101 protein-coding genes and 5 pseudogenes (1 of these 106 running past the window's edge) are annotated in these 115,343 nt (G+C 56.6%); 57 read left to right on the forward strand and 49 right to left on the reverse strand.

Annotation, left to right across the window (positions count from 1 at the left end; all coding sequences use genetic code 11):
• Window positions 1-1,472, reverse strand: a pseudogene (locus tag JZ655_RS09945) (DMSO/selenate family reductase complex A subunit) (it extends 928 nt beyond the left edge of the window).
• Window positions 1,473-1,853: 381 nt separating this feature from the next.
• Between JZ655_RS09945 and hglS the strand changes: the two are divergent.
• Both hglS and JZ655_RS09955 read left to right on the forward strand, forming a co-directional pair.
• Window positions 1,854-3,197 carry a 2-oxoadipate dioxygenase/decarboxylase HglS gene (gene hglS / locus JZ655_RS09950; RefSeq protein WP_207293706.1) on the forward strand — a complete coding sequence of 448 codons (1,344 nt, stop codon included), beginning with the start codon at window positions 1,854-1,856 and terminating at the stop codon, window positions 3,195-3,197.
• A gap of 42 nt (window positions 3,198-3,239) precedes the next feature.
• The gene (locus JZ655_RS09955) at window positions 3,240-4,748 is read left to right on the forward strand and encodes a carboxylesterase/lipase family protein (RefSeq protein WP_207293707.1); all 1,509 of its coding nucleotides are present in this window, start codon (window positions 3,240-3,242) and stop codon (window positions 4,746-4,748) included.
• On the opposite strand, the gene JZ655_RS09960 is transcribed toward JZ655_RS09955, so the two are convergent.
• Window positions 4,735-5,577, reverse strand: a complete 843-nt coding sequence (locus JZ655_RS09960) for a LysR family transcriptional regulator (RefSeq protein ID WP_207293708.1) — start codon at window positions 5,575-5,577, stop codon at window positions 4,735-4,737. The genes JZ655_RS09955 and JZ655_RS09960 overlap by 14 nt on opposite strands.
• A 111-nt stretch (window positions 5,578-5,688) precedes the next feature.
• Here JZ655_RS09960 and JZ655_RS09965 point away from each other — a divergent pair, with 111 nt between their 5' ends.
• The 4 genes from JZ655_RS09965 to rimL all read left to right on the forward strand — a co-directional run bounded on the left by JZ655_RS09965 (window position 5,689) and on the right by rimL (window position 10,209).
• Window positions 5,689-6,858: a pyridoxal phosphate-dependent aminotransferase gene (locus tag JZ655_RS09965; RefSeq protein ID WP_207293709.1), complete on the forward strand. Its 1,170-nt coding sequence runs from the start codon at window positions 5,689-5,691 to the stop codon at window positions 6,856-6,858.
• A gap of 11 nt (window positions 6,859-6,869) precedes the next feature.
• Window positions 6,870-7,643, forward strand: coding sequence for an ABC transporter substrate-binding protein (locus JZ655_RS09970; RefSeq protein ID WP_046885350.1), 774 nt, complete (start codon window positions 6,870-6,872; stop codon window positions 7,641-7,643).
• Window positions 7,644-7,890: 247 nt separating this feature from the next.
• Window positions 7,891-9,546, forward strand: a complete 1,656-nt coding sequence (locus JZ655_RS09975; RefSeq protein WP_207293710.1) for a glucan biosynthesis protein D — start codon at window positions 7,891-7,893, stop codon at window positions 9,544-9,546.
• A 123-nt stretch (window positions 9,547-9,669) separates the two neighbouring features.
• Entirely contained in the window at window positions 9,670-10,209 is a 540-nt protein-coding gene (gene rimL, locus JZ655_RS09980) for a 50S ribosomal protein L7/L12-serine acetyltransferase (protein WP_154298827.1), read from the forward strand.
• Here the strand turns inward: rimL and ydcK are convergent.
• Window positions 10,204-11,184, reverse strand: a complete 981-nt coding sequence (ydcK, locus tag JZ655_RS09985; protein ID WP_207293711.1) for a YdcK family protein — start codon at window positions 11,182-11,184, stop codon at window positions 10,204-10,206. The genes rimL and ydcK overlap by 6 nt on opposite strands.
• A 122-nt stretch (window positions 11,185-11,306) precedes the next feature.
• Here ydcK and tehA point away from each other — a divergent pair, with 122 nt between their 5' ends.
• Both tehA and tehB read left to right on the forward strand, forming a co-directional pair.
• Window positions 11,307-12,311: a dicarboxylate transporter/tellurite-resistance protein TehA gene (gene tehA / locus JZ655_RS09990; RefSeq protein ID WP_207293712.1), complete on the forward strand. Its 1,005-nt coding sequence runs from the start codon at window positions 11,307-11,309 to the stop codon at window positions 12,309-12,311.
• Window positions 12,308-12,904, forward strand: a complete 597-nt coding sequence (gene tehB, locus JZ655_RS09995; RefSeq protein WP_207293713.1) for a tellurite resistance methyltransferase TehB — start codon at window positions 12,308-12,310, stop codon at window positions 12,902-12,904. The genes tehA and tehB overlap by 4 nt, the downstream gene beginning before the upstream one ends.
• On the opposite strand, the gene pepT is transcribed toward tehB, so the two are convergent.
• Complete coding sequence (gene pepT / locus JZ655_RS10000) at window positions 12,901-14,130, reverse strand: peptidase T (RefSeq protein WP_207293714.1); 1,230 nt, start codon at window positions 14,128-14,130, stop codon at window positions 12,901-12,903. The two genes, tehB and pepT, sit on opposite strands and share 4 nt — an antisense overlap.
• 110 nt (window positions 14,131-14,240) lie before the next feature.
• On the opposite strand from pepT, the gene JZ655_RS10005 reads away from it, so the two are divergent.
• Both JZ655_RS10005 and JZ655_RS10010 read left to right on the forward strand, forming a co-directional pair.
• Entirely contained in the window at window positions 14,241-15,833 is a 1,593-nt protein-coding gene (locus JZ655_RS10005; protein ID WP_040075542.1) for an ABC transporter substrate-binding protein, read from the forward strand.
• A gap of 139 nt (window positions 15,834-15,972) precedes the next feature.
• Complete coding sequence (locus JZ655_RS10010) at window positions 15,973-16,647, forward strand: DUF3313 domain-containing protein (protein WP_207293715.1); 675 nt, start codon at window positions 15,973-15,975, stop codon at window positions 16,645-16,647.
• A 35-nt stretch (window positions 16,648-16,682) separates the two neighbouring features.
• Here JZ655_RS10010 and JZ655_RS10015 read toward each other — a convergent pair whose 3' ends face one another.
• The gene (locus JZ655_RS10015; protein WP_207293716.1) at window positions 16,683-17,579 is read right to left on the reverse strand and encodes a DMT family transporter; all 897 of its coding nucleotides are present in this window, start codon (window positions 17,577-17,579) and stop codon (window positions 16,683-16,685) included.
• Window positions 17,580-17,787: 208 nt separating this feature from the next.
• On the opposite strand from JZ655_RS10015, the gene JZ655_RS10020 reads away from it, so the two are divergent.
• Window positions 17,788-18,660, forward strand: coding sequence for a helix-turn-helix transcriptional regulator (locus JZ655_RS10020; RefSeq protein ID WP_207293717.1), 873 nt, complete (start codon window positions 17,788-17,790; stop codon window positions 18,658-18,660).
• Here JZ655_RS10020 and JZ655_RS10025 read toward each other — a convergent pair.
• Window positions 18,640-19,806, reverse strand: coding sequence for a benzoate/H(+) symporter BenE family transporter (locus tag JZ655_RS10025; protein WP_207293718.1), 1,167 nt, complete (start codon window positions 19,804-19,806; stop codon window positions 18,640-18,642). The two genes, JZ655_RS10020 and JZ655_RS10025, sit on opposite strands and share 21 nt — an antisense overlap.
• Before the next feature lie 89 nt (window positions 19,807-19,895).
• Between JZ655_RS10025 and JZ655_RS10030 the strand changes: the two genes are divergently transcribed.
• Together JZ655_RS10030 and JZ655_RS10035 are read left to right on the forward strand one after the other, a co-directional pair.
• Entirely contained in the window at window positions 19,896-20,423 is a 528-nt protein-coding gene (locus tag JZ655_RS10030; RefSeq protein WP_207293719.1) for a helix-turn-helix domain-containing protein, read from the forward strand.
• A gap of 80 nt (window positions 20,424-20,503) precedes the next feature.
• Window positions 20,504-22,468 carry a peptidase U32 family protein gene (locus JZ655_RS10035; RefSeq protein ID WP_207293720.1) on the forward strand — a complete coding sequence of 655 codons (1,965 nt, stop codon included), beginning with the start codon at window positions 20,504-20,506 and terminating at the stop codon, window positions 22,466-22,468.
• Here JZ655_RS10035 and JZ655_RS10040 read toward each other — a convergent pair whose 3' ends face one another.
• The 5 genes from JZ655_RS10040 to JZ655_RS10060 all read right to left on the reverse strand — a co-directional run bounded on the left by JZ655_RS10040 (window position 22,469) and on the right by JZ655_RS10060 (window position 26,556).
• Window positions 22,469-22,699: a DUF2554 family protein gene (locus JZ655_RS10040; protein WP_207293721.1), complete on the reverse strand. Its 231-nt coding sequence runs from the start codon at window positions 22,697-22,699 to the stop codon at window positions 22,469-22,471.
• 126 nt (window positions 22,700-22,825) lie between these two features.
• Entirely contained in the window at window positions 22,826-22,954 is a 129-nt protein-coding gene (locus JZ655_RS10045) for a DUF2474 domain-containing protein (RefSeq protein WP_207293722.1), read from the reverse strand.
• Window positions 22,954-23,964, reverse strand: a complete 1,011-nt coding sequence (cydB, locus tag JZ655_RS10050; protein ID WP_207293723.1) for a cytochrome d ubiquinol oxidase subunit II — start codon at window positions 23,962-23,964, stop codon at window positions 22,954-22,956. Before cydB ends, JZ655_RS10045 begins: the two co-directional genes overlap by 1 nt.
• Entirely contained in the window at window positions 23,964-25,370 is a 1,407-nt protein-coding gene (locus JZ655_RS10055; protein ID WP_207293724.1) for a cytochrome ubiquinol oxidase subunit I, read from the reverse strand. The genes cydB and JZ655_RS10055 overlap by 1 nt, the downstream gene beginning before the upstream one ends.
• A gap of 160 nt (window positions 25,371-25,530) precedes the next feature.
• Window positions 25,531-26,556: an LLM class flavin-dependent oxidoreductase gene (locus JZ655_RS10060; RefSeq protein ID WP_207293725.1), complete on the reverse strand. Its 1,026-nt coding sequence runs from the start codon at window positions 26,554-26,556 to the stop codon at window positions 25,531-25,533.
• A gap of 412 nt (window positions 26,557-26,968) precedes the next feature.
• Here JZ655_RS10060 and ymcF point away from each other — a divergent pair, with 412 nt between their 5' ends.
• The 9 genes from ymcF to JZ655_RS21540 all read left to right on the forward strand — a co-directional run bounded on the left by ymcF (window position 26,969) and on the right by JZ655_RS21540 (window position 35,938).
• A complete protein-coding gene (ymcF, locus tag JZ655_RS10065; protein ID WP_046885369.1) occupies window positions 26,969-27,154 on the forward strand; it encodes a cold shock small protein YmcF in 186 nt (61 codons plus the stop codon).
• Between the two features lie 113 nt (window positions 27,155-27,267).
• Window positions 27,268-28,683, forward strand: coding sequence for an aminotransferase-like domain-containing protein (locus JZ655_RS10070; protein WP_207293726.1), 1,416 nt, complete (start codon window positions 27,268-27,270; stop codon window positions 28,681-28,683).
• Window positions 28,684-28,963: 280 nt separating this feature from the next.
• Window positions 28,964-30,109 carry a putative ABC transporter substrate-binding protein YdcS gene (gene ydcS, locus JZ655_RS10075; RefSeq protein WP_040075558.1) on the forward strand — a complete coding sequence of 382 codons (1,146 nt, stop codon included), beginning with the start codon at window positions 28,964-28,966 and terminating at the stop codon, window positions 30,107-30,109.
• Between the two features lie 17 nt (window positions 30,110-30,126).
• The gene (locus JZ655_RS10080; RefSeq protein WP_207293727.1) at window positions 30,127-31,140 is read left to right on the forward strand and encodes an ABC transporter ATP-binding protein; all 1,014 of its coding nucleotides are present in this window, start codon (window positions 30,127-30,129) and stop codon (window positions 31,138-31,140) included.
• 7 nt (window positions 31,141-31,147) lie between these two features.
• Window positions 31,148-32,086, forward strand: a complete 939-nt coding sequence (locus JZ655_RS10085; RefSeq protein WP_207293830.1) for an ABC transporter permease — start codon at window positions 31,148-31,150, stop codon at window positions 32,084-32,086.
• Window positions 32,076-32,882, forward strand: a complete 807-nt coding sequence (locus JZ655_RS10090) for an ABC transporter permease (protein ID WP_207293728.1) — start codon at window positions 32,076-32,078, stop codon at window positions 32,880-32,882. Before JZ655_RS10085 ends, JZ655_RS10090 begins: the two co-directional genes overlap by 11 nt.
• Window positions 32,883-32,905: 23 nt before the next feature.
• Window positions 32,906-34,330 (forward strand): aminobutyraldehyde dehydrogenase, encoded by a 1,425-nt coding sequence (patD, locus tag JZ655_RS10095; RefSeq protein WP_207293729.1) that lies wholly within the window; start codon window positions 32,906-32,908, stop codon window positions 34,328-34,330.
• Window positions 34,331-34,495: 165 nt separating this feature from the next.
• A complete protein-coding gene (locus tag JZ655_RS21535) occupies window positions 34,496-34,843 on the forward strand; it encodes a flagellin N-terminal helical domain-containing protein (protein ID WP_342592108.1) in 348 nt (115 codons plus the stop codon).
• A gap of 363 nt (window positions 34,844-35,206) precedes the next feature.
• Complete coding sequence (locus JZ655_RS21540) at window positions 35,207-35,938, forward strand: flagellin (RefSeq protein WP_342592110.1); 732 nt, start codon at window positions 35,207-35,209, stop codon at window positions 35,936-35,938.
• Between the two features lie 37 nt (window positions 35,939-35,975).
• On the opposite strand, the gene JZ655_RS10105 is transcribed toward JZ655_RS21540, so the two are convergent.
• The 3 genes from JZ655_RS10105 to JZ655_RS10115 are packed head-to-tail and all read right to left on the reverse strand — an operon-like array spanning window position 35,976 to window position 36,870.
• Complete coding sequence (locus tag JZ655_RS10105; RefSeq protein WP_040075565.1) at window positions 35,976-36,158, reverse strand: DUF1869 domain-containing protein; 183 nt, start codon at window positions 36,156-36,158, stop codon at window positions 35,976-35,978.
• A gap of 3 nt (window positions 36,159-36,161) precedes the next feature.
• Window positions 36,162-36,515 carry a TehB family protein gene (locus tag JZ655_RS10110; RefSeq protein ID WP_207293730.1) on the reverse strand — a complete coding sequence of 118 codons (354 nt, stop codon included), beginning with the start codon at window positions 36,513-36,515 and terminating at the stop codon, window positions 36,162-36,164.
• A 28-nt stretch (window positions 36,516-36,543) separates the two neighbouring features.
• On the reverse strand, window positions 36,544-36,870 hold the full coding sequence (locus JZ655_RS10115) for a TehB-like domain-containing protein (protein ID WP_207293731.1): 327 nt from the start codon (window positions 36,868-36,870) through the stop codon (window positions 36,544-36,546).
• Between the two features lie 131 nt (window positions 36,871-37,001).
• On the opposite strand from JZ655_RS10115, the gene JZ655_RS21625 reads away from it, so the two are divergent.
• Both JZ655_RS21625 and JZ655_RS10120 read left to right on the forward strand, forming a co-directional pair.
• Window positions 37,002-37,094 carry a hypothetical protein gene (locus JZ655_RS21625; protein WP_411815355.1) on the forward strand — a complete coding sequence of 31 codons (93 nt, stop codon included), beginning with the start codon at window positions 37,002-37,004 and terminating at the stop codon, window positions 37,092-37,094.
• Window positions 37,095-37,257: 163 nt separating this feature from the next.
• A complete protein-coding gene (locus tag JZ655_RS10120; RefSeq protein WP_046885377.1) occupies window positions 37,258-37,431 on the forward strand; it encodes a GhoT/OrtT family toxin in 174 nt (57 codons plus the stop codon).
• Window positions 37,432-37,593: 162 nt separating this feature from the next.
• Here JZ655_RS10120 and JZ655_RS10125 read toward each other — a convergent pair whose 3' ends face one another.
• Genes JZ655_RS10125 through JZ655_RS10135 form a run of 3 tightly spaced genes read right to left on the reverse strand, consistent with a single transcriptional unit; the run spans window position 37,594 to window position 44,097 of the window.
• Window positions 37,594-39,750: a virulence factor SrfC family protein gene (locus tag JZ655_RS10125; protein WP_207293732.1), complete on the reverse strand. Its 2,157-nt coding sequence runs from the start codon at window positions 39,748-39,750 to the stop codon at window positions 37,594-37,596.
• Complete coding sequence (locus JZ655_RS10130) at window positions 39,747-42,728, reverse strand: virulence factor SrfB (protein ID WP_207293733.1); 2,982 nt, start codon at window positions 42,726-42,728, stop codon at window positions 39,747-39,749. The genes JZ655_RS10125 and JZ655_RS10130 overlap by 4 nt, the downstream gene beginning before the upstream one ends.
• Window positions 42,729-42,732: 4 nt before the next feature.
• Window positions 42,733-44,097 (reverse strand): SrfA family protein, encoded by a 1,365-nt coding sequence (locus JZ655_RS10135; protein ID WP_207293734.1) that lies wholly within the window; start codon window positions 44,095-44,097, stop codon window positions 42,733-42,735.
• 281 nt (window positions 44,098-44,378) lie between these two features.
• Here JZ655_RS10135 and JZ655_RS10140 point away from each other — a divergent pair, with 281 nt between their 5' ends.
• Window positions 44,379-45,977, forward strand: a complete 1,599-nt coding sequence (locus JZ655_RS10140) for an ABC transporter substrate-binding protein (RefSeq protein ID WP_207293735.1) — start codon at window positions 44,379-44,381, stop codon at window positions 45,975-45,977.
• A gap of 50 nt (window positions 45,978-46,027) precedes the next feature.
• Window positions 46,028-46,261: a YdcY family protein gene (locus JZ655_RS10145; protein WP_040075575.1), complete on the forward strand. Its 234-nt coding sequence runs from the start codon at window positions 46,028-46,030 to the stop codon at window positions 46,259-46,261.
• A 1-nt stretch (window position 46,262) separates the two neighbouring features.
• On the opposite strand, the gene JZ655_RS10150 is transcribed toward JZ655_RS10145, so the two are convergent.
• Window positions 46,263-46,712, reverse strand: coding sequence for a DMT family transporter (locus JZ655_RS10150; protein WP_040075577.1), 450 nt, complete (start codon window positions 46,710-46,712; stop codon window positions 46,263-46,265).
• Window positions 46,709-47,227: a GNAT family N-acetyltransferase gene (locus JZ655_RS10155; RefSeq protein WP_207293736.1), complete on the reverse strand. Its 519-nt coding sequence runs from the start codon at window positions 47,225-47,227 to the stop codon at window positions 46,709-46,711. Before JZ655_RS10155 ends, JZ655_RS10150 begins: the two co-directional genes overlap by 4 nt.
• Before the next feature lie 150 nt (window positions 47,228-47,377).
• Between JZ655_RS10155 and JZ655_RS10160 the strand changes: the two genes are divergently transcribed.
• The 4 genes and pseudogenes from JZ655_RS10160 to JZ655_RS10175 all read left to right on the forward strand — a co-directional run bounded on the left by JZ655_RS10160 (window position 47,378) and on the right by JZ655_RS10175 (window position 51,707).
• Window positions 47,378-47,953 carry a helix-turn-helix domain-containing protein gene (locus JZ655_RS10160; RefSeq protein WP_207293737.1) on the forward strand — a complete coding sequence of 192 codons (576 nt, stop codon included), beginning with the start codon at window positions 47,378-47,380 and terminating at the stop codon, window positions 47,951-47,953.
• Between the two features lie 65 nt (window positions 47,954-48,018).
• Complete coding sequence (locus JZ655_RS10165; protein WP_207293738.1) at window positions 48,019-49,056, forward strand: NADP-dependent oxidoreductase; 1,038 nt, start codon at window positions 48,019-48,021, stop codon at window positions 49,054-49,056.
• Window positions 49,057-49,313: 257 nt separating this feature from the next.
• On the forward strand, window positions 49,314-49,982 hold the full coding sequence (locus JZ655_RS10170; protein ID WP_046885384.1) for a GntR family transcriptional regulator: 669 nt from the start codon (window positions 49,314-49,316) through the stop codon (window positions 49,980-49,982).
• 186 nt (window positions 49,983-50,168) lie between these two features.
• Window positions 50,169-51,707 (forward strand): annotated as a pseudogene (locus tag JZ655_RS10175) (methyl-accepting chemotaxis protein).
• A 37-nt stretch (window positions 51,708-51,744) separates the two neighbouring features.
• Here JZ655_RS10175 and pqqU read toward each other — a convergent pair.
• Window positions 51,745-53,859: a TonB-dependent receptor PqqU gene (pqqU, locus tag JZ655_RS10180; RefSeq protein ID WP_207293739.1), complete on the reverse strand. Its 2,115-nt coding sequence runs from the start codon at window positions 53,857-53,859 to the stop codon at window positions 51,745-51,747.
• Window positions 53,860-54,123: 264 nt separating this feature from the next.
• On the opposite strand from pqqU, the gene yncE reads away from it, so the two are divergent.
• Complete coding sequence (gene yncE / locus JZ655_RS10185) at window positions 54,124-55,185, forward strand: 7-bladed beta-propeller protein YncE (protein ID WP_207293740.1); 1,062 nt, start codon at window positions 54,124-54,126, stop codon at window positions 55,183-55,185.
• A 74-nt stretch (window positions 55,186-55,259) separates the two neighbouring features.
• Here yncE and ansP read toward each other — a convergent pair whose 3' ends face one another.
• The gene (ansP, locus tag JZ655_RS10190) at window positions 55,260-56,756 is read right to left on the reverse strand and encodes an L-asparagine permease (RefSeq protein ID WP_046885388.1); all 1,497 of its coding nucleotides are present in this window, start codon (window positions 56,754-56,756) and stop codon (window positions 55,260-55,262) included.
• Between the two features lie 425 nt (window positions 56,757-57,181).
• Here ansP and JZ655_RS10195 point away from each other — a divergent pair, with 425 nt between their 5' ends.
• Window positions 57,182-58,165 (forward strand): aldo/keto reductase, encoded by a 984-nt coding sequence (locus JZ655_RS10195; RefSeq protein WP_207293741.1) that lies wholly within the window; start codon window positions 57,182-57,184, stop codon window positions 58,163-58,165.
• Window position 58,166: 1 nt separating this feature from the next.
• Here the strand turns inward: JZ655_RS10195 and JZ655_RS10200 are convergent, their stop codons facing one another.
• Window positions 58,167-59,057: a LysR family transcriptional regulator gene (locus JZ655_RS10200; RefSeq protein WP_207293742.1), complete on the reverse strand. Its 891-nt coding sequence runs from the start codon at window positions 59,055-59,057 to the stop codon at window positions 58,167-58,169.
• 110 nt (window positions 59,058-59,167) lie between these two features.
• On the opposite strand from JZ655_RS10200, the gene JZ655_RS10205 reads away from it, so the two are divergent.
• Complete coding sequence (locus tag JZ655_RS10205) at window positions 59,168-59,566, forward strand: (R)-mandelonitrile lyase (RefSeq protein ID WP_207293743.1); 399 nt, start codon at window positions 59,168-59,170, stop codon at window positions 59,564-59,566.
• Between the two features lie 29 nt (window positions 59,567-59,595).
• Here JZ655_RS10205 and JZ655_RS10210 read toward each other — a convergent pair.
• Window positions 59,596-60,543, reverse strand: a pseudogene (locus JZ655_RS10210) (methyl-accepting chemotaxis protein); the annotation flags it as partial.
• 131 nt (window positions 60,544-60,674) lie between these two features.
• A protein-coding gene (locus tag JZ655_RS10215) for an IS1-like element IS1A family transposase (protein ID WP_242637262.1) occupies window positions 60,675-61,372 on the reverse strand; the annotation gives its coding sequence in 2 pieces (ribosomal slippage) (window positions 60,675-61,123 and window positions 61,123-61,372; 699 coding nt in all).
• Window positions 61,373-61,744: 372 nt separating this feature from the next.
• On the opposite strand from JZ655_RS10215, the gene JZ655_RS10220 reads away from it, so the two are divergent.
• From JZ655_RS10220 to pptA, 10 genes and pseudogenes are all read left to right on the forward strand, one after another.
• Window positions 61,745-62,284 (forward strand): AAA family ATPase, encoded by a 540-nt coding sequence (locus JZ655_RS10220; protein WP_207293744.1) that lies wholly within the window; start codon window positions 61,745-61,747, stop codon window positions 62,282-62,284.
• Between the two features lie 110 nt (window positions 62,285-62,394).
• Entirely contained in the window at window positions 62,395-63,375 is a 981-nt protein-coding gene (locus JZ655_RS10225) for an LLM class flavin-dependent oxidoreductase (protein ID WP_207293745.1), read from the forward strand.
• Entirely contained in the window at window positions 63,372-64,493 is a 1,122-nt protein-coding gene (locus JZ655_RS10230; protein WP_207293746.1) for an amidohydrolase, read from the forward strand. The genes JZ655_RS10225 and JZ655_RS10230 overlap by 4 nt, the downstream gene beginning before the upstream one ends.
• A 16-nt stretch (window positions 64,494-64,509) precedes the next feature.
• Window positions 64,510-66,773: pseudogene (locus JZ655_RS21370) on the forward strand (NtaA/DmoA family FMN-dependent monooxygenase).
• Window positions 66,774-66,782: 9 nt separating this feature from the next.
• Entirely contained in the window at window positions 66,783-67,292 is a 510-nt protein-coding gene (locus JZ655_RS10245; protein WP_207293749.1) for a GNAT family N-acetyltransferase, read from the forward strand.
• A 10-nt stretch (window positions 67,293-67,302) separates the two neighbouring features.
• Window positions 67,303-68,229, forward strand: coding sequence for an amino acid ABC transporter permease (locus tag JZ655_RS10250; protein ID WP_207293750.1), 927 nt, complete (start codon window positions 67,303-67,305; stop codon window positions 68,227-68,229).
• On the forward strand, window positions 68,213-68,986 hold the full coding sequence (locus JZ655_RS10255; RefSeq protein WP_040075606.1) for an amino acid ABC transporter ATP-binding protein: 774 nt from the start codon (window positions 68,213-68,215) through the stop codon (window positions 68,984-68,986). The genes JZ655_RS10250 and JZ655_RS10255 overlap by 17 nt, the downstream gene beginning before the upstream one ends.
• 9 nt (window positions 68,987-68,995) lie before the next feature.
• Window positions 68,996-69,883 (forward strand): transporter substrate-binding domain-containing protein, encoded by an 888-nt coding sequence (locus JZ655_RS10260; RefSeq protein WP_207293751.1) that lies wholly within the window; start codon window positions 68,996-68,998, stop codon window positions 69,881-69,883.
• 40 nt (window positions 69,884-69,923) lie between these two features.
• On the forward strand, window positions 69,924-70,541 hold the full coding sequence (locus JZ655_RS10265) for a glutathione S-transferase family protein (RefSeq protein WP_207293752.1): 618 nt from the start codon (window positions 69,924-69,926) through the stop codon (window positions 70,539-70,541).
• Window positions 70,542-70,577: 36 nt separating this feature from the next.
• Window positions 70,578-70,808 (forward strand): tautomerase PptA, encoded by a 231-nt coding sequence (gene pptA, locus JZ655_RS10270; RefSeq protein WP_040075610.1) that lies wholly within the window; start codon window positions 70,578-70,580, stop codon window positions 70,806-70,808.
• Window positions 70,809-70,953: 145 nt separating this feature from the next.
• On the opposite strand, the gene JZ655_RS10275 is transcribed toward pptA, so the two are convergent.
• Complete coding sequence (locus JZ655_RS10275) at window positions 70,954-71,877, reverse strand: LysR family transcriptional regulator (RefSeq protein ID WP_207293753.1); 924 nt, start codon at window positions 71,875-71,877, stop codon at window positions 70,954-70,956.
• A 119-nt stretch (window positions 71,878-71,996) separates the two neighbouring features.
• Between JZ655_RS10275 and JZ655_RS10280 the strand changes: the two genes are divergently transcribed.
• Entirely contained in the window at window positions 71,997-72,872 is an 876-nt protein-coding gene (locus tag JZ655_RS10280) for an MBL fold metallo-hydrolase (RefSeq protein ID WP_207293754.1), read from the forward strand.
• 19 nt (window positions 72,873-72,891) lie between these two features.
• Here the strand turns inward: JZ655_RS10280 and JZ655_RS10285 are convergent, their stop codons facing one another.
• Window positions 72,892-73,212 (reverse strand): ArsR/SmtB family transcription factor, encoded by a 321-nt coding sequence (locus tag JZ655_RS10285; RefSeq protein WP_040075613.1) that lies wholly within the window; start codon window positions 73,210-73,212, stop codon window positions 72,892-72,894.
• A 159-nt stretch (window positions 73,213-73,371) separates the two neighbouring features.
• Here JZ655_RS10285 and fusA point away from each other — a divergent pair, with 159 nt between their 5' ends.
• The gene (gene fusA, locus JZ655_RS10290; RefSeq protein WP_207293755.1) at window positions 73,372-75,474 is read left to right on the forward strand and encodes an elongation factor G; all 2,103 of its coding nucleotides are present in this window, start codon (window positions 73,372-73,374) and stop codon (window positions 75,472-75,474) included.
• Between the two features lie 46 nt (window positions 75,475-75,520).
• Here fusA and JZ655_RS10295 read toward each other — a convergent pair whose 3' ends face one another.
• Entirely contained in the window at window positions 75,521-76,093 is a 573-nt protein-coding gene (locus JZ655_RS10295; protein WP_207293756.1) for a flavin reductase family protein, read from the reverse strand.
• Window positions 76,094-76,228: 135 nt separating this feature from the next.
• Here JZ655_RS10295 and JZ655_RS10300 point away from each other — a divergent pair, with 135 nt between their 5' ends.
• From JZ655_RS10300 to nhoA, 4 genes are all read left to right on the forward strand, one after another.
• Window positions 76,229-76,921 carry an ABC transporter ATP-binding protein gene (locus JZ655_RS10300; protein WP_207293757.1) on the forward strand — a complete coding sequence of 231 codons (693 nt, stop codon included), beginning with the start codon at window positions 76,229-76,231 and terminating at the stop codon, window positions 76,919-76,921.
• Window positions 76,918-77,886, forward strand: a complete 969-nt coding sequence (locus tag JZ655_RS10305) for an ABC transporter substrate-binding protein (RefSeq protein WP_040075619.1) — start codon at window positions 76,918-76,920, stop codon at window positions 77,884-77,886. The genes JZ655_RS10300 and JZ655_RS10305 overlap by 4 nt, the downstream gene beginning before the upstream one ends.
• Before the next feature lie 74 nt (window positions 77,887-77,960).
• Entirely contained in the window at window positions 77,961-79,580 is a 1,620-nt protein-coding gene (locus JZ655_RS10310; protein WP_425352488.1) for an ABC transporter permease, read from the forward strand.
• 73 nt (window positions 79,581-79,653) lie between these two features.
• The gene (nhoA, locus tag JZ655_RS10315) at window positions 79,654-80,499 is read left to right on the forward strand and encodes an N-hydroxyarylamine O-acetyltransferase (RefSeq protein WP_207293759.1); all 846 of its coding nucleotides are present in this window, start codon (window positions 79,654-79,656) and stop codon (window positions 80,497-80,499) included.
• 29 nt (window positions 80,500-80,528) lie between these two features.
• Here nhoA and narI read toward each other — a convergent pair whose 3' ends face one another.
• The 6 genes from narI to JZ655_RS10345 all read right to left on the reverse strand — a co-directional run bounded on the left by narI (window position 80,529) and on the right by JZ655_RS10345 (window position 89,420).
• Complete coding sequence (gene narI / locus JZ655_RS10320; protein WP_207293760.1) at window positions 80,529-81,209, reverse strand: respiratory nitrate reductase subunit gamma; 681 nt, start codon at window positions 81,207-81,209, stop codon at window positions 80,529-80,531.
• Window positions 81,206-81,901 carry a nitrate reductase molybdenum cofactor assembly chaperone gene (gene narW / locus JZ655_RS10325; RefSeq protein WP_207293761.1) on the reverse strand — a complete coding sequence of 232 codons (696 nt, stop codon included), beginning with the start codon at window positions 81,899-81,901 and terminating at the stop codon, window positions 81,206-81,208. The genes narI and narW overlap by 4 nt, the downstream gene beginning before the upstream one ends.
• Window positions 81,901-83,445: a nitrate reductase subunit beta gene (gene narH, locus JZ655_RS10330; protein ID WP_207293762.1), complete on the reverse strand. Its 1,545-nt coding sequence runs from the start codon at window positions 83,443-83,445 to the stop codon at window positions 81,901-81,903. Before narH ends, narW begins: the two co-directional genes overlap by 1 nt.
• The gene (locus JZ655_RS10335) at window positions 83,442-87,182 is read right to left on the reverse strand and encodes a nitrate reductase subunit alpha (RefSeq protein ID WP_207293763.1); all 3,741 of its coding nucleotides are present in this window, start codon (window positions 87,180-87,182) and stop codon (window positions 83,442-83,444) included. Before JZ655_RS10335 ends, narH begins: the two co-directional genes overlap by 4 nt.
• A 68-nt stretch (window positions 87,183-87,250) precedes the next feature.
• Window positions 87,251-88,642 carry a NarK family nitrate/nitrite MFS transporter gene (locus JZ655_RS10340; RefSeq protein WP_207293764.1) on the reverse strand — a complete coding sequence of 464 codons (1,392 nt, stop codon included), beginning with the start codon at window positions 88,640-88,642 and terminating at the stop codon, window positions 87,251-87,253.
• A gap of 202 nt (window positions 88,643-88,844) precedes the next feature.
• Window positions 88,845-89,420, reverse strand: a complete 576-nt coding sequence (locus tag JZ655_RS10345) for a TetR family transcriptional regulator (RefSeq protein ID WP_207293765.1) — start codon at window positions 89,418-89,420, stop codon at window positions 88,845-88,847.
• Window positions 89,421-89,536: 116 nt separating this feature from the next.
• Between JZ655_RS10345 and JZ655_RS10350 the strand changes: the two genes are divergently transcribed.
• Window positions 89,537-91,027 (forward strand): MFS transporter, encoded by a 1,491-nt coding sequence (locus JZ655_RS10350; protein WP_207293831.1) that lies wholly within the window; start codon window positions 89,537-89,539, stop codon window positions 91,025-91,027.
• Window positions 91,028-91,101: 74 nt separating this feature from the next.
• Here JZ655_RS10350 and JZ655_RS10355 read toward each other — a convergent pair whose 3' ends face one another.
• The 7 genes and pseudogenes from JZ655_RS10355 to JZ655_RS10385 all read right to left on the reverse strand — a co-directional run bounded on the left by JZ655_RS10355 (window position 91,102) and on the right by JZ655_RS10385 (window position 97,553).
• On the reverse strand, window positions 91,102-92,328 hold the full coding sequence (locus JZ655_RS10355; RefSeq protein WP_207293766.1) for a Zn-dependent hydrolase: 1,227 nt from the start codon (window positions 92,326-92,328) through the stop codon (window positions 91,102-91,104).
• Window positions 92,325-92,810, reverse strand: a complete 486-nt coding sequence (locus JZ655_RS10360) for an L-2-amino-thiazoline-4-carboxylic acid hydrolase (RefSeq protein WP_207293767.1) — start codon at window positions 92,808-92,810, stop codon at window positions 92,325-92,327. Before JZ655_RS10360 ends, JZ655_RS10355 begins: the two co-directional genes overlap by 4 nt.
• Window positions 92,811-92,827: 17 nt before the next feature.
• Window positions 92,828-93,985 (reverse strand): branched-chain amino acid ABC transporter substrate-binding protein, encoded by a 1,158-nt coding sequence (locus JZ655_RS10365; RefSeq protein ID WP_207293768.1) that lies wholly within the window; start codon window positions 93,983-93,985, stop codon window positions 92,828-92,830.
• Window positions 93,986-94,009: 24 nt separating this feature from the next.
• Entirely contained in the window at window positions 94,010-94,729 is a 720-nt protein-coding gene (locus JZ655_RS10370) for an ABC transporter ATP-binding protein (RefSeq protein ID WP_207293769.1), read from the reverse strand.
• On the reverse strand, window positions 94,722-95,489 hold the full coding sequence (locus tag JZ655_RS10375; protein WP_040075634.1) for an ABC transporter ATP-binding protein: 768 nt from the start codon (window positions 95,487-95,489) through the stop codon (window positions 94,722-94,724). Before JZ655_RS10375 ends, JZ655_RS10370 begins: the two co-directional genes overlap by 8 nt.
• A pseudogene (locus tag JZ655_RS10380) lies at window positions 95,486-96,594 on the reverse strand (branched-chain amino acid ABC transporter permease). The gene JZ655_RS10375 and the pseudogene JZ655_RS10380 overlap by 4 nt, the downstream one beginning before the upstream one ends.
• An 8-nt stretch (window positions 96,595-96,602) precedes the next feature.
• Window positions 96,603-97,553, reverse strand: coding sequence for a branched-chain amino acid ABC transporter permease (locus JZ655_RS10385; protein WP_207293770.1), 951 nt, complete (start codon window positions 97,551-97,553; stop codon window positions 96,603-96,605).
• A 171-nt stretch (window positions 97,554-97,724) separates the two neighbouring features.
• Between JZ655_RS10385 and JZ655_RS10390 the strand changes: the two genes are divergently transcribed.
• Window positions 97,725-98,669 carry a LysR substrate-binding domain-containing protein gene (locus JZ655_RS10390; protein WP_207293771.1) on the forward strand — a complete coding sequence of 315 codons (945 nt, stop codon included), beginning with the start codon at window positions 97,725-97,727 and terminating at the stop codon, window positions 98,667-98,669.
• Here the strand turns inward: JZ655_RS10390 and JZ655_RS10395 are convergent.
• The 3 genes from JZ655_RS10395 to yddG all read right to left on the reverse strand — a co-directional run bounded on the left by JZ655_RS10395 (window position 98,659) and on the right by yddG (window position 101,762).
• Window positions 98,659-99,099, reverse strand: a complete 441-nt coding sequence (locus JZ655_RS10395) for a GFA family protein (RefSeq protein WP_207293772.1) — start codon at window positions 99,097-99,099, stop codon at window positions 98,659-98,661. The genes JZ655_RS10390 and JZ655_RS10395 overlap by 11 nt on opposite strands.
• Before the next feature lie 68 nt (window positions 99,100-99,167).
• On the reverse strand, window positions 99,168-100,271 hold the full coding sequence (gene ompC, locus JZ655_RS10400) for a porin OmpC (protein ID WP_207293773.1): 1,104 nt from the start codon (window positions 100,269-100,271) through the stop codon (window positions 99,168-99,170).
• A gap of 612 nt (window positions 100,272-100,883) precedes the next feature.
• A complete protein-coding gene (yddG, locus tag JZ655_RS10405) occupies window positions 100,884-101,762 on the reverse strand; it encodes an aromatic amino acid DMT transporter YddG (protein ID WP_207293774.1) in 879 nt (292 codons plus the stop codon).
• Between the two features lie 220 nt (window positions 101,763-101,982).
• Here yddG and fdnG point away from each other — a divergent pair, with 220 nt between their 5' ends.
• The 3 genes from fdnG to fdnI are packed head-to-tail and all read left to right on the forward strand — an operon-like array spanning window position 101,983 to window position 106,575.
• Window positions 101,983-105,030 (forward strand): formate dehydrogenase-N subunit alpha, encoded by a 3,048-nt coding sequence (fdnG, locus tag JZ655_RS10410; RefSeq protein ID WP_207293775.1) that lies wholly within the window; start codon window positions 101,983-101,985, stop codon window positions 105,028-105,030.
• An 11-nt stretch (window positions 105,031-105,041) separates the two neighbouring features.
• Window positions 105,042-105,926: a formate dehydrogenase subunit beta gene (gene fdxH / locus JZ655_RS10415; protein ID WP_207293776.1), complete on the forward strand. Its 885-nt coding sequence runs from the start codon at window positions 105,042-105,044 to the stop codon at window positions 105,924-105,926.
• Entirely contained in the window at window positions 105,919-106,575 is a 657-nt protein-coding gene (gene fdnI, locus JZ655_RS10420; protein ID WP_040075646.1) for a formate dehydrogenase-N subunit gamma, read from the forward strand. The genes fdxH and fdnI overlap by 8 nt, the downstream gene beginning before the upstream one ends.
• A gap of 43 nt (window positions 106,576-106,618) precedes the next feature.
• Here fdnI and JZ655_RS10425 read toward each other — a convergent pair whose 3' ends face one another.
• The 3 genes from JZ655_RS10425 to ppk2 form a co-directional block, all read right to left on the reverse strand.
• The gene (locus JZ655_RS10425; RefSeq protein ID WP_040075648.1) at window positions 106,619-106,942 is read right to left on the reverse strand and encodes a CcdB family protein; all 324 of its coding nucleotides are present in this window, start codon (window positions 106,940-106,942) and stop codon (window positions 106,619-106,621) included.
• Window positions 106,942-107,130 (reverse strand): type II toxin-antitoxin system CcdA family antitoxin, encoded by a 189-nt coding sequence (locus tag JZ655_RS10430; protein ID WP_040075649.1) that lies wholly within the window; start codon window positions 107,128-107,130, stop codon window positions 106,942-106,944. The genes JZ655_RS10425 and JZ655_RS10430 overlap by 1 nt, the downstream gene beginning before the upstream one ends.
• Before the next feature lie 104 nt (window positions 107,131-107,234).
• Complete coding sequence (ppk2, locus tag JZ655_RS10435) at window positions 107,235-108,053, reverse strand: polyphosphate kinase 2 (protein ID WP_040075650.1); 819 nt, start codon at window positions 108,051-108,053, stop codon at window positions 107,235-107,237.
• Window positions 108,054-108,251: 198 nt separating this feature from the next.
• On the opposite strand from ppk2, the gene araJ reads away from it, so the two are divergent.
• A complete protein-coding gene (gene araJ, locus JZ655_RS10440; protein WP_207293777.1) occupies window positions 108,252-109,427 on the forward strand; it encodes an MFS transporter AraJ in 1,176 nt (391 codons plus the stop codon).
• 67 nt (window positions 109,428-109,494) lie between these two features.
• Here araJ and JZ655_RS10445 read toward each other — a convergent pair whose 3' ends face one another.
• Window positions 109,495-110,697, reverse strand: a complete 1,203-nt coding sequence (locus tag JZ655_RS10445; protein ID WP_207293778.1) for an NAD(P)/FAD-dependent oxidoreductase — start codon at window positions 110,695-110,697, stop codon at window positions 109,495-109,497.
• A gap of 223 nt (window positions 110,698-110,920) precedes the next feature.
• Here JZ655_RS10445 and JZ655_RS10450 point away from each other — a divergent pair, with 223 nt between their 5' ends.
• Entirely contained in the window at window positions 110,921-111,430 is a 510-nt protein-coding gene (locus JZ655_RS10450; protein ID WP_040075653.1) for an RrF2 family transcriptional regulator, read from the forward strand.
• Between the two features lie 32 nt (window positions 111,431-111,462).
• Here the strand turns inward: JZ655_RS10450 and adhP are convergent, their stop codons facing one another.
• Complete coding sequence (gene adhP, locus JZ655_RS10455) at window positions 111,463-112,473, reverse strand: alcohol dehydrogenase AdhP (RefSeq protein WP_040075655.1); 1,011 nt, start codon at window positions 112,471-112,473, stop codon at window positions 111,463-111,465.
• 273 nt (window positions 112,474-112,746) lie between these two features.
• Between adhP and JZ655_RS10460 the strand changes: the two genes are divergently transcribed.
• The gene (locus JZ655_RS10460; protein WP_046885431.1) at window positions 112,747-113,346 is read left to right on the forward strand and encodes an inorganic diphosphatase; all 600 of its coding nucleotides are present in this window, start codon (window positions 112,747-112,749) and stop codon (window positions 113,344-113,346) included.
• A 41-nt stretch (window positions 113,347-113,387) separates the two neighbouring features.
• On the opposite strand, the gene JZ655_RS10465 is transcribed toward JZ655_RS10460, so the two are convergent.
• On the reverse strand, window positions 113,388-115,091 hold the full coding sequence (locus JZ655_RS10465; RefSeq protein WP_207293779.1) for an ABC-F family ATP-binding cassette domain-containing protein: 1,704 nt from the start codon (window positions 115,089-115,091) through the stop codon (window positions 113,388-113,390).
• Window positions 115,092-115,343 lie beyond the last annotated feature (252 nt).

The following is a 115,343-nucleotide window of genomic DNA, read 5'->3' on the forward strand; positions in this document are numbered from 1 at the left end:
TCCAGCACCTTTACCGCCTGGAGCAGGTCGGGGTTCTGGTTTGCCAGATAGTTACCCGCCAGCGACACCAGCATGCGGATGTTGCTTTTCAGCTGTGTGGCACCGGTGAGGCCGTCCTGCGGCGTAACCTTGCTGGCATCGTCGGCGGCCTGCACCCAGTTCATGATAGAGATTTTCTCTTTTACCGGGTTGTCGGGCATCTCGGGACCGGTCGTAAACTTACGGTTGCCACAGCCGCCGTAGCCTGCCGCCCAGCCGCCTTTCACGCCGACGTTACCGGTCAGGGTAGCCAGCAGGGTAGAACCGCGGGCGGTACGCTCGCCGCAGATATGGCGTTGAGGACCCCAGCCCTGAATCAGCGCCGCCGGTTTGGTGGTGGCATAGTCACGTGCGAGCTGGCGAATGGTTTGCGCCGGGACGTAGGTGATTTTCTCGGCCCATTCCGGCGTTTTTACGATGCCGTCTTTTTTACCCGTCAGGTAAGCGACCATCGATTCGTTGGCCGGTACTCCCTCTGGCATGGACGCTTCATCAAAGCCGAGGGTATATCGTTCAATAAAGGCCTTATCATGAAGGTTTTCGCTGACGATGACATACATCATCGCATCCATCAGCGCATTATCCGTTGAGGGCAGAAGCGGCACCCACTCGTCGGCCAGCGATGACACCGTATCGGAATAGCGCGGGTCAACCACAATAAAGCGCGTACCTTTTTGCTTCATTTGCTGGAAATAGTGGTTGCTGTGGCCAAAGATGGTCTCAGTCGGGTTATGTCCCCAGAGAATGACCAGCGGGGTATCGGACAGCGTATCCAGTGAACTGCCGCTGGCAGCGGTGCCGTAGGTATAAGGGGTGGCGGCGGCCGTATTGCCCATGCTGACGGAGTGATAATATTGCAAATAACCGCCGGTGAGATTAAATAAACGGCGCATCATTTTATCGCCGGAAAAAGTCCCTCCGCTGACGGCGGTATTATTATGAACAAAACGCGACTCAGGACCATATTTGGCGGTAATACGTTTGATGTTATCCGCAATAAGGGTGGTGGCTTCGTCCCAGGAGATGCGTTCGAATTTACCTTCGCCGCGTTTTCCTACCCGCTTCATCGGATATTAAAGACGATCGGGATGATAAACGAATTTACGGTAGCTGCGGCCGCGAACGCAGGCGCGCATTACCGGCATTTGCGTATCAAGTGCGCTGTCCGGACGCGTGGTAATTTGGGTCACCACGCCGTCGGCAATGTGGGCCCGAATGTCACATTTACCGCCGCAATCGAAGGTACTGCAGGTTTGCACTACGCGTTCCGCTGCGTGAACCTCGTTGATGACCGTACCGGCATCATTCCCCGCGGCATTTGCTCGTTGGTTGAACAAAAAAGGGAGGGCTACAGCGGCCGAACTCGCTTTCAGGAATCCCCGTCGGGAGACGCCGAGCGGGAGGCTGTCGTCATTGTTTTCAGGTGCAGACATAATTGTTCCTCTTTTAAAGAGCGCGTATTTTGTCTTATAGACCGAAGGGGGTAATTGATATTAATCAAGGGGGGGGGGGAATATAACATCCTCATTTAAATGATAATTGTTAGCAATTAAAACGGCGTAAAAAACGGCTGAAAAAGTCTTGTATTATTCAGGTGAGTGATAGCGTAAACCGTTTTTCACGGATGCAATGTCGAAATAAAAAATATTACTTTTTATATTGTTATGTTATATTTCATTTCTCCCGGAAATATTAAAGGGGAGTCGCTCATAAATTCTCCGTCCAGCAATCGGGATCACACTTCAGAAATTCTCTCAAACGTCCGCAGCAGCCTTCTCTACACTCCAGGTAATATTCACTGGAGGCATGACATCATGGCGAACACCATCACGGCAGATGATATTCGGGAACACTTTTCGCAAGCTATGTCGGGGATGTACCAGCAGGAAGTTCCGCAGTACGGCACCTTGCTAGAGCTGGTGGCGGATGTGAATCTGGCCGTTCTGGAAAATAACCCACTTTTACATGAACAACTGGCGAATGCCGACGAACTGGCGCGACTGAACGTGGAGCGCCACGGGGCCATCCGCGTGGGCACGGCCCAGGAACTGGCGACCCTGCGCCGGATGTTTGCCATCATGGGGATGTTCCCGGTCAGCTATTACGATCTTTCGCAGGCCGGGGTGCCGGTACACTCTACGGCGTTCCGCCCGGTGGATGACGCCGCATTATGCCGCAACCCGTTTCGGGTCTTTACCTCATTGTTACGCCCGGAGCTGATTGAAAATGTGGCTCTGCGCGAGAAGGCGGCGGCAATTCTGGCCCAGCGCAACATCTTCACCCCGCGCTGCCTGGCATTGATCGATCTGTACGAGACGGCTGGGGGATTTACCGAAGCCCAGGCGCATGAGTTTGTGCAAGAGGCACTGGAAACCTTCCGCTGGCACCGCCATGCCACCGTGGATCAAGAGACTTATATGGCGCTGCACAACGAACACCGTCTGATAGCCGACGTGGTCTGCTTCCCCGGCTGTCATATTAACCATCTGACTCCGCGAACCCTGGATATCGACCGGGCACAGGCGCTCATGCCGGAATACGGTATTGAGCCGAAGATCCTGATCGAAGGGCCGCCACGCCGCGAGATCCCGCTGCTGCTGCGTCAGACCAGCTTTAAAGCGCTGGAGGAGCCCGTCCATTTTGCCGGGGAACATTTGGGCACGCATACTGCCCGTTTTGGCGAAATTGAACAGCGGGGCGTGGCGTTAACGCCGAAAGGGCGTGAACTCTACGATCGCCTGCTGGCTGAAGCGGGTACCGGTAAAGATAACCTTACGCACCAGCTGCATCTGCAGGAAGTGTTCCGCGCCTTCCCAGACAGTGAAATGATGTTGCGCCGTCAGGGTCTGGCATGGTTCCGCTATCGTCTGACGCCGAGCGGTGAAGCACATCGCCACGCTTTTGGTCCCGGTGACGATCCGCAGCCGCTGATTGAGCGCGGTTGGGTGGTGGCACAACCTATTACCTACGAGGACTTTCTGCCGGTGAGCGCCGCCGGGATTTTCCAGTCAAATCTGGGCAATGAAACCCAGGCGCGCAGCCATGGCAACGCCAGCCTTGAGGCGTTTGAAACCGCGCTGGGCTGCCCGGTACTGGATGAGTTTGCCCTCTATGAAGAGGCGGAATCACGCAGTAAACGGCGTTGCGGTTTGCTCTGAAACCGTTACTCTGCTGGGGTGTTTTGTTAAGAGAAGGCTTGAATGGAAAACCTCTCCACCCCAATAGTGACGACCCGTCATGGCGCGCTGCTTGGCGCGACGGACGATAATGTTCAGGTCTGGCTCGGCATTCCTTATGCCGCGCCGCCCGTTGGTGCGCTACGCTGGCGGTCACCGCAGCCTGTTGAGAGCTGGCCGGGCGTACGTCCGGCGCAGGAAATGGCCTCGTCCAGCTGGCAAAACAGTGAATATTGCCAGGAACTGGGGGGCGGCGATCCGGGGCGTTTCTCGGAAGATTGCCTCTATCTGAACGTCTGGGCACCGGTAAAACGTCCCACACCGCTTCCCGTCATGGTCTGGCTGCACGGCGGGGGCTTTACCATTGGTGCTGGTGGCTTACCGCCCTATAACGGTAAGGCTCTGGCCCGGCGGGATGTGATTCTGGTGACGCTCAACTACCGCCTCGGCCATCTCGGGTTTTTTGCCCATCCGGCGCTGGAGGGGGAAGAGGGGCAGGTGGTGCACAATTTCGCGCTGTTAGATCAAATAGCGGCGCTGGAATGGGTGCGTGACAACATCGCCGCATTTGGCGGCGATGCGCAAAACGTAACGTTGTTTGGCGAATCCGCAGGGGCGCGCAGCGTGTTGTCATTAATGGCCTCGCCGCTGGCGAAAGGGCTGTTCCATAAAGCCATTATCCAGAGCGGTTATACCTTGCCCGATACGCCTCGCACGCAGGCGCTGGAAAAAGGCGTCGCGCTGGCGCGCCACTTTGGTCTGGAAAACGCAACGGCAGAGCAGCTGAGGGCCCTCCCGGTCGAATCCTTCTGGCCGCTCACGGCACCCTTGAATGTCGCACCTGCGCCTATCGTGGGCGACTGCGTTCTGCCGGAACCGATGCTGGAGTGCTTCTATGCTGCCCGCCAGCATCCGATGCCGGTGATAATTGGTTCCAACAGCGATGAGGCCAGCGTGATGGCGGTCTTTGGCGTCGATCTCGCCGGGCAGATCCAGAAGCTGCGGCAAGAGCGGCGGCTGGGGCTGGGCCTGATTAAACTGCTCTATCCGGGCGTGAAGGGGGATGAAGCCCTGGGGCGCGAGGTCTGTCGTGATATGGCCTTTACTACGCTGGGCTATGTGGTGATGCAGGCGCAGCAGCGGGTCGGCGAGCCCTGCTGGCGCTACTGGTTTGATTACGTGGCGGAAGCAGAGCATGACACCTACGCCAACGGCGCCTGGCACGGTAATGAGGTGCCTTACGTGTTTGATACCCTAACGCTGGCCGAGCCGGCGCGGGAGTATGTTAATGAACGCGATCTCGCCTTTTCGGCCAGGGTCGCGGATTACTGGGTCAATTTCGCCCGCCACGCCGGCCGGGACTGTGCCACGCTGAATGGGGCCATCCGCTGGCCTGCCTGCATTAAAGGGCGGGACGTCTTGTTACGCATTGGTTTGAATAAAAATGCAGGATTTAAGCTTGAGACCCGCTTTATGCGCGCGCGACTGGCGCTATTTAAGCGGATGATGAAACACCATGTCAGCCTCGATTAAGCAGACAGGCGCGAAACGCCGTCAGCGCCGTCGCTTTGTCAGGTGACTCTCGCAATACCAGACGATAACTCGCACCGGTCTTGACGCTGCTGGGGTAGGGCCGCAGCAGCCGCCCGGTGCGGAGATCTTCTGCCACCAGCGTCTCATCGGCAATTGCCACTCCCAGCCCCTGAATCGCGGCGGTGATCGCCAGGTCCATGGTGTCGAAGTGTTGATTTTTGTGCATGGCAGGTGGCGGCATGCCCTGTTTTTCCAGCCACAATGACCAGTCGGTGTTATCCCGGGTCGGGTGTAAAAAGGTCAGGTTTTCGACGTCGGTACCCCCTCGCAACGGGCTGACCACCGGCGTTAGCGCCTCTTCGAACAGCAGATCGCCCGCGCTCAGCTGGGCACCAAAGACAATCGCTGCGTCATAGGATTCTGTTTTGAAGTTCACGCTGTGATCGATGGTCGTGGTCAGGGCGATTTGCAGCTCAGGCTGCTGGTGCTCCACCTCAATCAGGCGGGGTATGAGCCAGCGCATGGCACAGGTCGGCGCCTTCAGACGCACCACCGTCTGTTGGGCGCGCGCCTGGTCGGCCACCGTCAGGAAGTGCTCGAAGGCGCTGCGCAGATCCGGCAGCAGAGCGCTGCCCTGGGAAGATAGCCGCAGGCCGCGGGCGTGGCGCTCAAAGAGGGGAAAGCCAAACCAGTTTTCCAGGGCGGCAATCTTTCGACTCACCGCCCCCTGGGTCAGACATAACTCTTTCGCCGCATGGGTTAAATTGAGATGCCGGGCGGTGACCAGGAAGGTCTCAACGGCGTTTAGCGGAAAAGTACGACGCGCCATAGCGCCTCCAGGTATGTTTTTTTCTCATGGCTATTATGACAACAATTCGATTGTCGCCGCAATCCGCTTCAGATTGAATAGTTATGCACTATCCACGAGAAAGGACTACCGATGACTCTACGCACGCCAATCCAGACCCGTTCCAAACTGCCGGATGTGGGCACCACCATCTTTACCGTTATCGGTCAGCTTTCGGCGCAGCATAACGCCATCAACCTCTCTCAGGGCGCCCCGAACTTCTCCTGCGATCCTAAACTGATCGCCGGCGTAACCCGCGCGATGGAGGCCGATCGCAATCAGTATGCGGCGATGACCGGCCTGGCGGCGCTGAAAACCCGCATCGCCGATAAAATCGAAGGTCTGTATGGCACCCGCTACGATGCCGAAAGGGAAGTACTGGTCACCGCCAGCGCCAGCGAAGGGCTTTACTCTGCCATCAGCGGTCTGGTGCATCCCGGGGATGAGGTGATCTATTTCGAGCCCTCGTTTGACAGTTACGCGCCGATTGTCCGTTTGCAGGGGGCGACACCGATCGCCATCAAGCTGACGGTGCCAGATTTTGCCGTCAACTGGGATGAAGTGCGGGCCGCCATTACGTCCCGCACGCGAATGATCATCATCAATACACCCCACAACCCGAGCGGGCAGGTCTTTTCGGCGGATGACCTGACGCAGCTGGCAACGCTGACGCGCAACACCGATATCATCATTCTTTCCGACGAGGTGTACGAGCATGTTGTCTTCGACGGCGTGCCACATCATGGCATGGCGACGCATCCGCAGCTGGCGGAGCGGAGCGTCATTATTTCGTCATTTGGCAAGACCTATCACGTCACCGGCTGGCGCGTAGGCTACTGTGTGGCCCCGGCAGAATTGATGGATGAGATCTGCAAGGTCCATCAATTTTTAATGTTTTCTGCCGATACTCCTATGCAGTACGCGTTTGCCGAGCACATGGCCGATCCGCAGACCTGGCTGTCGCTGGCGGCTTTCTATCAGCGTAAGCGCGACCTGCTGGTGAGCCTGCTGGCGGACTCGCCTTTCCGTCTGCTGCCGAGCGCCGGTTCGTTCTTCCTGCTGGCGGATTACAGCCACTTTAGCGATGAACGCGACAGCGAGATGGTGAAACGGCTGATTGTCGATTGTGGCGTCGCGACCATTCCCCTGTCGGCGTTTTACACGGATAGCACAGATAACAAACTGATTCGTCTCTCTTTCGCGAAAGATGAGGCCACATTACGGGCAGGTGCGCAGGCGCTATGCCAGGTTAAACCACGCTAAGGAGTACGGGTATGAAAGTAAATGCGTTCGTCGTCGGCCTGGGATTGCTCTGTTCTTTCTCCACCTTTGCCGCCACCGAATTACGTTACGGGGTCGAAGCGGAATATCCGCCGTTTGAAAGCCGCAATGCCTCAGGCGAACTGGAAGGGTTTGATATCGATCTGGGTAACGCCATCTGTGCCGCCGCTGCGCTGAAGTGCAGCTGGGTGGAGACGTCGTTTGACGCGCTCATCCCTGGGCTGGTGGCGAAAAAGTTTGATGCCATTAACTCGGCAATGAACATTACTGAAAAGCGTCGTGAAAGCATCGACTTCACGCAGCCCATCTACCGTATTCCCTCGCAGCTGGTGGGCAAATCGGGGATGGCGGTGGATGCCACCCCGGCCGGGCTGAAAGGAAAAACCATTGGCGTACTGCAGGGTTCTATTCAGGAAACCTACGCGAAAGAGCACTGGGAGAAGCACGGTGTCACCGTGGTGTCTTATAAAGATCAGAATATGGCATGGGGTGACCTGCTGAATGGCCGCATTGACGCTTCGTTGGTGATGTCGGCGGCCGGGCAGGCAGGTTTCCTTAGCAAGCCGCAGGGTAAAGGGTTTGGTTTTATTGGCAAACCCGTGTCTGACGACACGATCCTCGGCAGTGGTATCGGCTTTGGGTTGCGAAAAGGGGATGAAGCTTCCAGAAAGCAGCTCGATGCCGCTATCGATAAAGTCCGCGCTGATGGAACGATCGATAAACTGGCCCAGAAGTACTTCCCGGGTATCGATGTCAGCGTAAAATAATAGTGCGCCATACTGGCCCCTGCTGATGATGTCAGGCAGGGGTCCTTTTTATACGTAACTTTACCTCCGATTCAGCCTTTTCCCCTCGACAGAAAATATTTCTCGCTTTGTTCAGATAAACACCGACCAACAATTGGATTATTAACCGTTTTTGTTTAGGCTGTGCCCCTCTAAGGGTGCTCTTTTTTGCCGTCGTTTCGATCAACGCGAAACTCACATCCACGACCATAAGGACGTTTTTCCAGGCATGAATCGCAGACGTTTTTTACAAGGCTCACTGGCGGTCGCCGCGCTTAGCGGCACATCGGGTTTTGCGGCGCTGTTCTCCCGCGCAGCTAACGCAGCTGAATCGGATATTGCCGACGGTCTGAGCCGTCGCTTCGACTTCTCAGTGTTGCAGTCTATGGCCCACGACCTGGCGCAAAAACCCTGGGGAGGCGCACCGCGTGCGCTGCCTGAAACCCTTGCGACCCTCACGCCGCAGGCCTACAACAGCATTCAGTATGATGCAAAACACTCCCTGTGGAATAACATCGATAATCGTGAACTGGACGTGCAGTTTTTCCACGTCGGGATGGGTTTCCGCCGTCGCGTGCGGATGTTCTCTCTGGACTCCGCCACCTCCCAGGCACGCGAAATTCACTTCCGTCCGGAACTGTTTAACTATCACGACGCAGGCGTGGACACCCGGCAGCTGGAAGGGCAGAGCGATTTAGGCTTTGCGGGCTTCCGTGCCTTTAAAGCGCCTGAGCTGGCACGTCGGGATATCGTCTCCTTCCTGGGAGCGAGCTACTTCCGCGCGGTGGATGACACCTATCAGTACGGTTTGTCCGCCCGTGGCCTCGCCATCGATACCTTCACCGATTCGCCGGAAGAGTTCCCGGACTTTACCTCGTTCTGGTTCGAAACGGTCAAACCGGGCGATACCACCTTTACGGTCTATACGCTGCTCGACAGCCCGAGCGTAACCGGCGCGTATAAATTCGTGATCCACTGCGAGAACGATCGGGTGGTTATGGAGGTGGATAACCATCTCTTCGCCCGCAAAGACATTAAACAGCTCGGTATTTCGCCGATGACCAGTATGTTTGCCTGCGGCAACAATGAGCGCCGCATGTGCGACACCATCCATCCGCAGATCCACGATTCCGACCGTCTGGCCATGTGGCGCGGCAACGGTGAGTGGGTATGCCGTCCGCTGAATAACCCGCAAAAGCTGCAGTTCAATGCCTTCCAGGATAAGAACCCGAAAGGTTTTGGTCTACTGCAGTTGGATCGCGACTTCTCGCATTATCAGGACATTATGGGCTGGTATAACAAGCGTCCAAGTCTGTGGGTGGAGCCGCTGAACAAGTGGGGCAAAGGGGCCGTAGGCCTGATGGAGATCCCCACCACCGGCGAGACCCTGGATAACGTGGTCTGCTTCTGGCAGCCTGAAAAGCCGGTGAAGGCGGGGGATGAACTGGAGTTCCAGTATCGTCTGCACTGGAGCGCCAAACCTCCGGTGCGTTCACCGCTGGCCAACGTATTTGCTACCCGCACCGGCATGGGGGGCTTCCCGGAAGGCTGGGCACCCGGTGAGCACTACCCGAAAGTCTGGGCCCGCCGTTTCGCCATCGACTTTATCGGCGGCGACCTGAAAGCGGCCGCGCCAAAGGGGATCGAGCCGGTCATTACCCTCTCTAACGGCGAAGCGAAGCAGGTTGAGATCCTCTACGTCGAGCCCTTCGATGGCTACCGCATTCTGTTCGACTGGTATCCCACCAACGACTCGACCGATCCGGTTGAAATGCGCATGTTCCTGCGCTGCCAGGGGGATGCAATCAGCGAAACCTGGCTGTATCAATACTTCCCGCCGGCGCCGGACAAGCGTAACTACGAGGATGACCGCGTAATGCGCTAAAGGATGAAGCCCCTCTCTGACCGGGAGGGGCCGTAAACCCTCAATCCTGGGCGTAGCCGCCGCGGTCGTGGTTCAGTAGACTGACGCCACGTAAATCCACAAAACGTAGGCCCTATGACCGCTATCCCCCCTGAAATTATCCCCATTTCCTCCTCGCTTGAACTGCGCGCGGTAGAGGAAAGTCACGCCGCTGAGCTGTATAACCTGGTGATTAAAAATCGCGACTGGCTGCAGCAGTTTCTGGAGTGGCCGCAATATGTGGGGAGTGCAGAAGATTCGCTAAAAAATATCCAGAGTAACCAGATGCTGCATCAGCGCGGTTACGCCAAAATGTTCCTGATCTTTCTCGATAACGTGCTGGTGGGGGTGTTGTCGTTTAACGCCATTGAGCCGCTGAATAAAACCGGGTATATCGGCTACTGGCTGGATGAGGCGCATCAGGGGCAGGGGATCCTCTCGCAGGCGTTACAGGGCTTTATCCGCTATTACGCTGAACGTAAAGAGATTCGCCGTTTCGTCATCAAATGTCGCGTGGCGAACGCGGCCAGCAATCGCGTGGCGCTGGCCAATGGCTTTGAGCTGGAAGGGTGCCTGAAACAGGCTGAGTTTCTCAACGGGCACTACGACGACCAGAATATCTACGCCCGGATTGTCGAACTATAAGGCTCCCAGCAGCGGTGTGCGGATAATACGCTGCGCGCCGTTAATCACCTTAGCGCCGCGTAGATGAATGGCCTCGCCATCCAGGGCCTCGATCACCGCATCGTCGGTAATATCAATATGATGCTCGATCAGCACTTCGCCACGGATGCGCGCGCGTCCCTGAATCACCACCTTGTCATCAATGAGAATTGGCCCGCCGCTTAGCCACGCCTCGCCGCCAATCAGCACATGATGTTTGATGACGCAGTTGCCTTCCACGAGCGCATTTTCCGCCACCTGAGAGCTGTAGCGCAGGGTGGGGATGGCATCCTCCTCGCGCCCGGCGCGCAGGCGCGCATTGCCGTAGACTTTGGCGCAGTCACATACCCAGACGTTATTCAGATCATTGCCTTCCAGCAGCGCATTGTCGAAGACCTCAGCGCGATGCTCAATAAACGCCCAGTTCACAATAGCATTGCCGTAGATCTGCGCCTGATGCACCACGCGCGACTCGCTGACCGTGGCGTTGCCGTAGATTTGCAGAATCAGCTCCCGATCCGGAGTTAACCCTTTGGCGGCTATGACGACGCTGTTATGCAGAATGCGCGCATTACCGTAGAGATGACATTCGCCGCGCACTACGGATGCCTGAACCGTGACGTTGTCACACAGGCGGGCGCCGTGGCTGACCTCTGCGCCATCAACCCAGACGTTGTTCCCAATGCGGGCGTGATGGCTAATCACACAAGGCTGAGTGATCCGCGCGTTGCCGGTGACTTGTGCCCCGGCAAATACCACGCTGTTCTGGTCGTAGAGCCAGCAATCTCCCTCTTGCGATAAGGCTGCCTCGTCCTCAACCCAGCCGCCACGGCTGCCGCAGGGGACGTCGGCAAAATCCCGGGTGGCGATCAGCTGGCGGAGCGTCACGGACGATTTGTGGTCGCCGTCATGCCAATGGTGCAGGCGCGTTTCATCGCTAAGGCGGTATTTATTCATCAGGGTTTCCGCAGTTGTTCTCTTTACTAAACGTAGCAAACTTTACGTTGATCGAAAGAGTGGCATCCACAAATGAAACCCCTTAAAATAGCATTTCAAATATACTTTATAATTTAAAATAAATGTATAAAACTAACAAATTTGAACAAGTTCTTAACTTACCCTCCGGCTATTACGGCATGGTGCTGGGGATCATCGGCATGGGTTTCGCCTGGCGTTATGCCGGAACAATCTGGCCTGTAACGCGCTGGCCGGGGGAGATCCTCGTGGGGCTGGCGATAACCCTCTGGCTGCTGCTGACGGTGGCGTTTATGACCCGTGCGGTGCGCTTCCCGCAAAGCGTGCTGACGGAGATGCGCCATCCGGTGATGAGCAGTTTCGTCAGCCTCTTTCCCGCCACTACGCTACTGGTGTCAATTGGTGTGGTGCCCTGGTATCGCCCGTTGGCGCTGGTGCTGTTTAGCATCGGTGTAGTGGTGCAACTCAGCTACGCCGCCTGGCAGAGCGCCGGGTTGTGGCGCGGACGCCATCCGGAGGAGGCCACCACGCCGGGGCTGTATCTGCCCACGGTGGCCAATAACTTCATCAGCGCGATGGGCTGCGGAGCCCTGGGTTTTCACGATGCCGGGCTGCTGTTTTTGGGGGCAGGTGTCTTCTCGTGGCTGAGTCTTGAGCCGGTCATTTTGCAACGCCTGCGCAGCGCCGGAGAGCTGCCCCAGGCGTTACGCACTTCGCTTGGCATCCAGCTTGCCCCCGCGCTGGTGGCCTGTAGCGCCTGGTTTAGCGTGAACGGCGGCGAAGCAGATACCTTTGCCAAAATGTTGTTCGGCTACGGCCTGCTGCAACTGCTGTTTATGCTGCGCCTGATGCCCTGGTATTTGTCGCAACCCTTTAATGCCTCGTTCTGGAGCTTCTCGTTCGGCGTTTCGGCGCTCGCCACCACCGGCCTGCATCTGGGGCAGAGCAGTAGTACCGGACTGTTCCACGTTATTGCTATTCCGCTGTTTATTTTCACCAACGCGATAATCGCGCTGTTACTGGTTCGCACATTTATTCTGCTGATGCAGGGCAAGCTGTTAATTCGTACAGACAAAGCCTTACTGATGCAGACTGAGGAAAAAAAATGACTGTGATTGATGAGAACTACTTCACCGAAAAATATGGCCTGACCCGCACCCATTCAGAGGTGCTGTACAGCGCCGGGATTGTCAAACCGGGTAAAACACTCGACCTCGGCTGTGGTAACGGACGCAATAGTCTTTACCTGGCTGCGAACGGTTTCGATGTCACCGCCTGGGACAAAAATCCGGCCGGCATTAGCAACATCGAAAGCATCAAAGTCAAAGAGGGCATCACAACGCTGCAGACGGCCATCAAGGATCTCAACACCCTGCGCTTTGACGGCGAATACGATTTTATCCTCTCAACCGTGGTGATGATGTTCCTGGAAGCGAAGACCATTCCGGGTCTGATTGCCAACATGCAGGAGTGCACCAAACCGGGTGGGTACAACCTGATCGTGGCCGCGATGGACACCGACGATTACCCCTGCACGGTGGGCTTCCCGTTTGCCTTTAAAAGCGGGGAGCTGAGTGCGTATTATGCGGGCTGGGATCTGCTGAAATATAACGAAGACGTCGGTGAGCTACACCGCACCGACGCCGAGGGGAATCGCATTAAATTGCGTTTTGCTACTATGCTGGCGCGCAAACCGGCTTAACGGGCCGCCATCAGGCAGATTTGCAGCGCCGTGTTGTAAGAGGCCTCGAACGACGACAGCGGCAAGAACTCGAACTTCGAGTGGAAGTTATGCGCGCCGGTGAAGAAGTTCGGGGTCAGCAGCCCTTTGGCGGAGAGCGCAGCGCCGTCGGTACCGCCGCGCATTGGCGTCGGTTTCGGCGTAATGCCCAGGCTCTCCATCGCCGCAAACATCAGGTCAATGGCGCGACGGTCGTCACCCAACGCATTGCTGATATTGCTGTAGGTCTCTTCGATATGCCAGCTCACCCGTGCGGTGGGGTGTTGAGCCGCAATTTTCTCGGCTACGTCGGCAATTTGCGCCTTACGGGCAGCAAAGCTCTGCTGGTCGAAGTCGCGGATATTCGCCTTCAGAATGGCTTCGTTCTGTCCGGCCTGCATCCCCTGGAACCAGATGTAACCTTCCCGTCCTTCGGTGCACTCTGGCGTTTGCTGGCGATCGAAATGGTTGATGTAATCCATGGCCATCAGCAGCGGGTTCACCAGCACCCCCTTCGCCGACATCGGATGCGCGGTTACGCCGGTAAAGCGGATTTCCGCCGTGGCGGCGTTAAAGTTCTCGTAGACGATCTCGCCGATCTCGCAGCAGTCAATGGTCCAGGCGAAATCCACGTCGAAGCGTTTCAGATCCAGGGCTTTGGCCCCTAATAGTCCAATCTCTTCATCCGGCACGAAGGCGACCACGATATCGCCATGCGCATGTTCAGCGGTAAGGTTCTCCAGCAGGGTCATCACCACGGTGACGGCGGCTTTATTATCTGCCCCCAGCACGCTGGTGCCGTCGCTAAAAATAATCTCTTCATTCGGGTAAGCCCGTATTTCAGGATGCTCATCGACCCGCAGCCAAATATCTTTCACTTTATTCAGACAGAGATCTTCACCCTTAAAAGTTAATATTTGTGGATGAATATCCGGTGATAATCCGACGTCTACGGTATCAATATGGGTAATAAAACCAATGCGCGGAGCGCCTGGCACATTCCCTTTTTTTACCGCGGTAACGGTAGCAAATTCATCGATCACAATCTCATCCAGACCCAGTGATTCCAGCTCCTTCGCCAGTTCGCGCGCCATGTCATGTTGGCCTGGCGTAGAGGGGAGGGTTTTTATTTGAGCATCGCTCTGGCTGGTGATGGCGAGATAGCGAAAAAAGCGATGGGTTAATTGTCTGGATAGCGTCGAAGCCATAGTGAATCCTTCTTTATTCGTATTATCAGGTGTTTGCATGGTCACTTTAATGTTATTTATGAAATGGCAAAAGAATGATTAGCCGTCGAATTAAAAGACAGGAAAACGTGATGAAAAGCAAGCTCACAACTTTAGCTCTGGCCCTGGCCGCGCTGACGGTCAGTTCCACCGTTGCCGCCAAAACGCTGGTTTACTGTTCTGAAGGCTCTCCTGAGAACTTTAATCCGCAACTCTATACCTCGGGTACCAGCGTGGACGCCAGCGCGGTGCCGGTCTATAACCGTCTGGTCGATTTCAAACCCGGTACCACCGAGCTGGTACCGAGCCTCGCTGAAAGCTGGGACGTGAGCGATGATGGCAAGGTTTACACCTTCCATTTACGCAAAGGGGTGAAATTCCAGAGCAACAAATTCTTTACCCCAACGCGCGACTTTAATGCGGATGACGTGATTTTTTCATTCATGCGGCAAAAAGATGCGAAACATCCCTATCACAACGTCTCTAACGGCAGCTATTCCAACTTTGAAAGTCTGGAATTTGGCACACTGATTACCGCCATCGATCGCGTTGACGATAACACGGTACGCTTTACCCTGGCGCACCCGGAAGCGCCGTTTGTAGCCGATCTGGCCTGGTATTTCGCCTCAATCTTGTCGGCAGAGTATGCCGATGCGATGTTAAAAGCCGGTACCCCTGAGAAGGTCGATATGAATCCAATCGGTACCGGGCCGTTTAAACTGGCGCAGTACCAGAAAGACTCCCGCATCCTGTTCACTGCCTTCCCGGAATACTGGCAGGGTAAAGCGAAGCTCGATCGATTGATCTTTAGCATCACTCCGGATGCCTCCGTGCGGTTCGCAAAGCTGGAAAAGGGCGAATGTCAGGTAATGCCTTTCCCGAACCCCGCCGACCTGCCGCGAATGAAAGCCAACAAAGATCTTAACCTGATGAGTAAGGCGGGGCTGAATACCGGCTTCCTGGCCTTCAATACACAAAAAGCGCCGCTGGATAATCTGAAGGTGCGTCAGGCGCTGGCCATGGCGATCAACAAACCGGCGATTATCGACGCGGTCTTCCACGGTACCGGCACCGCCGCGAAAAACCTGCTGCCGCCGGGCGTCTGGAGCGCAGATAGCGAACTGAAAGATTACGACTACGACCCTGAAAAAGCGAAGGCGCTCCTGAAAGAGGCCGGTTTTGCTAACGGTGTGACTATCGATTTATGGGCTATGCCGGTACAGCGCCCCTATAACCCGAATGCGAAACGGATGGCCGAAATGATTCAGGCCGACTGGGCGAAAATTGGCGTGCAGACCAAAATCGTCACTTACGAATGGGGCGAATACCTGAAGCGGGTGAAGAGCGGAGAGCATCAGGCGGCGCTGATGGGCTGGACCACCGCGACCGGCGATCCGGATAACTTCTTCGGGCCACTCTTTACCTGTACCTCTGCAAACGGGGGATCGAACTCGGCGAAATGGTGTTATCAGCCCTTTGATAAAATCATTGCTGAAGCAAAAACGATCACCGATCAGGGTAAACGCGCGGCGCTGTATAAAGAGGCGCAACAGATGATGCACGACCAGATGCCTGCGGTCATGATTGCCCACTCAACAATATTCGAACCCGTACGTAAAGAGGTTACAGGTTACGAAATTGATCCTTTCGGCAAACATTTATTCTGGCAAGTAGATATTAAGTAACCCAAACAAACTGCCTGTCGCCCTGGCGGGCAGTTTTTTTCCGAAATACATTCCGTCCCCTTTTTTTGTCACAACGCGTGATTAATAGTTTTGCTATAACTTGAATTGCATATCTACAATCCACAGGGACATACCCATTATGCGTACCAAAACTTTATTCAAAGTTGCAGCGCTCTCTGGCCTGCTCATGTTGACAGGTTGTGCATCAAAAGTGGCAGAACCTAATCAATATTCAGGCTTTTTAAAAGACTACTCCGGCCTTCAGCAAACCACCTCCGCATCGGGTAAACCCACCCTGCGCTGGGTCGATCCTGCTTACGACAAATCTAAATATGACAGCATTATCTGGACGCCAATCACCTATTATCCAACGCCAAAACCCACCACGCAGGTAGGTCAACGCGCGCTGGATGATATTCTGGCGTATACCAATACCAAAATGAAAACGGCAATTGGTCAGCGGAAACCTATTGTGACCAAGCCTGGCGCGCATAGTCTGATCTTCCGCGGCGCCATTACCGGTGTTAGCTCGCAGAAAGAGGGGCTGCAGTTCTATGAAGTGGTCCCTGTGGCGCTGGTGATTGCCGGTACGCAAATGGCCAGCGGCCACCGCACCATGGATACGCATCTCTTCTTTGAAGGCGAGCTGATTGACGCGCAGACCAATAAACCGGTCATTAAGGTAGTGCGTATGGGCGAGGGTAAAGAGCTCAATAATGAGAAGTCGCCAATGACGCTGGCGACGTTGAAACAGGTGGTGGACGACATGGCGACAGACGCCACCATGTTTGATGTTCACAAAACGATGAAATAATGCCTCTCTTCCGGCCTGCACGCAGGCCGGAATTTTTACGCCAGCCGTGGGCGTCTGAACCAGGTTTCTGATTTCGCAAACATCACCAGGTTTCCGGTTAAGATCAACAGTAAGCCCGCAATCGCATTCGCATGCCAGATATATCCCTCATAGACCGTTGAAAATGACAACGCCACCAGCGGGAACAGCAAGGTGCTGTAAGCCGCTTTGCCCGCGCCAATACGCCCAACCAGAGTGAAATAGGCACCAAAAGCAATCACCGAGCCAAACAGCGCCAGATAAAGCAGCGCGCCCATATAGCTCAGCGTCCACTCGGGTGCGAAGCTATCCCCGCGAATGAGTGCAATCGCGCCCATAACCAGTGTGCCATACAGCATCGCCCAGGCGTTGGTGGTCATGGTCTCGAGCCCGTTACGCTGATGACGTAAACTGATCATATTCCCCAGCGAGAAACCGTAGGTACCCAGCGCCGACAGGGCGATACCGAAGAGGAGACCTGCATTCCAGCCGCTGGCGATGAGATCGCTCCAGAAGAGGGTGATAATACCGAGCAGGCCCATCGCCGCCGCCAGGTAAAAGCGTGCAGGCGGGCGCTGACCAAAAAACAGATAACTATTCAGCGCGTTATAGAGTACCGCCATTGAGAAAATGACCGACTCCAGGCCGGTATTGATATAGGAGGCGGCGGTATAGAAACACCAGAAATTAAAACAAAAGACGCAGCAGCCCTGTAATAGACAGAACAGGTGGTCGCGCAGGTGAATTTTACGCAGGCGTCGCAGCGCCAGCAAAACGAGCATGATGGTGGCGGTCGCGACGGCAAAGCGCCAAAAAATAGAGACGGGCGCCGCAACGGGCCCTTGCTGTAAATAGATCGCAATCCAGGTTGTTCCCCAAATGATGACCACCAGACCGTATAATAGTGCGTTCATATTCTCTCTCCGAGCCTGACATCAACGGCTCTCTTCGTTGTCTGTAATGGCCTGAGTATGCGGCTTGCGGTCCTGGGCGGCTTGCACCGCCTTGCGCAAGACTTGCAAATTCTTGCGCTTTTTTATCGCCATAGCGAAGTGAGGGGTGGCACTGGTACTACGTTCTTTTTAAACTGATGAGCTCTGGTTAACGGGAGTGTTGGGCGATATGGCTGAGATGTACGGTGCCTTTGAAAATCTGCGCAGACATAAAGCGGTGCTGCATAACGCTGTTGCGCTCAATTCGGGGATCCAACTGGCGGCCTGGTCCAACAAACGCGATACCATCACCCAGTATTGCGATCACCACACTCTGAGTCTGTACGTGGCCGACGGCTACGAGAGTTACCACAAAACCTCGGCCGGGTGGAAAAACGGCGGCGGGCCGGACCGCTTTTGCCTGATGCCAAAAGAGAGTGAGTCGAGCTGGGATATTCGCGATGACTTATCTTTTGTGCATCTGTATTGCACCGATGCCCATCTGCGCGAGGTGGGTGAAAAGATCTGGGACAAAAGTCCGTATGGCTTTACCCTGGATGAAAACCTGTTTGGTGACGACGAAAAAATTACCGCGCTCTATCGCCACTTCATTCTGGGCTGCGACTGGGGGCAAAAGGCGAATCAGCTAACCCTGAGCAGCGCCTCCACGCTGTTGCTCACCCATCTGGTACAGCATTACAGCAATGTGCAGTGGCGGCTCCCCAACGTCACCGGGGGGTTATCACCTTTTACGCTGCGCAATGTACTCAGTTATATTGAAGAGAACCTGGCTGCCGCATTAACCCTGGCGGATCTGGCTACCCAGGCGAGCCTGAGTGAGTACCACTTCGCGCGCATGTTCCGCCAGTCGATGCAGATGGCACCGCATCAGTATGTGATGCAGCGCCGGATGGATAAGGCCAGAAGGCTGGTCACCTCTACCCAGCTTCCCCTGACGGAGATTGCGCTGGCCTGCGGTTTTAGCTCTGCCAGCCACTTCAGTAATCGCTTTCGCAGCGTTATGGGAATGACGCCCTCGCAACTACGCGCGGCGCGGGCGTAACAGCACCAGATAACACACCCCGCCTGCCACCAGCCCCCAGAACGCCGAACCAATACCGCCCAGCGTGACGCCGCTTGCCGTTAGCAGAAAGGTCACGATAGCCGCATCACGTTCCCGCTCGTTGTGCAGGGCCTGATAGAGGCTCCCGCTAATGGTGCCCAGCAGCGCCAGCCCAGCCAGCGTCTGGATCCAGCTTAGCGGCAGCGCCGCCATGACGCCGGTGATCGACCCGCCGAACACCCCCGCCAGCAGATAAAAAACGCCTGCGGCAGCGGCGGCCAGCCAGCGTTTGTCAGGATCGGGATGGGCATCCGGACTTTGACAGATCGCGGCGGTGATCGCGGCAATGCAAATCGAGTAGACGCCCAAGGGTGCGAGCAGCAACGCCAGGCCGCCGGTGGCAATGATTAGCGGCGAGACGGCAACCGGGTATCCAGATGCTTTCAGGGTGGCGAACCCCGGCGCGTTCTGCGAGGCCATGGTCACAAGGAAAAAAGGGATTCCGATGCTGATCAAGGTTGTCAGCGTGAAAGAGGGGGCAATGAACTGGGGCATCACCAGCGTCAGAGTTAACTTTTCTGTGACAACGTCACCATTAAGTCCTGCTACCGCTGCGCCCACCAGCAGCGTAGCGACAATGGCATAGCGTGGAGCCACAGCCTTTGCCGCCAGCCACGCCAGCAACATGCTGCCACAGAGCACCAGATGCCCGTCCATATTGCTGAAGGCCTGCAGGCCAAAGCGCAGCAGGACCCCGGCCAGCATGGCGGCGGCCAGCGAGTGGGGGATGATTTTCATCAGACGGGCAAATAATCCGGTGACACCGCAGAGTAAGATGAGCGCATTGGCAAAGATAAAAATGCCGATGGTTTCCGCTAAGGTCACCCCCTGCAGGCTGGTCGCCAGCAGCGCGGCGCCCGGGGTCGACCAGGCGGTGAGCACCGGGGCTTTATACCACCACGAGAGGAGCAGGGTGCTGATCCCCATCCCCATTCCCAGTGCGGTCATCCAGCCTGCGATTTGCGTTGGCGTTGCCCCCGCCGCCGCAGCTGCCTGCCAGATGATGGCGGCAGAGCTGGCATAGCCGACCAGCACGGCAACGAAGCCGGATAACACCGTGGGAAATGTGAGAGAAACGGCCCGCATGGCGGCTCCTTGTGCGTTATAACATACGGGGAATGTATCACTGTGCGCTATAGCATACAAGTGGTACACTCGGGCCAACGGGAGGGGTTATGGACATCACGCAACATCTTGCTACAACACTGAAAACATTACGCCAGGCGCGAGGCTGGAGTCTCTCCAGACTGGCGGAAGAGACCGGCGTATCGAAGGCGATGCTCGGTCAGGTGGAGCGCAACGAATCCAGTCCGACGGTCTCGACCCTGTGGAAAATCGCCACCGGCCTGAATGTCCCGTTTTCGACTTTTATTAGCCCGGAGGCCGAAGCGCAGCCGGTATTCGACCCACAGCACCAGGCGATGGTGATTAAACCGTTGTTTCCCTGGGATGATGAACTGAAATATGACCACTTTTCCATCACCCTGGCCCCGGGCGCCTGCAGTGAATCCACGCCGCATGAGGCGGGCGTAGTGGAGCATGTTGTGGTGATCAGCGGCGAACTGGAGATGAAAATCGACGGCGAATGGCGGCGTATTCTCCCGGATACCGGCGTCCGTTTTGCGGGCGATAAACCGCACGCCTACCGCAACAGCAGCGAGCAGCAGGTGCACTTTCACTCGCTTATCCATTATCCCCGCTAAACCTACGCAAAACGATTCCGTTGCCGCAGACTTCTGACTACAATAGCCGCCATTTTGACCATAACGGATAACGACGAAGTATGCGCCTGCAATCCCATCATCTTGAACTTTTGAGCCCGGCTCGTGACGCCGCTATTGCCCGTGAAGCGATTCTTCACGGTGCCGATGCGGTCTATATCGGCGGCCCGGGTTTTGGCGCTCGCCATAATGCCAGCAACAGCCTGCGCGATATCGCCGAGCTGGTGCCATTCGCCCATCGCTACGGGGCGAAGGTGTTTGTGACCCTGAACACCATACTTCATGATGATGAGCTGGAGCCGGCGCAACGCATGATCGCCGACCTGTACCAGACCGGCGTGGATGCGCTGATTGTGCAGGATATGGGCGTAATGGAACTGGATATCCCGCCGATTGAACTGCATGCCAGTACCCAGTGCGACATCCGTAGCGTCGAAAAAGCGAAATTTCTCTCTGATGCCGGCTTTAGCCAGATTGTCCTGGCGCGCGAGCTGAACCTGAATCAGATCCGTGAGATCCACCAGGCCACCGACGCCACCATTGAATTCTTTATTCACGGTGCCCTCTGCGTGGCCTATTCAGGTCAGTGCAACATCTCCCACGCGCAGACCGGGCGCAGCGCCAACCGGGGTGACTGCTCGCAAGCCTGCCGCCTGCCGTATACCCTGAAAGACGATCAGGGGCGCGTTGTTGCCTTTGAAAAGCATCTGCTGTCGATGAAAGATAACGACCAGACGGCAAACCTGGCGGCGCTGATCGACGCGGGGGTGCGCTCCTTCAAAATTGAAGGGCGCTACAAAGACATGAGCTACGTTAAGAATATCACCGCGCACTATCGTCAGATGCTCGACGCCATTATTGACGATCGCGGCGATCTGGCGCGCGCCTCGTCCGGCCGTACCGAGCACTTCTTTATTCCTTCTACCGATAAGACGTTCCACCGCGGTAGCACAGACTACTTCGTGAATGCGCGCAAAGGTGATATCGGCGCGTTTGACTCGCCGAAATTTATCGGCCTGCCGGTGGGTGAGGTGCTGAAGGTATCGAAACAACACCTGGACGTGGAAGTGACCGAGCCGCTGGCGAACGGCGATGGTCTGAATGTGATGATCAAACGTGAAGTCGTGGGCTTTCGCGCTAATACGGTGGAAAAAACGGGTGAAAACCGCTATCGCGTCTGGCCGAATGAAATGCCGGCCGATCTGCACAAAATCCGTCCGAATACCCCGTTAAACCGTAACCTGGACCATAACTGGCAGCAGGCGCTGCTGAAAACCTCCAGCGAGCGCCGCGTGGCGGTGGATATTGAACTGGGCGGCTGGGAAGAACAGTTGATTCTGACTATGACCAGCGAAGAGGGGGTGACTGTTACCCATACGCTGGACGGGCAGTTCGATGTGGCAACCCATCGCGAGAAGGCGCTGAGCAACCTTAAGGATGGCGTGGCGAAACTGGGCCAGACTATCTACTACGCGCGCAATATCGAGATCAACCTGGCGGATGCCCTTTTTGTGCCTAACAGCCTGCTGAACCAGTTCCGCCGTGAGACGGCAGATAAGCTCGACGCGGCGCGTCTGGCAAGCTACCCCCGCGGCAGCCGTAAGCCCGTCTCGGTGCCGCCGCCGGTCTATCCGGATACCCATCTCAGCTTCCTGGCTAACGTCTATAACCACAAGGCGCGGGCATTTTATCAGCGTTATGGCGTTGAGCTAATTGACGCAGCCTATGAGGCGCATGAAGAGAAGGGCGACGTGCCGGTGATGATCACCAAGCACTGCCTGCGTTTTGCCTTTAACCTCTGCCCGAAACAGGCGAAGGGCAATATCAAGAGCTGGAAAGCGACCCCGATGCAGCTGGTGAATGGCGACGAGGTTCTGACCCTGAAGTTCGACTGCCGCCCCTGCGAGATGCACGTGATCGGCAAAATGAAGAATCACATCTTCACAATGCCGCAGCCGGGCAGCATTGTGGCCTCAGTCAGCCCGGACGAGTTGATGAAAACCCTGCCGAAACGCAAGGGCGTGTAATTAACGAAAATGGGTGTCGGGTTTGCGTGACTTCTGCCAGTGCTGATGTTCGCGCAGCCCCTCGGCAGACTCTTGTGCCACGGCCCGTAGTTCATCGCTGTCGGCTTCATTACGCAGCTGATGTTCGACACTCTTTACCCAATAATACTCATGCCCTTTATGCCCGGCCATTAACTGGCCGGAGAAGAGGGCGCAGGTCAGCATCACAATCGATAACGTTTTTGTATACATCAGGCCACCATCGGTTTACGTTTCCGGGCTATGATGCCGATAGTTCCTTCAGGTTATTATTCAACTCTTCAAATCCAGGCAAGGATTTGTCAGGATTCGTGCAAAGCCCTCCGCAGAGGGCTTTTTTCAGTGCGATTTGAATCCGGCGGCAGTCATCAGCAGGCGGAAAAACATCCCCACCAGCACCAGTGCCAGTACGCTGCCACCCCAGATAACGGCCAGCCAGAACAGGCGTTTCCAGACAGATTGCTGCATCAGTGATATCCCTCCCCGGGTTGTACCTTCCCACGAAATACGTAGTAGCTCCAGAAAGTGTAGACAAGGATTATCGGGATAATGAGGAGCGCCCCCACCAGCATAAAGCCCTGGCTTTGCGCCGGCGCGGCGGCCTGCCAGAGAGTGATAGAAGGCGGAATGAGATGTGGCCAGATGCTGATCCCAAGCCCACTGAAGCCGAGAAAGACCAGCCCTAAGGTCAGGACGAACGGCAGCGTATGGCTGCGCGGATTATGCAGGCAGCGCCATTGCCAGAGGCTCAGCGCCGCCACTAACACCGGCACGGGCAGCAGGAAGAAAAGATTCGGTAGCGTAAACCAGCGGTCAGCAATGGCCGCGTGTGCCAGCGGGGTCCAGAGACTGATGATAGCGATCACCCCCAGCAGCGCCATCAGCAGGCGTCTGGAGAGCTGCCGCATCCGTTGCTGCAGCGGGTTTTCACTTTTCATCACCAGCCAGCTGGCACCTAACAACGCATACGCCACTATTAGCCCCAGACCGCAGAAAAGATTAAAAGGGGTGAACCAGTCAAAGGGGCCGCCGCTGTAGGCGCGATGGGTAACCGGAAAGCCATTGATTACCGCGCCGACCACAATCCCCTGGGTGAAAGTGGCAAGCAGCGAACCGCCGATAAAGGCTTTATCCCAGAATGGCCGGTGGGCAGGGGGCGCTTTAAACCGAAACTCAAAGGCCACACCGCGAAAAATCAGCCCGATGAGCATCAGCGTCAAAGGAATGGTGAGCGCATCGATGATGACCGCGTAGGCCAGCGGGAAAGCACCAAACAGCGCAGCACCGCCGAGGACCAGCCAGGTTTCATTGCCATCCCAGACCGGGGCGACGGTGTTGACCATCACGTCGCGATCGTCCGGATCGCGCACGGCGGGAAAAAGAATGCCAATCCCCAGGTCAAAGCCATCCATCACGATATACATCAGGGTGGCAAAGACGATAATGACAAACCAGATCAGGGAGAGATCGATACCCATTATGGTGTCTCCTTTGTATCAAATGCTGTACTGGCGGCTGAAAGCGGACGCGCGGGGCGGCCATCGGTTTCGCTCGGGAAGGTTTCGTCATCCTGCGGCCCTTTTTTGATCAGGCGTACCATGTAGCTGTAACCCACGCCAAACACCGAGGTGTAGACGAGGATAAAGGCCAGCAGGCTGACGCTCATATGCAGGTCGCCATGTGCAGAGACCGCATCTTCGGTGCGCTGCAGGCCATACACCACCCAGGGTTGACGGCCAACCTCAGTCGTCACCCAACCGGCCAGGATGGCGATCAGGCCTGACGGCCCCATCAGCAAGGCAAACCACAGGAATGGCCGGGATTGATAAAGCCGTTTTCGGTAGCGCAGCCACAGGGCGATGGCACCGAGGGTGAGCATTAACATGCCCAGCCCGGCCATGATGCGAAATGACCAGAACACCAGGGTGGAATTAGGACGATCCGCTTTCGGGAACTCTTTCAGGGCCGGAACTTGCTTATCCAGACTGTGGGTCAGGCTCAGGCTGCCCAGGGCTGGGATCGCCAGACCATAGCGGGTGCGCTCCTGCTCCATATCGGGCAGACCAAACAGCAGCAGTGGCGTCGGTTCGCCTGGCAGGTTTTCCCAGTGTCCTTCGATAGCGGCTATTTTCGCAGGCTGATATTTCAGGGTGTTGAGACCGTGCATATCGCCAATCATGGCCTGCAGCGGAGCGACAATGAGCGTCATCCACAGTGCCATGGAGAACATTTTGCGAATCGCCGGCGTGTTATTGCCGCGCAGCAGATGCCAGGCCGCCGAAGCACCCACGAATAGCGCGCTGCTCAGGAAGGCGGCAATCGACATGTGTAGCAGGCGATAGGGGAAAGAGGGGTTAAATACGACGGCGAACCAGTCTACCGGAACGACCACGCCGTTGATGATTTCATGGCCCTGCGGCGTCTGCATCCAGCTGTTGGAGGCGAGGATCCAGAAGGTGGAGATCAGCGTGCCCAGCGCCACCATACAGGTTGAGAAAAAGTGCAGCCCAGGCCCGACTTTCTTCCAGCCAAAGAGCATCACCCCGAGGAACCCGGCTTCGAGGAAGAAGGCAGTCAGCACTTCATAAGTGAGGAGGGGGCCGGTAATACTGCCAGCGAACTGAGAAAAGCCGCTCCAGTTAGTGCCAAACTGATAAGCCATGACCAGGCCGGAGACCACGCCCATGCCAAAATTAACGGCAAAGATCTTCGACCAGAAATGATAAAGCGAGCGCCAGACCGGATTTTTGGTTTTTAGCCATAATCCCTCCAGAACCGCCAGATAGCTGGCGAGCCCGATGGTGATCGCCGGGAAAATAATGTGGAAGGAGACCGTAAAAGCAAACTGGATCCTTGCCAGGTGAAACGCATCTAAACCAAACATGCACAACCTCAAAGTCAATCGTTGTGCAGACAGGGTATAGCGGGATGATGAGAAGTATCAGACGCAGAAAAGGGAAATTTACCTATAACAGTTGATGCCGTTAACGATTTTTATGGTTCTGTTATAGGTCAAGTAACGGGGCTCTCGCCCCGTTAGAGACTTAATCCCGCCAGCCCATCCCCGGCGCAACATGCTTCAGTATGGACTCAATAACATGCACGTTATACTCCACGCCCAGCTGATTCGGTACGGTCAGTAATAACGTATCCGCTTCAGCGATGGCTTCGTCCTGTTTAAGCTGTTCGATCAGCTTATCCGGCTCAGCGGCGTAGCTGCGTCCGAAAATAGCGCGGGTTTTCTCATCCAGATAGCCCACGCTGTCGCTTTCGTTGCGGCTGGCACCGAAATAGGCGCGATCCTGCTGATTCATCAGGGCAAATATACTGCGGCTAACCGAGACGCGCGGCGTGCGAGTATGGCCGGCTGCAGCCCAGGCCTCGCGGTAGGCACGAATCTGTTTTGCCTGTTGAATATGGAATGGCTCGCCGGTCTCGTCGTCTTTTAACGTCGAACTTTGCAGATTCATTCCCAGCTTCGCTGCCCACTCCGCCGTCGCATTCGATCCTGCGCCCCACCAGATTCGCTCGCGCAACCCTTCGGAATGGGGTTCCAGGCGCAGCAGGCCCGGTGGGTTAGGGAACATCGGCTGCGGATTTGGCTTCGCAAAGCCCTCTCCACGCAGGACATCCAGCAGCACCTCGGTATGATGACGCGCCATGTCTGACTCGTTCTCGCCTTCGGCAGGGACATAGCCAAAGTAGCGCCAGCCATCTATGACCTGTTCCGGAGATCCACGGCTGATACCTAACTGAAGCCGCCCACCCGAAATGAGATCGGCCGCACCCGCATCCTCCGCCATATAGAGGGGATTTTCATAGCGCATGTCGATAACGCCGGTACCTATCTCGATTCGCTGGGTCTTTGCGCCAATTGCAGCCAGCAGCGGGAAGGGGGAGGCGAGCTGACGGGCAAAATGATGCACCCGGAAATAGGCGCCATCGGCTCCCAGTTCCTCCGCTGCGACAGCCAGATCGATGGACTGCAACAGCGCGTCGGCGGCAGAGCGGGTACCGGACTGCGGAGAGGGAGTCCAGTGACCAAAAGACAAAAATCCAATCTTTTTCATGACAGGGGTATCCTGGTTAAAGGTGTCATCGACAGGCGACTACCCGCCGGAATTGATCTTTACTTTACCCCTAAGTAGATGAGAATAAATGCCATTTGTTTAACATAACTTTTCAAATAATTTGAATAAGGCCAGGTGGGAGACGATTATCATGACGAGCGTGGCTGCGCTGCTGGAGGGAATTTCTTTAGTTAAAAAAATAGCTTGCAACATTACTGCAACCATGCGTTAATGGCTCTTCGGTTTGAAATCCAAAAGATATCGTAGCAGTTTCTTAAAGCATCTCTCATCACGTTGTGCCTCTCCACAGCCTCTCCTGGGTTTTTTCTTTACGCTCTGATTAGTTTTGTCTCAGACCCTTATTGCCTTAAAGGCCCATTAGTTTATAACGTTTAACGTTCTGGAGATTTTCATGACTAACATTCATTTTCGTTGCCCATGCTGCCATGGTTCGCAATACCGCACGTCGGTTTTCGACGTCTCATCAAAAAACCCGATGGGTGCCAAGTGCATCTTCTGCAAGTCGGCCATGATGACGTTTGACCATATTGCCGTATCACAGCACGCGCAGCGCGTCCCTTTTGAACTGCGTAAGTAATTGCCCGCGGCGCCGTCACGCCCGGCTTTTCCCCCTCTCGTAACCATAACAGTTCATTAATTCTTCCTTTTTTCTCCTGCTGATATAGAGTGTTTCGCAGCAAGGAGAGAACGATGAAAAAATATCAGCGCCTGGCGCAGCAAATCATTTCGCAGATCGAGTTGGGTGTCTGGCAACCCGGCGATAAATTGCCCTCGCTGCGAGAGCAAGTGGTCAGCAGCGGCATGAGCTTTATGACCGTTGGCCATGCCTATCAGATGCTGGAAAGTCAGGGCCGCATCGTTGCCCGTCCGCAATCAGGTTATTACGTCGCCGCACGGCCGATGGGCCAGCAGCCTGCGCCCCCTGCGCAAGTGATGCGCGACGAAGCCGTGGACATTAATACCTATATTTTCGATGTGTTGCAGGCCAGCCGCGACCCGTCCGTCGTTCCCTTCGCCTCTGCCTTTCCCGATCCGCGACTCTTTCCACTGCAACAACTCAACCGCTCGCTGGCGAACGTCAGCAAAACGGCCACCGCCATGAGCGTGATTGAAAACCTCCCCCCCGGAAACAGCGATCTGCGCCATGCCATTGCCCGCCGCTATGCCCAGCAGGGGATGAACATCTCCCCGGAGGAGATAGTGATCACCGCCGGAGCGCTGGAGGCGCTAAACCTCAGCCTGCAGGCCGTGACCGAGCCGGGCGACTGGGTCATTGTTGAAAATCCCTGTTTTTACGGCGCTCTTCAGGCACTGGAGCGGTTAAAACTTAAAGCACTGTCGGTGGCGACGGATGTGCGCGATGGGATAGATCTTCAGGCGCTGGAACAGGCGTTGAACGACTATCCGGTGAAAGCTTGCTGGTTAATGACCAATAGCCAGAATCCGCTGGGATTTACGCTCAGCGCAGAAAAAAAAGCGCGGCTGGTGGCGCTATTAACCCAGCATAACGTCACCCTGATTGAAGACGACGTCTATAGCGAACTGTACTACGGTCGGGAAAAGCCGCTGCCGGCGAAGGCGTGGGACAGCAACGACATGACGCTGCACTGTTCGTCATTTTCGAAATGTCTGGTGGCCGGGTTTCGTCTTGGCTGGGTGGCGGCAGGCAAACATGCCCGCCGTATTCAGCAACTGCAGTTAATGAGCACCTTGTCGACCAGTTCGCCCATGCAGCTGGCGCTGGTAGATTACCTGGCGACCCGGCGTTACGACGCCCATCTGCGCCGGCTTCGCCGCACACTGGCTGAACGCAAACAGCAGGCCTGGCAATCGCTATTACGTCATCTGCCTGCCGAGGTGGTTATTCACCACAGCGACAGCGGTTACTTTTTATGGCTGGAACTGCCCCCGACGCTGGATGCCGGTAAACTCAGTGAGCAGGCCCTGCGCCACCACATCAGCATTGCGCCAGGCAAAATGTTTTCGACCTCCGATGCCTGGACCCCGTTTTTCCGGTTTAACACCTCGTGGGCATGGGGGGAGCGCGAAGAGCAGGCAGTTATTCAGCTGGCGAAATTAATCCGCGCTATGCTGTCTCCGAATTAATTTTCTCTCCGCACTGCCGGGTTTATTCATCTTCATCTCTCCTCGCCGCGATAAATTCGCGGCGTTTTACTTTTCGCTGTCATAGGAAATTTGCATACCGCGCGTCAGCGCTAACTCCTTGTCTATAATCCAGTTAACGGGGAATGCGCCCTCGGTCACAACCTGATGAAATATCTACAGCGTGCCGGGTGCGCCGCATTCGCGCGGTCTACGTTTAATACAGGAGATATTTTAAACGGCACGGCCGCCGCCAGATTGCATTGCGACAGGAGTAACGTGTATGAGCAAAAAATTTGCCCGTAGCAGCCTGTGTGCGCTCGGCATGACGATTCTGACTGCACAAGCGGCCGAGCCACCCAAAGAGATCGGAAAAGGCGAAGGGCGGCTGGATATTATTGCCTGGCCTGGCTATATCGAGCGCGGCCAGACCGATAAAGCCTACGACTGGGTTACGCCGTTTGAACAGGAGACGGGCTGTAAAGTCAACGTGAAGACTGCCGCCACCTCGGATGAGATGGTCAGCCTGATGGCGAAGGGCGGCTATGACCTGGTCACCGCCTCCGGCGACGCCTCCCTGCGCTTAATCATGGGTAAGCGCGTGCAGCCAATAAACCCTGATTTAATCCCCAACTGGAAAACCGTCGATCCGCGTATGGTGAAGGGGGAGTGGTTTAACGTCGGCGGTAAAGTCTACGGCACCCCGTATCAGTGGGGACCAAACCTGCTGATGTATAACACCAAAACCTTCCCGACGCCGCCCGATAGCTGGAGCGTGATCTTCGTTAAGCAAAATCTACCCGACGGCAAAACCAATCAGGGGCGCGTGCAGGCCTATGACGGCCCGATTTACATCGCCGATGCGGCACTGTTCGTCAAAGCCACTCAGCCCGATCTCGGTATTACCGACCCGTATCAACTCACCGAAGCACAGTATGCCGCCGTGCTGAAAGTGCTTCGCGACCAGCACGCCCTGATCCACCGTTACTGGCACGATACCACCGTGCAGATGAGTGATTTCAAAAACGAAGGGGTGGTGGCCTCCAGCGCCTGGCCGTATCAGGCTAACGCCCTGAAAGCCGACAACCAGCCCGTCGCTACCGTCTTTCCGAAGGAGGGGGTGACCGGCTGGGCGGATACCACCATGCTGCATAGCGATGCCAAACATCCAGTGTGCGCCTATAAGTGGATGAACTGGTCGCTCACGCCAAAAGTGCAGGGCGATCTGGCCGCATGGTTCGGTTCGCTGCCGGTGGTGGCGGAGGGCTGCAAAGCCAGCACCTTGCTGGGTGAAAAAGGGTGTGAGACCAACGGCTACACCTACTTCGACAAAATCATGTTCTGGAAAACCCCGATAGCCCAGGGCGGCAAGTTCGTCCCTTACAGCCGCTGGACGCAGGATTACATCGCCATTATGGGCGGCCGTTAATCGCCCGGGAGCAGAAGATGACGTACGCGGTAGAGTTTAACGACGTCTCCCGACGCTATGGTGAGGTGTGCGCGGTGGATCGCGTCACCATGGGGATCCGTGACGGGGAGTTCTTCTCCATGCTGGGGCCTTCGGGCTCCGGCAAAACCACCTGTCTGCGCCTGATTGCCGGGTTTGAACAGCTGAGCGGTGGGGCCATTACCCTGTTCGGTAAAGAGGCCAGCGAACTCCCTCCCTGGGAGCGGGATGTGAATACCGTCTTTCAGGACTATGCGCTCTTTCCCCATATGTCGATTCTCGATAACGTCGCCTACGGGCTGATGGTAAAGGGCATCGACAAAAAAACGCGTCATGCCCGGGCGCATGAGGCGCTGGAAAAGGTCAGTCTGGGCTTCGCCGTGGCCCGGAAACCTTCTCAGCTTTCGGGCGGCCAGCGTCAGCGAGTGGCGATTGCCCGCGCGCTGGTCAATCAGCCCCGGGTATTGCTGCTGGACGAGCCGCTGGGTGCGCTGGATCTAAAACTGCGCGAGCAGATGCAGTTCGAACTTAAAAAGCTCCAGCAAGAGCTGGGGATAACCTTTATCTTCGTGACCCACGATCAGGGCGAAGCGCTCTCGATGTCGGACCGGGTCGCAGTATTTAATAACGGCCGCATCGAGCAAATTGACACACCGCAGGCGCTCTATATGCGCCCACGCACGCCTTTTGTCGCCGGGTTTGTTGGCACTTCGAACCTGTTTAATGACGAGCAAGCCCAGCGGGTCTGTGGCATGCCGGGCCTCTTCGCTCTGCGCCCGGAGCATATCCGCCTGAACGTGGGCGGTGAAGTCCAGGTGCAGGGGGTGGTGCAGGCGGTACAGTATCAGGGGGCCGCGACCCGCTTTGAGCTGCGGCTGGCCGATGGCGCAAAATTGCTGGTGAGCCAGGCCAATCTCAGCGATGCGTACTTACCCGCCGGGCTGGAGATTGGCCAGCCGGTCACCGCCTCATGGGCGCGGTCGGCGATGGTGCCGCTCCATGGGGAGGGATGAGATGGCGATGGGTACCTCACCGGGCATCGCATCGCAGGGGATGGTCAATCGGCTCTCCGGCCTGTTCTGGCGCAGGCCATCGCTGGGACTTTTCCTGCTGTTGTTAGGGCCGCTGATGTGGTTTGGCATTGTCTATTTAGGGTCGCTGCTCACCCTGTTGTGGCAGGGGTTCTATACCTTCGACGATTTCACCATGTCGGTAACGCCGGATTTGACCCTGGCGAATCTTTACGCGCTCTTTAACCCGGCGAACTACGACATCATCATCCGCACGCTGGTGATGGCAGTGGCGGTAACGCTCGCCAGCGCGGTGCTGGCGTTTCCGATGGCGTGGTATATGGCACGCTATACCCGCGGCAAATGGAAAGCGTTTTTCTATATTGCGGTAATGCTGCCGATGTGGGCCAGCTACATTGTCAAAGCCTACGCCTGGACGCTGTTGCTGGCCAAAGATGGCGTGGCGCAATGGTTTCTGGGCCATATGGGGCTTGAGCCGCTGCTCACCTCACTGCTGACGTTACCCGCCATTGGCGGCAATACGCTGTCCACCTCCGGGCTGGGGCGTTTCCTGGTCTTCGTCTACATCTGGTTGCCCTTTATGATCCTGCCGGTGCAGGCCGCGCTGGAGCGTCTGCCAGCCTCGCTGCTTCAGGCCTCCGGCGATCTCGGGGCCCGCCCGCGTCAGACCTTCCGTTATATCGTGTTGCCGCTGGCGATCCCGGGTATTGCTGCCGGGTCTATCTTCACCTTTTCATTGACGCTGGGCGACTTTATCGTGCCGCAGCTAGTGGGGCCACCGGGCTATTTTATTGGTCAGATGGTTTACTCCCAGCAGGGGGCGATTGGCAACATGCCGATGGCAGCCGCGTTTACGCTGGTGCCCATCATTCTGATCGCGGTCTACCTGGCGTTCGTGAAACGCCTGGGAGCCTTTGATGCACTCTGAAAGCGCACCGCTGTTTCTCAAAATTGCTACCTGGGGCGGGGTGATCTTCCTTCACTTCCCGCTATTAATCATTGCTATCTATGCGTTTAATACCGAGGATGCCGCGTTCAGTTTTCCACCGCAGGGGCTAACGTTGAAGTGGTTTAGCGTCGCGGCAGCGCGGGGCGATATCATTGACTCCGTGACGTTGTCACTTAAAATTACCGCGCTCTCCACCGTGATTGCGCTGGTGCTGGGTACGCTGGCGGCCGCGGCGCTATGGCGCAGTGACTTCTTTGGCAAAAATGCGATCTCACTGTTGCTGCTCCTTCCCATTGCACTGCCGGGAATCATCACCGGCCTGGCACTGCTCACCGCCTTTAAAACCGTCAATCTTGAACCGGGTTTCTTCACCATTGTGGTCGGCCACGCCACCTTCTGCGTGGTGGTGGTGTTCAATAATGTAATTGCCCGCTTCAGGCGGACTTCATGGAGCCTGGTCGAGGCCTCGATGGATTTAGGGGCCAACGGGTGGCAAACCTTCCGCTATGTCGTGCTGCCCAACCTCGGCACGGCGCTGCTGGCCGGCGGAATGCTGGCCTTTGCTCTCTCATTCGATGAGATCATCGTCACCACCTTTACCGCAGGACACGAACGGACGTTACCGCTGTGGTTGTTAAATCAGCTGGGTCGCCCGCGCGACGTGCCGGTGACTAACGTGGTGGCACTGCTGGTCATGCTGGTAACAACCATCCCCATTCTGGGAGCCTGGTGGCTCACCCGCGACGGCGATAGCGTGGCCGGTAGCGGAAAATAACGTTTATTCAACGGGACAATGCTATGCAAACTCAATTGTTGATCAAGGGTGAACTGGTAAATGGCGCTGGGGAAAAACAGCCGGTCTACAATCCTGCCACCGGCGAGGTGCTGGTAGAAATTGCCGAAGCCAGCCCGGCGCAGATCGATGCCGCCGTGCAGGCCGCCGATGCCGCCTTTGCCCTCTGGGGGCAGGCCACGCCGAAAACGCGCGCCGACGCGTTACTGAAACTGGCGGAGGTCATTGAGCAGAATGCCGGAACGTTCGCCGAACTGGAGTCGCTCAACTGCGGCAAACCGCTGCACTGCGTCAAGAGCGATGAGATCCCGGCGGTGGCCGATGTGTTTCGCTTCTTTGCCGGTGCCGCCCGCTGTCTGAACGGGCAGGCCGCAGGCGAATATCTTGAGGGGCATACCTCAATGATTCGCCGCGATCCGGTCGGGGTTGTGGCGTCTATCGCCCCCTGGAACTATCCACTGATGATGGCGGCCTGGAAGCTAGCACCGGCGCTGGCGGCGGGCAACTGTGTGGTACTCAAACCCTCTGAAATCACGCCGCTCACGGCTCTGAAGCTCGGCGAACTGGCTAAAACCATCTTCCCGGCAGGCGTCCTTAACGTACTGTTCGGGCGCGGTAAAACGGTGGGTGATCCCCTGACCGGGCACGAAAAAGTACGTATGGTGTCGCTCACGGGCTCCATCGCGACCGGGGAGCATATTATTGGTCATACCGCGTCGTCGATAAAACGCACCCATATGGAACTGGGCGGCAAAGCGCCCGTCATTGTGTTTGACGATGCCGATCTCGACGCCGTCGTTGAAGGGGTACGTACTTTCGGCTTCTACAACGCCGGGCAGGACTGTACCGCCGCCTGCCGTATCTATGCTCAGCAGGGGATCTACGCCGCGCTGGTCGAAAAGCTGGGCGCCGCTGTCTCCAGCCTGAAAATGGGCGCACCGGACGAGGAGACAACCGAGCTGGGGCCGCTCAGTTCACAGGCGCATCTTGACCGCGTAAGCCACGCGGTGGAGGAGGCGAAAGCGCTGGCCCATGTGCAGGTGATTACCGGCGGTAGCAAGCATGATGGCAAGGGTTACTATTTCCAGCCCACGCTGTTGGCGGGAGCAAAACAGGAGGACGCTATCGTCCAGCGCGAAGTCTTTGGCCCGGTGGTCAGCGTCACGGCGTTTGAGGACGAAGCGCAGGTCCTGTCCTGGGCCAACGACTCGCAGTACGGACTGGCCTCGTCCGTCTGGACGCAGGACGTAGGACGGGCGCATCGCGTCAGCGCACGTTTGCAATACGGCTGCACCTGGGTCAATACCCACTTTATGCTGGTGAGTGAGATGCCGCACGGTGGAATGAAAATGTCGGGCTACGGCAAGGATATGTCGGTCTACGGGCTGGAGGATTATACCGTGGTGCGCCACGTCATGTTTAAACATTAATTTGCCTTGCCGCCAGGAGTCATCCTTCTGGCGGTCGATTCTTTATTACGAATATTTTATATATTCTTTGAAGAATATATCGTCTCGCCTTTACAATTCGCGCCCTAAATTAAACTGCGCCCTCGCCGATAATGTCATTAATTACCTTTTCTGCGATCCAACATCATGCTGGCTATTAATCATAATGAAATGACCGGGCTCTTACTTAAATCCCGGAAAAATAACGAATCATTACTCGCGCAGACGGTAGAGCGACTCTCATCAGGGTTACGTATTAACGGTGCTAAAGATGACGCGGCCGGTCTGTCCATTACGAACCGTATGCTCTCATCCATAAACGCAGACAGCGCGATTTCGCGCGGCATGGATGATGCGATAAGCCTGGCGCAGACCGCTGAGGGGGCATTGAGCGAAGTGAGCAATATGCTGATTCGGGCCAAAACGCTGGCGGTTCAGGCAGCAACCGATACGCTTTCCGAAACCGATCGCATCAGTTTAAATAATGAATACTAACATATTCTTGCCGGTATTACGCATATTGCTGAAACGACAGAGATATTTGGTCAATATCCCCTGGCGACGGATAACCCTACTTTTCCGCCGCAATTAATCGGCGATGTCAGCCCGTTAAATACAAAATTCCCGATTCAGGGTAACAGTTATGCTTTTTCCTCGGGCATTATTCCCCTGGCCTATATTCCGGCCGGCTCGACTACGATTGCGATAAATATTAACTCGTTAGGACAGGATGACGATCTCCAGCTCTTTACTCGCGACGGTAAACATCTGGTCGGGACGCCTCTTGAAGGGGGCGATGCCGATTACACCTGGGTCAGCCGTGGCATCAGCGATGCCGCCACGGCGACCCACGCCTTTATGACGCCTGAAAACGGTTTTATCGCCGGGGCCACCTACGACGGCTCCCAGTTAGTCGAAGGGGGGACAAGCTGGGATCCTACCGGTGCAACCCTCAACTATAACGGTATGAACATCACCTATAGCGGCGACGGTGACCGCTATGAAGACAGCACCAACGGCGGGTTCAACGACGGTACCAATGGCAGCAATATGGTCGAGCGCATCACGCTTGATAACGTCACGGAAGATCTGCTGGTGGTGGTAGGTAATGGCTCTTTCACCAGCGCCATTACCTGGGGGAATCTGCCGACACCGACCATGCCCCCGACGGTGCCGCCAAAGCAGAGTCGCGCGATCGAAGTGGTGACCAGCGCCAATTTTGGCGAGGAGGTCCAGCAGATGACGATCGAACCCACGCCGACCGACCTTAAAACGCTGAAGCTGGAAAACAGCGAAATGACGACCCAGGCAGGGGCCAGGAGCTGTATGGCGACCCTGGATGCGGCGCTGGAAAAAGTCAGCGGTTACCGCAGCCAGTACGGCGGGCTGATCAACAGCTTTGAATCGCACAAGTCGGTATTATCACAGCAGGGTATTGCGTTGCAGGCCAGCCGGAGCCGTATTCAGGATGCAGACTACGCTGTCGAAGCCAGCCGTTTAGCCCGGGCGCAGATCATCTCTCAGGGGCAGAATGCGGCGCTAAAAATCGCTAACCAGAGCCCACAAACCGTGCTCGACCTGCTTAAATAAAAGCTCACGCAGCGGCGAGGGCGCCGCTGCGCAACAATTACCATCCGCAGACGTTATGCTCATTCTCACTGTCGTAGGCGCGAACGGTGTTAACCAGATCCTTCACCACGTCGGCGGCGACGTCCGGAATCAATAGCTCCATTGGGGCTTCTGTCTCGTAGTCCACCGACACACCGTTGCTGTTGTTGGTCACGGTGACGGTATACGTTGCCTTGCCCATGGCTTACTCCTTATGTGTATTGACCACTTTACCCAGTCCTGCGCCTTCGAGAGTCGCTGCCGGGTCAGCGAAAAAGTCGATATTAAAGTAGGTGTCGTCCGTCAGTAATTCAATGCGATGCCACTTCTGCGGCGGGGAGATACCGAAACTGCCCGCTTCAATCACCAGCTCCAGATCCGGCTCGGTGGCATCGGCATTGGCAAAACCAAAGTAACGCACTGCACCCTGCATCACGGAGAGTCGACCATACACGCCGGCTTTGGTGTTGTGATGGGTAAAGAGCGCTTTAGGGGCGGTTGTCTGGTTCCAGAACGGGGTCGCACGGGTGTGAACATAGTTTTCAGGAATACGTAACATAGTCAGTTCCTTATCAGCGGCAGGGCGCTTAAAGTGATTTCAAAACATCGGGCTCGACGAAGAAATCGATATTGAACAGCGTGTCATCGCTCATCACCTCAATGTGATGCCAGCGCTCCGGCGAAAAGACGCCGAAATGACCGGCTTCAATGATCAGGATGCTGTCGGGCTCGGGGGTGGTTGCATCAGCATAGCCGAGATAGCGCACAGTGCCCCGCATCACGCTCAGGCGAGGATAGACGCCGGGACGGGTGCCCTGGTCAAGATGGCGCTGGAAGATGCCAGCAGGGGCAGTCTCTTTGTTCCAGAACGGCGTAAAACGGGTATGAATACAACTTTGCGGAATAGGTAGCATCGTTTTTTCCCTCTAAAGCCTGAGACCATTACACCACGCTTCAGTAAGGGTTATTTTGCATAAAGTGCATTTAAAATGCAACTTTAAAGTGGTACCTCTCAGGTGGTCTATACTTACCCATTCCGATGGCAATGCAGGAGATGCTTATGCAGTATGTTGAAAAAGACGATCCTCAGAATGCGCCCGAGTCGGGTGATAAACAGCCACAGCCGGTGAAAAAATAACACCGTGTAAAGGTCGCTTCGGCGACCTTTTTTATGTAGCGGGTTATACTCATTTGTTATTACCACACAAATTTCATGGATAACTTGTAACAAAAAAACTTGATCTGTATCAACGTATACCGCATATTGCGCGCGGTTATTTTAAACAGATCGGGTGAATGCGATGACGTTGTATCAAAAAATGTTAGTGTTTTACGCAATCATGGCCTCCATCTGCGCGCTGATCACCTGGTTCCTCTCCAAAGATCGTAAGCGTATCCGCTTCCTGAGCGCCTTTCTTGTCGGTTCAACCTGGCCGATGAGCTTCCCGGTGGCGCTACTGATCTCGCTTTTCTAAAGCCCTGTTTCGCCCCGACAAAAGCCGTTCTGCTCTCGGGACGGTGAATGATCCACACGCTGGACGCGCAGTGTCATAAGCGATCTCCTCCGTCCTGGCGAAGGCACTGGCTGACAGCAGGGGTGAAGAGACGACCCGCTGGTGAGCGGGCCGCCGTGAGCGTTACGACAAAATCGCTTTTAACTGCTGGCGTGCCGCTGGCGTCACATCCTGTGGATGCTGGTAGCCGATGTTCTCGCACGCCTGGGTATAAAGCGCGACCAGCCAGTCGTAAACATACGCCGTGGCCGCATGAACCGGTTGTTCCCCAAGACGGCTCAGGCGCGGCGCGGTGCTGGCCACCGTCGGCGTGACGAAAATCGGCTGCCCTTTGCGAATACGGCTGGCCGGGCGTGCTTCGGCAGGGGTCTGCGCATAACCCACCCAGCTTACGAAGTTACCCAGCGCGGTATACAGCTGGGCGGCGCTGCCCTTGTCAGTATCAACGATCTGCTTCAGTTGCCCCGTCAGATTCAGTCGGTAGCTGCTGGTGACCAGCACATCAGCAATCTGTTGCAACACCCTGGCTTCCAGTCCCAGACGATGGGCGGCCCCGTCGTCGCGGCTCCACTGGCGAACATGGTTAACCCATAATCTGTGTGCCAGCCGGGCTTTGTCTTGCGGCTCCCAGCGCTCATCGCTCTGCTGGGCGCTGTCGGCAAACAGATCAATGGCATCGGTGAAGAGACCATTGACCTGCTCTTCACGCGGTTGTTGCACGGCCATCAGTGTTTCAAAGGCCTTCAGCGGCGGCAACAGCCCCTCCAGTAACTCACCATGACGGCCAGCCATCCCCTGCAGGGCGCGAACTACCCCTTCTGCGGCGCTACGCTGTGCCGCGGGCTCCTGAGTCAGCGGAGCCAAATAACCCTGCATCATCGTACGCAGTTCGCGGTGCAAGCGCGCGCGCAGCGCCTGTAAGCGCGCCTGACGCTGACCGGCAAGCGTCGCTTGCGACAACCATTCAATGACGCGCTGCATGCTACTGCTGTCCAGTGCCTGCAGCGTGCCCCAATGCTGACCCGGTTTGCCCAGCAGCTGCTGAACCGACTCGTCGAGATTCGAGCGGGTGGTAAAACGGGCATCCTGCGGCGTAATCGCCCATACCAGCCCTGGCAGCGCGGCCTCTTCGCCGGGTTGGGTATCCTGAACCCAGTTCAGCAGCGCGCGGGCGGTGCTGGCGGTCTGGCTGTGCTGGAGAGTGGCGTTACAGATCACCAGCACATCCGGTTGCAACTGCTGGCGGTAGTGCTCCAGCAGCCACTGACGCTTAGCCTGCGCCAGCGGTGCTTCGCTCTGCGCCGCGGGGGCGGGAATATCAATCATCGCTACGCCATCCAGCGCGCTGCTCTCCACCGAAAGCACCACTTCGCGGGTAAGCAGGGCCAGCACGTCCAGAGGGATACTGATGGCGTTCATCAGTTCGCCGTTCTGCACGGGGTGCAGTACCGCCTGTTGAACATCCGGCTGGGCAAGATCGCCCTGAGTGAGAAAACCTTCGGTCGGAAGACCAAAATTATCGACCAGCAGGCTTACCGGTGCTGCCAGCTCCGGAGCATGGCTGGTCTGATGCAGAATATGCGCCAGCGCCAGCCAGGCCTGGGTTAGCTCCTGCTGTTCTCCCCACAGCAGCGACCAGACGCTGGCGCGGGTACTGAGATCCAGCGAAGGCAGTAGCAGCGCGAACTGATGCCAGAGGGCGTCGTCCATTTGCTGTACTGCGGCAGGCACGGTGTCACGCCAGTAGCGGGAAATGGATCCCACATCGGCGGCGGAGATCCCCGGCACCGCCTGAGGTTGTCGCAGGGCGCGCCATTTTTCCAGACGCGCCTCAATCACCGCTTTATCCACCGCCGGCACGGTTGCACGGGTGATAAAGAGCTGCACCAGTTCGGCCTCGGTAATCAGGCTCAGACGCAGCGGGAAGGCGTCGTCGGCAGGCGCTTCGGCGGTCGGCGTAAAACGGATCGCCATATTGGTCAGGGCATGACCGGGGTTGATATGGGTGAAGTAGTCGAAAGTCCGTGCGCCCACGGTCACGTTCATACGTCCGTTGCCGCTGCCGCACAGGGAGGCCAGCAGATGCGCTTTCGCAGCCTGAGCGTGGCCATACAGCCCGATGGTGCTGCCTGCATGCAGCGCACGTTCGATGGCGCTCTCCTGGGCTTCTGCTGCGGCCAGCCGCGCCAGCAGGGCGTCGGCGTCGTTATCCAGTATCGGAGCGTGCTGGCGGGTCTGATTAATCCAGTCGATGACTGCCTTAGTAATGGATGCACTCATTTCAGGTATACGCTCCCGCTGTCGATCCAGTAGTGGCTACCGCTATGACGGCGATCGGCCAGGGTGTTCAATTTAAAGGTGAGGGCGTCGGGCGGTACCGGCGTACCGTCCTGGAGCCAGGCATCGCTAAGCTCAAAGGCCTCCGGCCCTTCATGTCGGCTGCCGCCGCGCAGTTGCAGGCGCACGTTCAGCACTCCGTCGCCCGCGATGGACTTCGCCAGGTCGGCGGAGTTGATGCTCAGGGTATAGAGCGGCGTCGCAGGCCAGCGGGCGTTTGCCAACTGGCGGAAGCCGAGCGTGACGTTGCCGCGCAGCGGGAAGTGCAGCCGGGTGTCCAGTTTCGCACCGGGCTTATCGAGGTCGATATCCTGATACCAGACGTTCTCGTCGCGCAGGGTATTCACGGTGTTATCCAGCACGCCGAGATAGCGCACGGTCGAGTAAGCGCCGATATCTGCCGCTTTGAAGTTGAAGCGCGGCAGACGCAGATCCAGCGCCAGGCTACAGAGCATGGCGCCGACGGCGGCGGTGGATTTCGGATTGCCGATGCGCCCTTGCTGACTGAAGGGATACCATTCGTGGACGCGGTACTTATCCAGCCACACCATACGACTAACGGGAACAGGCTGCAGGTGGCGGATCAGCGCCTGGACGCCCGGCAGGCAACCCGGACGGCCGGTAATCAGCAAAATATCGCAGGCGTAATGGGAGATCGCCTCAGATACCGCATGCAGCGGGGCGGCGAGGGTGAAATGGCCCGCCAGCATCGCCTCCTGCATTTCGCGGAAGTTAACATGCAGCGGCACCGCGAAGAGGTCAAACGGCGCTGAGCCAGCCGGCAGCGCATGATCGATAGCCTGCTGAAGGTAGTTCATGACGTTGCGCGTCGGTTTGCGGCTCAGCAGATCGCCAAAGGTGGCATGCAGTCCGTCCAGCGGGTCGTCGATATCACTGGCTTCCCAGGCCCCAAGAATGGCATGACCGATCGGCATAAAGAGCTGCAGGGCCGTCTGCTGGCGCAGCACTGCCTGGGTATCAATACGCCCGGAGTCGCCAAACAGCGAGGCCATCAGCAGGGAGGCGTCGGCAATGCCTGCTTTTTGCAGCTCTGTCTGTAGGGCCGGCAGTACATAGCGCTGGATCACATCCAGCAGGGTGTCATCACCGGCCACCTTAAAGCCTTCGCGGAAGAGCAGTTGCGGGGTGATTTTGACATTGCTACCAGAACCGTCATCCAGCTGATAATGGGTGATGGCCATGTCGGTGGTGCCACCGCCAATATCGATAGAGGCTACCCGCAGCGCCCGCCCTGGCGCACAGCCAGGCTCCGGCTCGCGGTCAGGACGTGCAACGGAGGCAAAGAAGGTTTCGGTCTGGCCAGCGTAATGCGAGATGGCTTCGTTATAGAGCCACACCAGCTGACCGCAGCTCGCCTCGTCCCACTCCATCTGGATTTCCGGCACCGGTACCACGCTCTTTTCCTGCTGCTTGCGGCTGGCGAAATCTTCATCCTGCGGATGCCAGCCCATCGCCTTCCAGACAATGGCGATAGCTTCAAACATGCGGCGACGGAAGATCTCACGCTCCTGTTTGGGCATTGCCGACGGCAGGGTAAGGATCAGGGTGCGCAGCTGACGCGGGGAGGCCGGGAAGCCCAGACGCAGACGGGTGGCGACGCTATTGATCTGCCCCAGCGCCTGTGCCAGCAGTTCGCACAGCATGTGGGTCATCAGGGTGCTGCGGCTGTACTGCGGCGAGAAGACCGGCAAGCGCTCGTCCTGCGGCAGGGTAAACAGCGGCTCTCCGTCGTCATTCATCAGGTTCATCAGCGGGAAAGCTGTCGCCAGCGGTTCGCGCTGGGTTTTGGCATTCATCTGACTAAAACGCCAGTCCTGCACCACCGGGGTCTCGTCCCACAGATAGCGGCGCGGGCTTGAAATCCCGCTGTTGCCTTCGGTTCCCAGACGCTGGGTCGCCAGTTTACGGGCTTCATCGCCCACGCGCACAATCGACGGCCAGACGAACGCGTCTTCGCGTCCACTCTCTACCGAGAAGTGCTGCTTGCCGAAGCGGGCTTCAGAAAACTCGAGACGGCTGGTAAACAGCGGCTCATTCAGGAACTGGGGTTCGCTCAGGGAGCGCACCTGGAGCTCTGCCGTCTGGCGCAGGCCATCGTTGGCGTCGCCATGATCTTCAATGATCACGCCGCAGGTATGGGTGTTCCCCACATCCAGAATCAGAACCACCGGGATAGCCGGAGTGCTGAGGGTATGGGTGACAAATTTCACTTCCGGTATGGTGAGCTGTTCACCGAGCATGGCCAGCACGTTGAGCCAGTGAGCCTGGTACTCAAAATTACGCATCGCCAACTGCAGATCGCGGTCGGCACGGTTCTCCACGCCGGAAGCGTACTGGGTAAAGGCTTCTCGCAGCCAGCCGTCAATCCAGGTCTGGTCGAGGAAATCCGCCACTTCGTCATCACGCCAGGCGAGGGAGAAACGGGTCCCGTTCAGGATATCGTTTTCCACCGGCGAGAGTCGGGAGGTAGCATGCGGCGCTATCTGGCTATCCAGAGCCAGCGTCACCCGGTGGGTATGGCCAGCGCTATCCGGCGCTTCCAGCTTACGCACCTGCACTCGCGCCCAGTTATCCGGGCCTTCTACGAAGGTACGCGGCGGGTTGAAGCGCAGGAAGGGCACCGGCAGCCAGACGCCATCCAGCACCGTCAGGGAGTGCTGCAGCGAAAGGGTGCTTTCGGGTTTAACCACTTCCGGCTGGCCACCACCGCTGGCGGGCAGCGTGTAGCGGTTGTTAATCACGTCAAAATTGAGACGCAGCAAGGGGCCGTTGGCGGTTTTACGCACAAAACGTCCGCTCTGGGCACTGTCCTGCGGCGTCAGGCCAAAATCAAGAAACTGTACGCCACTGTTGGCGATAAGCGTGACGCTCTGTTTATAGTCGCAAAGAGTTACCAGCATGGGATCACGCACCTGCTTTTCTGAATGTCAACGGAACCACGGTCTTGGCGTCGTAACGGGCGGTACATTCCGCCACATCGTTCACCCCGGCTTTGCAGGCGATCTCCGGCATCGGATAGCGAGAGCCGTCAGTGCAGCGGGCATTGCCGCGCGTTTTAATCATCAGCTCACCGTTGCTGTGCAGCCCGGAGAAGACCTCCGTACGGCAGACGATATTATCGCCATGCACCACGCGCGCGGTGCCTTTATTGTTCTGGATTTGGTAGCGCAGTGAGGGCGGTTTACCGGTGATAGGATCTTTCACATCCAGCATGACGCGCCAGCTACCGTTAAGGAAGCGGGTTGAGCCTGCTTTCACCTGACCGGCCTCCATCACCAGCGCCTCTTTCGGGATAGCGGCAATCACTACCGGCTCGGTTGGGGCGGCAGGCTCTGGCGCTTTTACCTGCGCGGCCACCACTTCCGCCTGGTGCAGAGGCAGCGTTAAGGGCAGGGACTTCACCGCCGCGACGGGTTTAGGTGCAATCTCTACGGCCGCAACAGGGGCGGGGGCAGGCTGGGCCTCAGCGGTCTCTACCGGGGCGCTATGGGTAGACCACAAGATTGGCGCAGCCACGGCTACGACGACCAGCGCGGCCACCGGCAATGGCCACAGCGGGAAGCGGCGTTTTTTCATCACTACAGGCGTGGCAAGCGGCGCTTCGGGCTCGGGTTCAGGCTCTTTAACTAACACCTGCGGGGCGGGTTGGGCGGTGTAGAGATCGTCTGCGGTGATCTGAATTGTGGCCGGGGCTGAAATCAGCGGTTCATCGGCTTTTTCGAAGATGATCTCCTGCACCGGTTCCGGCTCGGGCTCTTCTACCGGGGCGGGGATCTCCACCGGGCGCAGGGATTCGCGCAGGCACTCGAGCACATCGTCCCTGGCGTTTTCGTTAAGATTAACAAAACCCCAGAAAGTGATGACCGGTTTGCCATCCACCAGGAATAAAAAGTTTTCGCCGGGGAACTGGAAGGCTTTGGACAGTAGGGAGCCAAACAGCTGTTGAGCGGTTTTAGGGGACTGCAGCGATTTTTTGCTCAGGGACTCGACGCTGGAGAGTGTGCTTTCCAGCAGGCGCAGGGCGCGATAACGGGCATCTTCATCGGCGGCCTTCCAGCTACTGACGCTACCCTCAACAGGGGCATACCAGTCAACCCTGTCACCCTCGTCGTTGACTTGCGGAATCGCCAGGCAGTCGACGATGGACTGCTGTTTGCGCAGGCGCAGCGCCTCGCGGATTTGCAATGCAGATTCGAAAACGGCCTGACCGCCGCCGCCAACGGCCTGAAAATCATCCAGATTACCGCTACGTAAAAGTGTTTTTGCCACGATTTGATCCCATAGACTTCTTCACCCTTGTACTTTACGGAATCCGTTGGCAACTAAACGGCAGAAGAGACAACAAAAGGGGCGATTTCTTACCGCATTGCGCGGACGAAAAGTGCTTGACGATGAATGGCACTTAAGGCAAATCTCCCTGGAGCAGCGGTGAGAAAACCAGCAAAAATAGGGCCTTTAGAATATCCTGATAGTGTTTCGTTATTTGCCAGTACGAATGTGCTGTGCTGTTATTACGGTTCTTCATAATAAATCCGCAAAGGGTAATAACGATGTCTACAGGGAAAACGCTCCTCGCGCTGGCATTCAGCGCGCTGTTACCGGCAAGCGCGGCATGGGCCGCGAATAACGATACGATTATTTACTGTTCAGAAGCCTCCCCGGAGTCTTTCAACCCGCAAATCGCCAGCTCAGGCCCCACTTTTGTGGCCAGTTCGCAGGTGCTCTATAACCGCCTTATCAACTTCGATCCGGTGAAAAACACCCCGGTTCCGTCGCTGGCGGAGTCCTGGACTATTTCGCCGGATGGTAAAACCTATACCTTTACGCTGCGTAAAGGGGTGAAGTTCAACAGTAATAAATTCTTTAAACCTACCCGCGACTTTAATGCCGATGACGTTATTTTCTCGGTTATGCGTCAGAAAGACCCTAAGCACCCGTATCACAACGTCTCCCAGGACAACTACGAATACTTTAATGATGTCGGGCTGGATAAGCTGATTCAGGACGTGAAGAAGATTGATGATTATCACGTGCAGTTTGTACTGAGTGAGCCGAATGCCGCCTTCCTGGCCGACTGGGGGATGGATTTCGCCTCTATTCTCTCGGCTGAGTATGGCGACGCAATGCTGAAAAAAGGGACGCCGGAAAACGTAGACAACTGGCCAATTGGCACCGGGCCATACGTCCTGCAGCAGTATAAAGTCGACTCCCTGATTCGCTATATTGCCAACCCGAACTACTGGGATGGGGCGGTTCCGACTAAGCACCTGATCTTCTCCATCACCCCCAACGTGGAGACCCGTCTGGCGAAGCTGCAAACGAACGAATGCCAGATCATTCCTGCGCCGTCGCCGGTGCAGTTCGACGTCATTAAAAAGAATAAAGATCTGACCCTGCATACGGTCGATGCGCTGAATGTCGGTTATTTGGCATTTAATACCGAGAAAAAGCCGTTTGATAACGTGCTGGTGCGACAGGCGCTGAACTACGCTACCGATAAAAAAGCGATTATCAATGCCGTCTTTATGGGCTCGGGTACGGTGGCAAAATCCCCGATTCCGCCGAATATGATGGGCTTTAACAAAGATCTGAAAGATTACCCGTACGACCCGGAAAAAGCGAAAGCTCTGCTGAAGCAGGCCGGGCTGGAGCAGGGGGCAGAAGTCACCCTCTGGTCTATGCCGGTGCAACGCCCTTATAACCCCAACTCTCGCCGTATCGCTGAGATGATCCAGAGCGACTGGGCGAAAGTGGGCGTGAAAGCAAAAATCGTCTCGTATGAGTGGGGCGAATACCTGTCCGGCATGCGCAAAGGGGAACACGACAGCGCCCTGTTTGGCTGGATGTCGGATAACGGCGACCCGGATAACTTTGCCGACGTGCTGCTGGGCTGCGACAGCATTAAAACGGGTTCCAACGCTGCACGCTGGTGTGACAAGGGGTATGATGAGCTGGTCAACAAAGCGAAGCTGACCAGCGACCCGGCTGCACGCGCTAAGCTTTACAGCCAGGCGCAGGAGATCTTCTACCAGCAGGCGCCGTGGATCGCGCTGGCGAATGGCAAGACTTTCTTTGCCACCCGCAGCAACGTGAGCGGTTATAGCGTCAGTCTGATGGGGAGCGATTTCTCGAAAGCGAAGCTCAACTAAGCCTGTGCCGGGTGGCAGGCTGCCACCCGGTGAACCGATAAGGAGTGACAATGTCACATTTAGAGGAAGTGATCGCCCGCGTAGATGCCACCCTTGAAGAGAGCGTGATTACGCATATGAATGAGTTGCTGATTGCGCTCAGCGATGACGCCGCCCTGAGCCGCGAAGATCGCTATACCCAACAGCAACGTCTGCGCACTGCCATTGCCCATCATGGTAAACAGCATAAAGAAGAGATGGAGGCCCGCCACCAGCAGCTGACAAAAGGCGGCACCATTCTCTGAGTCAGAACTGGCGCCTTGCCACCAGCCAGGCGCCAATCACCAGCATGATCGCACCGGATACCGGCCCAATCAGCGCCCGCAGGGGGATCCCCTGACTGCGTACCACATCCATCACCAGCCCCCCGATCAACTGACTGGCAACCAGCACCGCAATGGTGGTGGCGGCACCCACATACTGATAACCGCTGATGCTGGCGAAGACAAAGAACGACCCCAGCAGTCCCGGAATTAAGGTCCACCACTTCAGGGTGTGCACCAGCTCGCTAAACCCCGCCACGCCATTTTTAATCAGCAAGATCGAGACGAACAGCACAATGCCCACCAGCGAATTTAGCAGCATGGCGATCAGGATGGTGCTGGAGGACTGGGTGATCCGCACCATGAGAGTGTTTTGCACGACCAGGCCAATGCCTGCCGCCACCAGAAATACCAGCGTTAATGACTGATTCATCCGATGGCGTCCGGGTCGGTGCGCTCATCAAGCTGCAGCTGCATAAAGGTGAGGTCCAGCCAGCGGCCAAACTTGGTGCCCACCTGCGGCATCTGGCCCGTGGTGATAAAGCCTAAGGTTTCGTGCAGATGAATAGAGCCGCGGTTTTGCGCTTCGATACCGGCGACCATCACATGCTTGCCAATGTTCCGCGCTTCGATAATCAGCTGTTTCATTAACGCCCGACCGATGCCTTTGCCCTGGTGCTCAGGATGAATATAGACAGAGTGCTCCACGGTGTGGCGGAAGCCATCGAAAGCACGCCAGTCGCCAAAGGAGGCATAACCGACAACCCGACCCTCCTGCTCACAGACCAGCACCGGATAACCCATCAAGGTTCGCGCTTCAAACCAGGCGATACGGTTGTCGGTATCAACGGTTGTATCATTCCAGATCGCGGCGGTATGCAGCACCGCGTGGTTATAAATCTCGCCAATGGCGGCGCAATCTTCTTTACAGGCGTGACGGATAAGCATGGAGAAACCTCGGCGTGTGTTGTTCACTATAGTAGTACGGTGCGTCACCATATTACACAAGCGGGCGCCGCTCTCGCTACGGTATAAACCATATCTTTTTGTTATCAAAAACGGCGTTGAAATAGATTTTCTAAACTATAGTATTACGCCATGAATACTATGTCAGACAACATCAATCATCGCATCAGCGCGCGTATTCGCCTTGAGCGAGAGTCCCGGGGATGGTCGTTAAGCGAGCTTGCCGAGCGTGCGGGCGTATCGCGGGCGATGATCCACAAAATCGAACGCGCCGAGAGCAGCCCAACGGCGACGTTGCTGGCGCGTCTGTGCGGTGCGTTTGGCATTAGCATGTCCACCCTGATAGCCCGCGCCGAGATGCAGGAGGGCAAGCTGCTGCGTCTGGAAAATCAACCCGTCTGGCGGGACCCGCAAACGCATTATCTACGACGACATGTTTCGCCGCGCACCGACCTGCCTATCGATCTGGTGCAGGTAGAACTGCCTGCCGGGAGTGATGTGCCGATGCCTGCGTCGTCGTATGCGCTGGCACGCCAGCTGATCTGGTTACAATCGGGGGAACTCATCTTCCAGGAAGGGGATACCCGCCACGAGATGCACGCCGGCGACTGCCTCGAACTGGGGCCGCCAAATGACTGCCGGTTCATCAACGAAAGCGACGCTCCCTGCGTTTACCTGATCGTTCGGCTTAATCAATCCGGCGCATAATGGCCAGGCGAACCTGGGAGGTTAACGCTAGTCTTTAAAGACATTTGCATAAACAGGAGTGATGTATGAGTCTGTCTTCAACACAGAATCGTCAATGGGTTCTGGCCTCCCGTCCCCATGGCGCACCCACCGTAGAGAACTTTCGTCTGGAAAAAACCTCGGTCCCTCAGCCTGAAGAGGGCCAGCTCTTACTGCGCACCGTTTATCTCTCGTTAGATCCCTATATGCGCGGGCGTATGAGCGATGCCCCCTCCTATTCACCACCGGTTGAGATCGGGGCGGTCATGGTGGGTGGCACGGTCAGCCGCGTTGAACAATCCCAACACCCTGACTATCCCGTCGGCGAGTGGGTGCTGAGCTACAGCGGCTGGCAAGATTATGCGTTGTCGGACGGTACAGGCCTGGTGAAACTGGGCAGCAACCCGCAGCACCCTTCCTGGGCGCTGGGTATCCTGGGAATGCCGGGCTTTACCGCCTACATGGGTCTGCTGGATATTGGCCAGCCGAAATCAGGCGAAACCCTGGTGGTGGCTGCGGCTACCGGGCCGGTGGGTGCCACCGTCGGGCAGATTGGTAAAATTAAAGGCTGTCATGTGGTCGGGATTGCCGGAGGAGCGGAAAAATGTCGCCATGCCGTCGAGGTTCTGGGCTTTGACCGCTGTATCGATCACCACGCAGACGACTTTGCGCAGCAGTTGAAACAAGCCTGTCCAGAGGGTATCGATATCTATTATGAGAACGTCGGTGGCAAGGTGTTTGATGCGGTACTGCCGCTGCTGAATACCTCGGCCCGCGTTCCGGTCTGTGGTCTGGTTAGCGGCTATAACGCCACCGATTTGCCGCCCGGACCCGATCGTCTGGGACTGCTGATGGGCACCATCCTGAAAAAACGCATTCGCATGCAGGGTTTTATCATCGCTCAGGACTATGGCGATCGCATCGACGAGTTTCAGCAGGAGATGGGGCGCTGGGTGAACGAAGGTAAAATCCACTACCGCGAGCAGGTAACGGACGACCTGGTAAATGCCCCGCAGGCGTTCATCGGTTTGCTGGAAGGGAAGAACTTCGGCAAAGTAGTTATACGCGTGGCGAAAGATAACTAACTTTTGCGGATATGGCGGATTATTCCGCCATATTAAGTTGTGCAAATTTCCAAATAACGTCTTTAATTATACAAGCAAAGATTACTCCAGTCGTCCCTGTGGATTGAGTTAATTCAATCACTTAGGCAGGTTTGCTGTTATTTATTGTTTCTCTTAGCACGAACCAGGCATGCAGATACAGGACATATCATACCCGCAGTGGCGAATTTCCCGCCGCTGCGGCTAACAAAGGTAAGTGTTAGTTACAGGAATAGAACATGCTGGATTTGGACAACTTAGAAAAAGCTCAACGAATGAGCCTGACGATGCAGGTTGAAATGAGTCTTAAAAGCGCCCTGATTGCAGGCGCGCTGAAACCAGGCGCCCGGCTCGTCACCAAAGAGATTGCGGATAAATTAGGTACCAGTATTACTCCTGTGCGTGAAGCGTTGCTGCGGTTGGTCTCCGCAGGTGCACTGCACGCGACCCCGGCGCAAGCGTTTCTGGTGCCGGAAGTGTCACTCGAGCGTTATAGAGAAGTTAACGCCATTCGTAAGACGCTGGAGGGCATGGCCGCTGAAGAGGCCTGTTTGCAAATGTCCGCCGAGAAACTGACGACGTTGCGAAACCTGTCAGAGAAATTCCATGAAGCGATGCACAACGGTGAAGTTGAGCGAGCGCTGCATGCCAACCGGGCCTTTCGCTTTACGCTGTATCACTATGCCGGTATGCCTACGCTGATGTCGCTTATCGAGCAGCTATGGGTACGCATTGGCCCCTGTTTTAATTGCCTCTATGACGAGAATATCGATCTCCCGTCGTCTACGTATCGTTATGATGCACTGCTCCGTGCGCTAGAAAAAGGCGATGTCGAGGGCTGTCGGACCGCCATCGATAAAGTAATAGATGAAGCGAACGACATATTGATTCTGCAATATTTAAGCTAAGTCATTTTTTAAACCGGGCTCGGCGGTAATATCGCTCGATCTTGCGCTGTCAATAATTTCCGGCAGACTTTGTGCTGCCGGAAACGTTATTTCATTTCTCGACTGATAAGACCAGACTGACGCTGAAATAACCAATTGTCCTGCCGATAACCTTAAAAGGCACAGTTGCCTTTTAAGGAGCCAGGAATGAGTGTCAGTCAACGATTACGTAATATAAAAATGAGCAAAAAGCTCGCCGCAGGTTTTGGTCTGGTGCTGCTGTTAGTGGCGGTATCAACACTGATGAGCGTATTGCGCTTTAAAGAGATCCGCGATGTCTACCAGCAAACCAATCTGATCTACAACATCAACATCGAGGTTTTCCAGGCCAAGATTAACCGTCTCAAATTCCTCTATACCGCTGACGAGAAGTCGGGTCAGCTGATGGCAAATTATGTCAAACACGCCGCTGAATTAACCACCGAAGCGCAGCAGCTGGAGTGGACCACGCAAGAGAAGGCGATTGTCGATGATGTGGCGGGGCACCTGGCCCGTTTTGGCCGTAGCGTAAGCGAAATGCAGACCGCCATGACGGCGTATACCGCTAACAAGAACGACCCGGCAGCCGTTGCCGCGCTGAAAGCGGCAGAAGATAACGTCAAATCCGCAGGGGATGACAGTAGCGCCTCTCTGCGCGCCATTATCGCCCTCGTGAAAAAGCATAACGATGCGTTGGCTTACAGCTCCAGTACCATCACCGCCATTGTTGGCGTGGTGGCGATTCTGTTCGGGATCATCGTCTCCTGGTGGGTTACCCGCCAGATCACCCATCCGGTGAAACACAACCTGCAGCTGGCGGAACGGATTGCCAGCGGCGACCTCAGCTCCGAAATCCATCCGCAGGGTGAAGATGAGCTGGGTAAACTGACCGGAGCGATGGGCCGGATGAACGAGAAACTGCGCGCCATGATTGGCGAAGTACGCAGCAGCGTGGCGCAGGTGTCGCTGGCGGCTTCCGAAATCGCCGAGGGCAACACCGATCTCTCTTCCCGTACCGAGCAGCAGGCAGCTGCCGTCGTCGAGACCGCCGCCAGTATGGAAGAGCTCACCGCCACGGTAAAAAACAACGCCGACAACGCCCGTCACGCCAGTCAGCTGGCGGCAGAAGCCTCGCAAACCGCTACCTAGGGCGGACGCGTGATGCAGGATGTGGTCAGTACCATGAGCGACATCAATACCAGTTCGCAGAAAATTGCCGATATCACCGCGGTGATTAACAGTATCGCCTTCCAGACCAATATCCTGGCGCTGAACGCCGCCGTCGAGGCCGCCCGCGCGGGTGAGCAAGGGCGCGGCTTTGCCGTTGTGGCGAGCGAAGTGCGCAGCCTTTCGCAGCGTAGCTCGCAGGCGGCGAAGGATATTGAACTGTTGATCAGCGAATCGGTCTCGCGCATTACCACCGGTAGCAACCTGGTGGCGAAAGCCGGGCAGACCATGGAGCAGGTGGTGAACTCGGTCACCCGGGTGAATGACATTATGGGAGAGATCTCCTCGGCATCGGAAGAGCAGAGCCGCGGCATTGAGCAGATTTCGCGTGCGGTGATGGAGCTGGATACCACAACCCAGCAAAACGCCTCGCTGGTGGGCGCCTCGTCAACGGCGGCAGAGGCGCTGGAAGATCAGGCGCGTCTGCTGGAGACGCTGGTCGCCGCGTTCCGCCTGGATCAGAAGGCGCAGCTGGCTTAAAAAGAGCACCGGCAGCGCAAGGCTGCCGGTTTTTTTATTACTCGAAACGGTACGACACCGACAAACCGACGCCGTAGTTACGTCCCGGCGCGGGTTCGTAGTAACGCCCATTCGATTCATTGACAATAACCGAACCGGCATACTCTTTGTCGAACAGGTTATCCACGCGACCAAAGAGGTCCATTCCCCAGTTACCGTAGTTAAACTTGTAGCCGGTGTTCAGGCCAACAACGGTATAGGAGGGGGCTTTCGCCGTGTTTTCATCGTCCGCCATAATGTCACTCATATAGCGCACATCGGTGCCGGCGTACCAGCCCTCAACAGGCTGCCAGCCAAAGGAGGCAAAGCCCATATTACGGGCGATGCCCGGCATACGGTTACCGTTGCAGTCGCTGTCGGAACAGACGTTCGTGCGGTAGGTGGCATCCAGATAGGTCCACGCCATTTTCAGCTTCCAGTTCTCGGCGAACTGCTGATCCAGGGCCACTTCGACCCCCTGACGGCGGGTTTTCCCGGCGTTTTTATAGCTGGTACGGCCGCCGCCGCTGGCATCGACCACAATCTCATCATCGGTATCGGTACGGAACAGCGCGGCGGTCAGCAGACCATTGCCAATGCGCGTTTTGCTCCCCACTTCCCAGGTATTGTTGGTCGATGGCTTCAGGCCGAAGTTAAGCCCGCCCTGGCCGTCAGAGCGGTAGGAGAGTTCGTTGATGGTCGGGGTTTCGAACCCGCGTCCGGCCGCGGCATACAGATTCCAGCCGTCGGTCACCGCATATTTCAGGGAGCTGGCCGGCAGCCATTTGTGGTAGCTGGCGTCGCCGCTGTCGTCGCCATTTTTGCCCTGAATATAGTGGTCGTTGGAGTCAAAGTAGACCGAGCTGTAACGCACGCCCGCGTCCAGGGTCAGCTTCTGGGTTAGCTGCCAGCTAGTCTGCAGATAGGGGTCGACGTTCCACATCAGGTTGCGTTCTTTGCGACGCAGGTTACCTTTTTCGCCGAAAGTAGGCACGCCGTTATTGCGCACGTAGTTTTCATAGCCGCGGCGATTTTCACTCATGTTCTCGTAATTAAGACCGGTGGTGAAAGTCATTGGCACCAGCAGCTCGCCCCGGTGGGTCCAGCGGGTGTCGATACCCTGATAATGACGCTGCATATCAATCACGCCGCCGGAGTGCGTTGGATTCTGCTGCGGACCAATGGGGATCGACTGGTACTGGGTCATTTCACGCTCACCCGCGTACATCATCACGCTCAGGTCGTCCTGCTGACTCAGTTGACGCTCATAGCGCAAGCCGGCCTGCGTCTGTTTGATGTTTTTGCGGGTATTGTACTGTTCGGCACGCGGCGACTGGGTCGGATTAGCACGCCACTCCTGTTCGCTCAGCCCGCCCGGATCGTCGGCTTTAATATCCACGCTGTTGAACAGCAGGGTCAGCTTACTGACATCGTCAATGCGCACGCCCAGTTTGGCGTTGGCGAGATTTTTACGCGCGCCGCTGTGGTCGCGATAGCCTTTGGTGGTGAAACGGGTGGTTGAAACGGTGTAATCCACGTCGCCCGGCTGGGTGCCGTCGCCCATCGCTCCGGTGGCCTTCATGCCATAACGCCAGCTGCCGAAGCTGCCATAGTAGCTGCTGGCTTCAATGGTATTTGGCTGTTTGCCGGTCTCGGTGGCGACGTTGATCACCCCGCCGGAGGCATTGCCATACAGGGCAGAGAAGGGGCCGCGTAAGACTTCCACGCTCTCGACGCTGCTGAGATCGATATTGGAGGTCTGCCCCTGGCCATCCGGCATCGTCGCGGGGATGCCGTCGACATACATACGGATGCCGCGCACGCCGAAGGTAGAGCGGGCGCCAAAGCCACGCATCGACAACTGCAGATCCTGGGCATAGTTCTGGCGATTCTGAATCTGCAAGCCCGGCACGCTGCCCAGCGACTCCGACAGGTTAATGCGCGGCGTAGCCTGACGCATATCTTCGCCGTTCACCACGCTGACGGCGGCGGGGGTGTCCAGTTCTGAAACGGTTTGCGGCGTTGCGCTGACGATCATGGTCTGTTCGTCGGCAGCCATGGCGTTAACGGGGGTAAAGACGACAGGAACCAACAGCAGGGGAAACGTTGCCTTACTGGCAGAAATGATTTTCATGAATAGATGCCGATTGTGGAATTAAACGTACCAAATGGAACATGTGCGTGTATGTTAAATGTTTTGTAAATGTATTGAAAACCATAAACGCACATTGCGTTAATCCAAGTGTAGATAAAAAAGACGGATCGCGACGGAAGCGGCAAGATTTACTCCACATTCATATAAATAATGATTAGTATTCGCATTCAATAAATGCAAAGCCATGACTTTGCAGCCGGAAGCGATGTCAGCCATTCCACCTATGTTTAAAAGGGAGTTGTTATGAATTTACGTCATCTGTGCTCACCGCGTCTGCGTGGTTCTTTGCTGCTGGGTTCTCTGCTGGTAGCGGGTACGTTCAATGTCCATGCCGCCGAAGAGATGCTGCGTAAAGCGGTGGGGAAAGGCGCTTACGAGATGGCCGTCAGCCAGCAGGAGAACGCGCTGTGGGTTGCCACCACCCAGAGCCGCAAAACAGATAAAGGCGGGGTGGTCTATCGTCTTGATCCCGTCACCCTCGAAGTGACTCAGGCCATTCATAACGATTTGAAACCTTTTGGCGCGACCATCAACAACGCCACGCAAACCCTGTGGTTTGGCAATACCACCAACAGCGCCGTCACCGCGATCGATGCGAAAACGGGTGAAGTAAAAGGGCGCCTGGTGCTGGACGATCGTCAGCGCAGCGAAACGGTTAAACCGCTGCAGCCGCGCGAGCTGGTGGCCGATGACACCACCAACACCGTCTATATCACCGGTATCGGCAAAGAGAGCGTGATCTGGGTTGTGGACGGCGCCACGCTGAAGCTGAAAGAGACTATCGCCAATACCGGTAAGTTCAGCACCGGTCTGGCGCTGGATGCACAGGCGAAACGCCTTTACACCACCAATGCCGACGGTGAACTGCTGACCATTGATACCGCTACCCACAAAATTCTCAGCCGTAAAAAACTGCAGGATGACGGGAAAGAGCACTTCTACCTGAACCTGAGCCTGGACGTGGCGGGCCAGCGCGCTTTCCTTACCGACTCCAAACAGCCGGAAGTGCTGGTTGTCTCGCTGAAAGATGGCAGCGTGATCAAGAAAGTGGCGGCGCCAGAGTCGCTGGCCGTGCTCTTCAACCCGACGCGTAATGAAGCCTACGTGACGCATCGCGAAGCGGGTAAAGTGAGCGTGATCGACACCAAAACCTATAAAGTGACGAAAACCTTCGAGACCCCGACCTTCCCGAATAGCCTGGCACTCTCTGCCGATGGCAAAACCCTGTACGTGACGGTGAAGCAGAAGTCTACCCGTCAGCAGGAAGCGACCCAGCCTGACGATGTGATTCGTATTGCGCTGTAAGGGTAGTTGACCTTACGCAGGCAAATAAAAAGGGAAGGCACTATGCCTTCCCTTTTTTTAGTGGCTAAGTTCGATTAACGCGAGGTCTCTTCAACCAGCGGACCATCCTGATTTCCCTCTTCAGCATGAACCGGGGCAGTGCTGTGAATTTCATGCACGCGCTTACGCACCCCGAACCAGCCGGCAACCAGCAGAATAGCCAGCAGCGGAATGGTCGCGATGGTGTAGGTCCCGTTCGGGTAGTCAAAGGCCATCAGCACCAGCACGCTAAACAGGAACAGCAGGGTGAGCCAGGAGGTCACCGGTGCGCCCGGCAGCTTGAATTTCACCTCGGCGGCTTTACCCTCTTTGATGGCTTTGCGCAGACGCATCTGGCACACCACGATAAAGGCCCAGGAGGCGATAATGCCCAGCGCGGCAACGTTCAGCACAATCTCAAATACCTGAGAAGGCACCAGATAGTTCAGGAACACGCCAAACACATAGACTACCAGCGTGGCGAGGATCCCGGCATAAGGAACCTGCTGCTTGCTCATCTTTGACATGAACTTCGGTGCAGAGCCACCCATTGACATAGAGCGCAGAATACGGCCGGTGGAGTAGAGGCCTGAGTTCAGGCTGGAGAGCGCGGCGGTAAGCACCACGATGTTCATGATGCTGCCCACATACGGCACGCCCAGCTTCGAGAAGAAGGTCACGAACGGACTCTGACCTGCCTGGTACGCATTCCACGGCAGCAGCAGTACCAGCAGCACCACGGAGCCGACATAGAACAGGCCAATACGCCAGATCACGCTATTGATCGCTTTCGGTACCATCGTCTGCGGATCTTTACATTCGCCTGCCGCAGTACCGACCAGCTCAATGGAGGCAAAGGCGAAGACCACGCCCTGAACCAGTACCAGCGCAGGCAGCAGGCCGTGCGGGAAGAGGCCGCCGTTATCAGTGATTAAATGGAAGCCGGTGGCATTGCCGTCCAGCGGCTTGCCGGTACCGAGAAACACGGTACCCACCACCAGGAAGATCACAATCGCCAGAACTTTTACCAGCGCAAACCAGAACTCCATCTCGGCGAACCACTTCACGCCAATCATGTTCATGGTGCCCACAATCGCCAGCGCGCCCAGCGCGAAGACCCACTGCGGAACATCGCCAAACGCGCCCCAGTAGTGCATATAGAGCGCCACGGCGGTGATATCGACAATACCGGTCATCGCCCAGTTGACGAAGTACATCCAGCCGGCAACATAGGCGGCTTTTTCACCGAGGAATTCACGGGCATAGGAAACAAAACTGCCGCTGGAGGGGCGGTGTAAAACCAGTTCGCCCAACGCGCGTAAGATGAAGAAAGAGAAGATGCCGCATACCAGATAGACCAGCGCCAGCGCCGGACCCGCCATCTGCAGGCGCGCGCCTGCACCTAAAAACAACCCCGTACCGATTGCGCCGCCAATTGCGATCATCTGCACCTGACGGTTGCCCATCGCCTTGTGATACCCCTCTTCGTGGGCATCCAGCCAGCGACGTTTTGCCGCCTGATGGTCGGCTGCGCTTTTATTGCTTGTTTTCATTGAGTTACCTGTTTACCTGTCTGAATCATCCTCGGATGTCCTCTCTCCGGCCCCGGCGACACAAACGATTGCCTTTGGCCGGAAACATGCTCCCTTTCCAGTTATTCTTCGTGTGGAATAGGCGAAACATGGCGAAGCATCCTACCCGCAATTAATAAGTGACGCAAAATATAACGGGTCGAAAGTGATGGAGGTCGAAAAAATTCGTCTGGTCAGAGCAGGCGCGGGTTACAGAGGGCTGAATCGGTTAAAATTTTAAAACTGTATTTCGCTTAAATGGCGTACAACCCATCAGGTTTGCTTAATTATTGGACAGTGGGATTGATGAATAGAATTCATAACATTAAGCGTATTGCGTGCGTGGTATTCATTAAATTTTCCATTCACACTTGTTGAGGTCATTTAACAACCTCATGAGGCAAACAATGCAGCAGCGACAGTTAGGTTCAAACGGTTTACAGGTATCCGCCCTCGGGCTGGGCTGCATGGGGCTAAGCTATGGCTACGGCCCCGCAACCGATAAAGCGCAGGCCATCTCTCTGATTCGTAACGCCGTAGAAAACGGAGTGACCTTGTTTGATACGGCTGAAATCTACGGCCCGTTCACCAATGAAGAGGTGGTCGGTGAGGCGCTGGCGCCGGTACGTGATCAAGTGGTGATTGCTACCAAGTTCGGCTTCGACTGTACGCAGCCGGGTCAGGTATTGAACAGCCGACCGGCGCACATTCGCGCCGCCGTGGAGGGATCGCTGAAACGGCTGAAAACCGAGGTTATCGATCTCTATTATCAGCACCGCGTCGATCCGGATGTGGACATCGAGGAGGTGGCCGGTACCCTCAGGGATCTGATTGCAGAGGGGAAGGTTAAGTATTTTGGACTTTCTGAGGCAGGGGTGGAGACTATCCGCCGCGCCCATGCTGTGTGCCCGGTTTCTGCTTTGCAGAGCGAATATTCCCTCTGGTGGCGGGAGCCGGAGAAAGCCATTTTACCGCTTCTGGCTGAGCTGAATATCGGCTTTGTCCCCTTCAGCCCGCTCGGGAAAGGTTTTCTGACCGGCGCGATTAACGCACAGACCACGTTTGATGCGCAGGACTTCCGTAATCAGGTGCCGCGTTTTAGCGAAGCCTCGCGGCTGGCGAATCAGCAGCTCATCGATGTGGTGCAACGCCTCGCCAGAGAGCAGGGGGTGACCCCGGCGCAGATTGCCCTGGCGTGGCTGTTGGCGAAAGCGCCATGGATAGTGCCCATTCCCGGTACCACCAAACAGCACCGTCTGCTGGAGAACCTCGGTGCCGCAGAGGTGACGTTGTCACCTGACGCGCTGGCACGAATTAACCAGGCGCTGGAGGGTATTGATGTAGTGGGAGATCGCTATCCGAAACATCTTCAGGCGCGCGTCGGCAAATAAACTATTGCTGACGTAACGCCTCAAGAAACAGGGCAAAGGCCGTGGTGTGCTGACGGCGGCTGGGGTAGTAGAGGTGATAGCCATCGAAAGGCGTGCACCACTCCTCCAGTACCCGAATCAACCGACCTTCGGCGAGTGCCTGCTGGACAGTATCATCCGGCACGTAGGCCAGACCTAACCCGGCCTCGGCGGCATCCAGCCGCTGAGGCAGGTTATTGAGCGTAAGCTGCCCGTCAACCCGCACCCGCAGCTCCCGGCCCTCTTTTTCAAACTCCCAGGCATATAATCCACCGCGCGTCGGTAAACGCATATTGATGCAGCGGTGGTTTTCCAGCTGTTCTGGCGTTTCTGGCACGCCGTAACGGGCAAAATAGGCGGTCGAGCCGACGACTGCCATGCGCATATCCGGGGCGATCCGTACCGCGATCATATCTTTCGCCACCTGCTCACCAAGCCGTATCCCCGCGTCAAAGCGACCATCAACAATGTCCGTCAACCCGTTGTCGACCGTCACCTCAATATGGATATCGGGATACTGCGCCATAAACGGCTTCAGTACCGGCCACAGCACCGCCGACATGGCATGCTCTCCGGCGGTGATACGAATATTCCCTGCCGGTTTGTCACGCATATCGCGCAGGGCTGTCAGCTCTTGTTCAATCTCCAGCAGATGGGGACGCAAACGGAGAAATAACTGCTCGCCCGCTTCGGTGGGGGCCACGCTGCGGGTGGTGCGGGTCAGCAGGCGCACATCAAGGCGCGCCTCCAGATTACGCATCGCATGGCTAAGCGCCGACTGAGAGACCCCCAGCTGCGCCGCCGCACGGGTAAAGCTGCGCTCGCGTGCCACCACCATAAAGGAGAGCAGATCGTTAAAATTGTCTTTCAGCATGCCGGGCTTCCCATTAATGAATTTGGCTCATGGTTCCTTTCTGATTATGCAGTCTAATCGGCGCAGCAGAGGTGCGCTACTGTTAACGCATCAGCTAAACAGGAGCGAAAATGAAAATTATCCGAAATGGTTCACTGCCCTCCGTGCGCGGCCCCGAAGCATGGTTTACCGGCGCCGTACGCATTGATGCCCCGTTTCAGGCAACCGGGCCCGCCACCGTCGGTGGCGCAACTGTCACCTTTGAACCCGGCGCTCGCACGGCCTGGCACACCCATCCGCTGGGACAAACGCTCATTGTCACCCAGGGGCGCGGCTGGCTGCAGGCATGGGGCGAAGAGGCGCAGGCGCTGAATGCAGGGGATATCGCCTGGATCCCACCCGGCGTAAAACACTGGCACGGGGCGAGCAGCGAAACCGCAATGATCCATATTGCTATTGCGGAATCGGTGGACGGTAGCCCGGTGACGTGGATGGAGAAGGTCAGCGACGAGCAGTATCAGGGCCGCTAACTGCCCGATACCTGGCGAAGGGCGACCGTTTAGCCGCCAAATACCGCAATCGCGTGCTGCAGGCGGGTGGTGCGTTGGGTGAGGTGATTTGCCGCCTGGGTGACGTTATCAACCATGGCGGTATTGTTATGGGTCATCACGCCAATACGTGAAATGGCGGTATTGATAAGGGACAACGCCTGCGTCTGTTCCTGGGTCGCGTGGCCTATCTCTTTAATCAATGTCGACATGGTCAGCACGTTGCCGATCATTGCGCTCAGGTGGGTTTCAGTCTGCTCCACTTTATCCACGCCGGCGTTAACGCTGGCGACGTTTTTCTCAATCAGCGCTTTGATCTCTTTTGCAGCGGAGGCAGAGTGCTGCGCCAGGTGGCGCACCTCGGCTGCCACCACCGCAAAGCCCCGACCGGCGTCCCCGGCGCGCGCGGCCTCAACCGCGGCGTTCAGCGCCAGAATATTGGTCTGAAACGCGATACGATCAATCACCCCGATAATGTCGACAATTTGGCTATTATCCTGTGATACCGCCTGCATCATGCCAATGGTCTGCTTCATGATCGCTTCGCTATGGTCTGCGCTGGTACGGGTCTGGTCGGCCATCAGGATCGCTTCGCGGGCTGTTTCGGCGGTCTGTTTTACCGCACTGGCTATCTCTTCTACGGCGGCGGCGGTTTGCTGCAGATCGTCCGCCATCTCCTCCGAACGCGCCTGCAGCGCATCGCCCTCGGTGGCTACCCGCTGGCTGATCTCGCGAATACCGGTAATTTGAGTTCCTACGTCGTCAACCAGCGAATTGAGATTCAACCCGGACTGGTTTACCAGGCGCATCATCAACCCAATTTCATCAACGCGGTCAAAATGGTAATAATCGGTTTTTCGGCCCGAAACGACGCGCTGCATCTGTTTAACGATTGTTTTTAGCGGGCGGCAAATCTGGCTATTGAGATAGCACGCCTGCAAGACAAATAACAGGGCCAGCACGAAGGCTTGCCAGAGCGGCTGAGTAAATAAAAAAGGGGTCGTCATTGCCAGCGCGGCGAATATCACCATTGCATAATTGACCCGGCTGGCGGCGCTAATACGCTTAAATAATGGGTAATGACTCCAACTTATTGATAGTGTTTTATGTTCAGATAATGCCCGATGACTTTGTCATGCAGCTCCACCGATTTTGAGAACGACAGCGACTTCCGTCCCAGCCGTGCCAGGTGCTGCCTCAGATTCAGGTTATGCCGCTCAATTCGCTGCGTATATCGCTTGCTGATTACGTGCAGCTTTCCCTTCAGGCGGGATTCATACAGCGGCCAGCCATCCGTCATCCATATCACCACGTCAAAGGGTGACAGCAGGCTCATAAGACGCCCCAGCGTCGCCATAGTGCGTTCACCGAATACGTGCGCAACAACCGTCTTCCGGAGCCTGTCATACGCGTAAAACAGCCAGCGCTGGAGCGATTTAGCCCCGACATAGCCCCACTGTTCGTCCATTTCCGCGCAGACGATGACGTCACTGCCCGGCTGTATGCGCGAGGTTACCGACTGCGGCCTGAGTTTTTTAAGTGACGTAAAATCGTGTTGAGGCCAACGCCCATAATGCGGGCGGTTGCCCGGCATCCAACGCCATTCATGGCCATATCAATGATTTTCTGGTGCGTACCGGGTTGAGAAGCGGTGTAAGTGAACTGCAGTTGCCATGTTTTACGGCAGTGAGAGCAGAGATAGCGCTGATGTCCGGCGGTGCTTTTGCCGTTACGCACCACCCCGTCAGTAGCTGAACAGGAGGGACAGCTGATAGAAACAGAAGCCACTGGAGCACCTCAAAAACACCATCATACACTAAATCAGTAAGTTGGCAGCATCACCAATAGCGATTACCTGATAAAGTATCAGGCAAGATAAAGTATTTATTTTTTATAAACCAGGCGGCGTATTCTCCACAAAATATCTGGAATTAGAAAGTGCCTAAATTAAATAATTTTTAATACCGTGCCGACGATAATGTAATAAAAATGAAAATAACATCACCATGTTAATAAGCAGGGCGGGTGAATGAGGTGACTTAAGTGAAATAAAAAGCGCGATATGAATCCGTGGGCAAAACTATTGTTTTGAACTGCCGTTTCATTAACAAGGTGAAAACGCTATTATACGCCCCCGATAATCCCTGACGGAGCCCGTTTGTGAAGATCAATCTTATTGGTACCAGCGGCAGTGGCAAAAGCACCCTGGCGCGACGCCTCGCCGCCGAACTGCATCTCCCTTATATCGAAATGGATACGCTCTACTGGCGGCCAGCGTGGCAAGGTACGCCTGATGAGGAGCTCTTTGCAAAGCTGGAAAACGTCCTCAGTGCTACGCCGGACTGGGTGCTGGATGGCAACTACAATCGTACGCGTCCCGTAAAGTGGCGCGATGTGGATCTGATTATCTGGGTCGATTACGGGTTTATGCGTACGCTTCGCCAGGCGGTAGTGAGGGCAGCTAAACGCGCCTGGAGCCAGCAAGAGTTATGGCCCGGCACCGGCAATCGCGAGAGCTTTCGCCGTTCCTTCTTCAGTCGCGAATCGGTTCTGCTCTGGACCATTAAAACCTGGCGCAGCAACCGTGCGCGCTATGAAGCCGACATGGCTAACCCGCAATTTTCCCATATTCGCTTTGTGCGGATAACCCGACGCCAGCAGGCCGACGATCTGATTGCCGAGTTGCGCGCATTGGCCTAATTCGCCGCGCTATTTCTGATTTCCGGCAAACCAAATGTAAATTAATTGTTTCTCAGCGCTGAAATCGCCCTTTAATAATGACGACATGTTAAGTCAAACGAGAACAAAACATGTCCTGGCGAATCAGCATTCTGGATAAAAGTCCCGTCGCGGAAAACGACACCGCCGCCGATGCGCTGGCGCGTACCTTACAGCTGGCCAGGCAGGCCGAAGCCTGGGGTTACCATCGCTTCTGGATTGCCGAGCACCACAACACCGCGCAGCTGGCCAGTCCATCCCCGGAGTTACTGATTGCCTGGATCCTCGGGCAGACCTCCCGCATCCGCGTCGGCTCTGGCGGCGTAATGCTGCAACACTACAGCCCCTATAAAGTGGCAGAAAATTTCAACGTGCTGGCCAATCTCGCCCCTGGCCGGGTCGATCTCGGCGTTGGCAAAGCCCCGGGCGGGCTGCCGCTCTCGACCCGCGCCCTGCAACAGGGGGTGAATCCGCAGGAGAAGGGCAGTTTCGCCGAACAACTGACCCAACTGGACGGCTGGCTAACCCCCTCTGATAACGAACTGCGTGCCACTCCGCTGCCCGCCATTCCGGTACAGGGGTATCTGCTGGGGGCCAGCATCGAGAGCGCACTGCTGGCGGCGCGCCTTAACTGGAACTTTGTCTTCGCCGCGCACCTGAACGGCGACCCCGATCTGCTACGCGATGTCATTGCTACCTGGCGCGCCAGCAGTGCGCTGGACGTGATAGTGGCCGTGCAGGCCATCGTCGCGCCGACCCAGGCCCAGGCCGATGCCCTGGCGGAAAAGGTCGAGGTGTGGGGCGTGGAGCTGGTGAACGGCCAGCGCGTGTCGGTAGCCAGCGAAGAGCAGGCTTACGCTTTCGCACGCCAGGCGGGTAGCGAGCCGCTGCGTATTGCCCGCCGCGCCCAGTCGCTGCTGGCAGGCACCGCAGAGTCTGTGGCGGCGCAATTGCAGGCGCTGCATGACCGCTGGGGCATCGACGAATTTATTATCGATACGCCGATCGCCGACGGGCAGAGCCGGGCGCAGTCCTTGCGTCTGCTGGCGCAAACCCGCGAGGTGCTGGCATGAACTTCAATGAACAACTGATCGCCTGGCGGCGCGAGCTGCATCGCTACCCGGAGCTGTCGGGCGAGGAAGTGGAAACCACCGCCCGCATTCGCCGCTGGCTCGATAACGCCGGGATCGCCGTACTCCCGTATGACATCCCGACGGGCGTGATCGCCGAGATCGGCACCGGGCCGAAACAGATCGCCCTGCGGGCCGATATTGATGCCTTACCCATCGACGAGCGCAGCGGTGTTGCGTTTAGCTCGCAGCACGCCGGGGTGATGCACGCCTGCGGTCACGATATTCACACCAGCGTGATCCTCGGCGCGGCCCTACAGCTAAAAGCCCGTGAAGCCACGCTGCCCGGTCGCGTGCGTATTCTGTTCCAGCCCGCAGAAGAGAACTTTGGCGGCGCGAAAAGCCTGATCCGCGCGGGAGCCCTGCAGGGTGTCAGCGCTATCTTTGGCATGCACAACGAACCCGGTTTGCCGGTGGGAGCCTTTGCCACCCGTGGGGGCCCGTTCTATGCCAACGTCGATCGCTTTGTCTTTCGTATCACCGGTAAAGGTGCCCATGCGGCGCGCCCGCATGAGGGCTCAGACGCTATCGTGCTCGCCAGCCAGTTAGTTACGGCCCTGCAGAGCGTGGCCAGCCGTAATGTTAATACGCTGGAGTCGGTGGTGCTCAGCGTAACCCGTATCGAAGGGGGCAATACCTGGAACGTCCTGCCGGAAAGCGTCGAGCTGGAGGGGACCCTGCGCACCCACAGCACTCAGGTGCAGCAGAAGGTAAAAGATCGGGTCAGTGAAATTGCCGCCGGCTTTGCCAGCGCGTTTAACGCCCAGATTGATATCACCTGGTACACCGGCCCGTCGGCGCTGGTTAACGATGAGCACTGGGCTGATTTCGCCACCGCCGTGGCCAGGGAAACCGGCTACGAAACCCACCACGCCGAACTGCATATGGGGGGAGAAGATTTTGCGGTGTACCTGCAGCAGATCCCTGGTGCGTTCGTCAGTATTGGCAGTGCCAGCGCGTTCGGACTGCACTATCCGGCGTTCAATCCGGACGAGGCATTAATCGAGCCCGCCGCCCGATATTTCGCGCAGCTTGCCGAGAAAGCGTTACAACACATTTAATCGTTAAGGGGTGAATATGTCTGCAACACGACAATTGCGACTGGGGACAATACTGCATGGTGCTTCCGGAAATATGTCGGCCTGGCGCCATCCGGCGGCGATTGCCGATGCCAGTATTAATTTTAACTTTGTTAAAGAGACGGCGTTAAAGGCGGAAGCGGGCAAGCTGGACTTTATTTTTGTCGCCGACGGTCTTTATATTAATGAGAAGTCGATTCCGCATTTTTTAAATCGCTTCGAACCCCTGACGGTATTATCCGCTCTGGCGACCCTGACCTCACGCCTGGGACTGGTGGGCACGCTCTCCACCTCCTATAGCGAACCCTTTACCGTGGCCCGGCAGTTTGCCAGCCTCGACCACTTGAGTAACGGGCGCGCGGGCTGGAACGTGGTGACCTCACCGCTGGAAGGCTCGGCGAAAAACTTCTCCCGGGATAAACATCCGGAGCACGCGCTACGTTATCGCATCGCCGACGAGTATCTGGAGGTGGTAAAAGGGCTTTGGGACTCCTGGGAGGCAGACGCTTTTATTCGTGATAAAGAGAGCGGTCAGTTCTTTGATCGTGAAAAGCTGCATACCCTTAACCACCGGGGCGATTTCTTCCAGGTAGCAGGGCCGCTGAATATCGGGCGCACGCCGCAGGGGCGACCGATTGTATTTCAGGCCGGGGCGTCAGACGACGGCAAAAAGCTGGCGGCGAAACATGCCGACGCCATTTTTACTCACCACGACAGCCTGCAGGAGGCCCGCGCCTTCTATCAGGATGTTAAACAACAGCTCGAATTACACGGCCGCCGCCCCGAGGAGTTACATATTTTTCAGGGGGTGAGCGTCATCGTGGGTAAAGATGCCGATGACGTAGAGCAACAATATCAAACCACGGCGGCGTTAGTGTCCATTCATGACGCGCTCAACTATCTGGGGCGTTATTTCGAGCATCACGATTTCGCGCAATATCCTCTCGACGAACCCTTCCCGGACATCGGCGATCTGGGGCAGAACAGCTTTCGCAGCACCACCGATGAGATCAAGCGCAATGCCCGCGAGCGTAATCTCACACTGCGCCAGGTTGCGCTGGAGGCGGCCTCACCGCGCCCGCGCTTTTCCGGCACCCCGCAAGAGGTGGCAGACGGTCTGCAGCAGTGGTTCGACGCCCGGGGCGCGGACGGTTTTATCATTCAGGGCGGCACGCCAGAGACTTTCCCGCGCTTTGTCGATGAGGTGGTGCCGATCCTGCAGGCCCGCGGCCTGTTCCGCACCGACTATCCCGGCTCCACCCTGCGCGACAGCCTGGGGTTAACGCAACCTGAAAATCAGTTCGTAAAATAATAAAAGAGACATCCGCTATGCAGAAAACATCGCTTATTCTGGCGCTCGCGCTGGCCTTTACCCCTGCCGTCTGGGCAGAGAATGTCAATATTAACGGCACCGGCGTGAGCCTTGAGGCCAATAAAACCCCGATCCATACCCCGAAAAACGACGAAGCGGTGGCACAGTTGCCGAAAGACTATCGCTTTGCGGTGCCGGGGAAATTTACCGTGGCGGTGGCAGCGTTAAATTCACCGCCGCTGACTGTTTTTTCTGATGACAACAAAACGTTGCTGGGCAGTGAAGTCGACGTCGCGCGGCTCGTCGCCGATAGCCTTGGGCTGACGCTGAACGTGGTGCCAACCTCCTGGGAGGACTGGCCGCTGGGGGTCTCGTCAGGCAAATATGATGCCGCAATCAGCAATATTACCGTGACCAAAGCGCGCAAAGAGAAGTTCGACTTTGCCACCTATCGAAAAGACTCCCTCGGTTTTTACGTTAAATCCTCCAGTCCGATCCACGCCATTGAGAAAGCGGAAGATATCGCCGGGCTGCGCATTATTGTGGGCTCCGGCACCAATCAGGAGGCCATCCTGCTGGCATGGAATGAGCAGAACCTCAAAAAAGGGCTGAAGCCCTTTATCCCGGTCTATACCAAGGATGACGCGGCGCAAACCCTGGCGATCCAGTCGGGTCGCGCAGATGCCTTTTTTGGCCCGAACGTGATTGGGGCCTGGAAAGCCGCGCTCACCGGTAAAACGAAATTGGTGGGTAGCGTGGATGGCGGCTGGCCGAAGGCGGCGCATATCGCCGTGACGCTGAAAAAAGGCGGTGGCCTGGTCGAGCCGGTGCAGACCGCGCTCAACGGAGCGATCAAAAACGGCGATTACGACAAGGTACTCAACCGCTGGGGCGAGGGTGTGGAGCGTATTCCGCACTCTGAAGTGAATCCGGCCGGACTTGGCGACTAAGGAGGCCCCATGAGCGAGCTATTTCGCGACGTTTCGCCGCAAGATGCCAGTCTGCAGCCGATTCTCGAAGGACTGTTCCAGGAGTATGCCGACCGCTACGGCGACTACTTCTCGAAAGATGCGGAAGTCGAACTGACCGAGTGGTATCTGCCGCCGCAGGGGCTGTTTATTGTGCTGGAGCGCAACGGGGTGATTATCGCCACCGGCGCGTATAAAGCCTTTAGTGCCCAAACCGCAGAGATCAAACGGATCTGGACGGACAAAACGCTGCGTCAGCAGGGGCTGGCGGCCAGGGTGGTGCAGGAGCTGGAGCGCAGGGCAGTGCGTGCAGGTTATAGCCAGATGTACCTTACTACCGGTTTTCGCCAGCCAGAGGCGGTGCGGCTCTATCTCAGTCAGGGTTATCAGCCGCAGTTCGATCTGAATCGCGATCCGGAAGAGTACAGCCAGCCACCGTTCGATGGCCGTCTGCGCTTCACCAAAACGCTGGTGCGCGAAGCGCTCAGTAAAACCGCATGAGGAAGTGACAATGAACAACGTTGAAACCATCAAAGTGGTCCCGGCGCGCTACCCGCTGCGTACCCTGGGGGCCGTTGTGGCGCTCTTTGTGCTGGCTGTGGTCGTACAGTCGGTGGCCTTTAATCCGCGCTGGGAGTGGGCGGTGTTTGCCCACTGGTTCTTCGACCCGGTCATCCTGGAGGGGGTGGGGCAGACGCTGTTACTCACCCTGATTGGCACCGCGCTGAGTGTGGTGATTGGCGGCATGCTGGCGCTGGCGCGTCTGTCGTCGTCGTGGTTGCTCAGTGGCCTTGCGTGGGGCTATATCTGGCTATTCCGCTCGCTACCGCTGATCGTGGTGCTGATTATTCTCTATAACTTCTCGTATCTATACGACACGCTCTCTCTCGGAGTGCCTTTTACGCAGATCACCTGGGGCCGTTTTGAGACCATTAACGTGCTCGGGCAGTTCTCCACCGCGGTAGTGGGGCTGACGCTGGTGCAGAGCGCCTATACCGCCGAGATCATTCGCGGCGGTTTTCTGGGGGTGGATCACGGTCAGTATGAAGCGGCCGCCGCGTTGGGGTTACCCGCCTCGCGCCGCACCCTGCGCATCATATTGCCCCAGGCGCTGCGCACCATTCTGCCGGCCGGGTTCAATGAGATCATCAGCCTCGCCAAGGGGACGGCAATGGTTTACGTGCTGGCGATGCCTGAGCTCTTTTACACCATTCAGATGATCTACAACCGTACCCAGGAGGTGATACCGCTGCTGATGGTGGGTGCCGTCTGGTATCTGGCGATCACGACCGTCCTTTCGGCTATTCAACACCTGGTGGAGCGCGGCCTCGCCCGCAGCGAGAGTCGCTCCGCGGTCAACCAGAACCGCAGCGCCAGCCGCAGCCGTTCCGTTACTCCCACCCAGACACAGGAGCCTATCCATGCCAGCCTCTCCTGAAGGACATATTTCAATCACCGGCGTCAGTAAGTATTTTGGACGCCACAAGGCGCTGGATAACGTCTCGCTGGAGATCCCGCCGGGTTCCGTGACGGTGATCCTCGGCCCCTCCGGCTCGGGCAAATCGACCCTGCTGCGCACCATTAACCACCTGGAGCGGGTGGACGAAGGGTTTATCCAGATAGATGGCGACTACATCGGCTATCGCCGTCAGGGCGACAAGCTCTTTGAACTGAAAGAGAAAGCGATCCTCAAACAGCGGGTGAACGTGGGGTATGTGTTCCAGAACTTCAACCTCTTCCCGCATTTGACGGTGCTGGAAAACCTGATTGAAGCACCCGTGGCGCACAAAAAGCTGACCCGTAAAGCGGCAATAGAACGCGCTTACGAGCTGCTGGATGTGGTAGGGCTGCGCGATAAGGCCGACGCCTGGTCGCGCCATCTCTCCGGTGGGCAGCAGCAGCGTATTGCCATCGCCCGCGCCCTGGCGCTGCGACCGCGCGTCATGCTGTTTGATGAACCTACCTCGGCGCTTGATCCTGAGCTGGTGGGCGAAGTGCTGGATGTGATTAAAAAGCTGGCCCGCTCGGGCACCACGCTGGTCGTGGTGACTCATGAGATTGGCTTTGCGCGCGAAGTGGCGGACCAGGTGGTGTTTATGGTCGATGGCAAAATTGTGGAGCAGGGTAGCAGCGACGAAGTTTTGAACCGTCCTTCCCATGCGCGTACGCGCCAGTTCCTCTCGAAAGTGTTGTAAGGAGCGTAGATGAAATATGGACTTCTGGCTGGGCTACTCGTATCCACCGCCAGCCACGCCAGCATTGATCTGCAGGCCAATGAACAGCCGCTGACGGTAACCCTCGACAAACAGGCGGTGGCGAAGATCCCGCCAGATTATCGCTTTATCGAGCCGGGCATCCTGACCGTTGCGATCTCGGCCCTCAATTCGCCCCCGCTGGCGCTCCTGGCCAGCGATAACCGCACCCGTATCGGCAGCGATCCGGATATTGCCCGGCTGCTGGCGGGCAGTCTCGGGTTAAAGCTGAAGCTGGTTCCCGTGGCCTGGGAAGACTGGCCGCTGGGGATCATTGCCGGGCGCTACGACGTGGCGCTGGTGAACATAGCGGTGACGGAGCAGCGTAAGCAGAAGTTCGACTTTGCCACCTATCGCGTGGATTCGCTGGCGTTTTCGGTGAAATCCACCAGCGAAATAGCGTCGATCAACACGGCCGCCGATCTGGCGGGCAAAAAAGTGATTGTCGGCTCGGGGACGAATCAGGAGCGGATCCTGCTGGGCTGGAATGAAGAAAATATTCGGACGGGGCGCCAGCCGGCGCTGCCGGTCTATCTGACGGACGATGCCTCGGGCAATCTCTATATACAGTCCGGCAGGGCGGATGTCTTCTTCGGGCCGCAGTCGGTCTCAGCTTACAAAGCGGCCCTCACCGGCAAAACCCGCGTGGTCGGGTTAGGGCCGAAGAAGGCTTATGTGGCAACCACCACCAGGAAGGGCAATGGCCTGGTCTATGCCCTGCAGGCGGCGCTGGACGGAGCCATCCAGCGCGGGGAGTATCAGCAGGTGCTGGCGCGCTGGGGCGAGCAGGGCGAAGCGGTGGAACGATCGGAGGTCAATCCGCCGGGGATAACCTACTAATGCTGCTCTACACTTAGGGTTTCTCTTGCGTGGAGGCAGCATGATTAAAGTCTATGGCGTACCCGGCTGGGGCTCGGCAATCAGTGAGGTGATGCTGACCCTCGCCGATATTCCGTATCAGTTTATCAACGTAGAGGGCTTTGACGCCCCCGGGCCGCAGCGCGAAAGGCTTGAGCGGCTTAACCCGCTGTGCCAGGTGCCCACGCTAGAACTGGAGAATGGCGAGATCATGACGGAGACCGCCGCGATTGCGCTGATGATCCTCGACCGCTGCCCCGAACTGGCGCCGCCGGTAGGGCACAGTGAACGTCAGCAGTTTCAGCGCTTACTCATCTGGCTGGTCGCTAACGTCTATCCCACCTTTACCTACGCCGATTATCCGGAGCGCTGGGCGCCTGATGCACCGCAGCAACTGCAAGAAAACTGTCGGGAGTATCGCAAATCGCTCTATCTGTGGCTGGATAACCATCTCAAGGCCACGCCGTGGGCCCTTGGCGAACAGCTCACCTTACTCGACGCCTACCTTGTGGTGAGGCGTAGCTGGGGGCCGCGCGGCGAGTGGTTCGCGGCCAATACCCCCAAAATCGTCGCCATCGCCGATAAGGTGAGCCTGCTCGCTAAACTGCACAAGGTCCTAAAAGCTAACGAGATAATCTGATAGCGTGAAAGGCTAACTGATAAAGGAGCCCTGCTTATGCCACACGTTGATATTAAATGTTTCCCGCGCGATCTGAATGACGAACAAAAAACCGCTCTGGCAGAGGAGATCGCCGAGGTGATCGTTCGTCACCTGAACAGTAAAGATCGCGCTGTTTCCGTGGCGCTTAACGAAGTTCAGGAAGCGGACTGGAAAGCGCAGGTCTGGGATACGGAGATTGGCCCGAAGCTCGACGAGCTGATTAAGAAGCCGGGATATTCTCTGTAAGGCAAAGACGGTAACGAAGGTTACCGTTTTTTTTTGGCGGAATTATGGCGCATAGGAGGAGGGCGACATCGGGTCATTCTCTTACGCCATTCACCTGGAAGGCTTGTGAGTTAATACCATCGCCGCTCTCCGCGTACTGTTTCTATCAAGATAATAATCTTTTAAAACCCCCGGATTTCGCGGCAAAAAGCTCGCTCAGCCAGTCGATAAAGACCCGTACTTTAGGTGTCAGATAGCGTCGGTCCGGAAAGAGAACCGAGACCGGTTTCGATGCGGTGGTGTAGTCAGAGAGCACTTCCACAAGTCGGCCGGCGGCGAGATGAGGGGCCATAACCGCATGGATACCCTGGATTATCCCCAGCCCCGACAGCCCGCAGGAGAGCATAATATCGGTGTTGTCGACCAGCATGTGTCTGGCCGGGTGTACCGTCACCGGCGTACCTTCTTTTATAAATCGCCACTTCATCACAACCCGATTGTGCCCGCTGAAAAACATCACGGTCTGGTGTCTGGCGAGATCCTCCGGCGTGCTGGGCACGCCATAGTGCGCCAGATATTCCGGCGTAGCGCAGGTGACCAGCCGCGCATCACCCAGACGTCGTGACACCAGCGTAGAGTCCTGTAATTCGCCAAGGCGGATCACGCAATCAATGCCCTCAGCCACCATATCAACCCGATGATCGGAAGAGGTCAGCTCCAGTTCGATATCCGGATAACGGGCCTGAAAGTCCCTCAGCGCCGGGATCAGTACGGCATGTGCCAGCGAGAGTGGCGTATCAACGCGTAGTCGACCGCGCGGAGGACGCGTCGGCGAAAACGATGCCATCACATCCTCCATCTCATGCAGCAACCCTTTCGCCCGCTGGAAAAAGAGCTCGCCCTCAGAGGTGAGGCTGACTTTTCGGGTGGTGCGACGCAGTAAGCGCGTACCCAGCTCCTCTTCCAGCTGCTGGATGGCTTTGGTCACGGCGGGGCGATGCAGGTGAAGCACATCCGCCGCCCGGGCGAAGCTTCCCCGTTCGGCGACTTCAACAAAAATGGTCATCTGTTCATACATTCTGGCACGCATCGGGATGGCCTCAGCTAACGATTATTACTCTGTGGATAACAGTGTAATACGAAAGCGCCTCTTTTTACTGCCTCACCAACGACTTATGCTTAAGCCACACCAACCAGAGAGGCCATATTATGCCGTTAACACACCAGGTTCAGGCACCCATGGTCAACCGGAAAAAAGTGGGCGATAGCATCGTTACAATGCTCAGCGATGGCTACCTGGATGGGTCGTTTGAGCTGCTTTCGGGGATCAGCGGCTCAAAAACCGAAGCCCTGCTGCAGGCGCGGGGCGTGAGCACATTGCCACGTATGAACATCAACATCTACGTGATCCAGACCGGGCAGCATACGGTGTTGGTGGATAGCGGCGCGGGCAACTTCAAAGGCTGGGGCGGGCGGCTGCCGGTGGCGCTGGCGGCGGCAGGAATTGATCCCTTGCAGATCAACACCGTCCTGCTTACACATGCCCATCCAGACCATATCGGTGGCCTTGCCGGGCCGCTCGCCACGCCCCATTTTCGCCATGTTGAACGGCTGTTTGTGCACGAGCGTGAACTGGCGTTCTGGCGCAACAAAACGATGCAGGCCAGCGCACCAGAGAGGTTTAAGCCCTCGTTCGAGCTGGCACAAAATGCCTTTGCCGCGTATGACGACAGACTGGTGACCTTCACACAGGAAGATATTTTGCCCGGTATTCAGGCGGTGCCACTGCCTGGTCACACGCCGGGGCATACCGGCTATGTGGTCGGGAACGCGCAGGATTCGCTATTAATCTGGGGGGATATCGTCCATTTCCCGCATATCCAGGTGGAGCAGCCGGATGTCACCATTGCCTTTGACAGCGATCCGGAGACCGCGGCGGCAACGCGCAAACGCCTGCTTGAGCGGGTAGCGACAGATAATCTCAGCGTGACCGGTATGCACTTCAATTCACCGGTAAGCGCCAGCGTAAAGCGCGGCGATGCGAAATTTAGCCTGCAATACGACGGCGGCTCCCCGGCGTTCTGATGTCGCTGGCGCGCCTGACTCAGGCGCGCGGAGCCTCGTTATTCATCACCCGCAACAATGTTTCCAGCAGGCCGGGAAAGCGATTATCCAGATCCTCGCTGCGCAATGAAATCATATTTTCTCGCCCCTGTGGCCGCTGCCAGATGACCCCGCTGTCGCGCAGTACGCGCCAGTGGTGTGTCATGGTCGATTTCGCGATATCCGGCGGTCGCAGGGCGTTGCAGCTTGCTTCGCTGCCGTCTGCAAGCTGGCGGATGATGGCGAGACGCAGCGGATTACCCAGCGCTAAAAGCACGTTTTCCAGCTGTATCTGTTCCGGTTCGGGATGGTTAGGGATCATAAGGCTCCTGGATAAGGCATCAGTTTGAGCTATACCATTGATAGCGCAAACCTTAAAAAATAGTTCGTACATACTCGTACAGTAGGACTATGATAGCAGACGAACTCAGACGCGACCATCCCGGTCGCTTACTCACAGTCAACTGACTAAGGACGCATCATGCCCCGACCCATCCCTCTCGAACGTTATCGCAACATCGGTATCTCCGCGCATATCGATGCCGGTAAAACGACCACCACTGAGCGCATCCTGTTTTATACCGGAATGAGTCACAAACTGGGTGAAGTCCACGATGGCGCGGCAACAACCGACTGGATGGCGCAGGAGCAAGAGCGAGGTATTACCATTACCTCTGCGGCGGTGAGCTGCTTCTGGCCCGGTATGGACCGTAGCTATGAACCGCACCGGATTAATATCATCGATACCCCGGGGCACGTAGATTTTACCATTGAAGTAGAACGCTCCATGCGGGTGCTGGACGGCGCGGTCATGGTGTATGACTCTGTCGGTGGCGTGCAGCCCCAGTCGGAAACTGTCTGGCGGCAGGCCAATAAGTATCACGTACCCCGTATCGCGTTCGTCAACAAAATGGACCGCCCGGGTGCCGATTTCTTCCGCGTGGTCCAGATGATGGTCGACAGGCTAAAAGCTCACCCGGTGCCGATCGTGATTCCGATCGGGGCGGAAGAGCATTTCACCGGCGTGGTCGATCTCATTAAGATGCGCGCTATCGTCTGGGACGATGCCACGCAGGGCATGACCTTCAGCTATGCGCCGGTGCCGGATGAGCTGCAGGCCACCGCGCAGACCTGGCGTGAGCAGATGGTCTCGGCGGCGGCTGAAGCCAGCGATGCGCTCATGAATAAATATCTGGAAACGGGCGATCTGGACGAAGCTGATATTATCAGCGGGTTGCGTCAACGCACCGTGGCCGGGGAAATCCAGCCCATGCTCTGCGGCAGCGCCTTTAAAAACAAAGGGGTGCAGCGGATGCTCGACGCGGTGATTGAACTGATGCCTTCGCCGCTGGACGTCCCGGCAATTGACGGGGTGGATGCGAAGGGGCAGGCTGCCGAGCGCCACCCGAGCGACGACGAACCCTTCTCGGCGCTGGCGTTCAAGCTGATGACCGACCCCTACGTGGGCCAGTTGACCTTTATCCGGGTCTATTCCGGCGTGCTGAGAAAAGGCGACGCGGTTTACAATCCGGTGAAAGACAAGAAGGAGCGTATTGGCCGCATTGTGCTGATGCAGGCTAACGATCGCCACGAGGTAGACGAGCTGCGCGCCGGGGATATCGCGGCCTGTGTCGGGTTAAAAGATGTCACCACCGGCGACACGCTCTGCGATCCGTCAGCGGTGATTACCCTGGAACGGATGGAGTTCCCGGACCCGGTGATTTCGCTGGCCATTGAGCCAAAAACCAAAGCGGATCAGGAGAAAATGGGGATCGCGCTGCAACGTCTGGCTGCAGAAGATCCGTCGTTCCGCCTGCACACCGACGAGGAGTCAGGACAGACGATCATCTCCGGAATGGGTGAGCTTCACCTGGAGATTATCGTTGACCGGATGAAACGCGAGTTTGGCGTGGAGGCGAATATCGGTCGGCCGCAGGTGACCTACCGTGAAACCCTGCGCAAAGCGGTGAAAGAGATCGAGGGCAAATTTGTGCGTCAGTCCGGCGGTAAAGGGCAGTACGGCCATGTTGTCCTCAGCCTCGACCCCCTGGAGCCGGGCAGCGGTTTTGTCTTTGAAGATGCCACGAAAGGCGGGGTGGTGCCGCGCGAATATATCCCTTCGGTGGAAAAAGGGCTGCGCGAGGCGATGAACAGCGGCGTGCTGGCGGGCTATCCGGTCGTGGACGTGAAAGCGACCCTGACCTTTGGTTCGTATCACGACGTGGACTCCTCGGAGATGGCCTTCCGAATGGCGGCGATCTTTGGTTTCAAAGAGGGGGCGCGTCGGGCCGATCCGGTCATCCTGGAGCCGGTGATGCACGTTGAGGTAGAGACGCCTGAGACCTACGCCGGGAATGTAATGGGCGATCTCTCTTCCCGCCGCGGCATGGTGCAGGGCATGGAGGAGCGGTACGGTAGCCAGATTATCCGCGCCGATGTGCCGCTGGCAGAGATGTTCGGCTATGCCACCACGCTGCGCTCAATGTCCCAGGGCCGCGCGACCTACAGCATGGAGTTTCACCACTATGCCGAAGCGCCGCGTAATGTTGCAGAAGGGATTATCGCCAGCCGTTCGAAAGGTTGATTATTGCAGTAAATACCCTCGCTCCATTGGGGCGAGGGCCAGGCGGCTATTCCGCCGCCTTCACCATCTTACCGCTGGTCACAAAGGTCCCTGCGCCCAGGTGATGCAGCGTATTGCGCTTATCCTCATCAAACTGCCAGCGTCCGGCGGCAAACGCCCGTTCATCTGCGGCCGCGGCCACCACTTCGCCAAACAGGGTGTCATATTTCTCGGCGGCGGAGGTCACCGGTAATAGCCGACACTCCATCCATGCCAGACACTTCTCTTCAACGACCGGCAGCCCCAGCACCGGGCCGTTAATAACCGGGATCCCGTAGCAGTTAAATTTATCTTCATCCCGCCCGCTGACGCTACCCACCGCGTAGGTCCAGTTAGCGGCGGCAACGCCCGGCACCACAATGCCAAACATGCCGCTGCGCTCAATCAGCTCGCGAGACCAGGCGCTTTTATCCACCACGATGGCGATACGCGGCGGTTCAAACTCGACCGGCATCGACCAGGCGGCCGCCATAACATTACGTCGGTCAATCTGCTCATCCCGGCTGGTGATCAGCACCGTAGGGCCGTGGTTCAGCAGACGGCTGGCATGTTTTAACTCGACGGGGCGAAAGTGGCTCATAACAACTCCTCAGTATTAGCGCCAGGCCATTAAACCTCTGAAGCGCAGACAAAATCAATACGCAACATTTTGTTCATGGTTTTGTCACATAGCCACCCTACAGTGACGGCACTAAATCCCAAAGAGGATAACAATATGCTCACCCCCATCACGCTCAAAGGCGTCTCGTACGCGTTTGGCGCGAATACCGTATTAAACCAAATCGATCTGCACATCGAGGCGGGTAGCGTGGTTGCGCTGCTCGGACCCTCGGGCTGTGGAAAAAGCACGCTGTTACGTCTGCTGGCCGGGTTAACCCACCCGCTGCAGGGCGATATCCATTTTGGCGATCGTCAGGTGGCGAGGGCGGGCTGGTCGTTACTGCCCGAGGCCCGCGATATCGGCATGGTCTTCCAGGACTACGCGCTCTGGCCCCATATGACGGTGGCGCAGAACGTGGCGTTTCCACTGAAGATGCGCAATGTCTCAGGCAGCGCGCGTGACGATCGCGTCTCGCAGGCTTTACGGCGCGTGGGTCTGGCCGACTTTGCCGACCGCAAACCCGCCGGGCTTTCCGGTGGGCAGCAGCAGCGCGTCGCCCTGGCCCGCGCCATTGTCGCCGAACCCCGGGTACTGCTCTTTGACGAGCCGCTCTCCAACCTCGATAGCGAACTGCGCGAATCGCTCTGCCTGGAGATGGCGTCGCTACTGCGCCAGCTTGGCACCACCGCCGTTTACGTTACGCATGACCGCCGTGAAGCCGAGATTCTGGCCGATCGCATCGTGCACCTTTCTGCTGGCAGCGTCGCTGCCGATCGTTTGATTCAATCCTCAGGGGAGTTTGCATGAAAATTACACTGTCCGTAAAAAAAGGAGTGCTGGTAGCCATGGCATTATCGTCCGTCATGATGTCGAGCGCCCACGCGCTCACCCTCTATACCGCCGGGCCGGGATCGCTGGCGAAGAACCTTGCAAGCGGCTTTGAAAAGAAAACCGGCGTGAAGGTGGATATCTTCCAGGCCACTACCGGTAAAGTGATGGCGCGCCTCGAAGCGGAGCAGGCCAACCCGCAGGCCGACATTCTGATCTCCGCCTCCTGGGATACGGCGGAAGATCTGCATAACCGCGGCTGGCTGTTGCCGTACCAGAGCGCCAATGCTGAACACGTGCCCGCCGACCTGAAATCTACCGATTTCGTGGCTCAGGGGGTATCGGCGCTGGGCATCGTCTGGAACACCAAAAGCGGCACCCCGGAGCCGAAGGAGTGGCAGGATCTGACCACCGACGCCTTCAAAGATAAAGTGACGACGCCAGACCCGGCGCTGTCAGGCGCCTCTCTCGATCTGCTGATCGGGTTACAAAATGGGATGGGCGATAAGGCCTGGTCGCTATTTGATAACCTGAAGAAGAACGGCATGGTGGTTAGCGGCCCGAACGCTCAGGCGGTCACCCCGGTCATGCAGGGGGCAAAAGCGGCGGTATTTGGCGCGGTGGATTACGTCTCTTACGGCAACATTCACCAGGGGGAATCTCTGAAGGTGATCTTCCCGGCCAGCGGCACGGTCATTGCCCCACGCCCGATGATGATCCTCAAATCTACCCCGCATGCGGATGACGCCAAAGCCTTCGTTGATTATGTGTTGTCGCCGGAAGGCCAGGCGATGGTGGCCGACGCCTGGCTGATGCCAGCCCGCGAAGACATCAAGGCGAAACGCCCGCTGCTGAACGAACTGAATATCCTGCCGACCAAAAGCGACGGCAGCAGCGAGCGCAGCGCCATTCTGAAGCGTTTTAACACGCTCTTCTCTCTGTAACTTTTCCGACGGGGGCAACCCCGTCTTCAGGATCGCGTGTGAAACACTCCTTTCTTTCAGGGGCGACGCTGGCCATGCTGATGGTACTGGTGGCGCTTCCGCTACTGTTTATTGTGCTACAGGCGGTATTCCCGCAATTTAGCGCCGGCTCTTTTTCGGCCGCCTTTGGTGGCGTACGTCAACTGCTGGCCGAGCCGCAGCTCCCGGGGATGCTGGGGGGAACTCTGCAGATCGCCCTGGGCGTGGCGCTGGTCAGCGCGCTGATTGGTTTTCCCCTTGGGGTCGCGCGCGGGCTACTGACGTTGCCGCTGCCGCGCCTGTGGGATCTGCTCTTCCTGATCCCCTTTTTAACGCCGCCCTATATCGCGGCCTTGTCATGGATGCTGGTCCTGCAGAGTAATGGCTACCTGCAACAGCTAACGGGTATCAATCTGAACGATCTGCTGTTCAGTAAAACCGGTATTGTGCTGGTGATGGCGCTCAATATCTTCCCGGTAGTCTATTTTGCCGTCTCGCGCAGTCTGCTGGCCAGCGGGCAGCGGCTGGCGTGGGTTGCGCGGGTGCATGGTGCCAGCGCAGGGCGGGCCTTCTGGCATATCACGCTGCCCTTGCTTTCACCGGCGCTGGCGGCAGGCATGCTGCTCTCGTTTACGCTGGCGATCGAAGAGTACGGCGTGCCGGCGGCGCTGGGCACGCGGGCAGGGGTGTTGATGCTGACCACCGATATCGAGAAAAAGCTGGCCGACTGGCCTATCGATCTCTCGGGGGCATCGATGCTGTCCGTGGTACTGGTGGCGATCGCGCTCTGCGCCTGGGCGTTGCAGAAAAAGCTAACGGGCCAGCACGACGTAACCAGCGTCACGGGTAAGCCGACCGAGAACAGAGGGGCGGATGCCGGGATCTTTATATTGCCCGTCGTCGTGCTGATGGGGCTGGTTGGGCTGATTGCTGTGGTGCTGCCCGCGGCCTCGATGGCGCTTTCAGGCGTGCTCGGCACCTTATCGGCGGGTGTCACTGCGGATAACGTGACATTGTCACATTACGCGGCACTCTTTAGCCAGCAGGGAGATGCCCTGGCTGCGCTGGGTACCAGCCTGTCGCTGGCGCTGGGAACGGCGTGCATTACGGGGCTACTGGGGCTGCTAGCCGCCTGGTTGGTGGTGGTGCAAAAAATCAGAGGCCGGGCGCTGGTGGATGCGTTATCCCTGATGCCCGCCGCGCTACCAGGGATTGTGGTGGGCGTGGGGCTTATTTTACTGTGGAACCGCACCTTCTGGCCACTATCACCTTATAACAGCTGGGTCATACTGCTGCTCTCTTACTGCTGCCTGCTATTGCCGTGGCCGGTCCGCTACATTGGCAGTGCGCTGCGCCAGTTGGGTGGCAATCTCGAACCGGCGGCGCGGGTACACGGCGCGTCGGCGCTGCAGGCGCTACGTTTTATCGTGATACCGCTGGTGTCGCCGGCCATGCTGGCGGCGATGTTGATGGTCTTTGCCATTGCCTCTCGCGAGCTGGTGACATCGCTATTACTGGCCCCGGCGGGGACGCAGACCGTCTCGGTCTTTATCTGGCGCCAGTTCGAACAAGGCTCGATTGGGCAGGGAATGGCGATGGCCACCCTGACGTTAGTGACCGGACTGATATTGATGCTGAGCGCGCTGGGTATCATGCAGCGCACGACGGGGCGCTAAAAAAGCACTTTTACGCAGGTGGCGACGCAAAAATAGTTTATAAACAGGGAACATCACTGCAAGGAAGTTCACTATGTCTCCATTTCTGACTGCGTATTTCGCCCGCACGGGCTGGCAACAGCCCGCGACCCCGAATATCGACACCCTGCGCGGGCTGCATCTCCACCATAACTGCAGCATCCCGTTTGAGAATCTTGACGTGGTGTTGCCACGCGAGATCCAGCTCGACGAGGAGAGCGTGCAAGACAAACTGGTTACCGCCCGTCGCGGTGGGTACTGCTTTGAGCAGAACGGACTCTTCGAGCGCGTGCTGCGTGAGGTGGGTTTTACGGTCCGCAGCCTGCTGGGCCGCGTGGTGCTGGCGAATCCGCCGCAGATGCCGCCGCGTACCCACCGACTGTTGCTGGTTGAGCTAAATGGCGACCGCTGGATTGCCGACGTGGGCTTTGGCGGCCAGACGTTGACCGCGCCGGTTCGCCTGATTGCCGACCTGGAGCAGCCCACGCCGCACGGCCTGTACCGCCTGCAGAACGAAGGGGATAACTGGGCCTTACAGGTTCACCATCACGATCGCTGGCAGTCGATGTACCAGTTCGATCTCGCAGAGCAGCATTTCAATGACTATGTGATGGGCAATTTCTGGTCGGCTCACTGGCCGCAATCGCATTTTCGCCATCACCTGCTGATGTGCCGACACCTGCCCGAGGGGGGCAAACTGACCTTAACCAATTTCCATTTCACCCGCTGGCAGGGGGCGCTGGCGGTTGAGCAGCGTCATCTCGCCGATGCAGCCGAGCTGTACCAGGTATTGCAGGAGCAGTTTGGGCTGGGGGTATCTGATCCGAAAAACGGTTTTTCACTGGCCGAGCTGACGGCGGTGATGGCGGGGTTTGAGACGCATCCGCAGGCAGGGAAATAGCCGGGTGGCAGCGACGCCACCCGTCTAAATTAGCGCCGTGACCGAACAACCTGATACCGGCGGGTGAAATATTCAAACGGCGCGCTCCACACATGCACCAGACGGGTGAAGGGGAAGATCAGGAAAATGGTCATCCCCAGCACCAGATGCACACGGAAGATAAAGTCCACGCCGTTAAGCATCTCCGATGAGCCGCCGCGGAAAGTGACGATACCCTGCGCCCAGCCTACCAGTTTCATCATCTCGCTGCCGTCCGGAAAACGGGCGGAGAATGGAATCGTGCTCAACCCCAGAATGCACTGAAGCAGTAAAATGCTCATGATGATGATGTCCGGCGTGGTGGAGGTGGCGCGCACGCGCTGATTAAACAGCCGGCGGTAGAGCAACATTGACCCACCAATCAGCGTTAACACACCGCACACGCCCCCGGCGAACATGGCCAGCTGCTGTTTCACGGCGAGAGGTAAAAACCAGGCGTACATCCAGTGCGGGGTCAGCATCCCGAACAGGTGGCCGAAGAAGATCCCCAGAATACCGATATGAAACAGGTTAGAGGCCCAGTTCATGCCGCGCTTGCTCAGCATCTGGCTCGACGAGGCACGCCAGGTGTACTGACCGTAGTCATAACGCAGCCAGCTTCCGAGGAAGAAGACGGTGGCGCAAATATAGGGATAGATGTCATAGAAAAACACGTTCAGGTAGTGCGTCATTTGGGGCCTCCGGCGCCGACGTCCACATACTGCGGTGCAACGTCCTGGCTAAAGCGTCGTTGATATTGCTGCATCGGCGAACTGTCGCACGACGTGGCGTTGTCTTCGATAAACTTCACCTGCTCTTCTTCCCACACCGCATCCAGCGCCTGACGGGTGTCATCACGCTTCTCAGTGGCAACCTGTGCCGCTACGCTATCGCTGGAAAGCCGGGTTTCGGCCAGCCGTAGCAGAGCGTCAAACAGCTGATAATGGGCAACGTCGCGCTGCTTCAGCCGCCCCCCAATCAGCGCCAGGATCGGGGCGACGTTCTGCAGCCCATCGCGCGCTTCCGCTTCGCCCACAATACTGAGATATTCCAGGTAAAGGGGCAGATAATCGGGGAGCTCCCGGCAATCCAGCTGCAGACCAACCTTCTCGTACTGCGCCATCAGGTCGACCATCGCCTGGCCACGATCCCGCGACTCCGCGTGCACATGTTCAAACAGCAGCAGCGAGGTGGCCCGGCCACGTTCAAACAATTCGCACCACTCGGCCTGCCTGTCCAGCAGCGGGGCGCTGAGATAAGTTCGCGTAAAGGGCAACAGCGTCGGGGCATCCTGGGCAATGAGATCTAACGCCTCATCGCGGTTCTCCCATAACACCTCGTCGGGATACTCCATTAACAGCGCAATGATTTTCAGAATCCGCATTACTCTCCCTCCCCGTGTTCACGCACCTCGGTAATATTGATGGCGTCGATACGGCTACTGTTGAAGAGGTTGAATTTGGTGTCTGAGCCGTGGCAGCCATCGCCGAAGGTAAAGCCGCAGCCGTTCTTCTCGGGGAAGGCATCACGGGCCATTTCGCGGTGGCTGGTGGGGATCACGAAGCGATCTTCGTAGTTGGCAATGGCGAGATAGCGATACATCTCTTCCACCTGTTCGACCGTCAACCCGACCTCTTCAATGGCGCGGGTATCGGTCACGCCTTCCACGGTTTGTGAACGTTTGTAATGGCGCATGGCCATCATCCGCTTGAGGGCGCGCAGCACCGGGCCGGTATCGCCCGCGCTCAGCATATTTGCCAGATACTGGACCGGGATACGCAGGCTCTCCACGGCGGGAAGCACGCCGTCGGTTTTGGGCAGGCCGCCCGCATCGGCATAGGACTGAATCGGTGACAGCGGCGGCACATACCAGACCATCGGCAGGGTACGGTATTCCGGGTGCAGCGGCAGGGCCAGCTTCCAGTCCATCGCCATCTTGTAAACCGGCGAGCGCTGGGCAGCGTCAATCACGTTCTGCGGAATACCTTGCTTAACGGCCTCTTCGATCACCGCCGGATCGTGCGGATCTAAAAAGACATCGCACTGGCGCTCATAAAGATCGGTGACATGTTCGGTGCTGGCCGCCTCCTCAATGCGATCCGCGTCGTAAAGCAGCACGCCGAGATAGCGAATACGCCCGACGCAGGTCTCTGAGCAGACCGTCGGCTGGCCGGATTCAATACGCGGGTAGCAGAAGATACATTTTTCTGACTTACCGCTCTTCCAGTTGAAGTAGATTTTTTTGTACGGGCAGCCGCTGATGCACAGACGCCAGCCGCGGCACTTATCCTGGTCAATGAGCACGATGCCATCTTCTTCGCGTTTATAGATGGCGCCGCTGGGGCAGGTAGCGACGCAGCTTGGGTTCAGGCAGTGCTCGCACAGGCGCGGCAGGTACATCATGAAGGTATTTTCAAACTGGCCATACATCTCCTTCTGCATCTTGTCGAAGTTGCGGTCGCGGGCGCGCTTTTCGAACTCGCCGCCGAGCAGCTCTTCCCAGTTTGGCCCCCACTTAATTTTATCCATCCGCTTGCCGTCAATCAGCGATCGTGGACGGGCGGTAGGTAAGTGATCCCCCTGCGGGGCGCGGTGCAGATCCTGGTAGTCAAAGGTGAAGGGTTCGTAATAGTCGTCAATCTGCGGTAAGACCGGGTTGGCGAAGATTTTCGACAGCACCCCCATCTTGCCGCCGAGGCGCGGGGTGAGCTTGCCGGTGATACCGCGGATCCAGCCGCCTTGCCACTCCTCCTGGTCTTCCCAGTTTTTGGGGTAGCCGATGCCCGGCTTGGTCTCAACGTTGTTAAACCAGGCATACTCCATCCCTTCACGCCCGGTCCAGACGTTTTTGCAAGTGACCGAGCAGGTATGACAGCCAATACACTTATCAAGGTTAAGTACCATGCCAACCTGTGAGCGGATCTTCATTTTTTCGCCTCCTGTAGCTGGTCCCGACCTTCACCATCCAGCCAGTTAATGTTTTTCATTTTGCGGATCATGATGAACTCATCGCGGTTCGACCCGACTGTGCCGTAGTAGTTAAAGCCGTAGGCCAACTGCGCGTAACCGCCGATCATGTGGGTCGGTTTCGGGCAGATGCGGGTGACTGAGTTATGAATACCGCCGCGTCGGCCAGTCACTTCCGAACCTGGAATGTTAAGAATGCGCTCCTGGGCGTGGTACATCATGGTCATGCCCGGCGGCACGCGCTGGCTCACTACGGCGCGAGCGGTGAGGGCGCCGTTGGCATTAAATGCCTCGATCCAGTCGTTATCCTCAATACCCAGCTCCCGGGCATCCGTTTCGCTTATCCAGACAATCGGACCACCGCGCGACAGGGTCTGCATCAGCAGGTTTTCGCTGTAGGTCGAGTGGATGCCCCATTTCTGGTGCGGCGTCAGGAAGTTCAGCGCTTTCTCCGGGAAGCCGTTCGGCGGAATGTCACGCATGTGCGTCACGCTACGGGTATCAATTGGCGGACGATAAACCACCAGACTTTCGCCGAAGGCGCGCATCCACAGATGGTCCTGGTAAAGCTGCTGACGGCCCGAGAGAGTGCGCCACGGAATCAGCTCATGGACGTTGGTGTAACCGGCGTTGTAAGAGACATGTTCGCTCTCGAGGCCGGACCAGGTGGGGCTGGAGATAATCTTGCGCGGCTGGGCCTGAATATCGCGGAAGCGGATTTTTTCGTCCTCTTTATTCAGCGCCAGGTGGGTATGATCCCGTCCGGTCAGCTGCCCCAGGGCTTCCCAGGCTTTCACGGCAACCTGACCGTTGGTTTCCGGGGCGAGGGCGAGGATCACCTCTGAAGCGTCGATGGCGGTTTCGATACGCGGGCGGCCTTTCGCCGGGCCATCAAGTTTGACGTAGTTCAGCTTGCCGAGGAAATCGATCTCTTTCTCGGTGTTCCACGAAATGCCTTTCCCGCCGTTGCCCAGTTTATCCAGCAGCGGACCGAGGGCGGTGAAGCGCTCGTAGGTTTCTGGGTAGTTACGTTCCACCACCGCAATGGAGGGGGCAGTCTTGCCGGGAACCAGCTCACACTCGCCTTTGCGCCAGTCCTGAATATCAAAAGGCTGCGAGAGCTCCGCCGGGGAGTCATGCTGCAGGGGTTGCAGTACCACATCGGTTTCGGTACCGAGATGGCCCACGCAGACTTCCGAGAAAACTTTGGCGAGCCCTTTGTAGATCTCCCAGTCGCTGCGGGACTCCCAGGCGGGGTCAACGGCGGCCGAAAGCGGATGAATAAACGGATGCATATCCGAGGTATTCATGTCGTCTTTCTCGTACCAGGTGGCGGTCGGCAGGACAATATCCGAGAACAGGCAGGTGCTGGACATGCGGAAATCGAGGGTCACCAGCAGGTCAAGCTTCCCTTCGATGGCGGGGGTCTGCCACTCCACCTCTTCCGGTTTCACATCATCCGTCGAGCCCAGATCTTCGCCCTGAATCCCGCTCTCGGTCCCCAGCAGGTATTTCAGCATGTACTCGTGGCCTTTACCGGAGGAGCCCAGTAGGTTAGAGCGCCAGACGAACAGGTTACGCGGATGGTTTTTACCGTTATCCGGTTGCTCGCAGGCGAAGCGGACGTCGCCCGATTTTAGCCCCTGCACGGTGTACTCCTGCGGCGTCATGCCGGCAGCATCGGCGCGGGCTTTAATATGCAGCGGATTGAGATTGAGCTGCGGGGCGGAGGGGAGCCAGCCCATGCGCTCGGCGCGGACGTTGAAGTCGATCAGGTGCCCGGTGAACTGCCCCGGGTCCGCCAGCGGCGAGAGCAGCTCCTGCGCCGTCAGCTTTTCATAGCGCCACTGGCTGGCGTGGTTATAAAAATAGGAGGTGCTGTTCATCTGGCGCGGCGGCCGGTTCCAGTCCAGGGCAAAAGCCAGCGGCAGCCAGCCGGTTTGCGGACGCAGTTTCTCCTGGCCCACATAGTGCGACCAGCCGCCACCGCTCTGGCCTACGCAGCCGCAGAAGACCAGCATGTTGATCATCCCCCGGTAGTTCATATCCATGTGATACCAGTGGTTCACCCCGGCGCCGAGAATGATCATCGAGCGGCCATGGGTTTTATTGGCGGTATCGGCAAATTCCCGGGCGATCTGTTCGATATGGTGGCGCGGCACGCCGGTGATCTGCTCGCCCCAGGCCGGGGTGTAAGCTTTGATCTCTGCGTAATCGGTGGCGGCATTGCTGTCGTCCAGCCCACGGTCGAGGCCGTAGTTGGCCAGCACCAGGTCATAGACGCTGACCACCTGTTTGATGGTGCCGTCTGCCAGAGTCAGCGTTTTTGCCGGTACTTTGCGCAGTAACACCGGTTCCTGCTTCACGCTGCGGAAATGGGGATTTTCGTTGCCGCCAAAGTAGGGGAACGCCACGTTAGCGACGCGATCGTGGGTGATCAGCAGCGAGAGCGTCAGCTCCGTCTCCTGGCCTGCCGCAAGCGGTTCCAGGTTCCATTTGCCTTTTTCTCCCCAGCGGAAGCCAATAGAGCCATTCGGCGCCACCAGTTCACCGGCCAGGGTAAAGGCAACGGTCTTCCACTCCGGATTATTGGCCTCTCCCAGCCCGTCGGCGAGATCCGAGGCGCGCAGCATCCGGCCTGGCACGTGGGTCCCGTCCTCACGCTCATCGAGCATCACCAGCATCGGCATGTCGGTGTAGCGACGGCAGTAGTTCAGGAAGTAGTCGCTGGGGTTATCGAGGTGGAACTCTTTCAGAATGACATGGCCCATCGCCATGGCCAGCGCGCTGTCGGTACCCTGTTTAGGGGCAAGCCACTGATCGCTAAGCTTTGCCACTTCCGAAAAATCGGGGGTGATGGCGATAGTTTTGGTGCCTTTGTAGCGCACTTCGGTAAAGAAGTGGGCGTCCGGGGTACGCGTCTGCGGCACGTTGGAACCCCAGGCGATGATGTAGCCCGAGTTATACCAGTCGGCCGATTCTGGCACGTCGGTCTGCTCGCCCCAGGTCATCGGCGAAGCGGGAGGAAGGTCGCAATACCAGTCGTAGAAACTGAGACAGGTACCGCCCAGCAATGACAAATAGCGGGTGCCGGCGGCGTAGGAGACCATCGACATCGCCGGGATGGGCGAGAACCCCGCCACGCGGTCGGGGCCGTAGTTTTTGATGGTCCAGACGTTGGCGGCGGCAATCAGTTGATTGAGCTCCTTCCAGCCCGATCGAATAAATCCGCCTTTCCCACGTGCCTGTTTGTAGCGCTGGCATTTCACCGGGTCGCTCTGGATGGCATCCCAGGCCAGCACCGGGTCGCCATGCTGCGCCAGCGCTTCACGCCAGAGTTCAATCAGGGCGCGGCGCACCAGGGGGTACTTCAGGCGGTTTGCGCTATAGAGATACCAGGAGTAGCTGGCACCGCGCGGGCAGCCTCGCGGCTCATGGTTAGGCAGGTCGGGGCGGGTACGGGGGTAGTCAGTCTGCTGGGTCTCCCAGGTCACCAGGCCATTTTTAACGTAAATTTTCCAGCTACAGGAGCCGGTACAGTTAACCCCGTGGGTGGATCGCACAATCTTATCGAACTGCCAGCGCTGGCGATAGCTGTCCTCCCAGTCACGGTTGGTGTGGTACACCTGTCCGTGCCCATCGGCGAAACTGTCGCCTTTTTGTTTGAAGTAACGGAAGCGATCCAACAATTTACTCATGACGTCTCTCCTGACGGGGCGACTCCCGCCCCGTGGTTACACTGCTCATAACGTAATTAATGGCATGTTTATGATTTGATGTGCTTTTGACGGCGGCCATACACCAGCCAGGTGATGAATACACAGACGATGTAAAAGACGAGGAACACTTTCATCGCGCCTACCGGAGACCCGGTCATTGCCAGCGAGGTGCCGAAGGCCTTCGGAATGAAGAACCCACCGACTGCGCCAATGGCGGAGATAAAGCCGAGCGCGGCAGCGGTGTCGGTCACGGCCTCTTGTTGCGCTTGCTGTTCACTACCGCCACGCAATTTCACTTTATAAATCGTAATTTGCCGAAAGATGACGGCGATCATCTGGAAGGTCGATCCGCTGCCCAGCCCGGCGGTGAGGAACAGCCCCATAAAGACGATGTAGAAGGCGGTAAAGTTACCGGAGCCTGAGCCCGGCAGGGTGAAGAACAGCAGGGCGGTGAAGATCGCCATCAAAACAAAGTTCACCAGCGTCACGCGCACGCCGCCGAGTTTGTCAGAGACCACGCCGCCGGCCGATCGCGCCAGCGCCCCAATTAGCGGACCGAAGAAGGCGAGGTGCAGAATATTCACATCCGGGAACTGTGTTTTAGAGAGCATCGCAAAACCGGCGGAAAAGCCGATAAACGAGCCGAAGGTAGCAAGATAGAGCAGGCTTAACAGCCAGAGGTGTGGCTGTTTCAGTACCGGTAACTGACTGGCAATCGAGGCCTTAGAACTGGCGATATCGTTCATGCCAAAAAAGGCAGCAAGGGTTGCCAGCACCAGCAGCGGTACCCATATCCAGGCCGCGTTGGCCAGCGACAGGAGAGAGCCATCCTCCTGCGGCACGCCGTGCACGCCGAGGAAGGTAAACATCGGCAGGAATATCACGACCGGAGCGACCATTTGCATAACGCTCACGCCCAGATTACCCAGCCCGCCGTTGATACCCAACGCGCTGCCCTGTTTCGCTTTCGGGAAGAAGAAGCTGATGTTGCCCATGCAGGAGGCAAAGTTCGCCCCGGCGAAACCACACAGCAGCGCGATGATAATAAATACCCAGTACGGAGTAGCGTTATTCTGTACGGCGATGCCCAGCCAGACGCAGGGAACAATCAGTATTACGGTGCTTAATACCGTCCAGTAGCGACCACCAAAAATAGGCACCATAAAGGAGTAGGGGACGCGTAATATTGCGCCTGAAAGAGAAGGGAGGGCCGTTAACATAAAGAGTTGATCGGTGGTGAAATTAAAACCCACCTTATTCAGGTTTACGCTCACCGCGCTAAATAACATCCAGACGCAGAAGGCTAAAAGTAAACAACTGACGGAGATCCATAAATTACGACGGGCGATATGTTTGCCTTTATTTTCCCAGAAAGCGGGGTTCTCGGGTTTCCAGTTGTTTAATAGATAATGATTATTTTTCTCATTAAGTTGTGACATATCGCCCTCTTAAATGTCCATAAACAGCAGAAAAAGCACCGGGAATCAGTCAGTTGCCTGCAGGTTTGTTCTATTGAATTATCAGGAAATTTTGGGATATGTCTGAAAGGATAGATAAGAATGGGAATCCATGAGCAATGAAGGGTTAAGAAGCGTCTGCTTAAGTGTTACTAATTGTAAAATTATAATTTTGCAACGCGGTTTAATATAATTCCAGAGTAATGACTTTATGAAGATGCTTATTAAATGCAGCTTCATCCATACCGGCAATATTTAACATATATATTCCGTCTAAACCGCAAACCAGGCTTATCAATCGCCAGGCTATATTCTCTGGCGTGTCATGAAGATTAAAGACTTTTTCCTCAGCACCCGCTGCAATAATGGCTATCGTCTCCTTGTGCCACATCTCCATCGTCAGGACATAGGCACCTTTAATCTCTTCATCGCGGGCAGCAAGGATTTGCGCTTCGCGCCATAAGCGGATGTAGGGTTCAAAGTGGCGGTCGTCGCTACCCAGCATGGCGTGAAGCTTGTCGTGCCAGCTGGCATCGGCGGGCACCACCTCTGCATCCAGCAGGTCGCGGATAAGATGAATAAAAGCCTGTGATTTTAACTCACCAATGCTGGCGAAATGGTGATGGACCTGGCCTGCGGCGACGTCGGCCTCGGCCGCGATACGTCGAACCGTCATGCTGGTTAATCCCTCACTTAATGCCACACGCATGGCGGCATGCAGGATCGCTTCCCGACGTTCATCCTTGTTTAAATAGGCCATTCTGTTCACCCTCAATCGCGACGCAACGAGTGTAACAAAAAGCTGGACAGTTGTTCAGCTTTCCGTAGGATCGCATTTCTGGACATGTGTCCAGGTTTGTAATGAAAAGGACATTTATGTTTCGTCAGTGGTTAGCGTTAGTGATAATCGTGCTGGTTTATATCCCTGTGGCCATTGATGCCACGGTACTGCACGTGGCGGCGCCGACATTAAGCATGACGCTGGGCGCCAGCGGCAACGAACTGCTGTGGATCATCGATATTTATTCGTTGGTCATGGCAGGTATGGTGCTGCCAATGGGGGCCCTGGGCGATCGTATCGGATTTAAACGCCTGTTAATGCTGGGCAGCGTGCTCTTTGGTCTCTCTTCCCTGTGGGCGGCAGCGTCCAGCTCTGCCGGCTGGCTGATTGCCGCGCGTGCCAGCCTGGCGATAGGGGCGGCGATGATTATTCCGGCTACCCTCGCCGGGATCCGCACGCTCTTTACCGAGGCGCGTCAACGCAACATTGCCCTCGGCGTCTGGGCCGCGGTAGGGTCAGGCGGCGCAGCCTTCGGGCCGCTGATTGGTGGGGCATTGCTGGAACACTTTTACTGGGGATCGGTCTTTCTCATTAACGTTCCTATCGTGGCGATTGTGGTGGTCCTGACGGCGCGTCTGGTGCCGCCGCAGCAGGGGCGCCCGGAGCAGCCGCTCAATATTAGCCACGCCATTATGTTGATAGTGGCAATCCTGTTGCTGGTGTTCAGTGCCAAAACCGCGCTAAAAGGGGCGCTCTCGCCCTGGATGGTCGCCACTACGCTGTTTATCGGGGCGATGCAGCTGTTTATATTTGTCCGCATCCAGCTGCGCGCCGCGATCCCCATGATCGATATGCGTCTTTTCGGCCACCGCATCATCCTGAGCGGGGTGGTGATGGCCATGACGGCGATGATTGCGCTGGTGGGATTTGAGCTATTAATGGCGCAGGAACTTCAGTTCGTGCATGGCTTTACCCCCTTCGACGCAGGCATGTTTATGCTGCCGGTGATGGTGGCCAGCGGATTTAGTGGGCCGATTGCGGGTGTGCTGGTGAGTAAGCTGGGGCTACGCATCGTTGCGGCCGGGGGAATGGGACTGAGCGCGCTGAGCTTTATCGGCCTGTCGATGCCCGATTTCAGTACTCAGCAGTGGTTGGCCTGGGGCTTAATGGTATTGCTCGGGTTCAGCGCGGCCAGTGCCTTGCTGGCATCGACCTCGGCCATTATGGCCGCCGCGCCGAAGGAGAAGGCTGCGGCCGCAGGCGCCATCGAGACCATGTCCTACGAACTGGGTGCCGGTCTGGGCATTGCTCTGTTTGGCTTGCTGCTTACCCGCAGTTTTTCCGCCGCGATTGCCTTACCGCAGGGGCTGGAGAGCAGGGTGGCAGAACAGGCCTCCTCGTCGATTGGCGAGGCGGTAAAAGTGGCGCAGGAACTGCCACCGGCCCTGGCGGAGTCGGTCATCCAGGCGGCGAAAACGGCGTTTATCAGCTCCCATAGTGTGGCGCTGGGGAGTGCTGGCGGAATGTTGCTGTTACTTGCCATTGGCATCTGGTTTAGCCTGGCAAAGGTACCGCGTTCGGCATAACTTATTAGTTACAACATACTATTGGCTTTTGTTTTAATAAGGTTCCCCGGCCTGTGGCCGGGGAAAGTGCAAAACTAACACTCCTGCGCCGCACTCAACAGGCTATGCAGCAACACATTGGCCCCTTTCTCAGACCATGCCGGTAAAATCCGCTCCTCTTCGTTATGACTGATGCCCTTAACGCAGGGGATAAAGATCATACTCGCCGGGGCGATTTTACTGATGTAACAGGTATCATGACCGGCACCGGAAACCATCGGTTTTGCCGTATACCCCAGCGCTGTGACCGCCGCTTCACTGCGTGCCAGACAGTCGGCGTCAAACGTAATAGGGGCGTAGTCAAAAATGCGTTCTACATCAGCCCGCACGCCGCGGGCCGCCAGCCCCTCAGCGGCCTGTCGCAGCGACGCTTCCATTGCCGCCAGTGCTTCGCTGTCGGGATGACGAAACTCCACGCTGCACACTACGCGGGAAGGGACCACGTTTCGGGAGTTAGGGGTGACTTGCGCCATGCCGATAGTCGCTCGTCCATCTGGCGCATGCTGATAACCAATCGCCTCCACCTGCAGCGCCAGCTCCGCAAACGCGGTGAGGGCATCCCGACGGCTGTGCATCGGTGTCGTACCCGCATGTGCGGCAAAACCTTCGAGGGTGAGCGTAAACCAGCGCTGACCCATCGCCGCGCGAACCAGCCCGATATCTATGCCTTCATCTTCCAGGATCGGCCCCTGTTCAATATGCAGCTCATAGCATGCGTGAACCGGAAACGCGCGGGCGGGCAGTTCGCCCCGGTAACCGATAGCTTCCAGCGCCTCGCGGACGGTGATTTTTGCGCTGTCGCTCCGCGCGTAAGCGAACTCCTGCGTAAGTTGTCCGGACCAGACGCCAGAGGCCAGCATTGCCGGGGCAAAGCGGGCGCCTTCTTCATTGGTCCAGTTCACCAGTACGATATCGCGTTCCGTTTCCGTCTGGTTGTCATTCAGCGTACGTAGCACCTCCAGCCCGGCGAGAACGCCGTAAATGCCGTCGTAATTGCCTCCCTGTGGCTGTGAATCCACGTGCGAACCGGTCATCACCGGCGGGAGCGCGCGGTTTTTGCCCGCGCGGCGAATGAACATGTTGCCCATGCTGTCCACATCACAGCTGAATCCGGCCTCCAGAGCCCAGTCGCGCAGAAGGGTGCGCGCCATGCGATCCTCTTCGCTCAGGGCCAGACGGGTAACGCCGCCGGCAGGGGTTCCACCGATGTGTGCCATCGTTTCAAGCGTGGACCAGAGTCGCGCCGCATCGATGCGTATCATGCGTTGTCCTTTTTCTGGCTGCGGTAACGGAAGTCACAGCATTTGCCGCCCTGCATGATGGTGGTAGTGCGGGTCAGCTTCACGTCAGGTGCATAGCCGACGATAAATTTCTCATCGCGGGCGCACGACAGCAGATGACCAATCTCTCCCAGCCCCATCTCGTGATACATCTCTGCGTAGCGGCAGCGGGTGACGTCGTAGTTGTACTGCTGGTCATCGGCGTCGATGACTTTTACGTCCAGCGCATTATCTTTTTCCCAAAGATACTGCAGGGCGATAAAGCTCTTAACATCCGCACCGTTCGGCTCTTTACTGGCAAACGACTTTCCCGCATCGATCGCGGCCTGCTCAATGGCCTCGCCGATCACCGCCTGCGCGCGCGTTTTGCCTATCTCACGCACCAGGATTTCGTAAATAGGTTTAATAATTTCTGCTTCAATTTTGCGGCGGGCGAGAATACCCAGCTCATTATTATTGCTCATCACATTGCCTCACTACGTTACTTCGTTTTTGCGCCACCCAGCACGGTTTGCGGTTGCCATTTCCCGTCCACCACTTTGTAAACGGTAAATGACGGCGCCTTCAGATTGCCCTGACCGTCAAAGGCGATCTGACCGGTGACGCCAGAATAGTTAATCGCGCGCAGGGCAGGCAGATAGTCAGCAGGATCGACAGAGTCGGCTTTTTCCATGGCAGCAACCAGCACTCGGGTGGCGTCATAGGCGAACGGGGCGTGCAGTTCGATGTGGGTGTGATAGCGAGACTGGTACGCCTGTTCAAAGGCTTTACCGCCAGGCATCTGATCAACCGGCAGGCCTGGCTCCAGGGCAACAACGCCGTCAGCCTCTTTTTGCGCCAGCTGCAGGAAGGTCTGGCTAACAAAACCGCCGGCACCCATCAGGGTCGCTTTCATCCCGAGTTGTTTGATACGGCGCGCCAGCGGCGCGGCCTGGCTATCGACGCCGCCAAAGAAGATCAGATCGGCGTTTTTACTGCGAATGGCGGTCAGCACGGCGCTGAAATCGACCGTTTTATCATCCACATACTGGCGATCGACAATTTTCACCCCCTGCGCCTCGAGCGATTTGATGAACTCATCGGCCAGCCCCTGGCCAAAGGCGGTACGGTCATCAATTACGGCAATGCGTTTTGCTTTCAGGGTATTTACCGCATACTCACCGGCAAACTGGCCGCCGTCATCGTCGTGACCCATCACGCGGAAGCTGGTATCAAACCCCTGTTTGGTATAGGCGTGTCCGGTGGCAACCGGTGCGACCTGGGCGATGCCCGCATCGTGGTAGACCCGCGCCGCCGGGATGCTGGTACCGGTATTCCAGTGACCGACAACCCCGGCCACATCACTATCGACCAGACGCTGAGCGACGGCTACCGCGGTACGTGGGTCAGATTGATCGTCCTCAGACTGCAGCCTGAACGTGACTGCTTTACCGCCGATGGTGGGGTGCTGCTTATTGATGTCGTCAATGGCCAGCTGCGCCCCGTTTTCCAGATCTTTACCGATACGGGCAGAAGGGCCGGTTAACGGGCCAGCCAGTCCGATAACCACGGTCTCGCTGTCGGCAGCCCAGCTGGTAGCGGTGCCAAATCCGCCGAGCAACAGTGCTGCGCTCAGTGCGCTAATTTTGATTGTTTTCATTATGTTTTCCCTGATGTTGGTGTATTAAACGGGCATTTCGCCCAAATAAATCTGTGCAATATGATCGTCGTCGAGCATCGCTTTTGACTCGCCGTGATGCACGATGCTGCCGCTGTCCATTACCCAGGCGCGATCGGTAACCTCCAGCGCCAGACGGGCATTTTGTTCAATCAGCAGTAACGCCACGCCGCGCTCCCGCAGTCCGGCGATCACCGCAAAAATGTTCTCAACCATCCGTGGAGCCAGCCCCATTGAAGGTTCATCCAGAATGAGCAGGCGCGGGCGGCTGAGCAGGGCGCGATTTAGCGCCAGCAGCTGTTGTTCACCGCCAGAGAGCAAACCGGCGAGTTGATGCTGGCGCTCGCCAAGGCGTGGGAAGCGGTCAAAAATTTCTGCCATCTCCTGCCTGACGGTGACAGTGTCACGGCGAAGCCACGCCCCCATCTGCAAATTTTCCAGCACGGTCATACGGGCAAAGATCCCGCGACCTTCCGGCACCATCACCAGTCCGTCGCGAAGCAGCGCTTCGGCTTTATGTTTGCGTACCGATTTACCGTTAAAAGCAATATGGCCGCTAAAGTTCTCCAGCCCGGTAATGGCCCGCACCGTGGAGCTTTTACCGGCGCCGTTAGCGCCAATCAGCGTGGCCTGTTCACCTTCGTGGAGGATGAAAGAGAGATCGCGCACGGCCTGAATACCGCCGTAATGCACATCCAGATGCTCAACTTTTAATAACTCAGACATGGGCACTGCCTCCAAGCCAGGCGGCGATGACCGCCGGGTCGCGACGGACGATATCCGGCGTGCCGCTCGCCAGGGTTTTGCCGTAATCCAGTACCGTGAGACGATCGCAAATCCCCATCACCAGCTTAACGTCGTGCTCAATCATCAACAGGGTTTTGCCATCGTCGCGAATGCGGGTAAGAAGCTCGCCTAACGCCATTTTTTCGACGGCATTCATCCCGGCGGCCGGTTCGTCAAGCGCCAGCAGCAGCGGGTCGGTTGCCAGCGCACGGGCAATCTCAAGTCGCCGTTGATGGCCATAGGCGAGGTCACAGGCGCGATAATGGGCATATTTGGCGATACCGGTGTACTCCAGCCAGTGCCATGCCTGCTCACGGGTTTGCGCCTCTTCTTCCCGGGCGCGTTTATGGCGGCTCAGCGCGGCCCACAGCCCATTTCGGGTGCGGACATGGCGGCCTACCATCACGTTTTCCAGTACCGACATCTCGTTAAACAGCCGCACGTTCTGGAAGGTGCGGGCGATGCCGACGGCGGTCACTTTCTCAATCTGTTTCGGGTAATAGGGTTTATCGGCAATAGAAAATTCACCGCTGTCCGCCGGGTAAAGGCCGGTGATGAGGTTAAAACAGGTCGTTTTGCCCGCGCCGTTAGGGCCAATCAGCCCGTAAATCTCACCGCGATTAATCGACAGCGAAACATTATCGACCGCCGTCAGGCCGCCAAAACGTTTTGACATATTGCGCACCGTTAACAGGCTCATGCCTTAACCTCCTTGTGACGCATCGGCCAGATACCTGAAGGACGCACCAGCATCACGCCGACCAGAGCCAGGCCGTAGAAGAGCTGGCGTAATATTTCCGGGTCAACCAGCACGGAACCAAACAATGCCTGTTGCAGCGGGGCCGCCTGGCTGCGCAGCACTTCCGGCAGGGCGGTCAGCAGCACGGCTCCGAGGATCACGCCGGGGATATGACCCATACCGCCCTGCAGGAATCCATCGCCAGTACGGCAATGGATTCCTGCAGGGTGAACGACTCTGGCGACACAAAGCCCTGGAACGCGCCGAACAGCGCGCCCGCCACGCCACCAAACGAGGCGCCCATGGCGAAAGCCAGCAGCTTATAGTTGCGCACGTTAATTCCCATTGCCCGGGCCACGTCTTCATCTTCACGGATGGCGTGCCAGGCCCGGCCGATGCGCGAGTGTTGCAGGCGCAGGCAGACAAAAATAATGCCGACAATGACGACCATCAGCAGGTAATACCAGAGCCACAGCGCGGGAACCTTCATGCCAAACCAGTGATAGACCCCGCTAAACTTCAGGCCAAACAGGTTCAGGGTATCAACGCCGGTAATGCCTTTTGCGCCGTTGGTGATGTTGACCGGACGGTCGAGGTTACGCATCAGAATGCGAATGATCTCGCCAAAACCGAGGGTGACAATTGCGAGGTAGTCTCCTCGTAGCTTTAAGGTCGGCGCCCCCAGCAGGATCCCGCATACCGCCGCCACCAGCGCGGCAACAGGGATAATCAGCAAGTAAGAGGTGTGCAGCCCGTCCGGGAACCAGACGGCGAGGATCGGGAAGACCTCCAGCAGATGCGGAGAGGCCAGCAGCGCGGCCAGGTAGGCGCCCACCGCGTAAAAGGCGATGAATCCCATATCCAGCAGGCCGGTATAGCCCACAACAATGTTGAGCCCGAGCGCCAGCATGATATAGAGCAGCGCGAAGTCGATCACGCGCACCCAGTAGTTGCCGCCGAGCTGGGAGGCCACCACGGGGGCAACCAACAGGGCAATGATAAACAGCGTCATGCCGGACCAGAATCGGCGGGTAGAGGCGGGTGCCTGTATTTGTATGGTTGTCATAAATTCCTCTACGCCCTGTGCGCTACGCGCTCGCCCAGCAGACCTGCCGGACGGAAGACCAGCACCAGAATCAGCACAATGAAGGCAAATACATCCTGGTAATTACTGCCGAACACGCCATGGGTCAGATCGCCAAGGTAGCCCGCGCCGAGCGATTCGATAAGGCCGAGGAGGATCCCTCCTACCATCGCGCCGCGAATGTTACCGATGCCGCCTAATACCGCAGCGGTAAAGGCTTTAATCCCCGGCAAAAAGCCCATCGAGAAGCTGGCATTACCAAAATTGCTGGCCATCATCACCCCGGCCAGCGCGGCGAAGATGCCGCCAATGGCAAAGGTGAGGGTGATAATGGCGTTAGGGTTAACGCCCATTAAGGTGGCGACGCGCGGGTTTTCCGCCACTGCGCGCATCCCACGCCCGAGGCGGGTGTACTCCACCAGCAACCAGAGGCCGATCATCACCACCAGCGACAGCGCAACCGTTACCATGCCGGTAACGGTGATAATTACGGGAGGATGGGCGTCGCTACCGGCGGTAACGGCGATCGGATCCATGGGCAGGATCTGCGGGAACATCAGCGGATTGCGCGTCCAGACGATCATCGCCACCGTCTGCAGCAGTACGGAGACGCCGATACCGGAGATGAGCGGTGCCAGGCGCGGGGCATTGCGCAGGCGACGGTAGGCGAAGCGTTCTACCGCCATCGCCAGCAGGGCACACACCGCCATCGCGATGATCAACGCAAAACCGAGCTGTAACAGCAGCGGCATTTCAGGGAAATGGTTATTCAGGGCGTTAATGGCAGAAAGCGTTGTGAGCGCGCCAACCATCAGAATATCGCCGTGGGCAAAGTTAATAATGCGCAAAATGCCATACACCATGGTATAGCCCAGCGCGATCAGGGCGTAGATGCTGCCAAGCATTACCCCATTGATCAGTTGTTGTATGAGAGTGTCCAACGTTCCTACCCGACAAATTGCTCTTTCAGCGGGTAACATCTGATAAATGAATTAAATTGTAAAATACGCATATATTATTTCTTATGATATTTAATGATTGATTTATCTGCATGATTTTAAACACAATAGCGCAATGGACCCTCAGGGCAATTTCTTCATTAAAATCAATATATGAATAAAACAGAACAATCAGTGATGCTGGCCGCTTACGCAGAGAGCCGTCTGGCCAACGATCCCCCTTTACGGGCGGTACGCGCTTTTGAGGCCATCGCCCGGCTCGGCAGCGTTACGCTCGCGGCACAGGAGCTGGCAATCTCTCCTTCAGCGGTCAGTCATCAGCTGCGGGTGCTGGAGGGATATTTGCAAATGCCGCTGACTGAACGGCAGGGGCGCAAGCTGGTACTCAGTCAAAATGGTCGCGACTATTACCGCTCGATACGGGCGGCCTTCAATGTGCTGCGCCAGGCCACCGAGCATCTGGTGGAGCAGGCGCAGACCCGGCAGGTCACGATCAGCCTGATCCCGCTGTTTGGTATGGGGTGGTTTATTCCGCGCTTACCGACCTTTATGCGTGCCAATCCCCAGACCGAGATCAACGTGGTCTATGCCAACCACCGTAACTACCTTAGCGACGCGTCGGATATGTCTATCCGCTTTGGTAACGGCCAGTGGACGGGCTATCAGAGTGAAAAGCTGATCTCGGGCCAGATGGTGCCGGTCTGTAGCAGGGCGTTCTTGCGGCTCCATGGCCATATCGATACCCCGGAACAGCTGCTGCAAATGCCACTTCTGCATGACGAAGAGCGTGCAACCTGGCAGATGTGGTTCACCCAGCAGGGGGTAAAACGTCCGGCGCGCCGCAGCGGGCCGATGTTTGAAGATGGCTTATTGACGCTGGCGGGGGTGCAGGCGGGGTTAGGGTGCGCCCTCATGCGCGAGCCGCTGATTGCACCCTATCTGGAGAGCGGTGAGCTGGTGAAAATTTTTGATGCCCCTATCGATGACGGCCGCGATTATTATCTTTGTGTGCGCCAGGATTCTGATATGACCCAGGATGGCAAACTGCTGCAATCGTGGCTGCGCCGAGCGGCGGGGGACGGTGACGTTACGGCGTAAGCGAACAGTGATTATCCAGCGCTTCGATCTCGGTGCCGCTGAAGCGGGCATATTGCCCGGTCAAACGCCAGAAGGCGGGCTGCGTTTCGGTGTAAATTTCGGCGGCCAATACCAGGCGGCGGCGTTCAACTTCGCTCAGTTCCAGCAGCGTCCAGGGAACAAAATAGCGTCCGACGGTGGTGAGTGTGGACCAGAGCGGACAGCCGCAGCCGGGGCAGAACCGGCGCTCCCCGCGTTCGGACGAGTGAAAATGAGAGGGGGCGATAGAGCCCTCTTCTACCTGCGGCTCGCCCTCAGTTTCAAGGTACATTGCCACCCCGCCAGACCATTTCTGACAGAGGGTGCAGTGGCACGCATAGACATCGAAGTTCTTGATCGTAACGCTGAAGTGGCTCATCCCGCATAAACAGCGCCCGGTAAAACGTTGCATGGCATATTCCTTTATTACGCCCAATAAAAAGGCCAGCACGGAGGCTGGCCTTAGACATGATATGTCGATTAGAACTGGTAGGTCAGACCCAGTGCAACGATGTTGTCGGTTGCAATCTTGGCTGCTGAATTGGTGAATTCAGTGTCGTCCAGCAGGTTGATTTTGTAATCAGCGTAGGTAGACATGTTTTTGTTGAAGTAGTAGGTTGCGCCCACTTCAATGTACTCAACCAGATCCTGGTCGCCGTAAGAACCGATGTCTTTACCTTTGGATTTCAGGTAAGAAACGGACGGACGCAGACCGAAGTCGAACTGGTACTGAGCAACCGCTTCAAAGTTCTGGGTTTTGTTGGCGATGTAACCGCTACCGAAGGTAGTCATGTTACGGGTCTCAGAGTAGGTGGTTGCCAGGTACAGGTTGTTTGCGTCATATTTCAGACCCGCTGCCCATACGTCTGCTTCATCGCCGCCAGCGTTCAGATTGTTAACTGCTGCACGAACCTGCGCATCGGTACGGTCAGATTTCGCATAGGTTGCACCAATGCCAAAACCGTCCATTTCATAGGTAGAGGAGAGACCCCAGCCGTCGCCGTTCGCTTTGGTGATGTTTGCACCGTAGAGTTTTTGGCTATCAGAACGCTCATTTTTGCCCTGATACTGAACCGCGAAGTTCCAGCCTTCCACCAGACCGAAGAAGTCGGTGTTACGGTAGGTCGCTACGCCAGTAGTACGGCCAGTCATGAAGACGTCAGTCTGGGTCCAGGTGTCGCCGCCGTATTCCGGCAGAACGTCGGTCCATGCGCCGATGTCATATGCAACACCGTAGTTACGGCCGTAGTCGAAGGAGCCGAACTCGTTGAATTTCAGACCAGCAAAGGCCAGACGGGTTTTGTTACCGTCAGAACCCTGAGATTCAGCATTGTCACCGCGGAATTCATATTCCCACTGACCAAAACCGGTCAGCTGATCGTTGATCTGAGTTTCACCTTTGAAGCCCAGACGAACATAAGTTTTGTCGCCGTCGTTATCGGTGTCGTCAGAGAAATAGTGCAGACCTGTCACTTTACCGTACAGATCCAGTTTGTTGCCGTCTTTGTTATAAACTTCGGCTGCGTTTACTGCGCCAGCCGCCAACAGGGTAGTCACTGCCACTGCAACTAATTTAAGTTTCATTGCTTGTAATCCTTATAATTTTCTTTTAAGCACACCCTCAACCCTTGATGAACGAGGCCGCTCGTCAATGGCACGCTATTTTTAAGATTCTTGCTGCATCGTTTCAATAATAAGTTTCAAATTATTAATCTTAATTTCAATTAGTGTGATCGCGATCGGTAAAATGAGCGCATATATTGCAAAATTCGCTTAGAAAATGTTCTGAAATTTATTTGGTGCCGTAATTTATTATTAATCTATTTATAGTCTTGGAGGGGTTTTGTTTCGTAGGGAAATTAGCGGAGCAGGTGTGCGAAATTTGATCGGCTCAAGACATTTAATTAGTCAAAAACAGTGGGTTAACCAGCGGCCAGGCTATATTTTATACATTTTTCTTTGAAATATTCAGAAACATACTATTGCACTTCGTGCTATATCGCACGTGAGTATTAGGAGTCAATTAATTACATCTGTTGTCAATAAATGTAAGTTCAATGAAATATTTATTTACGACGGAAACAAATATAAACAAACACACAACGTAGCGGCTAGTGTTTACCTAAATATTCTGAGGAGAGATCACATTTTATTTTACAACTGAGGCGCCCCTCCCCGCGGGAGGGAGCCAAACCGTTAATTGCGCGTGGCATACCAGCAGAGCAGCGACCCGGCGCAGACCAGTAATGCACCCTGCCAGAAGGTGAAAGAGAGAGGCGCGCTCAGTAGCGCGGCGGCAAGGGCGGCAGATAACACCGGTGTGAAATAGGAGACTGTCGCCAGCAGGGAAACATTTCCGTGCAGGATACCAATATTCCAGGACGCATAGCCGATACCCAGAGCCATGCCGCACAGAAGCAATTTGAAAACGATCGGCAGGCTAAAGGTCATCTCCGGCTGGTCGCTCAGCAGATATTTCATCCACAGCGTCAGGGCGGTGAGTAACACAAAGAGCGTAATGCCATTCTGACCCTTAGCATATTTGCGGGTAACGGTGCAGTAGGCCGCCCAGATAAACGCGCCGGCAAAGGCGAGGCCATAGCTCAGAGGATTTGAGAGAATATTGCTGACTATTTCATCAACATGCAGACCCTGTTCACCTCCTAATACCCAACTTACGCCGAAGAGTGCGATGAGTAATCCGGGCACTACCCACAGGCTGCTTTTCTGCCCGTTGAAGAGAATAGCAAAAACAATGGTCAGACTTGGCCAGAGATAATTCACCATCCCCACTTCAATCGCCTGATGGCGAGTACTGGCATAACCGAGCGACAGCGCCAGACATATTTCGTAGCTGACGAATAGCACGCTACCAGCAATCAGGTAGCCTGGCGTAAAACGGCGAAACGACGGGAACCCAACAATTAGCCAACATAATAAGCCGCTCAGAGTATAAATCATTGCCGCACCACCCACCGGCCCCAGTCCTTCGCTGACGCTCCGAATAAGTCCCACCATGGTGCTCCATAGCACAATGGCGAGCAGGCCGATCAGCGTGGCTTTTTTCCTGTCCATATCTCTCCCCGAGGCATTGAAATAAAGGGAAAAGTTTATAGCACCCTTTGAGCCGCTTTCGCGAATGAAACGTAAGCGAGCTAATACCAACGGGTTAAGCAAAACGGCTCATCGTGACAATTAAGAGGGCGAACTCAGGTGACTTTGATTTGACGCAATAAAAACAGGGGCTTTGCTGATAGTTTGCGGCGCGAAGAGTTATCAGAAAAAGAGGACAGCAATGGACGTCAGCCGCAGACAGTTCTTTAAAATCTGCGCGGGCGGTATGGCCGGGACTACAGCAGCAATGCTGGGATTTGCGCCCAAAATGGCGCTGGCTCAGGCACGCAACTACAAACTGTTGCGCGCTAAAGAGATCCGTAACACCTGCACATACTGCTCCGTTGGATGCGGGCTATTAATGTATAGCCTGGGTGATGGTGCGAAGAACACCAAAAAGGCGATTTATCATATTGAAGGGGATCCGGATCATCCGGTAAGCCGCGGGGCACTGTGCCCGAAAGGGGCGGGGCTGTTGGATTACGTTCACAGCGACAACCGTCTACGCTATCCGGAGTACCGCGCGCCAGGCTCCAATAAATGGCAGCGCATCTCCTGGGATGAGGCCTTCTCCCGAATTGCAAAATTAATGAAAGCCGACCGCGATGCCAACTTTATTGAAAAGAACGCACAGGGCGTCACGGTTAACCGCTGGCTTTCCACCGGGATGCTTTGTGCATCCGCGGCAAGTAATGAAACCGGCATGCTGACGCAAAAGTTTGTGCGCTCCCTCGGCATGCTGGCGGTAGATAACCAGGCGCGCGTCTGACACGGACCAACGGTAGCAAGTCTTGCTCCAACATTTGGTCGCGGTGCGATGACCAACCACTGGGTTGATATCAAAAACGCGAATGTCGTGGTGGTGATGGGCGGTAACGCCGCTGAAGCCCATCCGGTGGGGTTCCGCTGGGCGATGGAAGCAAAAAACAACAACGACGCAACGCTTATCGTCGTCGATCCGCGCTTTACGCGTACGGCATCGGTGGCCGATATCTATGCGCCTATTCGCTCCGGTACGGACATTACGTTCCTCTCTGGGGTACTGCTGTATCTGATCGAAAATAACAAAATTAACGCGGAATACGTTAAGCACTACACCAACGCTAACCTGCTGGTGCGGGATGATTTTGCCTTCGAAGACGGGCTGTTCAGCGGCTATGACGCGGAAAAACGCCTGTACGATAAATCCTCCTGGAACTACCAGTTCGATGAAAACGGTTATGCGATGCGCGATGAAACACTAACGCATCCGCGCTGCGTGTGGAATTTGCTCAAACAGCACGTGTCCCGTTATACGCCGGAGGTAGTGGAAAACATCTGTGGTACGCCGAAAGCGGACTTCCTGAAAGTGTGTGAAGTGCTGGCCTCAACAAGTGCAGCAGACAGAACCACCACCTTCCTGTATGCGTTGGGCTGGACACAGCATACCGTGGGTGCGCAGAACATCCGCACCATGGCGATGATCCAGCTGCTGCTTGGCAACATGGGGATGGCGGGCGGTGGGGTGAACGCGCTGCGCGGCCACTCCAACATTCAGGGTCTGACTGATCTTGGGCTGCTCTCCACCAGCCTGCCGGGATACCTGACGCTGCCGTCAGAAAAACAGACCGATCTGCAAAGCTATCTGGCGGCAAATACGCCAAAAGCGACGTTACCGGATCAGGTGAACTACTGGAGCAACTATCCGAAGTTCTACGTCAGCCTGATGAAATCTTTCTACGGCGATGCGGCGCAGAAAGAGAACGACTGGGGCTTTGACTGGCTGCCGAAGTGGGATCAGTCCTGGGACGTCATCAAGTATTTCAACCTGATGGATCAGGGCAAGGTAACGGGCTATATCTGCCAGGGCTTTAACCCTGTTGCCTCGTTCCCGGACAAAAACAAAGTGGTTCGCAGCCTGAGCAAGCTGAAGTACATGGTGGTTATCGATCCGCTGGTGACTGAAACCTCGACCTTCTGGCAGAACCACGGGGAGTCTAACGACGTGGATCCGGCCTCGATTCAGACCGAGGTGTTCCGCCTGCCGTCCACCTGCTTCGCGGAAGAGGATGGCTCTATTGCCAACTCTGGCCGCTGGCTGCAGTGGCACTGGAAAGGCCAGGATGCGCCGGGTGAAGCACGTAACGATGGCGAAATTCTGGCGGGCATTTACCACCGTCTGCGCGACATGTATCGCACGGAAGGCGGCAAGGGCATCGAGCCGCTATTGAAGATGAGCTGGAGCTATAAGCAGCCGGATCACCCTGAGTCAGAGGAAGTGGCCAAAGAGAACAACGGCGTTGCGCTGGCGGATCTCTATGATGCTAACGGTAACCTGCTGGCGAAGAAAGGTCAGCTGCTGAACAGCTTCGCGTTGCTGCGTGATGACGGCACCACGGCTTCCTCGTGCTGGATTTATACCGGCAGCTGGACCGAGCAGGGTAACCAGATGGCCAACCGCGACAACGCAGACCCATCAGGTCTGGGCAATACGCTGGGCTGGGCATGGGCGTGGCCGCTTAACCGTCGCGTGCTCTACAACCGTGCGTCGGCGGACATCAACGGCAGGCCGTGGGATCCAAAACGGATGCTGATCGCGTGGAACGGATCGAAGTGGGCGGGGAACGATATCCCGGACTTCAACACCGCCGCGCCGGGCAGCAACACCGGTCCGTTCATTATGCAGCCGGAAGGGCTGGGGCGTCTGTTTGCCCTCGACAAACTGGCGGAAGGGCCATTCCCGGAACACTACGAGCCGATGGAAACGCCGCTCGGCACCAACCCGCTGCACCCGAACGTGGTCTCCAGCCCGGTGGTGCGTATCTACGAAGACGACGTGCTGCGTTTAGGTAAGAAGGACAAGTTCCCGTACGTGGGGACCACCTACCGCCTGACCGAGCATTTCCACACCTGGACCAAACACGCGCGGCTCAACGCCATCGCGCAGCCGGAACAGTTTGTGGAGATCAGTAAAAATCTGGCGAAAGCGAAGGGGATTGCCAACGGCGACCGCGTGAAGGTGAGCAGCAAGCGCGGCTTTATACGCGCCGTTGCGGTGGTGACCCGTCGTCTGCAGACCCTGAACGTACACGGTCAGCAGGTGGAAACCGTCGGTATTCCGCTGCACTGGGGCTTTGAAGGGGTGGCGCAGAAAGGCTATATCGCCAATACCCTGACGCCTAACGTCGGCGACGCCAACTCGCAAACGCCGGAGTACAAAGCGTTTCTGGTTAACATCGAGAAAGCGTAAGGAGCGATAAGATGGCGATGGAAACACAAGACATTATTAAACGCTCCGCGACCAATGGCATCACTCCCGCGCCCCGCGCGCGGGATTACAAGGCCGAAGTTGCCAAGCTTATCGATGTGTCATCCTGTGTGGGCTGCAAAGCCTGCCAGGTGGCGTGTTCAGAGTGGAATGATATCCGTGACGAAGTGGGCCATTGCGTCGGGGTCTACGATAACCCGGCGGATTTGAGCGCCAAATCCTGGACGGTGATGCGCTTTAGCGAAACCGACCAGAACGGCAAGCTGGAGTGGTTGATCCGCAAAGATGGCTGTATGCACTGCGAAGATCCGGGCTGCCTCAAGGCTTGCCCGTCTGCCGGCGCGATTATTCAGTACGCCAACGGCATCGTGGATTTTCAGCAGGACAACTGTATCGGCTGCGGCTACTGCATTGCGGGCTGTCCGTTTAACGTCCCACGTCTTAACAAAGAGGATAACCGGGTCTATAAATGCACCCTGTGTGTGGATCGCGTCAGCGTTGGGCAAGAGCCGGCCTGCGTGAAGACCTGTCCTACGGGCGCCATTCACTTCGGGACCAAAAAAGAGATGCTGGAAGTGGCGCAGCAGCGCGTCGACAAGTTAAAAGCGCGCGGTTACGCCAACGCGGGGATCTACAATCCGCAGGGGGTCGGGGGGACACACGTGATGTATGTGTTGCACCACAACGACCAGCCGGAACTGTACCACAATCTGCCGAAAGACCCGGCGATTGATACTTCGATCAACCTGTGGAAAGGGGCGTTGAAACCCCTCTCTGCGGCGGGCTTTATCGCCACCTTTGCCGGGCTGATTTATCATTATATTGGCATTGGTCCGAACAAAGAGGTGGATGACGACGAGGAGGAGCATCATGAGTAAGTCAAAGATGATTGTGCGCACGAAATTTATCGACCGCGCCTGTCACTGGACGGTGGTGATCTGCTTCTTCCTGGTGGCGGTATCGGGAATTTCGTTCTTCTTCCCGACGCTACAGTGGCTGACCGAAACCTTCGGTACCCCGCAGATGGGGCGCATTCTGCATCCGTTCTTCGGCGTGCTGATCTTCGTGGCGCTGATGTTTATGTTCGTGCGCTTCGTACACCATAACATTCCGGACAAGCAGGATATTCCGTGGGTGAAGGGGATTGTTGAGGTCCTGAAAGGGAACGAGCATAAAGTCGCAAAAGTGGGGAAATATAACGCCGGGCAAAAAATGATGTTCTGGACCATCATGAGCATGATTTTTGTGCTGCTGGTGACGGGCGTCATTATCTGGCGTCCTTATTTTGCCCACTTATTCCCGATTCAGCTGGTGCGTTATAGCCTGCTGATCCACGCGACGTCTGCCATTATTTTGATCCATGCCATTCTGATCCATATGTATATGGCTTTCTGGGTTAAAGGGTCGATTAAGGGGATGATTGAAGGGAAGGTAAGCCGCCGCTGGGCGAAGAAACACCATCCGCGCTGGTATCGGGATGTGGAACGTCTGGAAGCGAAGAAAGAGAGTGAAGAGGGGATAAACTAACCCGGCCGTGCGCCGTCGGCAGAGTCCGGCGGCGCTTTGCGGGTCATGTATTGGTGATTAAAGCATCAATGCTTGCGATAACACGACTTCGTGCACTCTGTAAATTACAGACATAGTTTTTCTTATTGAGCTTATTTTTATCTATATGAGTCATACCAGGTGTATTCAGGAACAACTTCTCGAATTCAATGTTCACCAGAGGAGTTGCAGAGTGAATATGGCTATTCAGATGAATACGATAACTTAATGGTATAATAAGCCTCGTTGATAAGTCGTCATACCAATCATGTTGAATGATCATAAAATAGGGTTGATACTCGCAAGTCCTGCCCGATGGGTTGCGGTAAATATCGAACTGATATCCCATCAAATCCCTCCGAAATAGGGATCATCTGACAATAGCCCCGCTTTTGCTGTAAACGCATTCATAGCTTTAATAAATTCTTTGTCGTGCTGGCCTGGCGGTAATTTATCATCTTTGTGCAAGGCGGGAAGCGGCATCGCTGGGCTTAGATGCTGCTGAGTACAGCGATTTTCTTTCTCGTTTGCTTTCATTTTTCACCTCCTGTGTTGGTGCGGTTATTATCAACCGCAGCCGACAAAAGACAATAGCACTTCTCCTGGCAAGAGTGATTCTTGCGAGGCGTCTTCCAGTAATTTTAGAAGCGCTCCGCAATATACCTGAACGGATATTTCGTCGGTTTTATCTTGCCTATTTTTCGCTTCGGTAAATCCATCGGCTTAATATGCAGATCTTTATACGGAATCTGTGACAGCAGATGCGAAATAATATTCAGGCGAACGCGCTTTTTATCTTCTGAACGCGCCACAAACCAGGGCGCCCAGGCGGTGTCGGTGGCTTCAAACATGGCGTCGCGGGCGGCAGTATATTCATCCCACATATTGAAGGATTTAATATCCATCGGGGAGAGCTTCCAGGTCTTGCGCCCGTCGTTAATACGATCGCGAAGCCGGCGCTCTTGCTCTTTCGGCGTAACCTCAAGCCAATACTTCAGCAAGATAATGCCTGCATCCACCATGGCCTTTTCCATTACCGGGGTGCCATCAAGAAATTTTTCGACTTGATCCTCAGTACAGAACCCCATCACGCGTTCTACACCGGCGCGGTTATACCAACTGCGGTCAAAGATAACGATCTCGCCGGCAGAAGGCAGATGAGGCACATAGCGCTGCATGTAGAGTTGGCTTTTCTCTTTTTCGGTTGGGGCAGGGAGAGCCACAACCCGAAATACTCGCGGGCTGACGCGCTCGGTGATGGCTTTGATGGTACCGCCTTTACCGGCACCATCTCGCCCTTCAAAGACGATGCAGACTTTTAAGCCTTTTGCGACCACCCACTGCTGCAATTTAACCAGCTCCACGTGCAGTCGGCGCAGCTCTTTTTCATACGCTTTGTTTTTAAGCGGCGCAGTGGGAGTGGCATCCGCGGCGGCCTTGCTCTTTTTCTTCTCTGCCATGTTGCGATCCTCGATAGAGTTGCAGGTTCATTGCGTGCTAACACCTTGAAGTGTAATCGTGGCGTGGCAGGCTGGCGGAAAATATTCACACCCTACCCGAAATAATGGATGAAACGGTCAGCGGACAGTTTTGAACTGGCTCACACAGTAAGATTGGCCGATAATGCGCGTTGCAATTTATTAACAAGTGGTCGTGGTATGAAAAAAATCATTTTTTCGTTGGCACTTGGCACCTTCGGCCTGGGTATGGCCGAATTTGGCATTATGGGTGTGTTAACTGAACTGGCGCAGGATACCGGGATCTCCATTCCCTCTGCGGGCAATATGATCTCGTTTTACGCTTTTGGCGTAGTGATTGGCGCGCCGATCATCGCGCTCTTCTCCAGTAAGTTTTCCCTGAAGAGCACGCTGCTCTTTCTGGTGGCGCTCTGCGTGGCAGGTAATGCCATTTTCACCTGCGCAAACTCCTATACCATGCTGGCGCTGGGCCGTCTGATCTCGGGTCTTCCGCATGGTGCTTTCTTTGGCGTCGGGGCCATTCTTCTTTCTAAAATCGCGCCGCCGGGTAAAGTCACGCTGGCCGTATCCGGAATGATTGCCGGCATGACGGTCGCCAATCTGATGGGCGTGCCGCTGGGCACCTGGATTGGCCAGACCTATCATTGGCGTTACACCTTCGCCCTGATTGCGCTTTTCGATGCGCTGGTGATCCTTTCCATACTCTTATGGGTGCCTAAGCTCTACGATAAAAGCGAAGCCCGCCTCACCGAGCAGTTCCATTTTTTGAAGAAACCTGAGCCCTGGCTGATCTTTGCCGCGACCATGTTTGGCAACGCAGGGGTGTTTGCCTGGTTTAGCTTCGTTAAACCCTTCATGGTTAACGTCTCTGGTTTCTCTGACCTGTTTATGACCTTCATCATGATGCTGATGGGGCTGGGGATGGTGCTCGGCAACCTGCTCAGCGGCAAGTTATCCGGACGTTTCAGTCCGCTGCGCATTGCCGCCACAACAGACCTGGTGATTGTCTTGTCCCTGTTGCTGCTGTTCACTTTCGGTGAGAACCAAACCGCCTCGCTGGTGATGGGCTTTATCTGCTGCGCCGGACTCTTTGCACTCTCTGCGCCGTTGCAGATTTTGTTACTGCAAAACGCCAAAGGCGGGGAATTGCTGGGGGCGGCAGGCGGCCAGGTGGCCTTTAACCTTGGCAGCGCAATTGGGGCCTGGTTCGGTGGATTGATGATTACGCTTGGCTACAGCTGGGACTATGTCACGCTGCCCGCAGCCCTGCTGTCGTTTGCCGCAATGTCCTGTTTATTGATGTACGGATATCGGAAATCAAGAGGGGCTCATTCCAGCGCCAGCGCGGTAGCCTGATGCTTTTCAGGCCCGTCTGGTTTCATGCAGAATGTAAAACAACCGCCCATGAGGGCGGTTGGCGATATTAAACAAATTTTGCCAGCGGATCGCCGGCGGCAAAGGCAATCGCGCGGTTTGCCGCCGGTGGGTAGATGAGTTCGTTAGTAATGGCGATTTTGATTTTTTTCGCCTCCTCACGCACGCTCTTCACCGCCTGTTCCCAGCCCTCTGTGTAGACCGCGCCCCAGCCCCCGAGATCCAGACAGGTAACATAATTAACCTGACGATAAGGGTGAGGCGCGGCGTTCAGCAGGCTGGCCGCCGCATTATGACCGGCGAATTTTCCAAGCTGGATCGCATGCTGGCAGGTCATCAGCGCGGTATTACCGAGCTCGTCGGTTTTCGCATGTGCCGTATCGCCGGTGGCATAGACGTCGGGAAGTGCCGGGATTTGCAGTAAATCATTTACGCGCAGACGCCCCTGCGCATCGCGTTCAGCGCGGATCTGCTGGGTGAGGGGATGCGCCTCCACACCGGCGGTCCAGACCACGGTAGACGATTCAATATGTTCGCCGCCTTTTAGCGTTACGCCCGTCGCGTCGATGGACTCAACTTCGCTGTTCACGCGCCATTCAACGCCCAGCCCAATGCTGGCTTCCGCGATGACCTGACTCAGTGCCTCGCTGAAACGTCCGCCGATTTTATCACCGCGCTCAACTACGATAACTCTGGTCTGGGTATCATCACCAAGACGTGCACGCAGACGTGCCGGTAATTCGGTCGCCAGCTCAATGCCGGTAAAACCGCCACCGCAGACCACCACCGTATTTCGCGCAAGGCTCGCTGGCTGATTGACCAGTTCGTCGAGGTGTTTTTCAAAGATTTGCGCAGATTCCATCTGGTCGATATCAAAAGCATACTCTGCCAGGCCGTTAATGGCAGGACGACGGATTTGGCTGCCGGTTGCCAGGATCACACGGTCATAGTTCCTGAGCGACGTGCCGCCATCCTGTGCGCGGTACCAGACCGTTTTTTCAGTAGTATCAATGCGTTCTGCGTGACCTGCGATAAATTCGACATCAAGCTCGGCATAGAGGTCGCTTAATGGGGCACGTAGCCCGGCGACATTTTCCTCGTAAAAACGCGGACGCACGCGCAGCTCGGCGGCGGGGGCCAGCACGGCGATCTGAAGGTCATCGCTGCTACTCAGTTCAGCTACACGCGCAGCACTGACCGCCGCCCACATTCCGGCAAAGCCGCTGCCCACAATCAAAAGTTGCTTCTTCATCTTCGTTCCTTAAACGCGTCAGGCTCTATGTCTGACCTGACTCCAACTATACTTGTCGTAGTTAACTGCGACAATAGTTTTCTGAGTTAAGCGCAAGCACGAATTTTGGATTGCAATAAATATTCTTGTTAAATAACAGGTTAGGACTGCTATCTGGTTCGGACTAGTTTTCAGAAGGACGCTAACGCTATACTAACCAGGATTAATCATTACGGAGTTACGCATGGCCTTTTACAGTTCCGGTGTGGAATACGGTATTCACAGCCTGATGTGCATGGTGGATGCAAAGGGCAATGAGCGCGAAATGAGCGTGCGGGAAATGGCCGAACTGCAGGGCGTGCCTTATGACTACCTGGGCAAAATATTCACGCGCCTCTCCCGCGCCGGGCTGGTCATCAGCACCGAAGGTAAGGGCGGAGGGTTTAAGCTGGCGCGTGCGGCCGAGCTGATCACCGTGCTGGATGTGGCGCATGCCATCGATGGCCAGAAGAACATGTTCGAATGTCGCGAAGTGCGACAGCGGCTGGCGCTGTTTGATGAAGCCCCTCCCGCATGGGCCTGCGAAGGGCCGTGCGGCGTCCGTTCGGTGATGGACAGTGCGCAGCAGCGGATGGAAGAGGAGTTATCCCGGCATACCATTCTGGATCTGGCACGCAAGATGTTCCGTAAAGCGCCGGATACCTTTCAGATTGAAGTGCAGGAGTGGATTGCCGACAGGCGCAGTTCTAACTGAAAGCGCCCTCGTCCTAAGACGAGGGTTAAGACTTACTGGCGGAAATCAATCACCATACGGCCACGGATCTGGCCCTGTTCCATCTCTTTGAAAATGGCGTTGATATCACCCAGCGGACGCAGGGCCACTTTCGGTACCACTTTTCCTTCCGCAGCAAACTGGAACGCTTCGGTCAGATCCTGGCGCGTGCCCACCAGAGAGCCTACGACCTGGATGCCATCCAGCACCAGACGTGGAATGTCCAGGCTCATCGCTTCGGGTGGAAGGCCCACGGCAACCACGCGGCCACCGGCACGCACGGCATCCACCGCTGAGTTGAAGGCCGCTTTTGCCACTGCGGTCACCACGGCAGCATGGGCACCACCGGCCTTCTCCTGAACGATCTTAGCTGCATCTTCGGTGCGCGAGTTGATGGTGAGATCAGCCCCCATCTCCGCCGCCAGCTTCAGCTGTTCGTCATTGACATCAATGGCAATCACTTTGGCGTTAAAGACATTCTTAGCGTATTGCAGCGCCAGGTTCCCCAGGCCGCCCAGGCCATAAATAGCAATCCACTGGCCGGGTTTGATGTCTGAAATCTTCACCGCTTTGTAGGTAGTCACTCCGGCGCAGGTAATGCTGCTGGCTTCTGCCGACCCCAGACCGTCCGGCACCTTGACCGAGTAGTCGGCGGTAACGATGCACTCTTCAGCCATGCCACCGTCCACTGAATAGCCGGCGTTCTTTACCGTGCGGCATAAGGTTTCGTTGCCCGAGTTACAGTATTCGCAATGACCACATCCTTCAAAGAACCAGGCGACGCTTGCACGGTCACCCACCTTGAGGGAGGTGACGCCCGGCCCAACTTCTTTCACGACCCCGATACCTTCATGCCCGAGAATCACCCCGGTTTTGTCACCAAAATCGCCATTTTTAACGTGAAGATCGGTATGGCACACGCCACAGCACTCCATCTTCAGCAGCGCTTCGCCATGCTTGAGTGCGCGAAGAGTTTTGTCGGTCACGTCCACATGATGGTCTTTTGTCACAACTGCAGCTTTCATATGTTTCTCCATGTTCATGATGAGATCTGCGAGGCAGGTCCGGCATATCGTACTAACGACATACCTCTTAAGGATTAATTCTTTCAATCAATCCGGCAAGGGCAGAGCAACATAATGTAATAATTTAGTCGGTATTTTGCCTGGTGAGAGGGGGTGAATGATTAATAACTATGATGAATGGTTGGCTATCGGTTTCGTCAATAAACCGTCATGTTTCTGACATTTTTGCTCCGTAAGGTGTTGTCTTCCTAATAACCAAAGAGTTAAAAGACAATGCATCTGGTCAAAAAAGTGCTCGCCGTGAGCCTGCTGTTATCTGCCTCCGTTCAGGCCCAAAATATTCTTGAGTTCCCGCAGCCGGAGAATAATCCGGAAGAGTTTTACGCGGTCACTGAAATCCCGGCTGGCGGGATTATTAAATACGAAACCGATGCCAAAACGGGCTTTATCATTGCCGATCGTTTCCAGTCTATGCCGGTGGCCTATCCGGCGAACTACGGGTCCCTGACCCAGTCGCTGGCAGGGGATGGCGATCCGCTGGACGTGGTGTTTTATACCCGTGCGCCGATGGCGCCCGGCACCCTGATCAAACTGCGCGCCATTGGCGTGCTGAAGATGATCGATGGCGGTGAAAAAGATGACAAAATCGTGGCCGTACCGGCAAGCAAAATCGACCCGACCTACGATGACATTAAAGAGCTGAGCGATCTGCCGAAGATTGAGCAGCAACGTCTGGAAGCCTTTTTCCGCGTCTATAAGGAGCTGCCGGAAGGGCGCAAAAAAGTGGAGCTGAATGGCTTTAACGATGCCGCGACCGCGAAGCAGGAAATTAAACAGGCATGGGATGCCTGGAAAGCGAAACCTGCGCAATAACTGCTATGCAGCCCGGCGGCGCAAGGCCGCCGGGCTGTGGTTTATAGCTGTGCCGTTAGCCTGTCGATGGCCTCACGCCACTGCGCCTGCAGCAGCGGTTTCTGATGTTTAGGCTTGCGCGCCAGATCTTCTGCAAGCAGTGTCTCCAGCGCAATCAGCCGTTCCAGCAGATCCTCGTTTTCCTCGTGTTGAACGTCAACGGAGTCGTCAGCTACCGCCGGAAGTTGGACGCTATGGCGCAGACGCTCAAATACCGCGTCGGCATCATGCCACTCGCTAAGCTTACCGTCCTCAATGAGCCAGAAGCGATTACAGCTCTGGCGTATTAACTGACGATCGTGGCTCACCAGCAGTACGCCGCCCTCGAACTGCTCCAGGGTCCCGGCCAGCGCCTCTTTGCCTTCCATGTCCAGGTGGTTGGTCGGCTCGTCCAGCATCAGCAAACTAAATCGCGCCAGCGTCAGCCCAACGAACAGCAGCCGCGAACGCTCGCCGCCGCTCAGGGTACTCACAGCCTGACCGTGCCGTATCCACGGGAAGCCAGCGCTAATCAGGGCCATTTTGCGACGCTGAGGATCGGCAGCGAAAGGCGCCAGTGCTTCCAGCAGGCTGGCGTCATCCGGCAGTTGATGCAGGGTCTGGTCGTAATAACCGAGCGTAACCCGCGGGTGGATATTCAGTGCCTCAGTGGCTTGCCCGGCGATAAATTGCTGCCAGATAAGCCTCATCAGCGATGATTTCCCGCAGCCGTTACGCCCAACTATGGCTACCCGGTCGCCGCTTTTTAGCCGGGCGCTATCCAGCGTAAAGAGCGGGCTCAGGCCCGGCGCGGGCGGCACCGCAAGAGTTGTCATCTCCAGAAGACGGTCAGCACGCAGGGCGTCGCCACGCAGGGTTAACGTCCAGGGTGAGCCTGCCGTCAGATCGGTCTGACTCTCTTTAAGCCGTTCGACCTGACGTTCCATCTGCTTCGCTTTGCGGGAGAGATCTTCGTTGTCATAGACCTTGCCCCAGGTTGCCAGCCGTTTGGCGCTGGCGGCGATCCGGTCAATCTCTTTCTGCTCGGCTTTGTGGCGAAGTGCATCGCTTTCGTCCCGCTCAGAGAGTGCGCGGCGCGCCTGGGTGCAGGGAAGGGCGAAGTAGTGCAGGCGCTGGTCGCGCAGGATCCAGCTGCCGTTGGTCACCGCATCCAGCAGTTGTCTGTCATGCGAAACTAGCACAAAGCTCCCCGTCCAGCGCTGTAAAAACGTCTCCAGCCAGAGCAGCGTAGGCAGATCGAGGTGGTTACTGGGTTCATCCAGCAGCAAGAGATCGGGCTCGCGAATCAGCGCTCGCGCCAGCAGCAGACGGGTATGCTGCCCGCCGCTGAGCGTCGCTGACGTTAACGCCAGATCCTGACTGGCAAAACCCATGCCGGCAAGTAACGTTTCTGCCCGCCAGCGCAGGCTGTCACGCTCGGGTGCAGGGAGTTGTGCCAGTACCGCGTCCAGCAACGTCAGCGGATAGAGCGCCTCCGGAAGGTGCTGTTCCACTCGCGCCATCAGGCAGTGTCCGGCCAGCGTCACCGTGCCCGTAAGTGGCGAGTCGGTGCCGTCGAGGATCTTCAGAAGGGTACTTTTCCCGCAGCCGTTATCGCCCAGCAGACCAATGCGGTCGCCTTTTTTCAGCGTAAAGGAGAGGTTGTCGAAAAGCGTGCCAAACGCCGTATCAACACGAAGGGATTGTGCAGTTAGTAATGTGCTCATTTGCTTACTCAAGAGTTACAGGCATGAGAATGCCTCGTCAAACAACGCTGACGATAACCCGGTAAGCCCGAGAGAAGGGTTTAGTGAATGGTATCTTCGCTCAAGCCGAAGTTATCGCAGCACGATATCGATAACGCTTGAGCAGGTGCGATCACCATAAGTACGTGAAAACAGAAAGATTTCACAGTACAGCATAATTAGCCTCCTTATATATTCATTAGATTTATGGGTAAGGGGAGTGTAGCGGGACGG

This window comes from Leclercia pneumoniae (assembly GCF_017348915.1).
Lineage (GTDB): Bacteria > Pseudomonadota > Gammaproteobacteria > Enterobacterales > Enterobacteriaceae > Enterobacter > Enterobacter pneumoniae.

Bases quoted from the DNA above. Each gene is read 5' to 3' on its own strand.
- hglS (WP_207293706.1), top strand. From the start codon at position 1,854: ATGGCGAACACCATCACGGCAGATGATATTCGGGAACACTTTTCGCAA.
- JZ655_RS09955 (WP_207293707.1), top strand. From the start codon at position 3,240: ATGGAAAACCTCTCCACCCCAATAGTGACGACCCGTCATGGCGCGCTG.
- JZ655_RS09960 (WP_207293708.1), bottom strand. From the start codon at position 5,577: ATGGCGCGTCGTACTTTTCCGCTAAACGCCGTTGAGACCTTCCTGGTC.
- JZ655_RS09965 (WP_207293709.1), top strand. From the start codon at position 5,689: ATGACTCTACGCACGCCAATCCAGACCCGTTCCAAACTGCCGGATGTG.
- JZ655_RS09970 (WP_046885350.1), top strand. From the start codon at position 6,870: ATGAAAGTAAATGCGTTCGTCGTCGGCCTGGGATTGCTCTGTTCTTTC.
- JZ655_RS09975 (WP_207293710.1), top strand. From the start codon at position 7,891: ATGAATCGCAGACGTTTTTTACAAGGCTCACTGGCGGTCGCCGCGCTT.
- ydcK (WP_207293711.1), bottom strand. From the start codon at position 11,184: ATGAATAAATACCGCCTTAGCGATGAAACGCGCCTGCACCATTGGCAT.
- tehA (WP_207293712.1), top strand. From the start codon at position 11,307: ATGTATAAAACTAACAAATTTGAACAAGTTCTTAACTTACCCTCCGGC.
- tehB (WP_207293713.1), top strand. From the start codon at position 12,308: ATGACTGTGATTGATGAGAACTACTTCACCGAAAAATATGGCCTGACC.
- pepT (WP_207293714.1), bottom strand. From the start codon at position 14,130: ATGGCTTCGACGCTATCCAGACAATTAACCCATCGCTTTTTTCGCTAT.
- JZ655_RS10005 (WP_040075542.1), top strand. From the start codon at position 14,241: ATGAAAAGCAAGCTCACAACTTTAGCTCTGGCCCTGGCCGCGCTGACG.
- JZ655_RS10010 (WP_207293715.1), top strand. From the start codon at position 15,973: ATGCGTACCAAAACTTTATTCAAAGTTGCAGCGCTCTCTGGCCTGCTC.
- JZ655_RS10015 (WP_207293716.1), bottom strand. From the start codon at position 17,579: ATGAACGCACTATTATACGGTCTGGTGGTCATCATTTGGGGAACAACC.
- JZ655_RS10020 (WP_207293717.1), top strand. From the start codon at position 17,788: ATGGCTGAGATGTACGGTGCCTTTGAAAATCTGCGCAGACATAAAGCG.
- JZ655_RS10025 (WP_207293718.1), bottom strand. From the start codon at position 19,806: ATGCGGGCCGTTTCTCTCACATTTCCCACGGTGTTATCCGGCTTCGTT.
- JZ655_RS10030 (WP_207293719.1), top strand. From the start codon at position 19,896: ATGGACATCACGCAACATCTTGCTACAACACTGAAAACATTACGCCAG.
- JZ655_RS10035 (WP_207293720.1), top strand. From the start codon at position 20,504: ATGCGCCTGCAATCCCATCATCTTGAACTTTTGAGCCCGGCTCGTGAC.
- JZ655_RS10040 (WP_207293721.1), bottom strand. From the start codon at position 22,699: ATGTATACAAAAACGTTATCGATTGTGATGCTGACCTGCGCCCTCTTC.
- JZ655_RS10045 (WP_207293722.1), bottom strand. From the start codon at position 22,954: ATGCAGCAATCTGTCTGGAAACGCCTGTTCTGGCTGGCCGTTATCTGG.
- cydB (WP_207293723.1), bottom strand. From the start codon at position 23,964: ATGGGTATCGATCTCTCCCTGATCTGGTTTGTCATTATCGTCTTTGCC.
- JZ655_RS10055 (WP_207293724.1), bottom strand. From the start codon at position 25,370: ATGTTTGGTTTAGATGCGTTTCACCTGGCAAGGATCCAGTTTGCTTTT.
- JZ655_RS10060 (WP_207293725.1), bottom strand. From the start codon at position 26,556: ATGAAAAAGATTGGATTTTTGTCTTTTGGTCACTGGACTCCCTCTCCG.
- ymcF (WP_046885369.1), top strand. From the start codon at position 26,969: ATGACTAACATTCATTTTCGTTGCCCATGCTGCCATGGTTCGCAATAC.
- JZ655_RS10070 (WP_207293726.1), top strand. From the start codon at position 27,268: ATGAAAAAATATCAGCGCCTGGCGCAGCAAATCATTTCGCAGATCGAG.
- ydcS (WP_040075558.1), top strand. From the start codon at position 28,964: ATGAGCAAAAAATTTGCCCGTAGCAGCCTGTGTGCGCTCGGCATGACG.
- JZ655_RS10080 (WP_207293727.1), top strand. From the start codon at position 30,127: ATGACGTACGCGGTAGAGTTTAACGACGTCTCCCGACGCTATGGTGAG.
- JZ655_RS10085 (WP_207293830.1), top strand. From the start codon at position 31,148: ATGGGTACCTCACCGGGCATCGCATCGCAGGGGATGGTCAATCGGCTC.
- JZ655_RS10090 (WP_207293728.1), top strand. From the start codon at position 32,076: ATGCACTCTGAAAGCGCACCGCTGTTTCTCAAAATTGCTACCTGGGGC.
- patD (WP_207293729.1), top strand. From the start codon at position 32,906: ATGCAAACTCAATTGTTGATCAAGGGTGAACTGGTAAATGGCGCTGGG.
- JZ655_RS21535 (WP_342592108.1), top strand. From the start codon at position 34,496: ATGCTGGCTATTAATCATAATGAAATGACCGGGCTCTTACTTAAATCC.
- JZ655_RS21540 (WP_342592110.1), top strand. From the start codon at position 35,207: ATGACGCCTGAAAACGGTTTTATCGCCGGGGCCACCTACGACGGCTCC.
- JZ655_RS10105 (WP_040075565.1), bottom strand. From the start codon at position 36,158: ATGGGCAAGGCAACGTATACCGTCACCGTGACCAACAACAGCAACGGT.
- JZ655_RS10110 (WP_207293730.1), bottom strand. From the start codon at position 36,515: ATGTTACGTATTCCTGAAAACTATGTTCACACCCGTGCGACCCCGTTC.
- JZ655_RS10115 (WP_207293731.1), bottom strand. From the start codon at position 36,870: ATGCTACCTATTCCGCAAAGTTGTATTCATACCCGTTTTACGCCGTTC.
- JZ655_RS21625 (WP_411815355.1), top strand. From the start codon at position 37,002: ATGCAGGAGATGCTTATGCAGTATGTTGAAAAAGACGATCCTCAGAAT.
- JZ655_RS10120 (WP_046885377.1), top strand. From the start codon at position 37,258: ATGACGTTGTATCAAAAAATGTTAGTGTTTTACGCAATCATGGCCTCC.
- JZ655_RS10125 (WP_207293732.1), bottom strand. From the start codon at position 39,750: ATGAGTGCATCCATTACTAAGGCAGTCATCGACTGGATTAATCAGACC.
- JZ655_RS10130 (WP_207293733.1), bottom strand. From the start codon at position 42,728: ATGCTGGTAACTCTTTGCGACTATAAACAGAGCGTCACGCTTATCGCC.
- JZ655_RS10140 (WP_207293735.1), top strand. From the start codon at position 44,379: ATGTCTACAGGGAAAACGCTCCTCGCGCTGGCATTCAGCGCGCTGTTA.
- JZ655_RS10145 (WP_040075575.1), top strand. From the start codon at position 46,028: ATGTCACATTTAGAGGAAGTGATCGCCCGCGTAGATGCCACCCTTGAA.
- JZ655_RS10150 (WP_040075577.1), bottom strand. From the start codon at position 46,712: ATGAATCAGTCATTAACGCTGGTATTTCTGGTGGCGGCAGGCATTGGC.
- JZ655_RS10155 (WP_207293736.1), bottom strand. From the start codon at position 47,227: ATGCTTATCCGTCACGCCTGTAAAGAAGATTGCGCCGCCATTGGCGAG.
- JZ655_RS10160 (WP_207293737.1), top strand. From the start codon at position 47,378: ATGAATACTATGTCAGACAACATCAATCATCGCATCAGCGCGCGTATT.
- JZ655_RS10165 (WP_207293738.1), top strand. From the start codon at position 48,019: ATGAGTCTGTCTTCAACACAGAATCGTCAATGGGTTCTGGCCTCCCGT.
- JZ655_RS10170 (WP_046885384.1), top strand. From the start codon at position 49,314: ATGCTGGATTTGGACAACTTAGAAAAAGCTCAACGAATGAGCCTGACG.
- pqqU (WP_207293739.1), bottom strand. From the start codon at position 53,859: ATGAAAATCATTTCTGCCAGTAAGGCAACGTTTCCCCTGCTGTTGGTT.
- yncE (WP_207293740.1), top strand. From the start codon at position 54,124: ATGAATTTACGTCATCTGTGCTCACCGCGTCTGCGTGGTTCTTTGCTG.
- ansP (WP_046885388.1), bottom strand. From the start codon at position 56,756: ATGAAAACAAGCAATAAAAGCGCAGCCGACCATCAGGCGGCAAAACGT.
- JZ655_RS10195 (WP_207293741.1), top strand. From the start codon at position 57,182: ATGCAGCAGCGACAGTTAGGTTCAAACGGTTTACAGGTATCCGCCCTC.
- JZ655_RS10200 (WP_207293742.1), bottom strand. From the start codon at position 59,057: ATGCTGAAAGACAATTTTAACGATCTGCTCTCCTTTATGGTGGTGGCA.
- JZ655_RS10205 (WP_207293743.1), top strand. From the start codon at position 59,168: ATGAAAATTATCCGAAATGGTTCACTGCCCTCCGTGCGCGGCCCCGAA.
- JZ655_RS10225 (WP_207293745.1), top strand. From the start codon at position 62,395: ATGTCCTGGCGAATCAGCATTCTGGATAAAAGTCCCGTCGCGGAAAAC.
- JZ655_RS10230 (WP_207293746.1), top strand. From the start codon at position 63,372: ATGAACTTCAATGAACAACTGATCGCCTGGCGGCGCGAGCTGCATCGC.
- JZ655_RS10245 (WP_207293749.1), top strand. From the start codon at position 66,783: ATGAGCGAGCTATTTCGCGACGTTTCGCCGCAAGATGCCAGTCTGCAG.
- JZ655_RS10250 (WP_207293750.1), top strand. From the start codon at position 67,303: ATGAACAACGTTGAAACCATCAAAGTGGTCCCGGCGCGCTACCCGCTG.
- JZ655_RS10255 (WP_040075606.1), top strand. From the start codon at position 68,213: ATGCCAGCCTCTCCTGAAGGACATATTTCAATCACCGGCGTCAGTAAG.
- JZ655_RS10260 (WP_207293751.1), top strand. From the start codon at position 68,996: ATGAAATATGGACTTCTGGCTGGGCTACTCGTATCCACCGCCAGCCAC.
- JZ655_RS10265 (WP_207293752.1), top strand. From the start codon at position 69,924: ATGATTAAAGTCTATGGCGTACCCGGCTGGGGCTCGGCAATCAGTGAG.
- pptA (WP_040075610.1), top strand. From the start codon at position 70,578: ATGCCACACGTTGATATTAAATGTTTCCCGCGCGATCTGAATGACGAA.
- JZ655_RS10275 (WP_207293753.1), bottom strand. From the start codon at position 71,877: ATGCGTGCCAGAATGTATGAACAGATGACCATTTTTGTTGAAGTCGCC.
- JZ655_RS10280 (WP_207293754.1), top strand. From the start codon at position 71,997: ATGCCGTTAACACACCAGGTTCAGGCACCCATGGTCAACCGGAAAAAA.
- JZ655_RS10285 (WP_040075613.1), bottom strand. From the start codon at position 73,212: ATGATCCCTAACCATCCCGAACCGGAACAGATACAGCTGGAAAACGTG.
- fusA (WP_207293755.1), top strand. From the start codon at position 73,372: ATGCCCCGACCCATCCCTCTCGAACGTTATCGCAACATCGGTATCTCC.
- JZ655_RS10295 (WP_207293756.1), bottom strand. From the start codon at position 76,093: ATGAGCCACTTTCGCCCCGTCGAGTTAAAACATGCCAGCCGTCTGCTG.
- JZ655_RS10300 (WP_207293757.1), top strand. From the start codon at position 76,229: ATGCTCACCCCCATCACGCTCAAAGGCGTCTCGTACGCGTTTGGCGCG.
- JZ655_RS10305 (WP_040075619.1), top strand. From the start codon at position 76,918: ATGAAAATTACACTGTCCGTAAAAAAAGGAGTGCTGGTAGCCATGGCA.
- JZ655_RS10310 (WP_425352488.1), top strand. From the start codon at position 77,961: ATGCTGATGGTACTGGTGGCGCTTCCGCTACTGTTTATTGTGCTACAG.
- nhoA (WP_207293759.1), top strand. From the start codon at position 79,654: ATGTCTCCATTTCTGACTGCGTATTTCGCCCGCACGGGCTGGCAACAG.
- narI (WP_207293760.1), bottom strand. From the start codon at position 81,209: ATGACGCACTACCTGAACGTGTTTTTCTATGACATCTATCCCTATATT.
- narW (WP_207293761.1), bottom strand. From the start codon at position 81,901: ATGCGGATTCTGAAAATCATTGCGCTGTTAATGGAGTATCCCGACGAG.
- narH (WP_207293762.1), bottom strand. From the start codon at position 83,445: ATGAAGATCCGCTCACAGGTTGGCATGGTACTTAACCTTGATAAGTGT.
- JZ655_RS10335 (WP_207293763.1), bottom strand. From the start codon at position 87,182: ATGAGTAAATTGTTGGATCGCTTCCGTTACTTCAAACAAAAAGGCGAC.
- JZ655_RS10340 (WP_207293764.1), bottom strand. From the start codon at position 88,642: ATGTCACAACTTAATGAGAAAAATAATCATTATCTATTAAACAACTGG.
- JZ655_RS10345 (WP_207293765.1), bottom strand. From the start codon at position 89,420: ATGGCCTATTTAAACAAGGATGAACGTCGGGAAGCGATCCTGCATGCC.
- JZ655_RS10350 (WP_207293831.1), top strand. From the start codon at position 89,537: ATGTTTCGTCAGTGGTTAGCGTTAGTGATAATCGTGCTGGTTTATATC.
- JZ655_RS10355 (WP_207293766.1), bottom strand. From the start codon at position 92,328: ATGATACGCATCGATGCGGCGCGACTCTGGTCCACGCTTGAAACGATG.
- JZ655_RS10360 (WP_207293767.1), bottom strand. From the start codon at position 92,810: ATGAGCAATAATAATGAGCTGGGTATTCTCGCCCGCCGCAAAATTGAA.
- JZ655_RS10365 (WP_207293768.1), bottom strand. From the start codon at position 93,985: ATGAAAACAATCAAAATTAGCGCACTGAGCGCAGCACTGTTGCTCGGC.
- JZ655_RS10370 (WP_207293769.1), bottom strand. From the start codon at position 94,729: ATGTCTGAGTTATTAAAAGTTGAGCATCTGGATGTGCATTACGGCGGT.
- JZ655_RS10375 (WP_040075634.1), bottom strand. From the start codon at position 95,489: ATGAGCCTGTTAACGGTGCGCAATATGTCAAAACGTTTTGGCGGCCTG.
- JZ655_RS10390 (WP_207293771.1), top strand. From the start codon at position 97,725: ATGAATAAAACAGAACAATCAGTGATGCTGGCCGCTTACGCAGAGAGC.
- JZ655_RS10395 (WP_207293772.1), bottom strand. From the start codon at position 99,099: ATGCAACGTTTTACCGGGCGCTGTTTATGCGGGATGAGCCACTTCAGC.
- ompC (WP_207293773.1), bottom strand. From the start codon at position 100,271: ATGAAACTTAAATTAGTTGCAGTGGCAGTGACTACCCTGTTGGCGGCT.
- yddG (WP_207293774.1), bottom strand. From the start codon at position 101,762: ATGGACAGGAAAAAAGCCACGCTGATCGGCCTGCTCGCCATTGTGCTA.
- fdxH (WP_207293776.1), top strand. From the start codon at position 105,042: ATGGCGATGGAAACACAAGACATTATTAAACGCTCCGCGACCAATGGC.
- fdnI (WP_040075646.1), top strand. From the start codon at position 105,919: ATGAGTAAGTCAAAGATGATTGTGCGCACGAAATTTATCGACCGCGCC.
- JZ655_RS10425 (WP_040075648.1), bottom strand. From the start codon at position 106,942: ATGGGATATCAGTTCGATATTTACCGCAACCCATCGGGCAGGACTTGC.
- JZ655_RS10430 (WP_040075649.1), bottom strand. From the start codon at position 107,130: ATGAAAGCAAACGAGAAAGAAAATCGCTGTACTCAGCAGCATCTAAGC.
- ppk2 (WP_040075650.1), bottom strand. From the start codon at position 108,053: ATGGCAGAGAAGAAAAAGAGCAAGGCCGCCGCGGATGCCACTCCCACT.
- araJ (WP_207293777.1), top strand. From the start codon at position 108,252: ATGAAAAAAATCATTTTTTCGTTGGCACTTGGCACCTTCGGCCTGGGT.
- JZ655_RS10445 (WP_207293778.1), bottom strand. From the start codon at position 110,697: ATGAAGAAGCAACTTTTGATTGTGGGCAGCGGCTTTGCCGGAATGTGG.
- JZ655_RS10450 (WP_040075653.1), top strand. From the start codon at position 110,921: ATGGCCTTTTACAGTTCCGGTGTGGAATACGGTATTCACAGCCTGATG.
- adhP (WP_040075655.1), bottom strand. From the start codon at position 112,473: ATGAAAGCTGCAGTTGTGACAAAAGACCATCATGTGGACGTGACCGAC.
- JZ655_RS10460 (WP_046885431.1), top strand. From the start codon at position 112,747: ATGCATCTGGTCAAAAAAGTGCTCGCCGTGAGCCTGCTGTTATCTGCC.
- JZ655_RS10465 (WP_207293779.1), bottom strand. From the start codon at position 115,091: ATGAGCACATTACTAACTGCACAATCCCTTCGTGTTGATACGGCGTTT.